Consider the following 115,343-nt stretch of genomic DNA (forward strand, 5'->3'; position numbering starts at 1 on the left):
AAGAAATTAAATAACCTTAGCCCTATTGAATACAGGGCTAAGGCTGCTTAAAGTAATACCTTTTTTATAGTGTCTACTTGACAGGGGTAAGTCCAAAATTTGGACACCCTCTTTTTATACAGGAATTATTAATCGATAAATTCGAATTCGTATTCAGAAATTTTAACGATATCTCCGTTTTTCGCGCCACGTTGACGTAGAGCTTCATCAATCCCCATTCCACGCATTTGACGTGCAAATCGACGAATTGACTCTTCACGTTCAAAGTTAGTCATTTTGAATAGTTTTTCAAGCTCTTCACCTTTAACGACGAACGTTCCATCACTGTCACGAGTAATCTCAAAAGTAGGTTCTTCTTTTTGATATTTATAAAGAACTCGTAATGGTTTATCTTCCTCTTCGTCATGAAGTGGGAATTCTGGAGTTGTTTCAACTAAATCTGCAACTGTAAATAATAAATCACGTAAACCTTGACGTGTTACCGCAGAAATTGGGAAAATTTGAACTTCATCTCCAACTTGTTCTTTAAACTTAATTAAGTTTTCTTCAGCTTCTGGAATATCCATTTTATTTGCAACGACTACTTGAGGTCGTTCAGTTAAACGTAAATTATATTCTTTTAGCTCTTGATTAATTGTTAAGTAATCATCATACGGGTCTCTGCCTTCAAGACCTGACATATCAATTACATGAACAATTACACGTGTTCTTTCAATATGACGTAGGAATTGATGCCCAAGTCCAACGCCTTGATGTGCTCCTTCAATTAACCCTGGTAAATCGGCCATTACAAAACTTCGATTATCTTCTGTTTCTACAACACCTAAATTAGGAACAATTGTTGTAAAATGATAATCAGCGATTTTTGGTCTAGCAGAACTTACAACAGATAGTAATGTAGATTTACCAACACTTGGGAAACCAACTAATCCAACGTCAGCTAAAACTTTAAGTTCTAGTTTAATGTTTCTTTCCTTACCTGGCTCACCATTTTCAGCTATTTCTGGAGCCGGATTTGCAGGCGATGCAAATCGACTATTTCCACGGCCTCCACGGCCTCCTCTTGCAATAATAGCTGTTTGACCATCCATTGTAAGGTCAGCTATTAATTCACCTGAATCAGCATCTGTTACGATCGTCCCAGGTGGTACTTTTACAATCATATCTTCTGCATTTTTACCATGTTGGTTTTTAGACATACCATGTTGACCACGATCTGCTTTAAAATGACGTTTATAACGGAAATCCATTAATGTTCTTAAGCCTTCATCTACTATAAATACAACATTAGCTCCCCTACCACCGTCTCCACCAGCAGGGCCACCTTTTGGAACATATTTTTCACGACGGAAGGCTACCATACCGTTTCCACCGTCTCCACCTTTTACATATATCTTGACTTGATCAATAAACATAATTATAAATCCACCACTCTTTTATTTTTCCATTTTAAATTCGATACTGCACTCTTCTGTCTCACAAAAATATGACATCATTCTAATTTTTGAGCTGTCATTTGATGATGAAACAATCCACTTCAACATATCTTCTTTCTTTGTTAGTTTACCTCTGAAGTCAAAAAAGAAACTAACTGTTTTATCATTTATTTCAATTGTTAAACTAACAAAATTTTCCTCATAAATATGTACCCAAGATTCTAGTTTTTCTAAAAAGTTTTGAATCCATACTGTCATCACTTCGTCTAAATTTTTAAGAGAACATGGTTCTCCTAAAATTTCATAATCTAGTACAATTGTACGAGGCTTCCAGTTATAGGTAATGATAAATTCTGCAAACTCTGGAATTTGTAACGAACAAATTTTAGCTTCATTCAAAGAATCAGCAACAATTTTTGTAATCGTTTCTTCTAGCTGGTCAGATTGACCTGTGGCCATGTATCCTTTTATTAATTGAATTCGATTTAACCAATCATGACGTGAATGTCTTAATACCTCTAGAACGTCCCATTTCTCCTGCATTGTATTCTCCTATAGGTTTACATTTTTGGTATTTATGAAGGTAATAAAAAAGTTAGACTCGGCATTTTGATTGAACATTTTGAAAGTCTCAAACTAGTGTGTAGCTTGTAAAATGCCGAGTCTTTGGAGCATATTGTTTGAGAGGTTGCTATAACAAAACCTATTTCCATGTTGAATAGCAATTTATTATAAATAAAAATGTCTTAAGTACAGAAAAACTCTAACCTAAAAGGTTAGAGTTTCTAAGTTAGTTTCTTAAGCTTCTTGAGCTACAGGGTATACACTTACTTGTTTGCGGTCACGGCCTAAACGTTCGAATTTAACTACGCCATCAACCTTCGCAAATAATGTATCATCTCCACCACGACCAACGTTTACACCTGGATAAATCTTAGTGCCGCGTTGACGGTAAAGAATTGAACCACCAGTTACGAATTGTCCATCAGCACGTTTAGCGCCAAGACGTTTTGACATTGAGTCACGACCGTTTTTTGTAGAACCTACTCCCTTTTTAGAAGCAAATAACTGAAGATTTAATTTTAACATGGTTACACCTCCTGTTTTACTCGTTTATAGTGACATAGTCACCGTAACTTGCAGCGATAGTTTGTAAAGATACGATCATCGCTTCAAGGATAAGTTGCGCTTTTTGCATATTTTCTTCATTTAAATCAATCGGTAATTGATACTTCAAGAAACCTTTCTTTTCATCAATCACTGTATTTAATTCCGAATCTATACGGCAAATTGCTTCCAAAGCATTTACAGTTCCTACTGAAACTGCTGATATACCGGCACAAACAATGTCAGTTCCGGCATCAGAAAAAAATGCATGTCCACTTATTTTAAAGGAACCTATACGTCCATCTTTTAAACGTTCAATTGTTATTTTAGTCATTACTTAAAATTAAGCGTTGATTTTTTCGATAACAACTTTAGTGTAAGGTTGACGATGACCTTGCTTACGACGGTAGTTCTTTTTAGATTTGTATTTGAATACAAGAATCTTTTTAGCTTTACCGTTCTTTTCAACTTTTGCAGTTACAGTAGCTCCTTCAACAGTTGGGCTACCAACTTTGATGTTTTCGCCACCTACGAATAAAACTTTGTCGAATGTTACAGTTTCACCTGCGTTAGTATCAAGTTTTTCGATGTAGATTGCTTGACCTTCTTCAACTTTGATTTGTTTACCACCAGTTTCAATAATTGCGTACATAATTGCACCTCCTCAATAGTCTAAGACTCGCCACCAATAGGCATGCTAAAAATAGCAATTTAATACCTATTATGCGCGGTTGTAGCACGGGTGCGCTACAAACAATAACATTATGATGTTACCATGGCGTATGTCGAATGTCAACAACTTCTTCAGTTAATGGCTGTTTCTAAATAGCTGGTGATTTCCTTGGTCGTACCAGTTCGAACTATATGATAAAAAGGTGTTTTTGAAGATAAAATTTTTAAACAGATTTTTATAAACATTGCTTTTTCTAGTCTTTGTACATGATTATTTTGATCTCCATTTAACGCTTTTGCGACATCCTCACTACATTCAACAAGTAAAGCCTCAATATCACGACTTGTTGAGAGCTCCCAAAGCGCTCGTTCTAGCTCAAAAACTGTCTGAACTGTGTTTTTTACAAGCCCACTACCATTACACTCAGGGCACTTTTGATGTGTTGCTTCGATATGTGAATGAGCTGTTCTTTTGCGTGTAAGTTCAAATAAACCAAGGTCAGAAAATCCAAATAGCTTTGTATATGCTCGATCATTTTTAAAGGCTTCCTTTAATTGATCGCCTATACTTTTTTGTTGTTCAACGGACTTCATATTTATAAAATCAATAATTATCATTCCACCAATATCACGAAGCCTTAGTTGGCGAACAATCTCAATTGCAGCTAATTGATTTGTATGATATACAGTTTCTTCACGATTATTTTTCCCGCTAAATTTACCTGTATTTACATCGATCACTGTCATAGCTTCAGTTTGCTCGATTAGAAGAAATGAACCATTTTTTAACCATACAATTTGTTTAAAAGATTTCTCTATTTGTTCTTCAATTTTAAATGCCACAAAAATATTTTCATTTCCTCTATAACTAATTATTTGAAGATCTTCAGGCAAATATTTTTTATAAGCAGCTAAATCATCAATGATTAATTCACTGATTGTATCTTTAGGATGTAATTTAAAAAACTTAGTAAACAAGGAATTCGCTTCCCATACACATGTGATTTTTTTAAAGCTTTGATTTTTTAATGAATCATAAAATGTTTGAAAGCTTTTTAACTCATTTAAAATCACATCTGATTCAACATTTTCACATGAAGATCTGAAAATTAGCCCCTCATTCTCACTAGTGTAATCTCGGCCTAATGAGTATAATTTATTTCGTTTCGATTCTTTTTTTATTTTATTTGAAACAGCAACTTGTTTTGTAAGAGGGAAATATACAACGTAATCACCAGAGAACTCAAGATTATTTGTAAGCTTAGGACCTTTCTCATCAAACGCATCCTTTATGACTTGAACCAAAATATATTGTCCTTTTTGGAACTTTTTTCTTATTAATTCGTCTTTATTGATTTCAGATTCTTTACCCTCGACTGTATCTTCGAATCTCATGAAGCCATTTTTATTTAAACCAATATTTACAAAAATTGCATTTAATTTCGGCATTACTTCTTGGATTTGTCCTACATATATATTTCCTACATATGTTTTTTGGTCTGCAGAAGAAAACCATTCAACTAGCTGTTCATTTTCAATTACAGCAATTCTTTTCTCTGAATGTTTTACATTCATAATAACTTTCTTCAAATTCATCTTCCTAACTATGTATAGTATCTATCACATTTTATTCATTTAAGTAGGAAAAAGCTAGTTAATACAATCTAATTAGTTCGTCTACTCACATGAATAGTAGAAATTGTATATTATATTAAGATTTCACTTACATTTTCCCCTTTTCTTTTCCTGTATTACCCTTTCTTTTACTTAATCCTGATTTAGATTGGAGCGATTATATGGATATAATTCTATCAATTCTTATTCCAACTGTCCCCGAAAGAATGGGGTATTTAAATAATATTATTAATGAATTAGATAAACAGAGTAAAGCATATCCAGTTGAAATATTAGTACTTTTAGAAAATAAAAAAAGAAGCATTGGTGAAAAGAGAAATGTTCTAATTGAGCAAGCAAAAGGAGATTATGTAGTTTTTATAGATGACGATGATCGGATAGAACCAAATTATATCGAATTATTGTGCTCAGCAATCAATGAAACGCCAAATGTTGACTGTATTGTATTTGACGTTTTAGTAAATTTTAATAACCAATTTTCTAAAATTTGTAAATATGGGAAAGAGTTTGCACATGGGGAAGATGAAAATTATTATTATCGAAAACCAAATCATTTAATGTGCTATTCAAAAAAGATTGCCTCGGCACATAAATTTCTTAATATTAGTTTTGGAGAAGACGATGAATGGGGCAGACGAGTTTCAAACGATATAATTATTCAAAAAAGGATCCCTTCTATACTGTATTACTATGACTATATTCCAAAAGACTCCTCGTGGTATGTATAGTAATAATTGAATAAACTTAATTAAAAAATGGCCTCTCCTAGAGACCATCTTTTTTGTTTGCTATTGGAATGCTTATTTTAATTTTCAACACTATAAAGATGGCTTCATATCAGCCATCTTGAGTTTATAGAAAATGTAATAAATAATTGAAATCTAACTAATTAACTCTTCAAGCGAGTAGGTTGCTTTCTTCTCAGTAAAATAAGCATGTAATAATTCATTTTCATCTAACATTTGTTGATTTTTTTTATCAAGAGAAAAGACGACGTTGTATTTATATCCTTTTTGAAAGTTAGAAAAAACTTGAAATAATTTTGTTTCTTTATTCAAGGAGATCGATTTAATTTTTTGGATATATTGTTCATTTCCATAAAACCGTTCCATTAAAAATCGTATAACAACAAAATGCCTATTTTTCCATTCTCCCCATAAGGAAACGATTAAAAATAATAGACAAACCCAAATTGTAATATTCATAGGCTGTATGATGATTGTAAGTAATGAGGATAACAATAAAAATACAAATGATGAGTACAAGCTATATATATGAGCTTTAACGAACGGAAAGATCAATGAAAATAACTGATAGATTAATTTTCCACCGTCTAATGGCCATATTGGTAATAAATTAAAACAAAGAATACTAATATTGTAATTGATAAAAAGCGTATAGAGGTTTTCAGGCATTAAATTCATTTGAAATAGGAAGTTAGCGATTATATATAAAGTTAAATGTTGAATGGGGCCAGAGATTGTAACAATAAACTCCTCGTAGGTTGGTCGATTTCCATGTTCATCAAGATCTACAACCCCCCCAAAGGGAAGTAGCGTAATTTTATTTATTCTCCAATTAAATGAAGTAGCAGCAATGGCGTGACCTAATTCGTGGCAGAAAATGATAATTGATACAAACAATACTGACCAAAAATTAGCTGTCAAAATACCAATACATGCAATTAATAAATACAGTGGATGAACAGAAATTTTGGAAGGAAGAGTTAGCCATTTATTCAAATGGAATCACCTGTTTCGGATCTATAAATTTTTCCCCCATTTTAATTGCGAAATAATAAGTACCTAGATTCCCTTCATCATTGGATGATACCGTTCCGATAACCTTTTTACTATCCACTTCGTCATAAACTTTTACGTTAGTTGTTCCTAATTTTCCGTACCAAGATTCTGAACCATCGGCGTGTTGAATAATGACCGTATTTCCTAAATTATCTTTCTTTCCTACAAAAAGTACTCGACCTTTTTTGATTGACTCTACTTTTTGGTTAGCTTCAGTTTGAATCAATATACCTTGGCCGTCCGTTTTAAAACTTTGCAGTACTTTACCACTTGCAGGAACAGCATAATTATCATTTCCAGCATTGTCTTTTTGATCATTTAATTGCGGTAAAAAAGCAATAGGACTTCCAAACCGATCTTCATACCATTTCTGTAATGAAGCAAACTGAAATTCACTTTCATAAACTTGTGAAAGACCATGCCGAACTTGAGATGCCATAGGTGAGTTACTTTTTAAGATGATGGCTAAAGCTAGTACAATAATCGCGCATAGTAAACTTCTAAACATAAAGTTAGAGTTATTCATTATTTTCTTACCTTGCTCTTCTACCAAATCATCATAAGTATAAGTGTATCCGCCCTCAGTATTTTGCACTTCTTTTACCGGAAATTTGCTCATCATTTGATTCGGATTCGGGTTTCCCCATTTTTCTTCTTGTTCACGCCGTTTAGCGATCCGCTTTCTTATATCATCTACGCGCTTACTCAAAGTGTCACCTCTCCTCGCAAACTAGTTAATTAATTTATATGAATCAATAGGACAACTTATGAGTAGATAATTTGAAAAGTGGATAAAGCTATTAGGCAGTATTTTGGAAGAGATTAAAGAGGACTTTTGAAAAATAGAAAAAGAAAAACACTTCGCTTTTTACGAAGTGTTATCGAATACCAAATAATTTTTTCACTTTAAAGAAAATACTCTTTTCAGTTTCTAATGATTGTAATGGTACGGATTCCCCTAGCACTCTTCTTGCAATATTTCTATATGCAATAGAAGCTTTTGAATTTGGATTCATTGCTACAGGTTCACCACTATTAGTTGCCTTAATAACGCTTTCATCATCTTGAACAATACCAATTAAATCTACAGCTAACATTGAAGTAATTTCATCAACATCTAAGCTATCTCTATTTTCCATCATATGACTTCTAATACGATTGATTACTAGTTTAGGAGGCTCAATATCCTCTTGATCTAATAGTCCAATAATACGATCTGCATCACGAATTGAAGAAACTTCAGGAGTTGTAACAACGATCGCTTTATCTGCACCTGCTACTGCATTTTTATATCCTTGCTCAATACCAGCAGGGCAATCTATTAATATATAATCATAGTCTTTTTTTAATTCATCAACAAGCTCTCTCATTTGTTCAGGAGAAACAGCAGTTTTATCGCTTGTTTGTGCAGCAGGTAATAAATATAAGCACTCAAAACGCTTATCCTTTATTAGTGCCTGATGCGTTTTACAGCGCCCTTCAACTACGTCCACTAAATCATAGACGATGCGGTTTTCTAATCCCATGACAACGTCTAAGTTACGTAGGCCGATATCAGTGTCAATTAAGCACACTTTTTTTCCAAACATCGCTAATGCTGTTCCTAAATTTGCCGATGTAGTTGTTTTACCAACTCCACCTTTACCAGATGTAATTACTATAGCCTCTCCCACAGTTACATCATGCCCCTTTCTAACCTTGTCAAACTAGGTCTAAGATGAGTCAGAAATTGTATGCGATCGACAATGATTTGGCTGTCTTCGTTTATATACGCGCATTCCATCTCATTGCCTTCATCACCATAATGATCCGGTGCTCTGTTCATTATGCTGCAAATTCTCAACTGCATTGGTCTCATTATTGATGCCGCAATAACTGCCTCCTTATTACCATTAAAACCGGCATGAGCAGTACCTCTTAGTGCACCCATAATAAAGATATTTCCACCCGCAATAACAGTTCCACCTGGGTTAACATCACCGATTAACAGTAAATCACCTTTCACTTGGAGAATCTGACCGGATCTTACCATTCTACAAATAGGTACAATTTCCTCCCTTTTCATCCATTCAATAGCTTCTTGCTTCGAAATCACATTACTTTCGATTGTTTCAACCACAAGATTATTCTTTTTACGAACAATTGAACGAATAATTTCATCTTGTTCGGGAGATAAAAAACGATTTCCTATTTTTAAACGAACTGCAAGTAAGGGACGATCATTGCTCTCAAACAAGTGGGTAGACAGTCTTTCTTCAATTTCATCTACTAAAATTTGAAAAGAACATGTATCATCGAGGTGCAGTGTTAGACCATCTTTCGTTCCTTTTATTGTAACATATTGTTGCCTCTGTTCCATGATAAGTGTTCACCCCGATTGTATAATTCGACATGCACCAGAAAAATCCTTTATTTTTCCTCATTCTTTTCGCTAATCGTTCTTAATAATGATGAGAAAGGATATGCAAAAATTAATATAAATAGTGCATTCAGTAATAATGTCGGAAATAATCGATGATTCAAAAAGTATGTATTATTCATATTAGTAAATCCGAACAACGCATTTAATCCGTATACTAAATATTCTAAGGCTGCTGTCCATATTATAACAAGAATACTTCGTACGAATAAATTCGCGTAAAGTATTTTAATTGCTTGACTTATTAAAAAGATAAATAACGGAAAAGCAGCTAAATATATACCTATAATCTCTGTATAAACAATATCATAAATGAATCCAAAGATAACACCATAAATAAGCGCCTTCTTCGGATTGTAATATAATGTAATAAATAATAAACCAAAAAATAAAAAATGTGGAACAATTATCGCATTGTGACCAAGAATATTTGGCGATACAGTTGAAACATAAATATTTTCTAAAATAAACAGAAATGTTAAAAGGAGAGGTAAACCATACTTACTCATTTACTAATTACTCTCCTTTCTGTGGCTGATCAATTGAACGCTTAACAGCTAGTACATGATTTATGTCATTAAAATCTGCTTGCGGTTTAATATAAGCTGTTTGAGTTAGCCCATGTTCATCAGGAACAACTTCCTCAACTTTTCCTATCACTAGATTAGCTGGAAAAACACCACCAAGACCTGAAGTCACGACTGTTTGTCCTTTTTTTACTTTTGCATTTGAAGGAATTCGTTTAAATAATAAAGCTTGTTTCTCAACATCATAACCTTCTATCAAACCAAAAACCGTATCTTTTTGCTGAATTTTAGCAGAAATTCGATTTGTTCGATCTGAAGAACTTAATAATTGTACAGTTGATGAAAATTTAGAAACATTTTTAACTTTACCAATTAAGCCTTTAGAAGTGATAACTGCCATTTCTTTTTCAATTCCACTTATCGATCCTTTATCAATTGTAATGATTTGTTGCCATTTATCAGGATCTCTTATTGTTACTGTAGCTTGAAATGTATCATAATCACTTAAACTTTTTTTGATTCCCATCGTGTCTTTTAATTCTTTGTTTTCTTTTTCTAATGCTTTCTCACGTACAGATAATTCAACATATTTATCGAGCTTACTTTTCAAAACTTGATTTTCATCATATGTATCTTTTAAGTCTGCCATATTATTAAATAAACCCGCAATAAGTTGTGCGGGCTTATTAAATACTTTTTCAGTCAAACTTACTGTATCTTTAATAAACTGCTCAGGAATTGAAAGGTTTCTATTACTTCTTAAAGAATAACCTAGAAGTGCCACTAGTAAGATAATAGCAGCTAAGACAATCATTAAACGTTTATTTTGAAAAAATTGTGGCATTCTTACACCCTCTTATAACAATTCAACTTTTTGTTCTAACGATTTCATTAATGTAATCCTCACTAATTGTAGTGAGGATTACACACTTTTACTAATCTTCTTATTAAAGAACTTATTTAGTAGTTCAACCTTTTAGAAAACTAGCTTATTTTTTCAATACATTTTCCATTCAATTTTATCGATATTGACTTGAATTTGCACCAAAATTCTTTTTGAAAATATCGATATTATCTAACGCTTTACCTGTCCCCATTGCAACACAATCAAGAGGGTCTTCTGCAACTATTACAGGCATATTTGTTTCTTGAGCAATTACTTTGTCAATATTACGAAGAAGTGCTCCACCGCCTGTAAGAACGATTCCACGATCAATAATGTCCGCTGCTAATTCAGGTGGCGTTTTCTCTAAAGTATTTTTTACAGATTCAACAATTGCTTCTACTGTATCACTTAAAGCTACTGCAATTTCTTCTCCATGGATTGTAATTGTTTTAGGTAAACCTGAAATTAAATCACGACCACGAATATCCATTTGCTCATCTGATTCAGTTTTAATAGCTGAACCAATTTCAAGCTTTAACTGTTCGGCAGTACGTTCACCAATTGATAAGTTATAGTTCTTTTTAATATATTGGATAATCGCTTCGTCCATATCATCACCAGCAGTACGAATCGATTGGCTAGTAACGATTCCACCTAATGAGATAATTGCAACCTCTGTTGTTCCTCCACCAATATCAACAACCATACTTCCAGTTGGTTCCATAACCGGTAAATTAGCACCAATTGCTGCAGCAAAAGGTTCTTCAATTAAGAATGCATCACGTGCACCAGCTTGTCTTGTTGCATCAATAACAGCTCTTTTTTCAACAGCAGTAATACCTGATGGCACACATACCATTACATAAGGTTTACGTGAGAAAAATCCGTTGCTCTTTTGAGCTTGATCAATATAGTGCTTCATCATCGTTGCTGTTGTTTCAAAGTCAGCAATAACTCCATCCTTCATGGGTCTAGTCGCAACAACATTTCCTGGAGTACGACCAATCATAAGTTTTGCTGAACTCCCTACAGCAACAATTTGTTTCGTATCCGTCCTTAAAGCAACTACAGAAGGTTCTCTAACTACTATTCCTTTTCCTTTTACAAAGACTAAAGTATTCGCAGTACCTAAGTCTATTCCTAAATCACGAGTAAATCCACCTAATCCAAACATATGTATCTTCCTTTCTAAAACGTACAACTTAAATTCATATTTAAAGTATCTATACTATATTCTCTTATCGTTAGTAAATAACAGGTTTTTATCCATAACTTACATTATAAAACAATTAGCTACTAATGAACACCCTTAAACGTAACCTTTTTCTTTTAAACTGACATACTTATGTTCACCAATTATGATATGGTCTAGTAATTCAATTCCAATTATTTTTCCACATTCAACTAATCGTTTTGTTACTTCGATATCTTCTCGACTTGGAGTTGGATCCCCACTTGGATGATTGTGTAAACAAATAATCGTGCTAGCAGATCTACGAAAAGCTTCTTTAAAAACTTCACGAGGATGGACGATCGAAGCATTTAAACTACCTTTAAAAATAGTTTCGCGGGCAATAACTTGATTTTTCGTATTTAAGTATAAACATACAAAATGCTCTTGTTCAAGAAATCGCATTTCATCCATCATAAATTTAGCACAATCATCTGGACTTTTAATAATAAATCGTTCGTCATATTGAAGACGGTTTATCCTTTTTCCTAACTCAAAGGCAGCAATTAACTGTACAGCTTTCGCTTCACCGATCCCTTTAATATTTGATATTTCTTCAACAGACGCATTCATTAATAATCTTAGTCCATCAAATTTCAATAAAAGTTTGTTTGAAACTTTTAAAACCGATTCATTTTTTGTCCCAGTCCTTAATAAAATTGCAAGTAAATCTTGGTTAGACAAACTACCGGGACCAAATTTTAACAATCGCTCTCTTGGCCTTTCATCTTTCGGAAAATCTTTAATGAGAACCGAATTTGACAAAATATCACCTCAAATCAAAAGTTAAAAATTTAGTTCTCTTAGTTTTTTCTTAACTTTATTGATCGGAAGTCCAACAACAGAATAATAGTCGCCGTCTATTTTCTCTACAAATGTTCCGCCATATCCTTGTATGCCGTAAGAACCAGCTTTATCCATCGGTTCATTAGTATTGATATAATCAATTATTTCTTGATCACTTAGTTCACTAAAGGTAATTTTTGTACATTGATAAAAGCTACTACTTTTACCTTCATTAATAATTGAAACTCCAGTAAAAACCTCGTGTGTTTTTCCAGATAGCATTTTTAACATTGCAAATGCATCTTCTTTTGAGGTAGGCTTACCTAGTTTTTTATCATTATAAGTAACGATCGTATCAGCACCGATTACTACTGCATTTGGAAATTTATTGGATACATCTATAGCTTTTTCTTCCGCCAATTTCATTACAATCTCAGAAGACTGCAAGTTCTGCTCCATTACTTCTTCAACATCACTAGTTTCAATGATAAAAGGGATATTTAACATGCTAAGAAGTTCTTTTCTTCGAGGAGATGCAGAGGCTAATATAAGTTTTTTCATTTTCATTCACCTATTATTTAATTTTAAAGGAAGGATACAAGATTATCCTACCCAAGTAATCACTATAACACAAATTAGTAAAAAACACTTTTCGTTGTCTATTCGTTATTAAAATGTAATAAAAATGAAAGTTTTGTTAAGTATTAAAATACCCTAATAATAAAATTTCATTTTTAAATATTTTATGTCCAAATCCAGTCTTTTCGGAGTAAAATTTGCTTAAAATTTGAATAGATATCAATTTCTAGAAGAAGTTTTTAATGTTAATTATTAATTTCTTTCTTGAATTTGTAATAAAAAATACAATAACAAAAATTTTAATTCATTAGTGTAATCTAGCTCTTGAAAAGCATCTTTTCAATAAATTATCAAATTTTCGTAAAGGAGTAGTGATGTTGATTTCCACTACGGGATGCTCGCTTTCCATGGGGCGGGATTCTTTCGCCTCCTCGGCAAGCCTGCGGGGTCTCAGCCTTCCCGCTTATCCCATAGGAGTCGATCATCCCTCCGTTCCAATCAACTTATTCATCAAAAGAAGTCTACGATAAACTCTATTCAAATAGCCTTTACTTAGAGTAAACTAACAGTTGTTTATTAATCAGTTTGTAGAAATTAATATCGAACATTAATTAATAGACTAATCAATTGATTATGTTTTTCTAAAGATTGGCTCAATTAGTGTTAAAAATACTAACATTTAAAAAGATTATAGCATCCAAAAAATGATAATTTCATCATTAATAAATGGTCATTTAATGTCCGTTTTCTCTATTGACCATTTTATATTTCAACATTCTGGATTAAATGCTAATTTAATTCGTTTTCAATTGTGTATGTCAATTGAGATCGAACATCAACTTAAAAACTAATCATTAGAATTTATTTATCTGAAATTTACTCTTAATTTTTTAACTTCTATAAAACAATTACTATAGTTTGTTGGTTTATTGAGATTGTTTAAACACACATTAACATCTAAAATCTTAATAGTTCATCAAAATATTAAGTTTAACATCAATAATGTTCGACTTAATATTGCTTTCCTTAGTGACCGCTTTATATTTCAACAAACTAAAAATACACTAACAAAATTTAATTTGTTAGTGTATTTTTTTGTTCTTTTAATATTTTAAATAAGGATAACATGTCATATTGGACTGATTGGGTTACTTTATTTAGATTGTGCTTAGTATTTGAGGACATTACTTTTTCGATGTTTTGTAAATGCTTAAGTCCACTTAGTAATTGCTTATTTTTAATATAATCTTTTTGTTTAGACAAAATTAACATGGTTGAGCTTATTTGTTCAAGCTGTTTTTCGTTATTAAAGTTTTTATCTGTTAAGTACGATAACATAAAATTAAATGTTTCCACTTCAGCTTTATACATATCTACTGATTGTTTTGGGCCTTTGTATTCTTGCCCACCAACTGTTTCTTCTTTTAAATATGTGCTTTTTAATTTTTTCTTAACTTCATCTGCTAAAAACGTGCTATCTTTCCCGCTCAAAGCAATAACGACGAAAAAATTATTATTTTTTTCATAAATGACAGGGGTAAATCCATTTGTAGATACTTCTTTTTCATTTTTCTTAGCTGATTCCATACTTTTATACATTCCAACTTGTGCGAGATCAAACTTCACTGCTGGAATCTTCATTTGTACTTGATTTGTTGCTGTACCAGAAACCGATACACTATTTTTTGTTGGGTTAAGTGCATCTGGCTTTGATTGTTTAAATATGCCTAAAAATACAAACCCAAAACATAGTCCTATTAAACTTGCACCTATAATAGAAATAATAATACTTTTCGAAGGTGACTTCTTTGTGAAAAAAGAAATCTTCTTTTTCTTTTTCTCCTTCACCTTTTGCTCTGGCTTGATCTTTTTCTTCTTTTTAACATCATCTAAAACGATTACTTTTTTGCCTAACCCATCAGGAGTTGGTATAACCCATCCAAATTCCCCGTTCTTCTCCTCTACCTGATCTTGAGAAGTCACGGCACCTTCTTCAAACGCTTTTTCCTCGCCATTAATTTTAATTGATATCTTTGAGGACTTGTCCATATGAATCCTCCTACTACTTTATTTTAAAACGTAAAAAAATACTAACATATAATTCCAGAAAAACACGCCGACATTTGTCGAGGGCAAACAGGTATCGTGCAACAAAAAATTACAAAAACTTGCCCATTTTTTATCTACATAAATAAATAAATAAATAACTACCGTAGAATTCCCGGTGGTTATTTGCTATACATTGCCACTTTATTTCTTCCGGCATTTTTTGCTTTTGAATACATAGCTCTGTCGGCACATCGAATTAAGTCCGACGGTTCTGTCGCCACAAATGGTGCAACTGCTGCTCCTATACTTGCTGTTACTGTTAATTTAATCTGCTGATCTTCGTTAGTCATATGATTTGTAATGTAAAATGGAATAATTTCAAGTGATTTTCTAATTTCTTCTGCTAAATTATATGTTTCTCTTTCACTATGATTTACAAGAAGTACTGAAAATTCCTCTCCACCAAAGCGAGCAACTAAACCACTTTGCTTCACTACCATTTTAATCCGTCTTGCAACTTCAAATAATACTTCATTACCTGCTTGATGACCGTATTCGTCATTCACTTTTTTAAAATAATCTAAATCTATTAGGAGTAATGAAATTGACTTTATCTTGAATGATTTCAACTGTTCAAATTCATCTTTAATTTTAGATTCGAGATATTCAAAATTATATAAGCCGGTTAAAGAATCAGTTTCACTTCTGATTTTTGTTTGTAAGTAAAACCTTGCATTTTCAACCGCAATTGCGAGATATAATGCAAGTATTTCGATCAGAACTACTTGGTATTTTTTAAACGCATTTTTTTGTTCTGATGCAATTGTAAGTACACCAACTACTTCTTGATTTTTTATAATCGGGATTGATAATAAACTTTCTGCTTCTGAAAATTTTAAATGATCATTAGTGTCCCATTGTGATCGTCTGCTAAAACTATATCTTCTTTTTTCAAAAAAAACTTTTCTAGATATTGAACCTTCAAGCGTATCAAAGTAAGGACAACTAAATATTTTTTCATCACATTTATTTTGAAAATATCTTTTTAATTTAAGCGATTTATCTTCAACTATAAATAAATTTCCGTATGAAACTGGAATTAAAGTAGTAAGTTGTTCAAAAAACTCATCGATTACTTCCTCTTCTTCCATTCTTTGAGACAGTTTTTGACTTATTTTCATCGTTTTCTTTAAATATTTGTTCATATTTAAAGCAGAGGATAAAGAGTTTAAAATAATCATTAAAATAATATAGTAAATAGTTATGTAAATTATCGTAATATATCCTTTTGTCTCTAACATTAAATAAAGACTTATTCCGATTGGATACATTAATATATAGATAAACAAATCCCACTTAAATTCCCTATTAATCAATTTCATTTCTCTTTTATATAAGTAAATCGTAATAAAATAAATAACGATTTGATTAATCCAAAAAGAAACAAGAGTGTAAATGAGGATTGGAATTAAGCTGTTCAATAGTTCTTTAGTCCCAGTAGGTTCAATCTTTCCCCCAACTAAATAATAAAGTAGCGCACTACCAATAGAACATAATGCAAACATTAACGAATTAAGTGGCAATCGGTAGAGAGTTTTTTTTGTAATACTCAATCTTATATACAAAATCGAATAGGCTAATTGACTTATTAAAAGTTCTGCAACTAAACCATACGATAAAAAAACCAAAATTGAGATTCCGAAAATAAAAGAAAATGTAGCATCATTAATTTTAATTGGCATATTCGCTACAATTAGAAATAACGCAATTATAATTAAAAAATTTGAACGTTCTATATGTCTAAGAGGGCTAACCATATTAGCATAATAAAATATGATAGGCATTAGAATAATCCATGCGATCCAAATCAACCTATTACTATGCTTACTAATCAAGATTATGGGCCCTCCTTTACAATTCTAAGCGAATTTTTTTAGCAAATATCTTCTTACTACCGAGATAAAATATAAAGAACCGGTTATTAATAATATCTCGTCTTCCTGTATATCCTTTATATTCTTATCGATTGCAATAGATAAATCACTTTCATATTTTATATTAAGTGTATTAGCATTCGAAATTAATTCATCTTTATTCATCGCTCTAGGAAAATCAAAAGTTGTCATTACAATATTATTTGTTATACCTCGTAATTCTTTTAACATCTCTCGGGCATTTTTATCTTTCAAGGCAGAGAATAGAATCTTTATTTCCTTATCAAGAAAACGGTTATTCATCGTCTCCACTAAACTTTTAATTCCTTCAACATTATGTGCTCCATCAATATAAATGACAGGATTAGAAGCTATTCGTTCTAATCTACCTGCTTTTTGAGCTATTTTTAATCCTCTTTTGATATGATTTTCACTAAACTTCATTCCATATTTATTTTGTAATAATTGAACAACACAGATTGCGCAAGAAGCATTCCTAATTTGATGGTGCCCAAGCATCGATAGCTCAATATTTTCAATTAGCATTTCATTGCCTTTGTAATTAAACTTTTCATAAAGTGAATCTTTCAAAGGAGAAGCAAAAAAATGCTTATCATATTCAAAATAATCAGCTTCATTTTTAATTGCGGCATTTTGAATAATCGTTAAAGCTTTTTCTTTCAATTCTGCTGTAACAATTGGAATTCCCTTTTTAATAATTCCTGCCTTATGTTTAGTAATTTCCTCTATTGTTTCACCAAGTATTTGTTGATGATCATGGCCAATACTCGTAATAATACTAATTAAAGGTGTCATTACATTTGTGCAATCCTCTAACCCACCTAAACCAGCTTCTACTAAAAATATGTCATGTTCTTTTATTTTACCGAAAAAGTAAAAAGCCATTGTTGTAATGATTTCAAATTCAGTTGGAGCACCACAAGGCAACTGTTCAACTTCTTCAACAACTGGAATTATACAGTTTACTAGTTGAATAAATTCTTGTTCACTAATCATTTCACCGCAGAACATGATTTGTTCACGATAATCTAATATATATGGTGATGTAAAAGTTCCTACAGTATACCCTGCATCTAATAAAATGCTTTGAAGGAAAGTAATTGTAGAGCCTTTTCCATTCGTTCCTGCGACATGAATTGCTTTGACACTTAGCTGAGGATTTCCTAATCTAACTAGCATTTCTTCCATTCTTTGTAGCCCAGGTACAATACCAAATTTTGTTCTATTATACATCCATTTCAGTGCTTGCTCATATGTATTAATCATCTTAACCCTACCTTTATAGTAAAAAACGACGAATTCTTAACTCAATTCGTCGTTTTTATTTTACTAATATTTATTACAGTCGATTAGCTCGCCTGCTTAAACTACTTATTTACTTAGTTCTACAATTCGAGCTCTTACAGATTCTTGTTTTTCAAGATAATCTTTTTCTTTACGACGCTCTTCTTCAATAACTGCTGCAGGAGCTTTCGCTACAAATCCTTGGTTACTTAATTTCTTTTGAACTCGTTCAACTTCACTAGTCCATTTTTCTAATTCTTTCTCTAAGCGTTTTTTCTCTTCTTCAAGATTAATTAAACCTTCTAGAGGAAGATAAAGCTCAGCTCCACTAATTACTGCAGACATCGATTTTTCTGGTGCAGTTAAGTTAGTAGAAATTGTTAATTCTTCTGGATTACAGAAGCGCTCGATATATGAACGATTTTCTTCTAATGCAGCTGCAATCGTTTCATCCTTTGCAGAGATCATTAGTTGAACTTTTTTGCTCATTGGCGTGTTTACTTCTGCACGAATATTACGAACTGAACGAATTAACTCAACTAATATTTTCATCGTTTCAGAAGCTTCTTTATTTGTTAATTCCTCTCTAACTGTCGGCCAAGCAGAAACTGTAATAGACTCCCCTTGGTGTGGTAGAGATTGCCAAATTTCTTCAGTAACGAAAGGCATAAATGGATGTAAAAGCTTCATTGTACTTTCTAATACGTGTGCAAGAACTGAACGAGTCATATTTTTTGCATCTTCATTTTCACCGTATAAAGGAATCTTTGCCATTTCAATATACCAGTCACAAACATCGTCCCAAATGAAGTTATAAAGTACACGGCCAACTTCACCAAATTCATAACGATCGATTAAAGCTGTTACACTTTCAATTGTTTCATTTAAACGAGTTAAAATCCATTCATCAGCAACAGATTTTTCTTTCGTTAAATCGATATTTTCATATGTGAAGCCTTCCATATTCATTAAAGCAAAACGAGAAGCATTCCAAATTTTGTTTACAAAGTTCCAAGTAGCTTCAACTTTTTCAATACTGAAACGTAAATCTTGGCCCGGTGAACTTCCTGTTGTTAAGAAGTAACGTAATGAATCTGCTCCATATTTCTCAATAACATCCATTGGGTCAACACCATTACCAAGTGATTTACTCATTTTACGTCCTTGCTCATCACGTACTAAGCCATGAATTAAAACATCGTTAAATGGACGTTTACCAGTAAATTCAATTCCTTGGAAAATCATTCGTGATACCCAGAAGAAAATAATATCATAACCAGTTACTAATACATTTGTTGGGAAGTAAGCTTGGAAATCCTTACTTTCTTCATTTGGCCAACCTAAAGTTGAGAATGGCCATAATGCTGAACTGAACCAAGTATCTAAAACGTCGTTATCTTGATTCCAATTTTCAATATCAGCTGGTGGTTCTTGATTTACATAAATCTCACCAGTTTCTTTATGGTACCAAGCCGGAATACGGTGTCCCCACCATAATTGACGTGAAATACACCAGTCACGGATATTTTCCATCCAACGTAGATACGTTTTTTCAAAACGATCCGGTACAAATTTTACGCTATCATCAGAATTTTGTATTGCTACTGCAGCATCCGCTAGTGGTTGCATTTTAACAAACCATTGTGTTGATAAATATGGCTCAACAACCGCTCCGCTACGTTCACTATGACCTACAGAATGCATATGTTCTTCGATTTCAACAAGAACACCCATCTCTTGTAAATCTTTAACAATTTGTTTACGGCATTCAAAGCGATCCATACCATTGTATTTTCCTGCTTTTTCATTCATTGTACCATCTTCATTCATTACAAGAATGCGAGGTAAGTCATGACGGTTTCCAACTTCAAAATCATTCGGGTCATGGGCAGGAGTAATTTTTACAACTCCAGTACCAAATTCCATATCAACATAATCGTCAGCAATGATTGGAATTTCACGATTTACGATAGGAAGTGTAACAGTTTTACCAACCATTGATTTATATCTTTCGTCTTCTGGGTGAACCGCAATTGCAGTATCCCCAAGCATTGTTTCAGGACGAGTAGTTGCAATTTGAATTTTTCCAGTTCCGTCTGTTAATGGATATTGCATATGGTAGAATGCACCTTGAACATCCTTATAAATAACTTCGATATCTGATAAAGCTGTTTTTGTTGCTGGATCCCAGTTGATGATATATTCACCACGATAGATTAATCCTTTGTTGTATAGCTTAACGAATACTTCTTTTACTGCATCAGATAGACCCTCATCTAATGTGAATCTTTCACGAGAGTAATCTAGACCTAAACCAATTTTTTCCCATTGAGAACGAATGTGAGAAGCATATTCTTCTTTCCACTCCCAAGCTTTTTCTAGGAATTTTTCGCGTCCTAAATCATATCTTGATAAGCCTTCTTCTCGTAATTTCGCTTCAACTTTTGCTTGTGTAGCAATACCAGCATGGTCCATACCAGGTAAATAAAGTACGTCATAACCTTGCATTCGTTTAGTACGAGTTAAGATATCTTGTAATGTTGTATCCCAAGCATGACCTAAGTGTAATTTTCCAGTTACGTTTGGTGGAGGAATTACGATTGTATATTTCGGCTTTTCTGATTCCACTTGTGCTTCAAAGAATTTCCCATCTAACCAAAATTGGTAACGATCTTTTTCAACTAAATTCGGATCATATTTTGTTGGTAATGATTTTTTTGTTGTTTCCATTCGGATTCATCTCCTCTAATAATTATTGAAAAATAAAAAAACTCCACTCATCCTTGAAAAGGACGAATGGAGTTGAATTCGCGGTACCACCTTTTTTTGTCAGTAAAAACTTGTGTTTAACTGACACACTTAAAAAAGATAACGGATCATCCGGTAACTTCTAATCACAAAAAGCTTTCGAAGTCACTGCTCAAGGGCGACATTCCAACTCTATTTTCTAGAAACCTCCCACCAAATGGTTTCCTCTCTTTAAGAACTAGTTCGTTGTACTCTTCCCTATCATTGCATTTCATTATGAATATATGTAATAGTCTACAAAATTTACTTAAGCTTAGTCAACATTATTTCTAATTTCTTTCTAGATTATTCAATATGTGTCAATATCGTACCACATTTTTTAATACATAAAAAAAATACGACAAATAATTGTAATGATTATTTAACATTCTGGTATACTAGTACTTATTTAATTATGCGATAATTATATAGTATGTAGATATAATTTTTAGGGGGATATTCATGGGTTTATTTAAAAATACATTAGCTCGTGTTCTCGGAATCGGTGGAACGAGAATCGATACAAAGCTTGAAAAAACAGAATATCAAGCTGGTGAACGAGTAAAAGGTGAATTATATATAAAAGGTGGTCGAGTTAAACAAGAACTAGATTCCGTCTTTTTACATATAATGACTGAATATCAAGTTGAATCAAATGATAAGATTATTAATAAGAATGGTACTTTACAAAAATTTATCGTATCAGTTGATCGGATAATAAATGCAAATGAAGAAGTTGTTATTCCTTTCTTTTTCACCTTATCTGAAAATACACCAGTATCACTTCACAAATCCCATATTTGGATTAAAACTCATTTAGAAATAGAAAAAGCTGTTGACCAATATGATGCTGATGGCGTTCAAGTAGTGCCTTCAGTCGGCTTAAAAACGGTAATCCAGGCACTTCAAGAAGAAGGATTTGTATTAAGAGATAGTGAAAACAAAAAGAAATATGGGAAAATTATTCAAGAATTTGAATTTTACCCAATGAATGGCGAATTCCGTGGAAAATTAGAAGAGGTTGAAGTTAACTATTTAAGCTTTGACAAAACAGTCGACTTAATCCTACAACTTAATCAAAATCAAAAAGAATCAACTAGTAAATTTTCTAAATTATTTGGCTCTGATGAAAATAATGTTCGAATCTCTTTTTCAAAGGATCATATTACAGACAAGGATTTTGTACGTAAAAGTGTAGTAAATGCAATTAAACGTCATGTAAAATAATAAACATAAAAAACATCTATCCATGTTGCTAACATTTAGTGATACATTTTTTGGATAGATGTTTTTATTTTCTCTCTTAATAATGCAAATTGAACTTATAAACCATCTATAGATTTCTCTGCTTCAATATCCTCTTGTATTTTTGAGACAAAATATTCAATATTAATCATGTGCCAGTAAGCATTTAATAAATCTCTTACATTGTCTTTTTCATTATTAACCCCGGATCGCTTTAAATAGTTAGAAATTTTGGAAGAAAACTGAGTTGGATATGCCATATAACTTAAAAATAACATTCTTTCCTCTTCTCTTAATGAAAAATTCTTTTCATACATTTTAAGCCAATTATTACGATCAGATTGCTGAATAGGATATGTTTTAAAAGAATTCTTATAATAGTTCGTTAAATCTTGAATTGGTGTAGTTTCTTGTGCATTTTCTAGATTGATAAAGACACCTTCACCTCTTTTATTTACAAGAAAGTGAGAAATAGATAAATTCCCATGGTTCATGACAACTCTAGTATTTTCAGTTTCTTTCATTTTTTTAAACCATTCATCTAACTGTCCCTTAGCAAATTGATGTGCACTTAATATTTTATGAAAATACGTACAATAGCTTAGTTCATAAGGTGACATATACCAATTACCTTCTGCAGCCTCAATGAAATTTTCCAATACATCTTTATCTTTACTCCACCTTTTAGTTAACGTATCATAATGGATTTGTAATTGATCTTTATCTACCTTTTTCTCTTTCTGTGTACTGTTGTGCATCTTACCTAGTGAAGTAAACATTCGTTGAAAATGTAAATTCTCATCTGACTTTTCATCAACACTTTCAATCCACGGCATTAAATAGTAATGCTTCGTATTAAATTCAACAATATAATCTCCACTCTGGGTATGATATATTGGTACAACATTTCGAAAGCCTTTATCTTGTAAAGAACGAACATTTTCAATCAAATTATTTCGATAAACTCGATTCACATTTGCTTCTTTTAGTGCGAATACACCTTGATTCGTATAAATCTTAACGACCTTACCAACAGTTTCAAAATAATTTGGTACAATGTGATACTGTGCTAAAATGACGCTTATTTCATCTTTAGGTTTTCTATACAAGATGCGTCACTCTCACTTTCTAAATGCGTAAAAGCCTTGTATTAGTAGACAAGTGTCTTAACTAATACAAAGCTCTCACCATATGGTTATTGTTTTATAGCAGTTACAGGAATATAAATGATTTGCCCTTCCGATAAAAATTCATCATTCAAGTTATTAACCCGATTCAACTGCTGAGTTTGTAGGTTATATTTTTTAGCTACAGATTCAATTGTATCTCCATTTTGAGCTAAATATAATTTTAATTTAGTATAAGAATCTTCTCTTCCTTCGCCAGTAAACAAACTTGATAGTAGATTGTCACTTTTAACACTTCTTGCTTCACTTACTTCTTCTTTTACTTCCTTTTTACCAACTGGATCAGCTTTTATTTCTACTTTTGGTAATTCAGGTGGTGGTGCTTCTTGCTGCTCCACTTGAGCTTGATAATAATCCGCATAATATGGTGGTGTTTGACGAACATCATTTGGATTCTCAAAATTATTTTCTTGATTTACTTGAGGGAAGGGATTTTGATAGAATTGTTCCTGATTTTGATTATATGGAAATGGTGCTTGCTGATATTGTTGGTTAACATAAGGTTGATAGTTTTGCTCTAAAGTTCGATTATATAGTTCTTCATATTTTTCTATTTCTTTTTGAGCATTGTTTTCATTATTAGCATTTTGCAAATTACTAAAATCATTATCTAAGAAGCTAGGTCTACTATTTAAAGAATTGTTTAAATAGCTGTGTACATTAAAATCATTATTCAAGAAACTAGGTCGCTCATTATACGTATTATTTACATCGTTAGATACCTGTGCATCACTTTCACTTTGACTAGCTTCTGCATCATTATTATTCATTAAGAAGCTCGGTGTTGGATCCACTGCTTGTGGTTCTATTGCTTGTGGTTCCATCGCTTGTGGTTCCATCGCTTGCGGCTCTATTGCTTCAGCTGATATATTAAAGCCTCTAAATACTTCTTCATATTCTTCTTCCTCTTGGGCCTCTGATTGTTCTTCTAACTGTTCTGACTGCTCTGACTGGGCCATAATTTCAACATTAGATTGTTCTTCTACTTGTTGTTCCTCTTCATAACTTTGTTCATTGCTTTCTTCTAACTCATAATAATGTTCCACTTCATTTTCAACTGCTTCGACTCGATCTTCAACTACTTCTTCAGGCTGAAAAACCTCTAAGTAAGTAGGCTGCCCAGGATATGTGTCTTGTTCTTCTTGCTCATCATTCTCTTCAAGGGATTGAATCCAATCACTGCCGTAAAGATTATCTTGTTCACTTGTTTCCTGTTCTGAAGTAGGTTGATGAAAGAACTGGAATTGTTCTTCTTGTTCTCTATCTTCCTGATACACATATCCTTCATTTCCTTCATTACTTGAGCGATATTCGTTTTCGTATGCGTAGCTATTATATTGCTCATACCCTCTTTGTTCTTGATAAGTTTCTACTGCTCTATTATGGTCATGTAAACCAGAAATACATAAATCAGCAGCAATTTGAATACTACCTTTTTCAGCTATTTGAAAATCAAATGTCTCTACAGAAACACATAGATTTTCAAGATCAGTAATCCTAGTTAATGGTATTGAAATATCTACAGGGAACTGATGATTCATTTCACAACTTCCATCTTCAAGAGCGATTACATTTTCAATCATTCTTGAAGGTGCTAATTCTCTTAATGAGTAATAATCACCTTGATTTGATAAATCAGGTGTGTAATTACCTTCTAAGGTTAAGACACCCTTCACTTGAACATATTCTTCAAATTGCTGTATAGTAATGTCTGGATTTAACGAGAGTGACCTTACCTCTTTAACTTCCTGTCCTTTTTGGAACCAGACAGTTTCTTTCAATGAAAAGCGAATATTTGTTTGATTTTCTGAAGACACGTTAATGTCCTCCTCTCATCGTCCAATTTGGTCTATGACATTACATTTTTATGAAAGAAACGAAAAATTTATGAAGAAAAGATTGTTATTTTATATTAAGAAAGGTTTAATAATCGCTGGATTCAAGAAAAACAGTGATAAGGGAGTAGGAAAAAGAAAAATCAAAAGTGGTATTTAAGAAGCACTGGACGAATAGTATCAGAAAAAACTGGAGAGAAAAATGAGCAACTATGTCATTGAAATTTTTTTACTAATTAGTAGATGAGGAACTATAGAATGTTTTTCATTCGCCTAACATATTATCTACTTTAGTATAGTTTTTTAGGTCAATATTAATCGGTATGGGTAATTTTACATGTTAATTGCAATTCTTTGGATTTTTATTGCAGGTTTGCTAATAAAATTTGCGATCTCCTGATTTTATTTGCAGTTTACTTTTTTTGTAGATTTTCCTCATCTATTTTTACATAGATCGGCATCTTATTTGCAATTCTCCTCTCTATCTATTTGTAGCTTGAACTTCTCTATTTTTTTATACAGTCGTTCTACTGAAGCTTTACCAACTCTTTTTGCTATAACAAAAAAAGGTGCCCTAAAATAGGACACCACCTTAAATTAAACTAATTGCGAAAATGCGTATTCAGCAGCTGCAATCGTTTTTTGAATATCTTCGTCTGTATGTGAAGTTGATAGGAATAAACCTTCAAATTGTGATGGTGGTAAGAAGACACCTTGTTCAGCCATTAGTTGATAGTATTTAGCAAACATTTCTAAATTAGATGTTTTTGCTGCTTCGTAATTTTCAACTTTTTCGTTTGTGAAGAAGAATCCAACCATTGAACCTGCACGATTAATACAATGTGGAATATTGTATTTTTCAGCTGCAGCTTTATAACCAGCTTCTAGCAAATCAGCTTTACGGTTAAATTCTACATAATCTTCTTTCGATAGCTGACTTAATGTTTCGTAACCAGCCGTCATCGCTAAAGGATTTCCTGAAAGAGTTCCAGCTTGATAAATTGGGCCACTTGGAGCAATTTGATTCATGATTTCAGCTTTACCACCATAGGCACCTACTGGTAAACCTCCACCGATCACTTTTCCTAAGCAAGTGATATCAGGCGTTACACCAAAATGACCTTGAGCACAATTATATCCTACACGGAAGCCAGTCATAACTTCATCAAAAATCAATAATGTACCATATTGAGTCGTAATTTCTCTTAAGCCTTCTAAGAAACCTTCAACTGGTGGAACAACACCCATATTACCTGCAACCGGCTCAACAATAACCGCTGCTAGGTCATCTCCAAATTGTTCAAAAGCATATCTTATACTTTCTAAATCATTATAAGGAACAGTGATTGTATTTGCTGCAACACCTTCAGGTACACCAGGGCTATCTGGTAATCCAAGTGTAGCTACACCAGATCCTGCTTTAATTAATAAGGAATCACCATGTCCGTGGTAGCATCCTTCAAATTTTAAGATTTTGTTTCGACCAGTAAATCCGCGAGCAAGACGTAAAGCACTCATTGTCGCTTCTGTTCCTGAGTTAACCATTCGAACAACTTCAATCGAAGGCACTCTTTCGATCACAAGTTTAGCTAATTCTGTCTCTTTTAATGTTGGTGCTCCAAAGCTAGTTCCAGTTTCTGCTGTTCGCTTTAAGCCTTCAACTACACGCTCATTTGAGTGACCTAAAATTAGAGGTCCCCAAGATAAAACATAATCAATATACTCATTACCATCTATGTCATATATTTTAGAACCTTTTCCATGACTCATAAAAATTGGTGACATATTAACACTTTTAAATGCACGTACCGGACTATTTACTCCACCAGGAAGCACTTGTTTTGCCTCTTCAAAAGCTTCAATTGACTTGTTATATGATCTCATTTATAATTACTTCCCTTCTGATAACCATCTGCAAGCATCTTTAGCATGATAAGTCATAATCATATCTGCACCAGCACGTTTCATACTAATTAATTTTTCCATTACAACTTTTTCTTCTTCAATCCAACCATTCAATGCAGCTGCTTTAACCATTGCATATTCTCCACTAACATTATAAGCTACGATTGGTTGGTGATAGTTATTTCTGATATCACGAATGATATCTAAGTATGAAAGAGCTGGTTTAATGATTAAGAAATCTGCACCTTCAACTGTATCTGATTCTGCTTCACGGAACGCTTCTAAACGATTGGCAGGGTCCATTTGATAAGCCTTACGATCACCTTGTCCTGGAGCACTTTGAGCTGCCTCACGGAATGGTCCATAAAATGCTGAAGCATATTTTACTGCATAAGACATAATTGGAATATTATCAAATCCAGCTTCATCTAAAGCATGGCGAATTGTTGCTACGAATCCATCCATCATATTTGAAGGAGCAATAATATCTGCGCCAGCCTGTGCTTGACTTACTGCTGTTTTTGCTAATAGTATTAACGATTCATCATTATTAACATACCCATCTTCTAAAACTCCACAATGTCCATGATCTGTATACTCACATAAACATGTATCTGCAATAACAATCATTTCAGGATATTGTTCTTTCGTTTGTGAAATCGCACGTTGAACAATTCCAGTTGCACAGTACGCTTCAGAACCTACTGCGTCTTTTACATCAGGAATACCAAAGAATATGACAGATTTTATGCCTAATGATACAATTTCATCCATTTCTTTTTTTAATTCATCTAAAGAAAATTGAAATACACCTGGCATTGAACTAATAGGATTTTTTACCCCTTGTCCTTCAACAACAAAAAGAGGATAAATAAAATCTTCTTTATGTAAATGAGTCTCTCTAACCATAGAGCGTAATGCTTGTGTACTTCTTAAACGACGGTGACGATCAAACGGAATAGAATAAGTCATTTTTTTCTCCTTCTTTTAAAGACGATCTGATTAATCAAGATCATCCACTATTTTTTTAATTAAGGCCTCTGTTGTAAATTTACTAGGAACAATAATATTATTCAAACCTTTTTCTCTAGCTTTTTGTGCCGTTACTTCACCAATACAAGCAATTTGAATGTTTTTTAAATCTTCCATACTAATTGCATTTCCAATCAAAAAACAAAACTGTTCTACACTAAATGGATTCAAAAATGTAATCACATCTAGTTTTTTATTTAGTAATAGATTTAACAGTTCATTTTTAACACCAAGATTTGCTATGGTCTCATAAACAGTTAATGAGTTAACTATATGACCATTTTCTCCTAGTATTTTTGGTACGTTATCACTCGCTAAAGAACCACGTAAAAATAAAAATTTTGTTCCTTTTTCTACTATGTAACTTAACTCAGAAGCAAATGTTTTACCAGTAAATTGACTTGGAAGGAAAGCTACTTCAAATCCTTCATAAACTAATCGGTACTTTGTTTTTTCTCCGACAGCACCAATTTTTTTTTGAAGAATTTTTTGTTTTAGATCCTTTGTAATATTTTGCACAAAGTAATTTACTGAATTAACACTTGTGAATAAAATCCATTCTGTATCAAGAACTAATTTTTCCAATTCATTAATTGAAATATCACTTTTAACTATTTTTTGAAGTGGAAGATTAATAGGACATCCACCAAACTGATGAATTAATTGATTGAATTCATCAGCTTGTTGCTCTGCCCTTGTCACTAATATTTTCATTCCATTTAAGGAATTATTCATCCGCTGCCTCTTTTACAGAATCAATAATATCCTTTGCTCCACGTTCAATTAATAGATTTGCAGCGTTTTCTCCAATTTCAGTTGGATCAGTACCTTTAACAGTTTCTTTTAAGATGATTGTTCCATCTGGTTTAGCTACTAATGCAGTTAACGAGATTTCATCTTTGTCATCGATCGTTGCAAATCCAGCAATAGGAACTTGGCAACCACCTTCCATTTTATGAAGAAATACACGTTCAGCTTGTACTGTTGTATATGTTAATTCATCATTCAGTCTATTTAGTAATTCACGGATTTCTGTATCATTTTCACGACATTCGATAGCCAGTGAACCTTGACCTACTGCTGGTACACAGATTGTTTCGTCAATGTATTCAGTTATACTTTCTTCAGCCCAACCCATTCTTGTTAAACCAGCTGCTGCAAGAATAATCGCATCGTATTCATTATCCTTTAGCTTTTGAATACGTGTATCGATATTTCCACGAATCCATTTGATTTGTAGATCTGGACGAACTGCTTTAATTTGAGCACTTCTTCTTAAACTACTAGTACCGACAATTGAGCCTTCTTCAAGTTCCATTAATCCTTTTCCACTATTTGATAGTAGGGCATCTCTAGGATCAACGCGTTTTGGAGTACATCCAATCATTAAACCTTCTGGTAAAATAGCAGGCATATCCTTCATACTATGTACAGCTAAATCAATTTCACTCGTTAGCATTGCATGTTCAATTTCTTTAACGAATAAACCTTTTCCTCCAACCTTTGAAAGGGTTACATCAAGTATTACATCACCTTTTGTAACGATTTCCTTTAACTCAAATTCATAATCGGGTGCTACTTCTTTTAGTTTCTCTACAAACCATTTAGTTTGTGTTAATGCTAGTTTACTTCTTCTTGTACCAACAATAATTTTACGCATTGTTACATCTCCTTACGTACTCCATAAATGAAACTTTGAATATAGATTTGAAACAACATAATTTCCGAACAAAACTAAGAAGCAACAGATGTTAAATATGCAAAGAGATTTGCCATAGAAACGGTTGCTTACCTTTAAATACATAAATGTACTATACATGATTAAAACGAAAAATGAGCCGATTACTTTCATATCATACCAAACAAATGTGTGTAATCGAATACTTGCCCAGATAACACCTAAAATAATGGAAGTTAGCATTAATGGAACTCCAAATAAGTTAAATGTGATAAACATTTTTTCCAACTTACCTAAACTCCCCAATTTCTTTAAATGAGTAGACCATTTCTTCTTTTTTAATAAAACATATTGAAAAATGTACATAACCGAAAAAATAAAGGACAGGGTAAATGCACCGTATGCTAAGAAAGCAAGTCCAATATGGATATATAATAACTCCGATTTCAACTGATCAACTAATGTAGCTGTTTTACCCGCCTTCGGAATTAAAATTGATAATGAAAATACTAAAAATGAAACAACATTTGTAAAGAAAACTAAATACTCTAGTTTCACTACCCAATTAATAAACAATGATAGTGATATTATAATCCATACATAAATATATAGCCCTTCTCTGGAAGTAAAAAAGGAATATAAACTGTATTGGCTAATGGTGTAAATCATTAAAACAGAAGAAAACACCCAAACAATTGCTAGCAAATAAAATGCTACCCGACTTGCCATCCTATTTGTATCTATAAAATCTATAAAAGAAAAAACGATACTCCATGCAAACAATAAGATTAATAAGTGATAGATAAAACTACTTTCCAAAATCGCCACTAATTAAACCTCATAAAAAACCTAAGTTTTGTTTTAAAGAAATAGTCTCTTTTTCTTGATTAGTTTGCATGTGTTTTTCATCTTTAGATTCTTGTAAAATTTCATCTAGACTAAATATTTCTTTAAAAAGGGCAATTTGTGCTTCTGAGTGTTTAGATGTACCCATTTCTTTTGCTTTCATAATTGGATCTCGTAAAATTTGATTTACGATACTTTTTGTGTGCTTTTGGATAATTTTTAAATCTCTTTCAGATAAATGGGGAAGTTTTCTTTCTAGACTACTCATTGTATCTGCTTGAATATCTAACGCTTTTTCACGTAATGCAGAGATTACTGGAACCACACCTAGCATTGATAACCAAGATTGAAAAATATCAATTTCTTCAGTGATTGCCTTTTTAATTTTTACCGCCTCACGTTCACGTTCTGCTAAATTCTCAGCAACAATCCCTTGAAGATCATCAATATCATACAAGAATGCACTATCAATATGATGAATTGATGGTTCAATATCTCTTGGAACAGCGATATCAACTAAGAATAGTGGGTTACCTTTTCTTGATTTTTCAATTCGACGAATCATTTTTTCCGTAATCACGTATTCTTTTGATCCAGTTGAACTGATAACGATATCTGCTTCTTTTAAAGCATTTTCAAGTGATTCTAATCCTTTTCCGATTCCATTGAATTGGTCTGCAAGTCTAACAGCATTTTCAACAGTTCTGTTAATAACAGTAACCTTACCTACACCTTGAGAATACAAGTTTTGTAAAGCTAAGTTACTCATTTTTCCTGCTCCAACAATCAGTACATTGCAGCCTTTTAAATTGCTAAAAATCTTTTTTGATAGCTCTACAGCAGCATAACTTACAGATACAGCATTTTCACCGATTCCAGTTTCTGAGTGAACTTTTTTTGCAAATGTAATTGCTTGCTTAAATAATTGATTAAAAATCGTACCAATTACATGATTCTCTTGAGCAAGTAAATAACTATCTTTTACTTGTCCAAGAATCTGAGTCTCACCAATTACCATTGAATCTAAACCACTTGCTACAGTGAATAAATGGTTGATTGCATCATTTCCAGTTTTAATGATTAGATATGGTGATAATTCCTCGTCTTTTAAGTCAAAACGTTGTAATAAAAAGCGTTTCATATAATATTGACCAGTATGAACTTGATCGACAACTGCATAAATCTCCGTACGATTACAAGTAGAAACAATAATGTTTTCTAAAATGCTTTTTTCTTTTTTTAATGAGTTCATTGCGTCCTGTAGTTCATTTGGAGCAAACGCTACCCTTTCTCGCACTTCAACTGGGGCAGTTTTATAATTAATCCCTATTGTAATGATGTGCATGCCCTAAAGCCCCCCTAAAAAACTTTGTACAAACTTGTGTTTTATATCTATCTTTGCTTAGCAAAATATCATATCCATGTTCTACATCAATATGCTATCATAAATGTAATATTTTGTAGAATTTTTAATCCGATTTATACTTTTAAATGTACACAAATTTTATTATACAATAATTTTAAAATAAAAGTGATTACAAATAATGTTAAACAGGAGTTGCTATGAAAAAAAATCGATTATTTATTGGAATCTTATTAATTGGCTTTGGCATTTATTATCTTATTTCAAAATGGCAAGTCCCAGCTTTACAGATTTTTACATATTGGACGACTCCGATCTGGATAACTGGTATTGCACTTCTCGTTCAAGCCTTTAAAGGTAGAGAAATCCATTATGTATTCCCGGGTATTGTCGTTCTTGGATTTGGAATTCATTTTTATGCCATCGAACATTTTCAAAATTGGCCACACCATTGGTCCGTTCTTACACTCATCATTTCAATCGGAATGTTACTACAATCTCGAAATGGAAAAGGTGAGTTATTACCCGGATTGCTATTATTTATTATGTCTTTATTTTTCCTTTTTAATGAAAAGCTTGCAACAATGCTTAGTTCGCTCCAATCACAGGTCTCTTATTTCCAGAACTATTGGCCAATATTGATTGCTGTTATCGGTTTATATCTTCTATTTTCTAAAAAATAAACATACTTTTTTATACATAACTAGCAGTTTTAAAAGGAGGAACATCTTTGTTATACTTCCTTGCGCTATGGAAAAAATTTGTATCATTTAATTATGTATCAATATTAATTCTATCTATTCTAATTGTTTCTTTTGGTTCAATAACTATACATATTTTAGAGCCACAAACCTTTCCAACTTTATTTGATGGTTTGTGGTGGACAATGACTACTCTGACGACAGTAGGCTACGGAGATTTCTTTCCAAAAACTGTTGCAGGAAAATGTTTAGGCATGTTTTTATTTATTTTTGGGGTCGGTATTATAGGCTTACTAGTATCTAAAACTGTTGATTCCTTTTCTAAATATCATCGTTTAAAGCTGGAGGGAAGAATTGTGTATAAGGATCATGATCACTTTATTTATATTGGTTGGTCTAAAAAAACAAGAGATGCTATTGAGGAACTATTCGATTCTTCACCGAATGCAAAGATTGTATTAATAGAAAATCTAGAAACATCACCTTACGAGCATCCACAAGTTCATTTTATTCAAGGAGACCCTTCAATCGAAAACACCTTACTAAATGCAAATATATTTGGGGCAAAACGGGTATGTATATTTGCAGATTCTACAATAGAAGATAGTGTTTTAAAAGATGGAAAAACGCTATTAATCGCTTCTGCAGTCGAATCACTATCAACTATGAAAAAAATGCCTATCCATACAATTGTCGAAATATCGAAAGAAAGCCATATCGTTAATTTCAAGCATGTAAATGTCGATGATTTTGTATTATCATATGAATCTGTTTCACGTCTAATCGCTAAAACAACTTTACACCCTGGAACTTCAACGATATTTAGACACTTTTTAAATACAAAGTTTGATGGAAGTAATATACATGTAATAGAGCCTAATAAAGAATGGAAAACTTATGAAGATGCCTTTCTACAATTATTTGAAAAAGGAGCAACTTTGTTAGCAATCAATGAGCAGTTAAATGTTCCAAAACTAAGAGAATGTAAATTGAATTCTACTGATCGTTTGTATATTTATTGCGAAGAAAGTTTATTAAAAAAGATAACTAAAAAAGCGTTATAAATAAAATAAAACAGGGGGCTCGCTTTTCGTTGACGAAACCTGAACAAAAAAATGCTGGTGGCTTTTAGCCACCAGCATTTTTTATTTACACATACGATCAATTACTGACCATGCTTTTTCTTTACCCATACCAGTTTCAGATGAGAATAAAATTAATTCATCCCCTTCTTCAATCTGTAACTTTTCACGAACTACTTTTGCATGTTTATCCCATTTTCCTTTAGGGATTTTATCTGCTTTTGTTGCTACTATAATGACTGGGATTTGGTAATGCTTTAAGAAATCATACATCATTACATCATCTTCTGTAGGTGAATGACGTAGATCAACTAATAAAATAACAGCTCTTAATTGCTCACGAGATGTAATATATGTTTCGATCATTTTACCCCATGCTTCTCGTTCTTTTTTGGAAACTTTAGCATAACCATAACCTGGCACGTCAACATAGAAAAGCTGTTCATTAATTAGAAAGAAATTTAATGTTTGCGTTTTTCCAGGTTTTGATGATGTTCGGGCTAATGCTTTACGATTTAACATTTTATTTATAAATGAAGATTTCCCAACATTTGAACGACCTGCCAAAGCGATTTCAGGAAATTGTGTATCTGGATATTGATTTGGTCGGACTGCACTAATGACAATATCCGCTGTTGTTACTTTCATTTTTTCACTCCTACTATTGCATGCGCAAGCACTTCATCTAAATGGGAAACAGGTATAACAGTTAAACCTTCTTTCACCATTGGTGGTACATCTTCTAAATCTTTTTCGTTTTCTTTAGGTATGATAACAGTCGTTAAACCTGCACGATGCGCACTAAGCATTTTTTCTTTTAATCCTCCAATTGGTAATACGCGACCACGTAAAGTGATTTCACCAGTCATTCCAACCTCTTTACGGATTGGTTTATTTGTTAATGCCGAAATCAATGCTGTTGCCATCGTTATACCTGCTGAAGGGCCATCTTTTGGAACCGCACCTTCTGGAACATGAATATGAATATCATATTTCTCGTGGAAATTTTGGTCAATATTCAGCTCTTCTGCTTTTGAGCGAATATAGCTAAACGCAGCCTGTGCTGACTCCTTCATTACATCCCCTAGCTTACCAGTTAAAGTTAGCTTACCCTTTCCAGGATATAGTGATACTTCAATAGAAAGTGTGTCTCCACCAAATGCAGTATACGCTAAACCTGTAGCTACACCAATTTGGTCTTCACTTTCCATTTGACCATAAGAGAATGTTTTCTTACCTAAAAATTCTTCAATATTTTTATCGGTAAATATTATTTTTTGTCTTTCGTTTGAAACAATCAACTTTGCAGCTTTTCTACATAGTGTCGCTAGAACTCGCTCTAATGATCTTACTCCTGCTTCACGTGTATAATGACGAATAATTGCAGAAAGTGCACTCTCACGAATTTGTACAGTAGATTTATTTAAGCCATGCTCCGCTAATTTTTTAGGGAATAAATGCTTTTTAGCTATATTAACTTTTTCAAGTTCAGTATAGCCAGATAAAGTAATAATCTCCATTCGATCACGTAATGGACCAGGAATAGTTGATAAATCATTTGCAGTAGCGACAAATAAAACTTGAGATAAATCAAATGGCTCTTCGATGTAATGATCACTAAATGTATGATTTTGTTCAGGGTCCAAAACCTCTAACATTGCTGATGCTGGATCCCCTCTAAAATCGCTCGACATTTTATCAATTTCATCAAGTAGAAATACAGGGTTATTTGTTCCTGCTTTCTTCATACCTTGGATAATTCGACCTGGCATAGCCCCGATGTATGTTCTTCTATGTCCTCTTATTTCTGATTCATCTCTTACGCCACCTAGAGAAACGCGTACAAAGTTTCTAGACAAAGCGTTTGCGATTGATTTCGCTAAAGATGTTTTACCAACTCCAGGAGGACCAGCTAAACATAAAATTGGACCACGAAGTGAATTCGTAAGTTGTTGAACAGCTAGATATTCTAATATTCTCTCTTTTACTTTTTCAAGACCTTCATGTTCATTATTCAGTATCTTTTCAGAACGATGTATATCCAATGTGTCTTCTGTTTGCTTAGACCATGGTAGAGCTACCATCCAATCTAAATATGTACGAACTACACCTGCTTCTGCGGCATTAGGAGGTAGTTTCTCATATCTAGCTAACTCTTTTAGTACTACTTCCTTTGTTTCTTCAGGCATATTTGCCTCTTCGATTTTTGTTAAAAACTTATCAACTTCTTCAGTTTTACCTTCACGATCACCTAGTTCGCGTTGAATTACCTTTAATTGCTCTCTTAAGAAATATTCTTTTTGAGTTTTATCAATATTTTTCTTAACTTGTAGGCCAATCTTTTCCTCAAGCTTAAGTAATTCTTTTTCATCTTGAAGGAAATTTAAGATAATATGTATTCGTTCAGTAACATCAATTGTTGCTAATATTTTTTGTTTTTCTTCTTCCCTTAATGGAATTGAATCGATCATTGCATCTGCAAGTTTACCTGGGCGGTCTTGCTTAACAATTGAAGCAATTGTCTCTGGCAAAATTCGCTTTGATAATTTACTGTATTGTTTAAAATGCTGCAATAAAGTTCTCATTAAAGCACGAAGCTCTTTAGATTCATCTTCTACATCTGGATATTCTTCTACCTTTGCAGTTAAGAAATCATTTTGATCAATAATTGATTTGATTTTTCCTCTGTGTAATCCTTCAACAGTAATACGAACAGTGCCGTTTGGAAGTGTAATTTTTTGTGTTAATTTAGCTAAAGTTCCAAATTGGTACAATTCGTCTATCTTTGGATTTTCAGTATCTGCATCTATTTGAGTAACAACAAAAATTAAATGATCTAACTCATCAGCTTCTTGTATAGCTTTTATCGATTTCGTTCTTCCTACATCTAGATGTGCAATAGTGGCAGGAAATACACTAATTCCTCTTAAAGGTAGGAGGGGTACAACTTTTTCTTTTGTAACATTCATTACGTTACACCTCCATGTTTTTCATTCTATTTAGTTATTTTACCTTAACATATATATCATTTACAATGAAATGCATTAAAAGAAAATAAAGAAGCTACATAATCAATCAACAACTGTTTAGCTATTATCTTATTTTTGACTATTGATACGAAGTAAACCTCGTAATAAGATTAAATCATAAAGAATGGATTTCTACAAAATAAAAAGTGTTCGATCACTTCATTGAAAAATAGAATGCAAAAATAATTTGTATTCTTTATTTATTCAAAATGAAATGATTCGAACACTTATTTTTATCTACATAGATTGCGATTGATTCTCTTCAAACAGTGTTAATTGCTGGAAATCAGTTTTTGTTTCAGCTGGTAGTTCAAATTTCCAATTATCTTTAAAGACTTCATGGAGAACTTTTTCTATGCGATCTACTGCTAATATTTCTACATCTTTATATTGATGTAATCTAGCTTGATCGTTCTCTTTCGGAACAATAATTTTAGTTGCTCCTGCTTTAACAGCTGCCTTTACTTTTTCTGGAACACCGCCAACTGGTTTTACATCACCTTGAATGCTCATTTCGCCAGTCAATGCGATTGTATTTAATACTGGAACATTATTAACCGCTGAAAAAATACCAACTACCATGGCAATCCCTGCAGATGGTCCATCAATTAATGCGCCACTTGGAAAATTAATGTGAATCGTAAAGTCATCGATTGGTACACCAATTTTTCGTAAGATTGTCGTAACATTTTCTAAAGAGCCTTTTGCCATACTTTTTCTTCGAATGGATTTAGCTTGATTACCTAAGCTTTCTTCCTCAACAATTCCAGTAATTGTAATTGAACCTTTACCGATTTCTTTTGCTTTCATTGCAATAACTTCAATCGGTAGTAACGCACCAATATTTGCTCCATAAACAGCTAAACCGTTCACCAATCCTACTGTTGGAGCTTCAGGAATTTTGTTAACAAGTCTTGGTGATAATCGACTTACAGAAACAACCCATCCAATATCATCTTCTACTAATTCTTTTCGTCCAGAAGTTAAAACCATTCCGCCAGCTAACTGAATTAAGTTAATCGCCTCACGACCATTTTTTGCATATGTACCTACTAATTCTAAGGCTTTTTCTGATAGACTTAATTCAATTTTTTCAGCAGATCGTTTAGCTACTGCTTGAATTTCATCCTGTTCTAATTCTCTGAAAAATATTTCTAAACAACGTGAACGAATTGCCGGTGGTATATCTTCTGGTGATCTTGTTGTTGCACCAACTAATCTGAAATCTGCTGGTAAACCATGTTTAAAAATTTCATGAATATGTGCTGGTATAGAAGGATTTTCTTCTTGGTAATAAGCACTCTCAAATTTTACTTTACGGTCTTCAAGTACCTTTAGCATTTTATTCATTTGAATTGGATGAAGCTCGCCAATTTCATCAATAAATAAAATCCCTCCATGCGCATCGGTTACTGCTCCTTTTTTAGGTTGAGGAACACCTGCTTGCCCCATCGCACCTGCACCTTGATAGATTGGATCGTGAACTGAACCGATTAAAGGATCCGCAATTCCTCTTTCATCAAATCGAGCAGTTGTTGCGTCTAATTCTATAAATACTGCATCTTGTTTAAAAGGTGTATTCGGGCTCTTTTTCGCTTCTTCTAATACCAGTCTAGCCGCTGCCGTTTTTCCGACACCAGGCGGTCCATAAATGATTACATGCTGAGGATTAGCACTGCACAGTGAAGCTTTTAACGCTTTTATTCCATCCTCTTGGCCAACTATATCATCAAAAGTTGTTGGTCTAACTCTCTCTGCTAACGGAACAGTTAAAGAGATTGACTTTAATTTACGTAACTGCTCCATTTCTTTTTTAGATTCCCTGTCAATCGAAACTTTAGTTGTTCGTTGACCTTTTAATAAATGAATAAAATACAATGCAACAATTGTACCTAATGCTAATTGAGCTAATAATATAATAGTTGTTAAACTCATTCTTTACCCCTCCACTGAAGTAGAAATTAATTTTAGTATCGCCCTCTAAATGGAAGGATAAACCAAATTTTAAAAATTAAAGAAAAGGTTTACCAAGTAAAGTTCCTATGCATTTAAGAAAGATTTTAGAAAAATCACTTAAAAAAGACAAAAATAAAAACCAAATGCAAATGCATTTGGTTCTTTACTTAAGCTAATTTATTTGCTTTTTTCTTTAACTCTAATTCTGTTCCATCTTCTAGTACAAGCTTAGGAGCTGCACCAGTTTTAACAGTTTCTGCTGAGATAATACATTTTTGAATATCCTCGCGTGAAGGTAATTCAAACATAATATCTAACATAATCCCTTCAATGATCGAACGTAGTCCACGAGCTCCAGTTTTACGCTCAATTGCTTTTTTAGCAATTTCAGTTAATGCGTTATCCTCAAACTCAAGTTCAACTTGGTCAAGCTCTAGTAATTTTTGATATTGCTTAATTAAAGCATTTTTTGGTTTAGTTAAAATTTCAACTAATGATGCTTCATCAAGTTGCTCTAAATTAGCTAAAACTGGTAAACGACCGATGAACTCCGGAATTAAACCAAAGCGTAATAAGTCTTCTGGTAATACGTGGTTTAAGATTTCTTTTGAGCTTAAATCGCTCTTTTCAGAATCACCACTGAAACCAATTACCTTTTTACCTAAACGGCGTTTGATAATTTGTTCGATGCCATCAAATGCTCCACCACAAATAAATAAAATATTTGTCGTATCAATTTGAATGAATTCTTGATGTGGATGCTTACGACCACCTTGAGGAGGTACGCTTGCAACTGTTCCTTCAAGAATTTTTAAAAGTGCTTGCTGAACACCTTCTCCTGACACATCACGTGTAATTGAAGGGTTTTCAGACTTACGTGCAACTTTATCAATTTCATCGATATAAATAATACCTTTTTCAGCGCGTTCTACATCATAATCAGCTGCTTGGATTAATTTTAAAAGAATGTTTTCAACATCTTCCCCAACATATCCAGCTTCAGTTAATGAAGTTGCATCTGCAATCGCAAATGGTACATTTAAAATTCGTGCTAAAGTTTGAGCTAATAATGTTTTACCACTACCAGTTGGCCCAATCATTGCAATATTACTTTTTGATAACTCAACCTCATCAATTTTGCTATTTGAATTAATACGTTTGTAGTGATTATATACAGCAACAGATAACGCTTTTTTCGCATTATCCTGTCCAATAACGTATTCATCAAGAATTTCGCAAATTTCTTTCGGTTTCGGAACGTCTTTAAACTCTACTTCCTCTTCTTTTGCTAGCTCTTCTTGAACAATTTCAGTACAAAGCTCAATACACTCGTCACAAATATATACACCAGGTCCAGCAACTAATTTTCTAACCTGAGACTGTGACTTCCCACAGAACGAACATTTTAGCTGTCCTTTTTCTTCGTTAAATTTGAACATATGTTCACTCCCTCTAAAAATTTCTAAAAACACTCAATATGTATGTAATCGAAAAAAATATGTATCTTGTAGCTATATAATAGCATACAAAATAAACAAAGCAATTAATTACTACTCTAAAATTGTTTAAATTTTTAGAATATATATATTCTAATCTAAAGCCAATAATCCTTCTTTTGAAGAATTATTTTTAGTATAGCCACAATTATTTTTTAAAATCTGTATAACAGATTCTAACATATGTATATGTATATTTTAAAGGAAACAGTTCACTTTACCAAATATTTCTTTATTTAAAAACAAGGCACGAAAAATCTCGCGCCTTGTTTAAGTCAATATATGTTTATTTAACGCTTATTTTTTTCTGCTATCTACTAATAATTCAACAGCTTTACGGATTTGAATATCATCACGTACAGCGTCAGTTCCACCTAGCATAGTTACTAATTGCTCAGAAGGAACATTGTACATTTCAGATAAACGAGCTAATTCTTCGTTCATTTCTTCTTCAGTTGCATCGATTTTTTCAGCTTCGATGATCGCATCGATTGTTAAGTCGATTCTTACACGAGCTTCAGCATCTTGACGCATTTGAGCACGAAGATCTTCTTCTTTAGTACCAGTGAATTGGTAGTAAAGCTCTAAGTTTAATCCTTGTTGTGCAATACGTTGTTCAAAGTCTTTAACCATACGGTCAACTTGGCTTTCGAACATTACGTCTGGGATTTCGATTTCAGCATTTTCAGCTGCTTTTTGAACTAAAGCATCACGTAAGCTACCTTCAGCTTGAGATTTTTTAGATTCAACTAAGTCATTTTTAATTTTAGCTTTAAGATCTTCTAAAGTTTCTACTTCGTCATTTACGTCTTTAGCAAACTCGTCGTTTAACTCAGGAAGTTCTTTCGCTTTGATTTCATGAACAGTTACTTTGAAAGTAGCAGATTTTCCTGCTAATTCAGCACTGTGGTATTCTTCTGGGAATGTTACATTAACATCAGTTTCTACACCAGATTTAGCGCCGATTAAAGCTTCTTCAAATCCAGGAATGAAAGAACCTGAACCGATTTCTAGTGGATAGTTTTCACCTTTTCCACCTTCGAAAGCTACGCCATCAACGAAACCTTCGAAATCAATTACAGCTGTATTACCGTTTTCAACAGTACCATCTTCTTTAACTACTAACTCAGCTTGACGCTCTTGTAATGTAGTTAATTCAGCTTGTACGTCTTCGTCAGTTACAGTAGCATCCATTTCTTCAACTTCTAAGCCTTTGTATTCGCCTAATTTCACTTCAGGTTTTACAGTAACTTTTGCTTTGAAGATTAAAGTTTTACCTTTTTCCATTTGCTCAACGTCAACTTCTGGACGATCAACTGGCTCAATACCAACCTCTACAACAGCTTTGCTGTAAGCTTCTGGTAAAATTACATCTAAAGCATCATTGTAAAGTGCTTCAATACCAAATTTTTGTTCGAAAATTGGGCGAGGTAATTTACCTTTACGGAATCCCGGTACATTGATAGTTTTAACAACTTTTTTGAAAGCTGCATCTAAACCTTTATCTACTTCAGAAGCTTCAACTTCTACAGTTAATAGACCAACGTTAGCTTCTAATTTTTCCCATTTAGCAGTCATTGTTAGTTCCCTCCAAAATTATCTAAAAAAATATATGTGTTTACGTATTTTCGTACTATACATGCCTGTCCATTTTTAATAAAGAAAATGCATGTATAATTAAGTAAATAGTCGTTACAACCATTCTATTATAACACATTCCTTTTTTGTTTCAATATTTCCTATTTTTATATGGAGAAAATATTAGGGTTTTTTAATTTTGAATTTTAAATCAGTTTAGTACCTTTAAAAAATAAAACGATGACTTCCATTCCTTATTGCTCGCTTTCCGTAAGGCGTGACCTAAGTCCCTCTTCGAATTCGCTTAAAAATAAAACTCGGTTTGATCTCCGCTTCCATCACTTTAAAATACCTTTTTTTACATAAAAAAACATAGAAGCCCAAATGGAACATCTATGTTTTTTCCAACTATTTCATTTTAAATTAAAATATAGTGTAAAGAAAAGTTCTACAAACTTGATTGTCAGACTGATTGCAAGCGCTTATCAACAGTCTGACATTTCATTTCAAATTAAAGTATCCTTCATCTTCAAACCGTTTTACTAAAGCAATTGCACTTTTTACTGGAAAATATTCTACATTAAATAAGTCTTTTAGTTCCTCTTCATCTACACTACGATCAAAAAATTGTTGGACGATGCAATAAAAACAGGCAGCCCATGTATTTATATCCGCTGGCATTGGGATAAAAGGAAAGTAAATTGTTATAAAGTGTTGGAAGTGTGTTTTTGCGATTTCGAAAGCAGAAGGGTCTTCACTTTCTAATACGTCACTTAATTTTTTTAATATAGCATCTACAAAGATCTTATGTTCATCGACTGAAACCGATGTATTCCAAATCATCCTTTGGTTTACTTTGTTAAGTTCAAAATCTTTATCGATTGATTGTTCTTGTAAAATAAACAAAATAAAACTTTGAATTAATGGATTTGCTTTGGTGCTTTTTAATATTTCGCTTATTTGATCGATAACAAGATTACAATCTAAATTTCTTAATTCATTAATTAATTCAAGTTGCTTATCAATCGGCTCAGAATTTTCAACGATTTTATGTAAATTAAGAACTTCACCCTTAATGCCTTCACGATCTGAAATTACTTTCTTTGATAATGAGAGCATCGCTTGAAACTTATCCATCTGATTTTCATCAATCCGTTTTTGAGTGAGTAATTTTTTTATATTTTTTTGTAATTCTTCATATTCTTTTAATTGAAATAAAATGCTTATGTACACTTCAATTGCTTCATCACTCTCAAAAGGCCCGAAAACTAAATCCTCACATCTTTCCATAGCTTCTTTAGCCTGATTTCCTTCTAAAAGACACGCGACTGCAGCAAGCTCTGTTTGTGAATTATGCTCATTCATTTCTTTTAATTGATTACATAACATTAAAGCTTTACTAAAATTTTTTTCTTCTAATGCTTTTTTGCCTAAATTTATTATCCGATCCTTCAGTTTAGGAAAAAAGACAATATTGTCTTCCATGTTACTCTCCCCTAACATTTGTTATTTCCTGCACAAACTAGTTATGAAAAAGTGTATCATGAATTAAAATTATTTAAAATATTAAAGATACGTGTATGAATGAATCTGTTTTAGCTTTAGTACCCTAACGGTTTATTGCCAAATCTTTTCCATAGCTTTGGGAACTTAGCTTTTAGTTCGTCTTTTGATTTCCAATCGATTGATAATTGTTGTTCAGGATAATCATAGCCTTTACTCTCAATTAATGAATTGAACTCATTCCACAATTGATCATCCCAATCATCATCGCCTTTACGCTTGATTGTATACGCTTGTAAAGCTAGATCTAACATATCTTCCAATTCTGGCGTAAGTCCTTCTTCTTCATAAACTGGAAAGATGTATTCAGCTAAATAATCTGGGTCATTTAACGTTTTCTTGTAAACTTGTTCTCCTTGTCCAATTAACCAAGCTCTAAAATGTACAAATGAATCCTCAGAACAGCCATCCATGATGATCCATGCAGCTCCTAAAAGATTTGTAGTATACGCTTTGGAAAAATAAGTTTCAAAATGAATTTCAAAACTAGCTATCTCTTCCTCTGTTTGTTTAGCTAAATGATTTATTACCCATTCATACGGTTCTTCAACAATATGCATTTTGGATATTAAGCTCCAAAATCCATTTTCATTCATTTATATCACTCCACTCTTTTTATTTATACTAAAATAACATAACTAGTATAAATTTAATGATGACCTAAGACTTCTATTAATTAATAAGAACCCATCCTAATTTATATAGTAAACGTAAATCATCATATTATTTCAAAAGTTCCTTAATTAAAAGTAATTAAAATACAAAAAAAGACACTTATTTTACATTTCGTAAAACAAGTGTCTTTTGGACGTCCTGAGAGGGATTCGAACCCCCGACCGACGGCTTAGAAGGCCGTTGCTCTATCCTGCTGAGCTACCAGGACATATGGAGCGGGTGATGGGAATCGAACCCACGACCGAAGCTTGGAAGGCTTCTATTTTACCATTAAACTACACCCGCATATTTGTTATTTATTTTTAGTTTCTTTGTGACATCACCCTGTCGACATAATTTAGTATAGTCGTTATGGAAATTAAAGTCAACACTTTTTTAAAACTTTTTTCCAAAATAAAGGAAAAAATTTTAAAGTTGTATAATTACCTTAGTTTATTAAGGTTTTCCGGCTTTTAGTACACCGAATTTTTTTGTTTTTGATAAGGTTAGTAGCGTATAAGCTACTAACCCCCATTAATTCATTATAATTTAAATGAAGTAGAAGTAAGCACTGTTCCATCTGTATTATAAAAAGTAACACTTGCTTTCTTATCAACTGTTTCAAGAATGGCATATGTCTTTTCTTTTCGCATTCTCGGTAATAAAATGCTGCCAGGGTTAATAAAAAGCACACCATCAATTACTTCGGCTCCTAATACATGTGAGTGACCGAAGCAAGTAATTGTTGCTCCAACTTCTTTACAACGATAATACAGCTTTTGTAATGACTGTTTTATTCCATGTAAATGACCATGTGTTGCATAGATTGTATATTCATTCCCACGGTGAATAAATTCTTCAGGGAATTCTCCTCTGAAATCACAATTCCCTCTTACAACATTATAATCCTTTAGTTCCTTAGCATTTACTTCTAATTCCGAATCTCCACAGTGTATCATTAAATCTACACTGTCTCGATATCGTTCGGCAATTTCTTGCAATGGTTTTGTCAATCCGTGGCTATCACTTACAATTAGTACTTTCATTAATTTGATCCTCTAAATAAAAAATCTTTATCTTCTTTATTTATAACATTCATTAATGATTTAATTGCATTTGCGCGATGACTTAAGCCACCTTTTTCATTTGTTGTTAATTCAGCCATCGTTTTATCTAATTCTGGCAAAAAGAATATTGGATCGTAGCCAAAACCATTTGTTCCTCTTTTTTCATTGGCAATATATCCTTCAACTGTACCATGAACAGTGATTGTTTCTTTACCTGTAACCGCTAAAGCTAAAGCACAATAAAATCGCGCAGTTCTTTTTCCAGGAAAAACACCTTCTAGTTCACTTAATACTTTTTGTAAATTATCTTCGTCACTTTTATGTAATCCAGCATATCTGGCAGAATAAACGCCTGGTCTACCTTCAAGTGCATCCACTATTAAACCGGAGTCATCTGCAATGACTGGCGTATTTAACTCACTCGCTAAATACTCAGCTTTTAAAACCGCATTTTCTTCAAATGTAGTTCCTGTTTCTTCAATTTCTTGAATTTCAGGAAAGTCTTTTAAAGACTTAACTTGAAATCCCATCGGGTTAAAAAGTGCTTCAAAATCCTTCACTTTGCCTTTATTATTTGTCGCAATAATGATTGTTTCCATCCCTAAAGCCTCTCCTCGAAATGATTATTGAAATTTAATACCTTCTTGTAATAACACTTCTTTTTGTTTTTCAATTAGAGATTTAATGCCTAATTCACCCAAAGATAGTAACTCATTTAATTCTTCTCTTGAAAATGTTGCTTCTTCACCAGTACCTTGCAGTTCAACAAACTGTCCTTTTCCAGTCATAATAATATTCATATCAACACTTGCAGCTGAATCTTCTACATAATATAAATCTAGTACTGGTCCAAAGTCATCTAAAATACCAACTGAAGTTGCTGCTAAATAATCTTTTACAGGATACGATTTCAATTTATCCATTTTAATTAATTTATCAAAAGCAAGCATCATTGCAACAAATGCACCAGTAATTGAAGTAGTTCGTGTTCCTCCATCTGCTTGAATTACATCACAATCGATCCAAATTGTCTTTTCACCAAGTGCCTCTAAATCAACTACTGCTCTTAACGCTCTTCCTATTAATCGTTGTATTTCCATTGTTCGACCAGTAACTTTACCTTTAGATGATTCACGTATTGTACGCTCTTGAGTAGCTCTAGGTAACATTGAATATTCAGCTGAAATCCAACCTTTTCCACTGTTTCTCAAAAATGGTGGTACACGGTCTTCAACTGTTGCATTACAAATTACCTTCGTATCACCAATACTGATCAGCACTGAACCTTCTGCATGCTTTGTATAGTGAGTAATAATCTCGATTGGTCTAAGTTCATTATTTAATCTTCCATCTGTTCTTGTCATGATTGTTCCTCCTACAAAATCTTCCAAATACTAGTATAGACAAAAATGTGATTTCATTTCTACTTATTAAGTTTAATTTACAGATAAAATTAAAAACCTTGTACAAAAATCATCACAATTTTTGTACAAGGTTAGTATTAAAACCATTTTATTAAAAGGCAATTATTATCTTTTCCTAACACCGATTTACAATTTTTTCGTATTTACATCTTTAGGTCTTGAAACAGGTTGGCTTAAAGGCTTGCCGTGTTGGTCTAGCGCAGTTAATTTCCCATTGATTTGAATTTCAATGGACTTAACACCTTTTTGCTCAGTTAATGAAAGTACAAGTGGTTGTAATACATCATTATTGATCATGTTTTTTGCAATATTTCCATAGATACCATCGTTAAAATTAAGTACTAGCTTACCGCCTTTGAAAACAGGTTGACTAACTAGTTTCGTATCAGTTCCAAAATCGGATACTAAATTTGAATATTCAGATGGACCTTTTACTAGTTCATTTACGATTGCTGAATATGAATCTTTCTCTGCATTTGAAATCCTAGTCGTTACAGGTACATAATAAGTGTCTCCCATTTCCCCTTGAGAAACATAATATAGCGTAACAGGTCTGGAGTTCATAATATCTACAATGTCACCTTTATCAAAGTTAATTCCATCATCTCTTGTTAACCCATCACCAATTTGAGCTTTATTTACTGGCATCGATGCAAGCTCTTTTCCGTTTACTCGAATTTTTACCTTTGTCACATTATCAAATTGAGTTAACGTCCATGTAACAGCTTGAAACACTTTTAATTCATCTTCAGCACGGTATTGCTTAAATTCTGGTGAAAAATCAGCAATAATCGTACCATCCTTTTGAGTTTGAACACCTAAAACTTCAGTATTCGGAGGTAAAACTGCTTGGAAACCATTCGGTAAATCATCTGTAACAGGACCATCTTTTACTAAGTACTCTAACGCTTGTTTAGCCAAACTAGTAGACTTAGGTAGTTGGAATGTTTGCGGTACAACATACCCGTTACGGTCAATTAAATATAATTCCCTTTTTACCGTTTCCTCTTTCTTTGCTACTTCTTTTGAAGGTTGATCACTTTTATAAACTACCGTTTTAGGTGGATCAATGTCAGTTGAAGATTTCGTTGGAAGTAAACTACATCCACTCATTGTTGCAATTCCACATACTGCTGCCGCTGTTACTAACAATCTTTTTTTCATCACCATACTCCCCCCACGCTTTTTTACTAATTATACGAGCCTGTACATTTTTTAGAACAAGCTAAATAGAAAAAAATAAATAATTTAAATCTAGCTCTAAATTTACTGGAAATATTCACCTAAAAGACCTATCGTTCATATGATAAAAAGACTAAATGAATACCCATCCGAAGAACAGCACGGTCAAGCAAGGAGGGTTAGCACAGTTGAAGGATAGAGACTATCAAACAAAGCACACACTTACAAAGCGTGAAAAAGAAGTATTCGAGCTTCTTGTTCAAGATAAGACTACAAGAGAAATTGCTGAAGAACTTTTTATAAGTGAAAAAACTGTGAGAAATCATATTTCAAATGCAATGCAAAAGCTTGGGGTTAAGGGGCGATCACAAGCAGTTATTGAGCTTCTTCGTATGGGGGAGCTTGAACTGTAGTTATTTTGTAGAAACAATTCTACAAACCAACATACTGCCGGCATTCTAATGACATGCCGGTTTTGGTATTTACATTAAAGCTTAAGTTTTTCATTTCTCTATTTTCTTGCTTGTAAAGAATCTGATTATCTAAATTGAAAGTTATACTTTATATCCTACTTATAGTAGATAAAAGGCCTATCTGTAAATTAGGATAGATGCTCTGCTATAGGGGGATTTTATTTTAGCTCTTATAACCTATCTAAAATTAAAATAAAAAAATCGTTTCCTGTCGGAAAACGATTTTCTTCAGAGTGTTGAAATATAAAATGGTCAATAGGGAAACGGACATTAAATGAACATTTATTAATGATGAAATTATCATTTTTTGGATGCTATTAATGGTTTTAAATGTTAATATGTTTGAGCAATTTCATGATTCCAATAACACAAATAATGTTTTTTTGATTTTTTTCAGGAGTTAAAAATATTATGAGTTAATCTTTAGAAAAACAAATTCAATTGATTAGTTTAAAATGTTCGATATTTATTGACATCCAAGCTTTTACTATTAACATTTAGGTTACTCTAGTAAAGGCTATTTGTTTAGGATTTATTGAAGACTCTTTTTGATGAATAAGTTGATTGGAACGGAGGGATGCTCGACTCCTATGGGATAAGCGGGAAGGCTGAGACCCCGCAGACTTGCCGAGGAGGCGAAAGAATCTCGCCCCATGGAAAGCGAGCATCCTGTAGTGGAAATCAACATCACTTTACGCCTTTTACGAAAATTTGGTAATTTAATTGACAAAGTTGTTTTTCAACAGCGTGAAAAAAAATCGTTTCCTGTCGGAAAACGATTTTCTTATTTTATATACTATAAAACCTCTTAGTATTTTCATATAAAGTTTTATATGCACTTGATAGATCTATGTCTTTTAACTCAGCTATCTTTGCAACTGATTGATGCATAAATTTTGGATGTGTCCACTCATTTTCAAAAGGCCCTTCAAATGGCCAAGGACCATCTGTTTCTATCATCATTAATTCTAAAGGATACTTTTTTACTAAGTCTTGAATCTCATTTTCATATAATACATCTGGTGTAATCGAGATAAAATACTCATTTTTCATCATCCGATTTATTGTAACCTCGTCCCCTTTAAACCAATGAAAATGGGCTTTTTTAATAAAATATTTTTCTAATAGATTACATACGGTTTCGGCGTCCTCATACACTGCATGTAATATGATTGGTTTATTTAACTCTTTTGCAAGCGAGATAAATTTTCCTAGTAATTTAATATAAGGTACGTAATCAATCTGTTCTTCTAAATTCTTATAATATGGTAATCCAACTTCTCCGATTGCGACCATTTCATCCTGATGGTTCTTCATCCATTCAATTAATTTATCAACCTCTTCATCAGAAGGGATTTGTTGTTCAGGATGAAATCCGAATGCTGGATATACACTATTATTTTGATTTTTCAACTCTAAATTTTTCTTACTAGATTTTAAATCCATCGATACCGAAATGAGCGCTTCGATTTCGTGTCTTTGTATATTAGTTAATATTTCTTCTCTTTGACTAGTATCATAAGAATCTAAATGAATATGAGCATCTATCATTTTCATCGTATTACTCCTTCTCTAAAGCCAAATAGATTTTTCTTTTATATTCCGTAAATTCATCACTTAATAATATTTCTTTTTTACGTGGTCTTGAAAATGGCACTATGATTTCTTCTTTGATTTTGGCGGGTTTGTCAGAAAATATATATATTCGATCAGACATTAACAACGCTTCATCAATATTATGTGTTACTAATAAAATTGATCGTCGTTGCTCCTCCCAAATTGATAAAAGCCATTGTTGCATTTCAAGTCTAGTGAACTCATCTAAAGCTGAAAAAGGCTCATCCATACACATGAACGACTGCGGTGCTAGTAGAGACCTTAAAAATGAAACTCTTTGTTTCATACCACCAGATAATTCATGAGGGTAAGCATTCTCATAGTTTTCTAAGCCAGTTCTTTTAAGCCAGTCTCTTGCCAATTTTTCATCAGGCTTATGTTTTAATTCTTGTGACAAAACAATATTTTTTAATACTGTTCTCCAAGGTAGTAATGAATGATCCTGAGGCATAAAACTAACATGACCAAGTTCTCCATTTATTATCGACCCATTTAACTTTACTTCTCCAGAATCTGGTTTTACTAAACCTCCAATAAGATGGAACAACGTACTTTTCCCACTACCAGATGGACCTAGAATCGATACAAATTCACCCTCGTTTACATAAAGGGATATATTTTCTAATACTTGATGACCGCTATAACTCTTTGATAATTGTTCCACTTGTAGTGTCATTTCCGTTTCTCCCCTTTAACTTTCCATTTAACAGTAAAACGTTCAATTACAACTATTAGGAAGAAGAAAAGCATACTTAAAAACATAATGATAAAAATTGAAACAAATACTCGATCTGTTCTAAATGAAGATGAAGCTAAAGTCATATAGACTCCAATTCCAGATTTCGCTCCTAGCCATTCAGAGATAACTGCTCCCATAACACTATAAGTCGCTGAAATCTTTAAGCCAGAAAAAATGGAAGGTAGAGAAAAAGGCAATTCAACTTTCCAAAAAATTTGTGATTTGGATGCTCCCGCCATTTTCATATAATTTATTAGTTCACTTGGTGTTTGTCGGAAACCATCCAACGCTGAAACTGTAACAGGGAAAAAACAAACAAGAGAAATAATAATTAATTTAGGTAATACACCAAATCCAAACCAAATAATTAAAAGCGGTGCCAATACGATAATTGGTACATTTTGCGAAAGAATTAATAATGGGTAAAAAGCTTCCCTAACACCTGGAATTAAATGCAATAGAAATGCGATTAAAAATCCTAATAAACTACCAATTAACAAACCAATAATCGTTAATTGAATAGTAGAAGAAATATGAGGAAGTAGTGAATCAGTTGATTTCATTCCTTCTTTAAAGATTGCGATTGGTCCTGGTAATAACCAAGATTCGATTTTCCAAATTTTAATACTTAGCTGCCAGCAAATTAAAAAAAGCAGGATGACAACGATAGGTTGCCATCCTTTTATATTTTTAGATTTCATTAACGGTACTTCTCCGTTAACACATCCATCGTAATACCTTGTGGTTGATAAAGTATTTTCATTTGAGTTATTACATTGTGGCAACCTATTTCAATCATTCTTTCATTCATTTTTTGAACAACCATTAATAATTGATTCAAGTCGCCTTCCATAGTTGTTTCCAATGGTTGAACTTGATATTTTACACCTGATTCATCAATAATTTTAATTGCTTCATCAACTGCTGGAATAACATCCTCAATATTATTTGTTTTCGGTATAATTTGGACACTCATTAAAGTAGTTTGCATTTTTGCTCCTCCTTATTTCGCTGGTAAGAATTCATTCGTAAATGCTTCTTTTGGCTTAAAGTTTCCTTCTAATAATTTATTTTCAGCTAAGAAATCAGCATAGTTTTTCCAAACTGATAATTTTTGCTCACCCCAACGTTCTGCATCATCTTTATATTTAGATGCTAACCATTCTTGACTTTTTTCCACTAATTTTTTATCTAAATCCGGATTATCCTTTATTAAAATCGATGCAGCTTCTTTTGGGTTATCAATCGCAAAATTATATCCTTTTGATGCTGCAGCCACAAATGCTTTTACTATTTTAGGGTTTTTACTAATCATTTTTTCATTCGTAGCTAAAACTGGAGTATAGTAATCTAGCTTTTTACTATAATCAGTTAAATAAATCATGTTTAATTTTTCTCCACGTAGCTCTGCTTCAATCCCTGTCCATCCTTGATAAATCCACGCAAAATCGATATCTCTTTTTACCGCTGTAAAGAAATCAGCCTCTCCCATATTAACGATATTTAACTTATTAACATTAGCATTTTCTTCTGACATAAGTGATTTTAAAATAGCCTTTTCAACCGGTGAACCCCATCCACCATATGTTTTTCCAACGAAATCTTTTGGAGACTTAATTCCTTTTTTCACTGGTGATGCAAAGCCAGAAGTATTATGTTGAATAATTGCTGCAATTGATACAATCGGTACATTTTGAACTCTTGCTTGTGTAATTGACTCTTGATAAGAAACCCCAAAATCTGCTTTACCAGATGCAACTAATTGGTCTGCACCTGTTTCTCCTGGGCTGATTATATCTACATCAAGTCCTTGTTCCTTAAAGTAACCTTTTTCCTTAGCAACAAATAGCCCAGTATGATTTGTATTTGGCGTCCAGTCTAGTACGACTGTCACCTTTTTTAATTGCTTTGGCTTTTTAGTCGTAGCAGTTTTGTTTTGACCACACCCAGTTAACATTAAACAAATAGCTACTAAAAATACTACTAGTTTTTTCATTATCTATATCTCCTTTTTGTTTTTTGTTTATACAAAAAGAAAACGTCCGGATACTAACCCGGACGTAAATGCGCTGTAAAAAACATATCTAAAAAGAGATACTGTTCCCTACGCTGGCATCACCCAGATCAGGTTCTAAGAGTCAACATCTTAAGGATGCTATCTCAGCCAGCAACACTGGCTCCTCCACATTTTTTCTCATATATAAACTTTTCCTCATTAATATAACAGATAATGATTGAATTTACGAATTATTTTTAACTTGTGTTTAAATGTTTTAATACTCTGTTAATAGGAGAAATAAAACTATGAAATTTTAACATTTTTAAAAAGAGAATGATAAACAAAAATATCATTTCTTATAGTAAAATCTTAAATGAATAAAGAATATACTACATCAACAAATTATTAAGTAAAATGAGGGGATTTTTTGAATAAACCAATCGGAGTCATTGACTCAGGTGTTGGGGGCTTAACAGTTGCCAAACAAATTATAAGACAATTACCTAAAGAGGACATTTTATACTTAGGCGATACTGCAAGATGTCCATACGGATCACGACCATATACGGAAATCAGAGAATTCACTTGGGAAATGACTAATTTTCTATTGGAGAAAGATATAAAAATGTTAGTCATCGCCTGTAATACAGCAACTTCAGTCGTCTTAAATGAGATGCGGGAAAAACTTCAAATACCAGTCATTGGAGTTGTCCGCCCAGGTGCTAGAGCAGCAATAAAATTAACACAAAATGACCAAATCGGTGTCATTGGGACGAATGCTACTATTAATAGTAAAGCATATCATTCCGCACTAAAGCGGATTAATGACAAAGTTATAATTGAAGGCTTGGCATGCCCAGAGTTTGCTGGAATTGTTGAAAATGGGGACTACAATAAACCTGAAATATTTGAGATTGTTAAACACACTCTTGCACCGCTTATTGATTCAAATATTGATACCCTAATTCTAGGTTGCACGCATTATCCATTACTTGGTCCAATCATCCAAAAAGTGATGGGACCATCAATCCAACTGATCAGCTCTGGTGATGAAACAGCTTTAGAAGTAAGTGCAATTCTGGATCAACAAAATATATTATCTAACTCTGAAATTACTTCACATGAATTTTTTACAACTGGAGATCCAACCATTTTTAGTAAAATAGCTTCATCCTTATTCCAAGAACCGATGGAAAACGTAAAGTATATTAAACTATAAAGGTCAATAGACCACTTTAAATGAAAAAAACCAACAAAGTAAGCCTTTGTTGGTTTTTGTGTTTTTAAATTACGAACGCTCTTCTATTTCATAATATTTATTCTTTTGTATTACTTGAAAAATAATCTTTAAGCATCGCATTGTTCTTTACAATATCATCTAAAGTATATTGATCTAATACATGTAAAAATTGTTCTAATGCATTATTAAATATATGTTTTAAAGAACAAACAGGTGTAATAACACAAGTGTTACCGTGTTCAAAACATTCTACAATATTAAAGTCTTCTTCAGTTTTACGAATTATTTCACCGATATTTATTTCTGATGGTAATTTAGCTAAACGGATTCCACCGTTTCTGCCACGGATCGTTTCGATGTAACCCATCTTTCCTAAATTATAAATTATTTTCATTAAATGATTTTTTGAAATATCATAAGCTTCAGCGATGTCCTTAATATTAACTAATTTTTCACGTGGCTCAGAGCTTAGAAATATTAGTACACGAAGAGAGTAATCCGAATAAGTTGTTAAACGCATAACTTGTCCTCACTGTTTTATTTAAGATTAATCATAGCATAATTGTGAACTTTTTTTAAACTTTTATGCATTTTTGCGAAAAAATACATAAAAGATGTATTTTATATATTGCTTTAAATAAATTCTAGGTCTAAGATAAAGATGTATTCACAATACTACTTTAAAACGTGATTAGGGGGATTTTTCATGCTTTCTCAAAAAACAATTGATATTATTAAGTCAACAGTTCCAGTCTTAGAAGTAAAGGGTACAGAAATCACTAAAGTATTCTATAAAAATTTATTTACTAATCATCCTGAACTATTAAATGTATTTAATCATACAAATCAACAACAAGGTAGACAACAAACTGCTCTTGCAAATACTGTTTTAGCTGCTGCACAAAACATTGATAAACTAGCAACAATTATTCCTGTTGTAAAACAAATTGCGCAAAAACACCGCAGTCTTCAAGTTAAAGCAGAGCACTATCCAATCGTAGGGCAACATTTATTAAGGGCAATTAAAGAAGTACTTGGTGATGCTGCAACTGATGAAATACTAGGTGCTTGGGCGGAAGCATATGGAGTTATTGCACAAGTATTTATCGATATCGAAAAAGAAATGTATGAGGAAGCATCTTCTCAAGAAGGCGGTTGGTCTGAATTTAAAGAGTTTAAAATCATCGAAAAAGTTGAAGAAAGCGATGTAATTACTTCATTCTACTTAGTTCCTAAAGATGGTTCTTCAGTTCCTACTTTCTTAGCTGGTCAATATATTACTGTTCGTTCTCAAATTCCTGGTGAAAAATATTTATCAAACAGACAATATAGCTTATCTGATGCACCAGGTAAAAATCACTTTAGAATTTCAGTAAAAAGAGAAGCTGAAGAAAACCAACCACTAGGTAAATTCTCAAACTACCTGCACAATCAAGTAAATGTTGGTGATACATTAGAAATTACTGCTCCAGCAGGTGAATTTACTTTAAATACTGAAATTGATTCAGATGTTGTTTTCTTAAGTGGTGGTGTTGGAATTACACCATTAATCAGTATGGCTAAGTCAATTACAAGCAATCAACCAAATCGTCAAGTCAGCTTTATAAGCGCTTCAAGGAACGGTAGATTACAAGCATTTGAAAATGAACTAAACCAATTAAAAGAGCAATTAACAAATTACAATTTATCATTTGTTTATGAAAATCCATCTGAGGAAGATCTTCAAAATAATAACTTTAAAAAGCAAGGTTATATTGATGCAGAATGGTTAAATAACAATGTTAAATCAGACAATGCAGATTATTACGTATGTGGACCAGTACCATTTTTAAAAGCGATTATAACAAGCTTAAAAGAATTAGGAATTAAAGATACACAAATTCATTATGAATTCTTCGGACCATCAATGAATTTAGACACTGAACCTAAAAGCCCTGTACATCAAGGTTAATATTTAGAAAGGATGCTCAATTAAGAGCATCCTTCAGACTGTTGACAAACGCTCGCTTTCTTCGTTGCTTCGTCTGTCTGCGGTGCTCATTACCGTCAAAGGTAACTCCGCTCCTCACCTGCCTTCGCGCCTCGAAAGACAAGCGTTTTCAATCAGTCTGAAAATCAAATTTTAGAACTTTGTCTACACACAAAAAGGATGCTCAATTAAGAGTATCCTTTTTGTGTGTTGACATATAAAACGGTCAGTGAAAATAATTATTAAGTGAACATTATGGCTGATCATTTAATGATATTAAAAGTAGTTAATAAATTTGAGGAGTTTTATAAAATCAACAAGCACTAGTAATTGTTGATTTTCGAAAAGTTACATATATTAAAGAGCAATTTATAGAAAAACAAATTTATGTGATTAGTATATAAGTTAAAGTTCCGATCTTAATTGAACTACAAATTCATTACTAAGCTTTTATGTTACTCTAAGAAAAGGATATTAAATTAGATTTTTACCGTAAACTTTTTTAATGAATGATTTGATCATTTATTGACAAGATTGTTTTTACAACAACGCGAAAGAATGCCCAATTAAGTGTATCTTTTTTTATTTCCGCTCTAATAATACAGCTACTCTTTTTAAAACCGTCGGTATTGTAAAGCTACCAAAAATTGCGATTAGGTCACTTGAGTAGTATTTTTTTAGAGTGCCATATACTAAGCCACTTATCATAAGATCGTACAAAAAGAATCGACCAAAATCACGTTTAGTTATGACCATAAAGATGATAGATGCATTTCTTGTTGTAAGAATAAGCCCACCTTCTTCTAGAAAAATTAGTCATTCTAATCAATGCGAATCACAAATTTATTTTTTATCTAACATCCAATAATACTTTTCAATTTCTTCTTTTACTTTTATCATGCCAATTTTCTCTAAAACTCTAATAGAGGCATGATTATAAATGGAACAAATAGCAGATATTCTTGTAACATGATTTTGCTTTAATCCCCAATCACAAATAGCCCTAGCCATTTCAGTTGCATACCCTTTACCTTGGTAACTAGGTGCAATACTATAACCTATCTCCATAATCCCAGTTTCATCAGGACCACCTTTAAATCCCATGTCCCCAATAATTACTCGATCTTTTTTATGAATAATAATTCCTTCATATTTTTCTTCAGTAGGATGCGTTTGAAAACGAGAGATTTTATAAGGGAAAAGATTTTTATATACGAGAATTGGCCACCCTTGAGCGAAACTATAAAATTGATTTTCAAATTCTAACTCTTTATTTCCACTTAAAACAGAAAGCATCGCTTCTGCTGTAAAAGTCATTAATAGTAAATTTTTAGTTTCAGTGATTATCATTACCTGACTCCTGTATACTAAATTTTATAGTTTTTTTGACTACTGCTTCCCTTAAAAAATATTCTAGAAATGACTAATCCAATCAGTCCAAGCAGTATAAATAAACCGGCTCTTACCATCAATGTAATATTTGGTAAATCTATTAATACAAGTTTTCCTAGCGTCAATAATAATAAACCTATCCCCGTATATGTCCAAACTTTAAACTTCTTAATGTTACCAAGTATCATGGCTAATATTGAAAGCAAGATCCAACTTATATTAATTAATAATCGAATCATATTGTCGGATTGATCTACTGCGAGTATTTGAACAATTTGTGTTATAAAAGCAATTAATATAACCGTAATTAATAAAGAACTACTTAATAAGATAAATTGCTTTTCATCTTCATTTTTATAAGCCAAAATTGCAATCGTAATTAGAGCTAGAATTAACATAAGCCAATTCATTGTTTCAAAAGACCAAAAAGAATCTATTCCAACTGATAAAATGGATATCCCCACAGGAATAAATGTAAGAGCAGCTAAAATTAATTTTAGTAGATCTCGATATCTTAAATAAAATAAATAAGTTGATACTGCTTGAATTATTAATACTGTACATAATAAGTTTTCTGAAACACTATCCAAACAAAGGAATGAAATGGCTAATATAAAATTTGTCGAAAATCCAAAGAAAAAATCCGATTTCTTTTTATAATAAAAAGTCAGGAATAAATATCCTACACATAAAAAGATTAAAATCATTGTTCGATTCAGATCTTCAAATGCACTAAAGATCCAACCGATTGTTAAAATAAAACTGGTGTGAAGAATTATTACTTGCTTTTTAATAGCAAACTTAGATTTTATCAATATAGCTAGCAAACTAATATGTTGAACGAGAATACTTAGTGCGAAATATTCAATTCCATTTGTATTAAAATTAACTAAAGCAACAATTAAATAAGATAAATGCAATAATATTACAGACGAAAGATAGATGAATTTATATTTCTTAAATGTTGCATAAAACATAAAGCATAAGTAAATCACTGTTTCATAGATAGAGAAAAATAAATAGTTTGGCGAATCACTTTTAACTAGAAATGGTACAAAAACGGCTCCTATTATACTTATTAATCCAATTACTTCTGATTTGTATCTATTCATCGAATAAAAACCAATACATACCCAAATAATCAAAAGGATAAATGCAATCGTTGACCCAACCATGTGATATAAATGATGCATAGCAAACGTAGTTAAAAATAATACCGGTAACACGCCACCAATTAATGATTGGCCAAGTGTAGATCGTTTAGCTTTCATTTGACGATTACCGTACCAGAATAAAGCAATCGCTATAACAAATCCAATACCTATTTTTGCATACTTATTTAATACCCCATAATCTGATGCCGCTTTAAATCCCCACATTACGCCAAGAATGAAAATAAATATAAAAAATCTAGGTAACCACTTTTGGAAAATAAGTGCTTCATAGTCAACCTTTTCATTTTCAACTGTTACTTTAACCTGTCTGCTAACTGTTTTTGGTGGTTTAGGATTATTTACTTTAGTTTGAGTTATTTGTTTAATCTCGTTTGAAGTTTCTTTCGTGATTAAGAGAAATTCAATTTGTTTCTTCATTTCTATGACTTCTTCTTCAAGCTTTTCTACCTTTTTTTTAAGATCTTGATTCTGATTATCCAACTGCATCACCTCTTATCATAACTATGTATTTTATTAAGACTAAATAACTGAAAAGACATCCTTCATATAAGTTCGCTACTTCCTGGATTAATCCTATATAAAAAAATATTTATGATGTATGTTTTTTTGCAAATTTCGTCATATTTCCCAGAAAATAAAGACAATCAGTTCTACTGGAAAACAAGTCGTTAATTAAATCTGTCAAAAAAAAATCCTCTATTATAAAATAGAGGATTTTTAAAATTAAAATAGAACTTTTTCTGATTTTTGTTGTTTAATCATTTCTAAGAAGCTCTCGAATGGTTGAGTACCAATGTCACCTTCGCCACGTTTACGAATAGCTACAGTATTATTTTCAACCTCTTGATCACCTACTACTAACATATATGGTAATTTTTGAAGTTGTGCTTCACGGATTTTATATCCAATTTTTTCGCCACGTAAATCAGCTTCAACACGAATTCCTGCAGCTTTTAATTGATCAGCAAGTTTTTGTGCATATTCATTGTGAACACTTGAAATTGGTAATACAGCTACTTGAACTGGTGCTAACCATAATGGGAATGCTCCAGCAAAATGTTCAGTTAAGATTCCTAAGAAACGGTCAATTGAACCATAAATTGCACGATGGATAACAACTGGGCGTTCTTTTTGGTTATCTTCATTAACATAAGTTAAATCAAATTTCTCAGGCATTTGGAAATCTAATTGAATTGTAGCACATTGCCAGCTACGTTTTAATGCATCTTGAATATGGAAATCGATTTTAGGACCATAGAATGCGCCATCGCCTGGGTTTAATTTAAAGTCTAAGTTCTCAGATTTTAGAACATTTTCTAAAGCCTGCTCTGCTGAGTTCCATAACTCTTCTGAACCCATTGAATCTTCTGGGCGAGTTGATAATTCTACTTTATAAGTGAATCCGAATACGCCGTAAATTTCTTTAATTAAGTTAATTACTTCAATAATTTCGCCTTCAATTTGGTCTGGACGACAGAAGATATGTGCATCATCTTGAGTAAAAGTACGAACACGCATCATACCATTTAAGGCACCAGAATATTCATGACGGTGAACTTGACCATTTTCGCACATACGAACCGGTAGATCACGGTATGAATGTAACTTATTTTTATAAACTAACATATGACCAGGGCAGTTCATCGGTTTTAATGCGAATTTTGTTTCATCAACCTCAGTAAAGTACATGTTTTCATGGTAGTGATGCCAGTGACCTGATTGCTCCCATAATCTTTGATTCATAATGAATGGTGTACGAACTTCTTTGTAATCTTTTGAAGTTTGTAATCCGCGCTCATATTGTTCTAATTCATTACGGATAATAGTACCTTTTGGTAAGAAGAATGGCATACCAGGTGCTTCTTCAGAGAACATGAATAATTCAAGTTCTTTACCTAATTTACGGTGATCACGTTTTTTAGCTTCTTCTAATAAGAATAAATGCTCTTCTAATTCCTTCTTACTTGGGAAAGCAGTACCATAAACACGTTGAAGCATTTTATTATTCGCATCGCCTCTCCAATAAGCTCCAGCAACTGATAATAATTTAATCGCTTTTACACGGCCAGTTGTAGGAACATGTGGTCCACGGCAAAGGTCAACGAATTCACCTTGAGTATACATTGAAATAACTGCATCTTCTGGTAAATCACGGATTAATTCTAGTTTAAACTCATCGTCTAATTCAGTGAAGAATTTTATTGCCTCTTCACGACTAACTTCTGAACGAGTAATCGGTAAGTTTTCTTTAATAATTTTTTCCATTTCTTTTTCAATTTTAGGTAGGTCTTCTACTTTAATTGAAACAGGAAGATCAATATCATAATAGAAACCGTCAGCAGTTACAGGTCCAACCCCAAATGCAGCTTTTTCGCCTTTATAAAGACGTTTTACTGCTTGAGCTAAAATATGCGCTGAACTATGACGCATCATCTCTAATCCATCTTGATCATCTTGAGTAATTATTTGAACTTCACACTCTTCAGTAATAGGTGTATTTAAATCCACTAATTTACCATTAATTTTTCCACCAAGCGCTTTTTTCTTTAAGCTAATGGAGATTGAACCCGCGAAATCTTCAACTGTTGTATTTTGTTCCACCTCGCGAATTGATCCATCTGGTAATTTAATTGAAATCATTTAAGTTCACTCCTTTTTCAAATTAATTTTGACAATAAAAAAAGAGCACACTCGTAGGGACGAATGTGCTCGTGGTTCCACCCTAATTTAATGTACACAAAAATAAGTATACAAAATCTCAACGTTTTAACGGTCTACACCGATAGTAGTTACTTGTAAAAAAATTACGTTCCCCACTATAGCTACAAGGTGGTAAGTCATTCAACGTATAGAGAATTCTCGCACCAAATGAATTCCTCTCTTACTATCGTCTTGAACGCTCGTGTCCTTGATCTTTGCTTTTCCTTATTCGTATAAAAGTATTATATAGAATGTCATTGAATTCTTCAAGTACTCATCTTAAGATAAATTTAATTGTTTTATTATTCTATTCAATCTTTATTCAGTATGCGACAACATTACTTGTTTTAAACACTAACTATCGAATTCTTTATTTCATTTAATAATTTTTCTTTCCATTCATTTTTCCATTGTTCACTACGCCCTGTATGACGATTTATATTTACTAAGGAATTTCGTCCAGTAAAGCAAATTTCATTTTGAGGATTAATCCCCATATAGTGTAAATCGATTGATGAATTTCCTACTTTTGCAATTTTTACGTACACATCGATGATTTCATTGAAAAATACTTGTCGCAAGTAATCACATTGTAAATCAGCAACAACTGGAATAAATTCACTATGATTTGCCGTCCATTCTTGCATAAGCCCTAAATTTTTTAAATACTCAATTCGTGCTTCTTCAAAATAAACGAATGGAACTGTATTATTCATATGTCCAAACATGTCCGTTTCACTAAATCGAACTTTAATAGTAATCTTAAATGAAAACTCAGATTGCCACTCCTGTATATTAGATACATAATTCATTTTCCCCATCGAAATTGTTTAATATCTTCTCTACTAACTTTTCTATCTACCACTCTCCCTTTCTTTAACCTAACCCTGTTTTGTTATTAAAAAACATCCTTAACATTCAATAATTTTGATGAATATAATTCCCATGTTTGAATGTAATTCTTTTGAAATGATTATTTCGCATCCAAGCATCTACACGTTTTTCAAAAAGTTCTCCCCCATATATTGGGTATCTTTCAGATAAAGGATTTTTTTCATTATATATCTTATTTTTAAAATCATTTGTCCTGATTAAGTAGCATTGATCTGAAAATCCATAACCAATATAAAAGTTTTCATCTTCTTCAAATGATTCTTGTTTTGCCTCAAAAATATTTCCATTCCATACTGGATTTGCTACTTTGAATCTTTCATCCTCTTGAAGTTTTAATATTGATAAATCAATCCAATTAAAAGGCTTTTCTAAAATAGAATCACTTGAAAAATGAAGTAAAAACTCTGTATTGCAAAGATAAATACTAACAAGTTCTGAGATTGAATAGTAATAACCACCTTTGAAGCTTTCCTTCGTAACCTCAAAATAATTGAGGGCTTCCTTTGAATAATCATCAACTATTACATATGACGATAAAACATCCCTTGCGACAAGTTTGTCTGCATGACGACTGACTTCACTTACATCTTGTACGTTATTAATATATAAAATTTTTTCTTTAAATTGAAATTGATTAAACTCAATCATTTTTTCGATCCGGTCTGTCTTTAAAAGTATTTCCCAATCTTTTTCATAGCATTTCGTCTCAAATGTCACTTCAAACTGTTGCATTCAAGTCAACCTCCGATCGAAAGGGGTAAGACACCGCACATCCCTTTGCTGCCTTTACTATTGATATGATTTAAAAGTGGAGTTTATTAGAAGATATTTATTTAAAAATGTAAAAAAAGCATGTCCCCTAAGGAACATGCTTTTATAATTATTAAATTTCGTCGCTTCCAAAGAAGTCTTTGAAAGATTGGATTGTAGTTGCACGGTTTAATGCTGCAATTGAAGTTGTTAAAGGAATACCTTTTGGACAAGATTGTACACAGTTTTGTGAGTTACCACAGTTTGATAATCCACCGTCTCCCATAATTGCATGTAGACGTTCTTCCTTATTCATTTCTCCAGTTGGATGAGCATTAAATAAACGTACTTGTGAAAGCGGTGCAGGCCCAATAAAGTTAGATTTACTATTAACGTTTGGACAAGCTTCTAAACATACACCACAAGTCATACATTTTGATAATTCATAAGCCCATTGACGTTTTCTTTCTGGCATTCTTGGTCCAGGACCTAAGTCATGCGTTCCATCAATTGGAATCCATGCTTTAACGCGTTTTAAAGAATCGAACATGCGGCTACGATCAACTTGTAAGTCACGTACTACTGGGAATGTGCTCATTGGCTCAAGACGAATTGGTTGTTCCAATTTGTCAATAAGCGCAGAACATGATTGTCTTGGTTTACCATTGATAACCATAGAACATGCTCCACAAACTTCTTCAAGACAGTTCATATCCCAAGAAATTGCAGTCGTTTCTTTTCCATTTGAATTAACTGGATTTTTACGAATTTCCATTAACGCCGAGATTACGTTCATATTCGGACGATAAGGGACAGTAAATGTTTCTTCATATGGCGCAGTATTTGGTGAATCTTGACGTTTAACAATTACAGTAATTGTCTTTTCAGCAGTCATTGTTCCATTATGCATTTGCTTTGTCCTCCTTCTTCTTAGAATAGTCACGTTTTCTTGGTTGAATTAATGATGTATCAACATCTTCGTAATGGAATAATGGTGAATTTGATTTCTCATCAAATTTAGCCATTGTAGTTTTTAAGAATTCCTCATCATTACGTTCTGGGAATTCAGGTTTATAGTGAGCTCCACGGCTTTCATTACGGTTATATGCACCTAATGTGATAACACGTGATAAGTGAAGCATGTTTTCAAGTTGACGAGTAAATGAAGCACCTTGGTTACTCCATTTAGCTGTATCATTAATGTTAATGTTTTGATAGCGCTCATAAAGCTCTTGAATTTTTTCATCAGTTTTTAATAAGCGATCATTGAATCGAACTACAGTAACGTTGTCTGTCATCCATTCTCCAAGCTCTTTATGAAGAAGGTATGCATTTTCTTTACCGTCCATTTTATAAATGCGATTCAATTTTTCTTTTTCTTCATTAGCATTTGATTCAAATACAGAAGTTGAAACATCATCTGAAGATTTAGCTAAACCATTTACGTATCTTACAGCATTTGGTCCAGCAACCATTCCACCATAAATTGCAGAAAGTAATGAGTTAGCTCCTAAACGGTTAGCTCCGTGCATTGAGTAATCACACTCACCTGCAGCAAATAAACCAGGAATTGTAGTCATTTGGTCATAGTCAACCCATAATCCACCCATTGAGTAGTGAACTGCTGGGAAGATCTTCATTGGAACTTTTTTCGGATCATCACCTGTGAATTTCTCATAAATCTCGATGATTCCACCAAGTTTTACATCAAGTTCATGTGGATCTTTATGTGAAAGATCTAAATAAACCATGTTTTCACCATTGATACCAAGCTTGTGGTCAACACATACAGAGAAAATCTCACGTGTAGCAATATCCCTTGGTACAAGATTTCCATATGCAGGATATTTCTCTTCTAAGAAATACCATGGTTTACCATCTTTATACGTCCAAACTCGTCCACCTTCACCACGAGCACTTTCACTCATTAAGCGGTTTTTATCATCCCCAGGGATTGCAGTTGGATGGATTTGAATAAATTCACCATTTGAATAAACTGCACCTTGACGATATACAGCTGCAGCAGCTGAACCAGTGTTAATAATTGAATTTGTCGTTTTACCAAAGATAATACCAGGGCCACCAGATGCCATTACTACAGCATCCGCAGGGAAACTTACGATTTCCATTGATGTTAAGTTTTGTCCAACGATTCCACGACATACGCCTTCATCATCAACAATAACTCTTAAAAATTCCCAGCCTTCATACTTTTGAACAAGTCCTTCAGATTCGTAACGACGAACTTGCTCATCTAATGCATATAATAATTGTTGCCCAGTCGTAGCACCAGCAAATGCTGTACGGTGATGTTGCGTTCCACCGAAACGACGGAAGTCTAATAGTCCTTCAGGCGTACGGTTGAACATTACACCCATACGGTCCATCATATGAATGATGCCTGGTGCTGCTTCTGCCATTGCCTTTACAGGTGGTTGGTTTGCTAAGAAATCCCCACCATAAATTGTATCATCAAAGTGCTCCCAAGGAGAGTCACCTTCACCTTTTGTATTAACCGCACCATTAATTCCACCTTGAGCACATACTGAATGTGATCGTTTTACGGGAACTAATGAGAATAAATCTACTTTTGTGCCAGCTTCAGCGGCTTTAATTGTTGCCATAAGACCAGCTAATCCGCCACCGACGATAATTATTTTCCCACTCATGACTCTCTCTCCTTACAAATTCGCTAGTTGTGGATCAATGAATGCAAAGATAGCAGTTAATCCAACGAATGATAATACTACGAATATACCTAATGTAACATATGTTGAAATACGTTGTGATCTAGGTGTTACTGTAATTCCCCAAGATACGAAGAATGACCATAATCCATTAGCAAAGTGGAAAATTGTTGAAATTACACCTACTATATAGAAAACTAACATAAATTTTGAAGTAAAAATATCAGCCATCATATTATAATCAACCGTTGCTCCTAGTTGAGCAGCGATACGTGTTTGCCATACGTGCCAAGTAATAAAAATTAAAGTAACTACACCAGAAATACGTTGGAATAAATATAACCAGTTACGTAAGTATCCATAATTTTTAACATTGCTTGTTCCAGTGAACGCAATGTATAGTCCGTAAATTGCATGGTATAAAATTGGTAAGAAAATGACAAAAACTTCTAAAAAATAGCGGAATGGTAAATTCGCCATAAATTCAGCAGCTTTGTTGAACGATGTTGCTCCATTTGTCGCAAAATGATTGACAACTAAGTGCTGTGTTAAAAAGATCCCAACCGGAATAACTCCTAGCAATGAATGAAGTTTTCTAAAGAAAAACTCCCTTCCATTCTTGTTGCTCATGTAAACCCCTGCCCCCTTTAGTTTGTGCACATGAAAAATTTAATTCCTCTATTATTCTAAAAAAATAGAATAAATAAGCAATACGCATAAAAAGTCGAAATTTTTATGACATTTATCTACAACCCATTTTACTCCTGATAATATAGGAGGTCAAGAAAACGCGTACATTTTTCTTTACTGAAAAAACTTCTCATTTAGATTGGTAATCCTTGTAATCTACTGTTGTCGAATTATTGTTTTTACTATTAAATATTGTATATAATAAAAACATGTTTTTTTAGGAAAGGGAGAGTTATCCGACCATGACGAACGGCATTGAAAATTTAAATATTCCGGGAAATATTTCTGGTTTTGGCTATGAGCTAATACGTAACGATTTATTGAATGATTTATTAGGAAAAGAGCAAAATGATATTTTATATTGGGCGGGTAAAATGATTGCCAGGAAATATCCTTTAGCAACCTTTGAAGAAATTATAGAATTTTTTGATCAAGCTGGTTGGGGTACTCTTACTGTTGAAGAAGAAAAGAAGCAAGAAGTTCATTTAACACTATCTTCTGAATTAATTACATACAGAAATCAACAAAAAAAGAACGTATCTTACCAACTAGAAGCTGGATTTCTAGCGATGCAAATTCAACAGCAAATCGATGTTATAGCTGAAACGTATGAAGAGCAAAGCAAAAGAGGCGACAAAGTAAAGTTCCAAGTAAAATGGGATTTAAAGGATCCAATTACAAGAAGATAACACGAAAAACACCACAAGAACTTTGGTCCATTGTGGTGTTTTCTTTTGAATAATTTTTTCTTGAAATATTGAAATATAAGTTCAATTACAGATACAACAATTAGTATTAACCAATAAATCATTAAGTCCAAATTTTTACTTCAATTTAAGAAAAAGATCAGGTAGTTATTATTTAACTTACCCCTTCTCTTTCCTTTCCTTACTTGGATCCTGCCTTCTAATTCCATCAAAATTCTTGTTTCTTTTAACTCCCTTAATAATAGAATTTAACAAGAATAAACAAATAGAAACAAAAAACAAAATGGCGAGTATTAATAGAACGAACTGTAGCACAATTTCTCCATATCCGTAGGCAAGTATACTATGCCCCATTATTAATACCTCCTTCTTTTATTTACCATTTAGCCGTTCGCCTTACTTATTTTAAAATTACAGAATCTTTATATAATTTATTCGCTTAACGATTAAAAAACCCTTTTAAACGCTATCACTATACTATACGGCTCTGTATATCTGAACGTGATGAATATTGATAAAATCAATATTTCAAAGCCTATATATAAGAATTTGAACGCCTAAAAGGGTTTATTTTACTATTTAGTTTTCCACTACTACTTCTTCATTAATACGATCTAATTCATATCCTTTATGAAGAGCGTGAACTGCTTCTTGTAATTTTGATTTTGGTACAACTGTTGATACTTTAATTTCAGAAGTACTTACCATTTTTACAGGGATTTCACTTTCAGCTAAAAATTTAAACATTTTTGCAGCAACACCTGGATTTGAAACCATTCCACTACCTACAATTGATACTTTAGCAAGTTCACTTTCAAAATCAAATGAGCGGTAACCTAAAAATTCTTTCTTTGATTCTAGAACCGCTATTGCTTCCATCATATTTTCAGATTTGATCGAGAATGAAAGATTTACTAAGTTATCTGATGTTACGCTTTGGATGATAATGTCAACATCAATACCTTCACTTGCTAATAAAGTAAAGATTTTAGGTAATAAATCTACATGGTTATTTAAACCATTTAAAGTCATCCTTGTTACATTAGATTCGAATGCGATTCCTCTTACGACTGATTGTTGTTCCATTTGTGTTTCCTCCCCAATAAATGTACCGATTTCATCATGTTGACTTGAACGAACTTGAATAATTAAATTATAATTTTTTGCGAATTCTACTGCTCTTGGATGTAAAACCGCTGCTCCTAAAGCTGCAAGCTCTAGCATTTCATCATAAGAGACATGGCTTAGTTTAGAAGCATTTGGTTCAACTCTTGGATCCGTAGTATAAACACCTAATACGTCCGTATAAATGTCACAACGTTCTGCATTTAAAGCAGCTGCCAATGCAACAGCTGTTGTATCTGAACCACCACGACCTAATGTCGTAATTTCATTGTTGTCACTTAAACCTTGGAAACCAGCAACAATTACAATATACCCTTCATCAAGTAATTGTTGAATTCGATCTGTATGAATTGTTTCAATACGCGCATTTCCATGGACAGATTCAGTTTGAATTCCAGCTTGCCAACCAGTTAGTGAAATAGCTTTAAAACCTTTAGCTTGAATCGCCATTGCTAGTAACGAAATCGAAACTTGTTCCCCTGTAGTAAGTAACATATCTAATTCACGTTTACTGTTTTGCGGACTAATTTGAGCTGCTAAACTAACTAGTTCGTCTGTATGATGTCCCATTGCAGAAACAACTGTAACTACTTGGTTTCCTTCTTTATATGATTTGGTTACTGTTTCAGCAACATGCTGAATTCGTTCAATTGAGCCTACTGAAGTACCACCGAATTTCTGAACAATAATTCCCATTTTTCTCATCCTCACTTTTTACTTAAAAAAGAATACAAAAAAGCGCGTGAAGCAATGTTCACGCGCCTAATTTACAAATAAAATAAAATAGACAATTCATCAACATCTCTTCAATAGCTCCCCGCATAATTATTATGCGACAGTACTACATTTCTTAAATGCAGTCCCAACAAAATGAATTGTGGATTCATTTTATTTCGGCAAAACTTCCTTTCAACTGTCCATCACAACGCCACACGTCTATGACAGCATACTTTTAAGTTTTGCACCTCTATTACGAGAGAAAATCATTTAATTTTAACTAAAATATAAATTATTTTGAAAATAGTGTCAAGATAAAAATTTTGGCAACTATGTTACTCTTTATGGAAATGCTGATAAATTTCTTCTGCAACATTTTTTGGCATTTTAGCTGCTATTAACTCATCGATTGATGCCTCTTTTATTTTTTTGACTGATCCAAAATGTTTAAGAAGAGCTTTCTTTCTTGTTCCACCAACACCTGCTATGCCATCTAAAGCAGATTGAACCATTGATTTACTATGAAGCTGACGATAGAATTCAATCGCAAATCTGTGTACCTCGTCTTGAATTCTTTGTAATAAAAAGAATTCTTGGCTTTGTCTACCAAGTTGGACAATTTGAGGTGGCTGTCCTATTAATAACTCTGAAGTGCGGTGCTTTTCATCTTTAACAAGTCCAGCTGTTGGGATGTATAGGCCTAACTCATTTTGGAGTACATCTTCAACTGCAGCTAGATGTCCTTTCCCACCATCCACAATTATTAAGTTTGGTAAAGGTAAATTCTCTTTTAATGCTCTCGAATATCTTCTACGAACTACCTCACGCATTGAATCGTAATCATCAGGTCCTACGACAGTTTTGATTTTATATTTGCGGTAATCTTTTTTTGAAGGTTTTCCGTCTATAAAGACAACCATAGCTGAAACAGGATTTGTTCCTTGAATATTTGAATTATCGAATGCTTCAATTCGATACGGAGTTTCAATATTTAAAATATCCCCTAGTTTTTCTATTGCTTTAACTGTTCTTTCTTCATCTCGCTCAATTAATTTAAATTTCTCACCGAGTCCAATTTTGGCATTTTTATTTGCTAATACTACGAGTTCCTTTTTTTGGCCTCTTTTTGGTTGGAATACAGGAATTTTTAGTAAACCTTTTAAAATTTCCGTATCAACTTTATCTGGTACAAAAATTTCTTTTGGTTTTATATTGTGTGGTTTTTCATAAAATTGCCCAATAAACGATAGAAATTCTTCTTCTGGTTCATCGTAAATTGGAAAATATGATACATCTCTTTCAATTAATTTTCCTCTTCGAACAAAGAAAACTTGAACACACATCCATCCCTTATCAACCGCATATCCAAATACATCTCGATCAACTAAATCACTACTCATCATTTTCTGCTTTTCCATAGTCGCTTCAATAGATACAATTTGGTCTCGATACTCTTTCGCGCGCTCGAAATCTAATTGTTCAGATGCAGCAAGCATTTTTGCCTCTAATTCTTTTCGTATTTGGTCTTCCCCACCGTTTAGAAAACGGGCAATTTCATTAACTATTTCCTGATTTTGTTGATCAGTTACTTCTTTTACACAAGGCGCAAGACACTGACCAATATGATAATATAAACAAACTTTATCTGGTAATGAAGAACATTTTCGTAACGGATATAAACGATCTAATAATTTTTTTGTTTCACTAGCGGCTGTAGCATTAGGGAATGGTCCAAAATATTTCCCTCTATCTTTTTTTACATTTCGCGTAATTAATAAGCGAGGATGTTTTTCAGCAGTGATTTTAATAAAGGGGTATGATTTATCATCCTTTAACATGATGTTATATTTCGGATCATATTTCTTAATTAAATTCATCTCAAGAATTAAGGCTTCCATATTTGAAGAAGTAACAATATATTCAAAATCAGTTATCTCTTGAACTAATCGATATGTCTTACCATCATGGGATCCCGTGAAATAAGATCTAACTCTATTTTTTAACACTTTAGCTTTTCCTACGTAAATGATCGTCCCTTGAATATCTTTCATCAAATAACAACCAGGCTGATCAGGTAGTAGCGCTAATTTTTCTTTTAAGTGATTGTCCATTTCCTCTCACCTCTTTCGTGCAATTGTACACTTAATATTATAATCTCCATATTTAAAAACTGAAAATACTTTAATGATATTAAGTAAAAATTAAGTTTTCTATTGTAACTTTAATTTCATCAAGAGAAGAAAAGGAGAAATTTTGATGAAAAAAGTAAGAGTAGTTCATTTTTGGATAGGTGTGATTGTTTCTGTTTTCCTACTAATCGAATCTACTACAGGAATTATCCTGTATTTCAATAAAGGTGGCGAAGAAAAAGGAAGATTTTCTATGCAAGGTCAGTTTCCATCGGGTGGACAGTTTAATGATAACCAACAATCTCAAAATAGCGATCAAAACACAGCGCTTCAAAATGGACAAAATGGTGATAATACTCAAACCCCATTTCAAAATTTTGGAAAAAGACCTGAGCAGTCTGCATTTTCAGTAAAAAGCTTACATACTGGCATAATTGGTCTAATTAGTGGTATTGGACTTTTCATCCTTACCGGGACAGGATTAGCTTTATCTTGGATTTTATGGAGTAATAAACGAAAAATGAAAAAAAGAAAAGAAAAAGGATCCGTGGCTATCTAACAAAGAGGGTGTCCCTGAAAAGTAAATCTTTTATGGGACCTCTCTTTTTTTCTACACACAGCAAATAGGTGACACTACAAATAAAAACCATCCAAATAATTCTGGATGGTTTTCACCTTTATTATTATGGCTTGGGAAATTAAGAAGTCGCAGTTTCCACTTCAACTTGTTCTTGCTCATTACCTTCTTTATCGCCAGCTTTTCTATTCGTTAATTTAATTGGTGTTAGGAATAATGTTACGATTGCACCAATTATGATGAATCCTAAACCAACAAAGAATACTTGGTGTAATGAATCCATTAATGATGTTTTAATGATCGGTAACATACCTTCTAAAATTGGCTTAGGAATTAGCTTCTTAGCATCCGCATTAAATAACATTGTAAATACAGACTGAGGAGTTGTATTAATCATGTCTTTAAATTTGTCTACTAATGGTGCAGCTTGAGCTGGTAATTTATTTAAGAATGGAACTAAATCATTGTTTAGAAGTGTTCCTGATTTACTGTTCATTACAGCACCTAAAACAGTTGCTCCAAAAGTACCACCGATTGAACGGAAGAATTGGCTAGAAGATGTTACAATCCCCAATTCCTTCTTATCAAATACTTCTTGAAGAGCTAGAGTAATTGTCGGCATTACTAAACCAATCCCTAGACCCATAACTCCCATAAAGATTGTTGCAATTGTTTTAGTTGAATTCATATCTAAAGTTGTTAATAAGTATAAACCTAATGCAATTACGAACATACCCGTAATAATCTGTGGTTTAATACCTACTTTAAATACAACCTGACCACCAATAATACTTGCAATAATCATAGTGATCATCATTGGCGTCATAATTGTCCCTGATTGTGTTGCACTTACTCCAACAATTCCTTGCATGAAGAATGGTACGAACATAATTGCACCAAACATCGCAATTGTCATAAAGAAACCAATTAAGTTCAATGTTACGAACGTTCTATTTTTAAATAAATACATTGGTAGTATTGGCTCTTTAGCTTTATTTTCTGCGATCACGAAGCTAATGATTCCAACTACTGCTAATACAAATAAACTAATGATTTGCCAAGAATTCCAATCATATTTAACTCCACCTAAACTTAAAGCAAGGAGTAAACTTACAACACCGACAATCATAGTTACCATACCAGCGATATCGAAATTGATTGGACCAGTATTTTTTCTTCCTTTTAAACCTAATGCAATAAAAATTGTTGCGATAATACCTACTGGAAGGTTAATGTAAAATACCCATTTCCAGTTTAATGAGTCAACAATCCAACCACCGATTTGTGGACCGATTACTGAAGCTAAACCGTAAATACCACCGAAAACCCCTTGGAATTTCGCACGTTCTTTACCTGTAAATAAATCTCCGATTACAATCATCGCCATCGGCATCATTACACCGCCACCGATACCTTGAATACCACGGTAAATAATTAATTCAGTCATGTTATGTGCAATACCACATAATGCTGAAGCTGCCATAAATATAACTAAACCAGCAATATAAACACTTCTACGACCTAATAAGTCTGCTAATTTACCTGCGATTGGCACTACTGTAGTTGAAGTTAATAAGTATGCTGTTGTAAGCCAAGTCATCATACTTAAACCACCAAGGTCTCCAACTATTTTAGGCATTGCAGTACCAACTATCGTGCCATCTAAAGCCGAGAAAAACATTGCAATAATTAGACCAATTAGCAATAGTTTACGATTGCCTTCTTTTTGAACAACTGTATTTGTAGTCAAAATATATTTCTCCCTTCTCTCCCATATCTTTTTTCTTATTATAATTACTAATACAAAAAAATATTTTGTAAAAATTTCTATAAATCTGCTGCAGCATTTGCAAGCTTTTCAGTAATCTTTGCAAATTGTAATAACTCTTCGTCAGAAAGGTTAAACAAGAAACCTTCAAAAATTTCTTTTCGATCTTTTATCACTGATTCTAATTTTTTAATCCCTTCCTCAGTTAACATAATATTTACAACTCTTCGGTCCTTTTTATCATGTTCTCTATATACAAAGTCATTATGTTCAAGTCGATCAATCATAAATGATACAGCACTTGGTTTTACACCCATCATCTCTGCTATCTCAGATATTTTACAGCTTTCTTTTTTTCGTAAGTACATTAAAACAAAAAATTGAGTAGCTGTTACACCATGACTATTCATACTTTCTGTCACTTTTGGTTGCATTTTATGAATAGTGCTTTGAAGTGCAATCTGGATCCGTTCAATGTACTCATTTTTGTTACCCAAGAAAGTTAACCTCCTTTAAAAATTAATCCAAATAAATATTTAATGTATGTTAAATATTAATGCTTATTAAATATAAAACGTGACAGAAAAATAGTCAATCTTATTTACATTAGAAATTTTTAACATTACTCTCATTAATCATATTGCTAATTATAATGAAAACATTTACATTGGCTTAAGGTATTGGTTTTATTAATATTGTTCTAGCCAGCTTTTTTTTAGTTAAAAATGCAAAAAAAAGAAATGCACTCATATTATGAGTGCATTTCTTACAAATTATAATTAACCAATATGTGGCGTAATTAATTCTTCTAAAGCTTCTTTAGGTTTGAAACCTAAAGTTTTTTCAACTACTTCTCCGTCTTTAAGAACGAATAATGATGGAATGCTCATAACTTCAAATTTAGCTGCTGTTTCTTGGTTTTCATCAACATCAACTTTAACAATTTTAACTTTTTCTCCGTATTCAGAAGCTAATTCTTCTAATACAGGAGCAATCATTTTACAAGGACCACACCAAGTTGCCCAAAAATCAACTAATACTACACCTTCTTTTGTTTCTTCTGCAAACGTTGCGTTTGTTGCATTAACAATTGCCATTTATTTTTCCTCCTATTTGCGCAATCTACATAAGTAAAATATGTAGATTGACATAATTTGTTATAATTTTAAAGAAAGTATACCATATGAGAATTAGCATTTTCTATTTATTTGCTCAAACTTACTATTTCCAAACAAATAGTTGATATACCAATGAAAGGACTAAAAAAGTGATAACATTTGAAAGAATTACAACTGACTTAATTGAAGTAATAGAAGAAATTACAAATTCAAATCAACATTACAATTTAATGGAGAATGGTCGTTTAACACGAACAAAAGAAGAACTAATGAAGGAATACTTTTTTTCCTCACACCAAACGGAAACTTATTTTATTAAATTAGATGATACCTATATAGGATTAATTGATTTTTTAGCGCTTAATCCTAAAGATAGTTTTCCATGGCTAGGTCTTTTAATGATCCATCATGATTACCATGGATATGGATTTGGAACAAACGCATTTATTTTATTTGAAGAACTACTTATAAAAAGAAATATTCACGGGTTACGATTAGGTGTGTTAATTAATAACGAACAATCAAAATCTTTTTGGAAATCTCAGGGATTTAAATATATAGAAAATAAAACGAATGCAGATGGTATTGAAGTAGAGGTTTATGAAAAGATTTATTCATAATATTTTCATATTATTTTCATATTTATATGTTAAATTATTGATTGTCTGCTAAATGTGACGTCAAGAGTATCGATCTATCTAGTCCATGAGTAACGATTCAACTCGCTACTTTTGTCACAATTTTGTAAAATTTCAGCCGATTGTTATATGTTTTTTATGTTAATATATTATTGAATATAAAAATAATATTCAAAAAATTTATCACGAATGGAGTGGCAGTTATGAGAAAACCTTTTCGAAAAACGTTTAATCAATTAGTTAATGAGAATAAACAATCTTTATTACGAAACAAAGAAGAAATAGAAAAGATTGAAAGAAAAATTGAAAAGCGCCACGAATTATTATCTGAAAAAAACAAACTAGATAAAGCTATATCATAAATTTTAAGTAATCCTATAGAAGGATTACTTTTTTTGTGCTTAATACGATTTGTCCTTCTTTTTGAAAAACGTTAGACCTCTTTTTTTACACTGATCTATTTGTTTCCACCAGCTTCAGCATAATAGATCATTCTCATCCATTAATAAAGTTAATACCCTAATCTTTATATTGGTGCCTTTTGCACTATTATTCTCCACTTATGTCCTCAATTTCTACCATTTTATTTCTATTTAACCTATTAAAAAACTATTTATTGGGATTTTATGGGAATTATATTTTAAAAAATTCTCATAAAAAAACAATAAATTATAAGACCAAACCAGTACATTCCTAATTATTAGTTTAAAAGTCATACTTTAGTTAATTCCAGTTCAAAAGCACTTTCAAAAATATTCTAAAATAATATAGTGTAGATAATTTTTGTAATATTCAAAAAAACAAAAAAGTATATTAATCATGTAGTCCAAAAAAAAGGAGGAATACAATGAAGAAAATATTAAATGGAGTTTTAGCTGCAGGTTTAGTTACAGGTATTTTATCTAGTTTTGGTCAAAGTAAAATAACAGAAGCCTCTTCACCTCGTAAGTCACAAATATCTAGCATAGAAAATCTTTCTTTAAACCAGCAGGCTAAGGAATTAACACAAACTGAAAAGCGAAGTCGTATTATGAATAGTCTAAAACAGGCCTTACCGCTTCCTTCTAATAGTGAGATTAGTAAACTTAGTAAAGAAAAACAGAAATCATTGATGAAAGAAATCAATCAAAGTAAGAAACCATACTATAGTCCTGACAGAATAATTATCAAACTAAAAAATAATACTACCATGTCAAATATTCAAAAATCTACTCTGTTACCAGTTAAAAATGTATCTTCACTATCAAAGGATACATATATTGTAAATTTAACACAAAAACAAGATATGAACGCTTTAATTACAAAGCTAAACAGTCAAACTAATGTTGAATATGCGGAACCAGATTATGTTGCTACTACTTTAACAAACGATACAAATTTTACTAAATTATGGGGACTAAAAAATACAGGTCAATCTGTTTTTGGTTCAGTCGGTGTACCTGGAATGGATATAGGTGCTGAAGGCGCTTGGGCTAAAACAAAAGGATCCTCCTCACTTGTGGTAGGCGTAGTTGATACTGGCTTAGATACGACTCAAGCAGATTTAGCTTCTAACATTTGGTCAAATTCTGGGGAAGTAGCAAATGATGGGATCGATAATGATAAAAATGGTTATATAGACGATAAAAACGGATGGGATTTTTATAACAATGATAAAACTGTTTATGATGGATATTTAAAAGACGATGTCCATGCCACTCATGTAGCAGGTACAATTGCAGCAAAATCTGATAATAAGCTAGGTGTAGTCGGAGTTGCCCCGAATGTAAAAATTATGCCACTTAAATTCCTTGGAGTTTATGGTGGATTATATTCCGATGCTATACTTGCTTTTGATTATGCTAAAGCAAAAGGTGTTAAAATTTTCAATAATTCTTGGGGCGGATACGGTTACTCCCAAACATTATATGATTCAATGAAAAAAAACGGTGGATTATTTGTTTGCGCCGCAGGAAATGATTCAGAAGATAATGATTCAGAAGACTCAGGATTATACCCTGCTAGTTTTGACTTATCAAATATTATATCTGTAGCTTCAATTAATAATAAGGGCCAGCTTTCAGAGTTCTCGAACTATGGTAAAACAAGCGTGGACTTAGCCGCTCCAGGAGAAGATATACTAAGTACTTTTCCAAAAGATTGGAATGCTGAAGGCTATACGGAATACGAATATTTATCAGGAACATCTATGGCAACTCCACATGTAACTGGTGCTGCAGCACTTGTAGCAAGTCAAAATCCATCTTTTAGTGCCACTTCAATTAAATCAAAACTTTTGAGTACTGTAAAAAAATTAAGTTCACTCACTAATATCACTGTAACTGGTGGTCTATTAAATGCCAAAAATGCTGTAATTGGTGACGATGATATTCCAGGTGTCCCCTTATCTTCAACCATATCTGGAACTTTAAACAACTCTAGTGATAAAGATGATGTATTTAGAGTGACGCTGAGAAAAGGTGAAAAAATCACTCTAAATTTAACTGGTGCTACAGGAACAGATTTTGATTTATACCTATATGGTACTAAAGCAACAACAGTAAAAATGAATCAAGATATGGTTGCCCATTCTGAAAAGGCCGGTTCTTCCACTGAAAGTATAGTATATACTGCTCCAAGTAGTGGTACTTATTATGTAGATGCATATTCTTATAGTGGTTCAGGCTCTTACACATTAACGAGTAAACAAGGAGTAACAGCAGGTACTTATGAGAATACTAGCTCAAATATTGAATATGTAGGTAATTGGTCTACATCTTCAAATAGTAGTGCTTCAGGTGGATCATTTATTATCGGTAATAATTCAGGAACTTTGGCAAATTTAGTGTTTAATGGTACATCTATTAAATTAGTAGCAACCAAAAACAGTGCACAAGGAATCGTAAGTATTAAAATCGACGGCGGATCAGCTTCTGAAGTTAATCTTTACGCTTCTTCATCTGTATATAAATCGGTTGTTTACACTAAAACAGGTCTATCTAGCGGAAGACATACAATCACTGTTTCCTATACTGGAAAAGCAGCTCCAGGTTCTCGTAAATCAGCTACACAAGTAAATATTGATAGTTTTATCGTAAATTAAATAAACGTTAATTAAATAAGTAAAAAAATTATAAGGCCAGTGTGAATTCGATTAATTTTCGGAGCACGCTGGCTTCTTAAATTAGTAGTACAATTTTTCTTTCATAACACCGTTAGTGAAATCTATCACATTTTATATTATTAAGTTGCCATTATTTCTGAACTAAACTAAAATAGGCGAACTCTTATAATAATAAGACGTACTATATAGTACATTGGTCTAGAAATTGGAGGTAAAAGTATGCATCATCATCCATTTTGGAATTCACATCCGCATCATCCCCAACATCCTATGAGAAACGGTGTTCAAGGTCATGTACAAACTGATCATCAATCAATCATGCAAATGTTCATGAATCTTGAAAATCAAATTACAAACCTTGTAAAAGCAATCGAAGCAAATAATGAATTACTTAGACAACTAGAACAAAAACAAAATCAAGTTGTAACAAGTGGCGGTGGATCAGTCATTGTTAGGATGTAATGACAATGACTTCTAAACGAATAGAAGAACGATAAAGGAGGTGTTACAAAAGTTAAAGTACTTTTGAATCCCTTCTTTTTTATCTGAATTTTTTTCATAACGTACACTAAAAACACGAAAAAACCCACAAGATACTGTTCTTGTGGGCTATCATTTATAACTTCTATATTAAGAGTTAACTAATACAGCTTTAAATTCTTCAGTTAATAAAGGTAATACTTCGAATAAGTCACCAACGATTCCGTAGTCAGCTACTTTGAAGATATTAGCTTCTGGATCTTTGTTAATTGCAACAATTACTTTAGAGTTTGACATACCAGCTAAATGTTGAATAGCTCCTGAAATACCACATGCAATATATAAATCAGGTGTTACAACTTTACCAGTTTGACCAATTTGTAAAGAGTAGTCGCAATAGTTAGCATCACATGCACCACGAGATGCACCTACAGCAGCACCTAGTACTGAAGCTAATTCTTTTAATGGATTAAAGCCTTCTTCACTCTTAACTCCACGGCCACCAGCAACAACCACTTTTGCTTCTGAAAGGTCTACACCTTCACTCGCTTTACGCACAACATCTTTGACGATTGAACGTAAATCTTTAATTTCAACTGAAACAGTTGCTACATCACCAGTGCGAGTAGCATCTTTTTCTAATGCTGAAATGTTATTTGGACGGATTGTCGCAAAAATAAATGGATCTACCATAACTTTTTTCTCGAATGCTTTACCTGAGTAAATCGGACGAGTGAAAACAATATTTCCACCAGCTACTTCGATAGCTGTAACATCTGAAATAAGTCCACTTTGCATACGAGCAGCAAGTTTAGGAGATAAATCCTTACCTAAAGCTGTATGACCGAATACTAGACCTTCTGGTTTTTCTTGGTCAATAACTGCTAAAAGTGCTTGAGAATATCCATCAGAAGTATATGATGCTAATTTTTCATCTTCAACAACGATTGCACGATCTGCACCGTATTGAATCATTTCAGTAGCTAATGCACTAACTGATTTACCTACTAATACAGCAACTACTTCTCCGCCCTCAGCAACTGTTTTAGCCGTACTTACTGCCTCAAATGAAACATTTCGTAGTGATCCTTCACGAACTTCGCCTAATACTAATACTTTACGTGACATGTTATTTCCCTCCAAAATTATCTATTACGATATTAATCTATTATTTAAGTTCTACTATTCAATAAAATTAGATTACTTTTGCTTCAGAACGTAGTAACGAAACTAATTCTTTTACTTGATCCTTTAATTCACCAGTTAAAACTTTGCCCGCTTCTTTCTTCGCAGGTAGGTAAATTTCAATTGTTTTCGTTTTTGCTTCAACTTCATCTTCTTCTAAATCTAGATCATCTAATTCTAATTCATCTAAAGGCTTTTTCTTAGCTTTCATAATACCAGGTAAAGAAGGATATCTTGGTTCATTTAAGCCTTGTTGAGCAGTGATTAATAATGGTAAAGATGTTTCGATGATTTCTGTATCTCCCTCTACATCACGTTCGATTGTAGCTGTTGTACCATTAATGTCAATTTTAGTAATTGTTGTCACGTAAGGAATATTTAATAATTCAGCAACGCGTGGACCTACTTGACCAGTACCTCCATCAATTGCAACATTACCTGCTAAAATAATTGAAGGATCTTTATCTTCTAAGTATTTAGCAATAAGTTTAGAAGTTGTATATTGATCAGCATTTGTAACGTCATCTTCAACGTTAATTAATACAGCTTTATCAGCACCCATAGCTAGTGCTGTACGAAGTTCTTTTTCACTATCTTCGTTACCAATTGTTATAACAGTTACTTCGCCACCATGAGCGTCACGAATTTGAATTGCTTCTTCAACTGCATACTCATCGTATGGATTTATAATAAATTCAGCGCCATCCTCTTGGATTGCACCATTTGAAATTGTAATTTTCTCTTCAGTGTCAAATGTTCTTTTTAATAGTACATAAATGTTCATTGTTATACCCTCCCAGGAAATGTAACTACATCTATTTTTTTAAAATATTAAACTACTTATTTATTAAACACTGGTTTTCTTTTTTCTAAAAATGCCGAAATACCCTCTTTTGCATTTTCAGTTGTAAAAATTTCTCCAAATAATTTAGACTCTTCTTCCACCGCTTCATGATATGAAGTAGTTCTAGTAGAAGATAGTAGTTGTAGAATATATTGAATTGATTGCATACTTTTATTAGCAATTTTAGCTGCTAATGCATTTGCTTCATCTAATAAAGTTTCTTCTGGTACTACAATTGTAGCTAATCCAATTTTACCAGCTTCAACACCAGAAATTGGTTCAGAAGTCGCAAGCATAACTAACGCTCTATCTTTACCTACATAACGTGGTAATCGTTGTGTACCTGCAAATCCAGGAATAATTCCTAAGTTTAATTCAGGTAAACCAAGTTTTGCGTTTTCTGCAACAACTCGAATATGACAGCTCATTGCAAATTCTAGTCCGCCACCTAATGCAGCTCCGTGAATTGCTGCGATGATCGGCTTAGAATAATTTTCAACACGATCAAAAACTAGTTGACCTCTTCTTGCAACAGTTGCTGCATCTTCAGCATTTTTGAAAGAAGTAAATTCTTTAATATCTGCACCTGCAGAGAAAAATCTACCTTCTCCATTCACAACTAAAACGCTTACATCATTGTTATTTTCTAATTCATCTAAACGGTTAACTAAATCAGCAAATACAACCGAAGACATTGCATTTGCTGGTGGATTTTGAATTGTTAATAATGCAATACCATCGGATATTTTACATTGAATTAAACTCACGACTATTCCTCCCTATTTTTCAAAATGTACTAGAACGTTAATTTTGGTACCCGCATCCTCTTATTAAAAGTTGGTGAACTTTATCGGCTTTTGACTCTAAATCTTGTTTTTGACCGGTCATTACCCAATGGGTCATCACTTCATCAATTGTGCCGAAGATCATTTGTCTAGCTGTACGAATATCCAATTGTTTGTCGAACAAACCACTATTAATTCCTTCATTTAAAATTGAATCAATGATATGTAGATACTCTTTTAGTACCTCATTTATTCTTAATCTCAGGTCAATATTAGTTTGTCTTACTTCCAATTGCATAACGATTGCTAAATGAGAATCTTTAGACATTTCATAAAAGTGAGTTTTTACCAACATTAATAATTTCGATATCGCGTCCGGTTTACCTTCAATTTTTTCACGAATTTTTTCAGTAAAATTTCCCATCTTCTCTTCAAACAGTGAAATTAAGATGGATTCTTTATTTTTAAAATACAAATAAATTGTTCCGTCAGCTACACCAGCCTGTTTTGCAATTTTAGAAACCTGCGCTTGATGGTAACCATTTTCAGCAATTACAACAACTGCAGCATCAATTATTTGTTTATATTTTGGTTTATCTCTTTTCATTTTTTAATTACCCCTTCTTACAGTGAATGAATAATCATTCATATTCTCATAATACAAATTTATCAGAAAATTGTCAATTGTCCTGTAATATTTTTATGTATAAAATTTCTTTACAAAAGCTTTTAATATACTATTTAATCTTTGTACTTTCATTCAATTTTATCAGTTTTCTTTTCTAATCAATCTTTAAATTTATTTTAGCATAGTATTTTGATAACAGTTCGTAAATAAAGAGGGATGCTTATATGATCATCCCCCTTATATTATTAAATTAAATTTTCATCAGAATCCTCAGGTTGCGTATTCTTTTGTTTTTCTTCTTCTAGTAATGTTCTTCTTAAGATTTTACCAATCATTGTTTTAGGTAATTCATTCCTAAATTCATAAATTCTTGGAACCTTATAAGCTGCTAAATATTTCCGACAAAAATCATCTAATTCAGCCTCAGTCACTGATTTTCCTTCTTTTAATACAATATAAGCTTTCACTGTTTCTCCACGATATGCATCAGGAATACCAACTATAACTGCTTCTTTAATCGCCTCGTGTTCATATAATACTTCCTCAATATCTCTAGGGTAAACGTTAAACCCTCCTGCATTGATCATATCTTTTTTACGGTCAACGATATAAAAGAAGCCTTCTTCATCCATATAGCCTAAATCACCTGTATATAACCAGCCATTTTTTAACGTCGTTGCAGTTTCCTCTGGTCGATTCCAATACCCCTTCATTACTTGTGGTCCTGAAACGATTAATTCACCAATTTCACGATAAGGTAATTCTTCGTCAGTTTCTAGAGATACTATTTTAGCATCTGTACTTGGCCAAGGAACTCCAATGCTACCCGTGACTCGCTTATCCCATAGGAAATTACTATGTGTAACTGGAGAAGCTTCTGATAACCCATAGCCCTCTACTAATTTTCCACCTGTTACCTTTTCAAATTGATCTTGAACTTCAACAGGTAGCGCTGCAGACCCACTTAAGCAAGCATGAATACATGAGATATCGTTATTCTTTAAATCAGGATGATTTAATAATGCAATATACATTGTTGGTGCACCCGGGAACAATGTAGGTCGATATTTATTGATCGCCTGAAGCATTTGAGTTGCATCAAATCTAGGAACGATAATCATTTCATACGCACACATGATTGATAAATTCATACATGTCGTCATTCCATATACATGAAAAAATGGTAAGACAGTCAAAATCTTTTCTTGGCCCTTCTGACTTTTATATAACCATTTCTCTGCCATTAACGTATTTGATGCTAAATTTTTATGTGTAAGCATGACACCTTTAGGAAATCCAGTTGTTCCTCCAGTATATTGAAGGATTGCTACATCTTCTACACTACTATTTGAGAGATCCTGTTCAATCGGTGCAGATATTTGCATAATAAAACTAAATTGATGAATCGAGTGATCATTAGGAAGCTCAGGTGCCTTTGGCTGTTTTGAATATGGATATAACAGCTTTTTAAAAAATGGTAAATAGTCCTTAATCCCAGTAACAAAAATATGTTGTAGATTAGTAGATTTTTTTACTTCATACACTCTATTAATTAATAAATCTAAACAAATAATAGCTGTCGCACCACTATCATTCATTTGATATTCAAGCTCACGTTCTGTATATAGCGGATTTGTTTGGACGATAATTGCTTCTGCAAAAAGAATCCCATAATAAGCAATCACTGCTTGAGGGCAATTAGGAAGCATAATTGCAACTCGGTCGCCTTTTTTAATTCCTAAATTCCTTAAAAAATTGGCGAATCTTAAAGACTGAATATAAATTTCATTAAACGTCATCGATTTCCCAAGGAAATTAAGCGCTTTCTTAGCTGGATATTTTGAAGCTGTTTGCTTTAAATATGTTGGTAATAAATTAAACTGTTCGTCTAATGTAGCTGGTATTTGCTCTGGATACTGACTCACCCAAGGCTTTACTCTTGGTTCCTCCATACCATTCACCACCAGTATTTTAAAAGTATGTTCATACTAAAATTAGTATATGTTACAAATTTCAGCTATACAATCAAAATATTAAGAATATTTAATCACTGGTGGATTTTGAATATTTTTTGGAATTTAATGAACTAATTGATCAATTACTTCATCGCTATCATAGTAAAAATTAGGTGACATATCGGTGCGATTAGTCAATAATCCAAAATTGTATTCATCAAAGTTTTCTAAAGTGAGAGATTTGACTTTTCCATCATTTGATAAACTTTTTACAAGTTTAAAAATAAATGAGTATTGCGAGTCAATATTAGTTGTTGCAAGGTGAAATATCCCTTTTAAATCATTTTCAATAATTTTTCTTACTTGCTTAGCAATTCCTGTATCAATTGCATGATTTAAAAAAATATTATCATATGCGTCAATTTCTTGACCCTTTTCTATTTTATCTTTTATTTCATTTAGTCTTGGTGATTGTTTTCCCCAAACCATTGGCAATCTTAATACGATCCCATTATCGCCAATCTCATTCTTAATTAATTCTTCACATTTTATTTTAAATTGTCCATAATCTGATTCGGCAACAGGAAGATCGTTTTCAGCGTGATGCTTTGAAACTTCTCCATCAAAAACATTTGTTGTAGAACAAAATAAAAATTTCGTTGAAGTTGATTTTAATTTTTCAACTATTTTAGAATGCGCCTCAAATTGAACATTAAAATCTCCACGTAAACAAGAAACAATTACATCTGGGCAAATATGGTCAATCCACGTCAAAATTTTCTCTGAATCATTAATATCCCATTGTAATTGATGATCATTTTTCAAATCTAATTTTGTTTGATTAAACGTTCCATAAACGTCATAATCAAGAGAAAATTCTTTTATTAAAGCCTTCCCAACTAGTCCGCTAGCACCTAAAATTAATAATTTCATTGTCTCTCTCCTTTTTACAAAATATTTAATAAACTTGTGATATATTGAATGTATCATAATAAACAGTGTTTACAAAGGTCATAAATTTAAAGTCCATACTATTTGAAAACGTTAAATCAAACAGACTTAAATGATAATAGGGAGTGGGGTTCATATGAAAGCAAAGGTTCTTTTAAACAACCGTATTGTCGATTTAAAATCTGCAAATGTAAATATTTTAGATCGGGGTTATCAATTCGGAGATGGCGTTTATGAGGTTATTCGTTTTTTCAATAAGTCATATTTTGAACTCGATGCACATTTAATTCGCTTGAAGGAAAGCTGTGAAAAAATATTAATTCCTTTTAAAATGCACCTAAAAAAGCTTGAAAGTGATTTAGTTTATTTAATGAATACTTGCGATTACGATAATGGATATGTTTATATCCAAATTAGTAGGGGTGTAATGAACCGCAATCATATTTACCAAGACGAAGCTAATTTAAAGCCACAACTGATTGCATATACAGTAAGAGAAGATCATAGACCATTACAGCAGATGGAAAAAGGAATAACTGCTTTCATAACGAATGATATTCGATGGCTTCGCTGTGATATAAAAAGTTTAAACTTATTAGGTAGTGTTTTAGTAAAAAATGAGGCTTACGCTAAAGGAGCAAAAGAAGCCATTTTGCATAGAGATGGGATCATTACAGAAGGATCAGCAACAAATGTTTTTATCGTAAAAAACTCTACTCTATTCACTCATCCTGCCAATCACTTAATTCTAAATGGCATTACCCGAAAAGTGGTACTTGAAATTGCAAAAAAAGAAAAACTCGAAGTAAAAGAGATTCCTTTCTCAATTGATGAACTTTTAAATGCAGATGAAGCTTTTACAACAGCATCCGTTTCCGACATCCTACCTGTTACTTCAGTTTTAATTGATGAAAAATCCTATTCTATCGGTTTAGGAAAGCGTGGAGACATAACAAAGAGAATTCAAGATTCATACACTAATTTAATTGATAAAATACCGCAGGATCAGTCAACTAACTAGACTGCATTATATAGCAGTATAAAACCGCATCAAAATATAGTGGTTTACCTTAGTGAGGAGTGACTTGATTTGGCAATTGTTATAGCAATGTTGATCGCCTTATTTGGCGCAGTTCTTGCTCTCGAATTTACTATAGGCCAATCTAGAAAACGAAAATATATCATATGGGGTATCGCAAATATGGTAGCCATTGGACCATTTTTCTCATTTGCCATTGGAATTACGTACGCTATTATCGAAGGAGATGGCTGGGCAGCGTATTGTGGGTATTGTATCCATTCATATTTCTTATTGGTCTCATTCAGTTAATTATAGGGATCTTCATAAAAAAAGCTCCGATAATAATATTTATAAGCACCATTAGTTACTGAAAAGTATAGCCTGTATCTTAGACTGAATATAAGTTACAGGCTTTTTTTTGTTTTCCTAAGATCGAAGAGCAACTTTCTTTTAATAAACATTTTTTACAATTGATTTAAAGTTTTGTTAAGTTGATTTTATTTGTATAAATGTAATATAGAATAATTTTTATATATAAAATGTTACATACTGCAAAATCCTGTACTGTCATTGTAATTTCATTTTTAGTAAATAGGCTTTACATGTTTATGAAGTAAATATGTAAAAAGGGTGATTGCTATGGCAAGATTAACATCGTATGTAAAACGTATTTTTAATTCATTATTTACAAATATAGCTGAGGCAAAAGGAAAAAAAATAACCGGTTACAAATCAAAAATATGGATTAGTTACGGAGATAGTATCACTTCGTCTAACGGATGGCAGCCTGCTGTTGCGGAAAAGTTAGGCTTGACGCATGTTAATAGAGGGATTGGCGGGACAACTGTAGCTGAAAATGGTTCGATTGCCTGGATTGATAAGAATGGAAATTACAAAGGTCAACCACCTAAACCACAGCCAAATGGAACGACAGAAATTTTATCAAGTATGTGTAACAGTCAAAGGATCAATGCTACGATTCCACTTAATACTCAACTTTTAACAATAATGGGTGGAACAAATGACTTTGGTAGAGGTATTCCTTTAGGAAAAGGGTTCCCAACAAATGAACGACCCAATTTAGACGATTCTACATTTATCGGTGCTTTGTGTTCAATGATTGAAAAAATACAAACAAGGTTACCAAATTGTAGGATTATTCTTATGACGCCTGTACCTAGATATCACAACGGAAAATATGAAGATAAAAATAAAGCCGGTTATTTAACATCTGATTATGCTAGAGCTGTTAAAGAAGTAGCTTCCTTTTACGCATTGCCATGCATCGACCTATACTCTACTGTTGGGTGGAATAGAATGAATGGTGAATTTTATTTAATTGATAGTATGCATCCAAATAAAACTAGAGGATATAAACGTGTTTCAGAGATTGTAATTGGAGAATTAGAAGTTCTACAGCAGGATGCTAAAAGTAGTATAGTAGAAGAGGATCATAATCATACAACAGAAAATTAAACAATAAAAAAATAGATCTCAGGGAGTCAGCAATTTGACCTATGAGATCTATTTTTTTATTGTCTTTTTAATAATCTAACTACATCTTTCCACTTTACTTTTTCACTGTAATACATTACCCCATTAACATAAATACGGCTAGCAACACGAGTTAATATCATTATTGAAACGATTAAAATTAATATACTAGCACTTATTTCTATAAAATTCATTTCTCCACTTACAAATCTAGAAAATGCTACAAGTGGAGCAAAAAATGGAATATATGAGCTAATTTGAACAAATGTACCACCTGGATTTACTAATGCATTAATACTAATAAAGAATGCCGCTACGACTAAAATAGTAATTGGCATCAGAACCATTTGAAGCTCTTCTGTTCTTGAAACAACTGATCCAATTGCAGCGTAAAGTAAACCATAAAGTAAATAACCTAATAAGAAATAAACTACGAATGCAATGATGGTTGTTGTATCTAATGCCTCTAAATCTATTTTCATTCCGAAAAAAGATATCGCATTCGTATTAACCCAGCCTAATAGATTGGCAAAAAGAAATCCTATTCCTAATACAATTAATTGTGCACAAGCTACAAAAAATACCGCAATGACTCTCCCGTATAAAGTCACGACAGGACTTACTTTTGGTAGTAATACTTCCATTACCCTAGAAGACTTCTCAGCAACAATTCCTGTTGCAATTGAGTTTCCATAAATTAATAGAAACATATACAATAAGAAACCGAAAAAGTAAGCAATTCCGAATGTCGCCATAGGATTTTTTAGAACATTTTCATTTACTTCTACTTTTTGCAATAACTTAGTTGCAGATTCAGGCGATAGCTTTAAATCTTGGGCAGTTTTATTTAAGTAATTTTGCTGCAAAGACATATTTACGACTGAAAGCACTTCACTATTTGAAAACTTTTTATACGTATATTGAATTGAAGGAACATTGTTCTTTTCGGAAAGAATAAGCAGTCCATCTTTTGAACCATCTTCAATTTGATTTTTTAAATCTTTTTCTTTCGATGCATCGCTCTGCTCGATCTTTGCAGATTTAATCGTTTTGTTTAAACTAGCAAGATCTACCGAATAATTTTTCGAATTATCGATTAAAGCAATTTTATCTTTATCCTTATTACTTTTTTCTGTACCAGCAAAATATTTTTGTACTCCAAATAATCCAACGACTAATACAAATAAAATAACACTCATAATCATCGTTGCTCTCGCCAAAAGACCTTCACGTAAATGAAATAAAAAGACCGTACTAAACTTCTTCATTTATTTCGCCCTCTCTATAAAGATATCATTTAGTGTAGGTTCTAATAATTGGAACTTCTTTATAGAACCCAATTCTGACTTAATACGATTTAAAATCGTAAAAGCCTCCTCATCACTTTTTACCTTTACGTAAATTCCTAATTGCTTTTGTTCATAACTTACATTATTGGAATCTAGTATTTGTTTAATCGATGTTATATCTTCTAAAATTAAATTTCTATACCCATAGTCTTCTTTTAAGCTATTTAAACTACCTTCTGCGACTACATTACCGTTCTTAAGTATACAAACATGCTCACAAAAAGCCTCCACTTGATCCATACGGTGGCTTGATAATATGACCGTTTTCCCTTTCTGAATTTGTTCGGTAATAATTGAAGCCATTAACTCCGCATTAACTGGATCTAGTCCACTAAATGGCTCATCTAAAATAATCAACTCAGGGTTATGTAATAAAGTTACAATTAGTTGAATTTTTTGTTGGTTACCTTTTGAAAGCTCCCCTGCCTTTTTATTTCGGTAATGTGGTATTTCTAGACGGTCTAGCCAATATGTTATTGCTACATCAACCTCTTTATTAGACATCCCTTCTAATTTCCCGAAATATTTAAGCTGATCAACAACTTTGCTTTTGGTAAATAATCCTCTTTCTTCTGGTAAATACCCTACCTTAACTTTATCGGATTTAAATGGGCTCCCTTTCCAAGTTATTTCTCCTTTTGTAGGTGTAAGAAGACCTAATAACATTTTTATGGTGGTCGTTTTACCTGCCCCATTTCTACCTAATAAACCTAATACTCTTCCTGTAGGCAAAGTCAATGACAATTCGTTAACGGCAATAGTATCTCCAAAATTTTTAGAAAGCTGTTTTATTTCTAAAGTCAACGCTCTTCCCCCTTTGAAGTTTAAATGTAATTCATATACATTAAGCATACATTTTAAAGAATTTTAATTAAAGGTAACTATCTTAATTAGTTTATCAGTTTATTTAACTTGATTAGACTAAAGACAGAAACGAAAAAATGAGAATACCATTCTAGCATTCTCATTTCAATGTGTTAACAAAGTTCTAAAAACCAGATTTTCAGACTGATTGAAAGCGCTTGTCTTTCGAGGCGCGAAGCCTGATGAGGAGCGGAGTTACCCTAGACGGTAATGAGCACCGCGCAGGCAGGCGAAGCAACGAAGAAAGCGAGCGTTTGGCGGGCAGTCTGATTAATATGAAATACTACCTGAAATTAATAAACCTACTGTTACACTTAAAGTAAACAATAAAGCAGCTACTGCAATATTTCCTTCTTCTACCTTTTTAGCAAATGAAATTTTCGGAAATAATACAAATTCTGCAATCCAATATGTAACCATTTGAGCGATAATACCAACTAAGCTCCAAATAATGAAATCACCATAGTTAACTGAATACTTTGCTGCTGACATAATAACAATGGCTAAGCCTACTAATTTTCCCGCTAATTTCAGTGCAACGGCAATATTACCGTCCTCTAAAATTAATTTTTGTTCACTCATCTTAGTGGTAAAAGTAAAAGCTAAAAATCCAATAAATAAAAGAATAAGTCCTGATCCTAAATACATTAAAGTACTAACAATACTATCCATTTATCTTCTCATCCCCTCATTAATTAATTTTTTTCTTCAACGATTCCTATTGGTAAAAAACAACTTTCGTTTCCGGTAATAATATTCCCAGCACGTACACCAATTGCGCCGTATTCTTCTTTAATTAAAAAACTACCTATTAATACATGTAAATCTAGCATTCCATCAGGAGTCATAACCCTTTTCATAGGTAAAGGTGAATATTGTTGAAACACCATAACTTGATCTTGATAGTTATTTTGTTTACTTTGTTGACGGTTTTCTCCGTTAATAATCTTAATTGAATCTCCTTCACGGCCAAATGCAGGTTTCTCAACATATGGAAGATTGTTTTCTATAAAGAAATCTGGCTCTAAAAATGTTTGCAGAAAATGTTTTCTAATTGCATCATGTTCTTCTACAGTAAAAACATCTGATTGCTCTATATGTAAATTCCAAATTAATGCTTGAACAGCCTTGGACTGTAGTAAGAATGAAGATAATGGATTAAAAATAATCAATTTCCCTTCTTTTACAAGTTCTAATAGTGCCAGGCCAATTTTTGTTCCATCTGAAGATTGATCAAGCTCTAGATGTTCAATTGGATAGGTTTGTCGGTAAAGAATGTGTATTCGTTCCCCTTTAGGTGTATAAAGTCCATCGTTTTCAATAATCTGTAAATCTTCTAGCGCTATTAATTGACTCTTGCCATTGTATAGGGATTGGATATATTTAGCTGTCTTCCAATCTTCTTCATGATCACCATGAGCTGTAAAAACAATAATTGGTTTATCTAACCCTTTTATGCTTTTGTTAACAACATGATTTATGACATAAGAAAGTTTCATTTCACTATCAGCATTAGGATTCTTCAAGTTAAAATAATCCGTAATGTAACCATTGACATGATGGGTCTCCATAATAAAAGTAGGGGTGTCACTATTGCATTCATAATGTTTCCAACCATCTTTTGTACGAACAAGGTCAATTCTTCTAATGATTCCTTCACTTTCAATCGTTTTATGACGTAAAAAAGGTACGATTTCCTTTGAATAACCAAGCATATAAAAAATATCATCTGGTAATTGTCTCATTAACCGAGCAGTCTTATCATAGATTTTACCAATTTGTTCCGTAATTGAATGAATTTCATCAACTTCACTTTCAGTCAATGGATAATAGTCTAATAAAGCATAATATGAATCTTGTAAATCCGCCCAAAAATCCGGAAGTTCTTGATATACTTCTTTACGTTTTCGTCTGTGATTCTGTAAATTCGCATTATCCATTATTAACCACCAAATCCTCCAGATGAACCTTTTCCAAAACCACTTTTACTTGAAGATGAAGTATGCCCTGCATATTTACTAGAAGATTTGTAGCTCTTATAAGAACTACTTGCATGAAGTGCCGTTCTTGTAGGATAAAATATTCCGCCATGATAATAACTATGGTAGTAATGACTAGTGCTATCATCACAAACCCAAACACCTTCGTCATCATCAAACTCCCAATCACGGCAATCTTCATTTTTCGGTTTATCTGGTCGGTCAGCATTTTGAGAACCACAGCCGGCTAATGCACTTACTGCTAAGCCACTCGTTAATGCGATACTAACTTTTTTCATTAATAATGATGTTTTTGACATTGGGATCTCCTTTCGAGTATTGAAAATTATTCTATTCTATACTAAACTAATCCCTTTCAGAAAGTATATAGAAATTAGCTTGAACTATCCCACTTACTCTCGTTATCTTTTAAACTAACCTCCAAATCCCCCAGAAACTCCACTGCCAAAACCACTTTTTTTAACTGAGGAATTTGTACTTTTAATCATGCCTGAGGATTTGTATTGATTAAAATCATTGTTGCTATATAACATATTTTTTGTTGCAAAGAATGAGCCTAAAAAGAAAAAATTACGGTAAAATGAGCTTGAAGTATCATCACAAATCCAAATATTATCTTCATAGTCAAATTCCCAATCACTACAATTTTCATCATCAGGCATTTCCGTATCTGTGTACGCAAAATCTATTTCGTCACTATCAGTATAATCAGTCTCATCAATACTATCTTCAGTCGTCGTCCCCTCATCAACCTCATTTACTTGCTTTGTATTTTCATAGACCGGTTGACTTGATTCATAAGAATTATCAGTTGTCTCAATCGACTCTGGTTCAGATCCACACCCGGTTAATGAACTTATTACGATACCACTTGTTAAGGCAATACTCACTTTTTTCATTAATTTTGATGTTTTTGACATTGTATTCTCCTAATTCAATATATAAATACATACATTTCTATCCTAAACTGTGTTATATACTAATGTATATACAATTATTAAAGGAGTTTGAACAATGTTTAATACAGACAACATCTTTGTTCTTGAATATCGATTACTTGATGGAGAATTTACACGACCTATTTACCATTTTCCATTTTTATCAAAGGTCCAAATCTTTACAAGAAGATATTGCGATTACTTTATTTTAAATGGTTTCGTTTACGAGAATAGAGGCTCTTATATCGAGGAAGATCGATATGTAATTGAAGTAATTGAATCTGACATGGAAAATACTCCTTTTTACCATTTAACCAGACCGTTAGGCATTGAAATTAGAGATGTCGATACTTTTGATGAAATTCATTTCTATGAGAGTGGAGATGAATTGGATCTACTTTCTTGGCTTCAATCAACTTATATAACAATAAATCATCAAATTTACGAGCAAACTTCAAATGAAGTTGATCAAGACCGTAATACTTACGTGATGTATGTCAAACGGTATATTGAATAAAAATAAGCTACCTAAGCCTTAGGTAGCTTTTTTTACAAATATTGTTCTAGCTTGATTAAATCCTTACACTGTATGCCATTTTCCCATATTTCTTCATCATAATTATCAATAAAGAAATCATGAAAAACAGTACTGATTTGAAATCCGCAATTTTTATATAATGCTAATTGGTATGTACTTGAGTTACCGGTACAGATCGAAATTTTCGAATAACCAAGTTTTTTAGATTCATTAATTCCATAGTGGATTAAATTCTTTCCAAATCCTTGTCCTTGGAAGGTCGGATCAATTGCAATATTTTTAATTTCAACCTCTTCACTTGAATTTTCCATTAATACTAATACACCGACGAGTATTTTTTGTTCTAGTACTTCATAAATATTACTCTTTTGAATATATTTATCTACCATTTCTTTTGATGGATCAGCTAGTAATAATAGATTCCAATGCTCTTTCGTTAGAAATAGAATTTTATTTATATGATTCATTGATACTCCTTACTTTTTTAATCTTGCCTTTAAATAATTTATCGTATCATTGGTAGATTTTTGTACCGAAAGATTTGTAAATCCATGATTTCCATTTTTTAGTGCAATTAACGTAACCATTTTTGGACTTTTTTTAGCAAATCGCTTAGATTGACTGAACGGAACAAGCTTATCTCCTGTTCCATGTACGATAAAGATTGGGACTTTTGTCATTTCTACATATTGAATAGGACTCATTCGATTATACTCATCTGTCATTTGATCAACAGTACTATTCATATATTTATCTACAATTTCTGAACTTCTTGAAGAAGGAGATTGATTCATCGTCGTTAAGTCTGAAATTGGATACCAAGCAATAATATATTTTATTTTGTTTTGTATATCAGGCTGAAGACCAGTTAATAAGGCTAAGTGTCCACCAGCAGAAGCTCCAGCGATCCCAATTTGATTGCGATCAATTCCTAATTCAGTTGAATTTCTGTAAATAAAGTCGATTGCTGTTTTTACGTCACGAACTGGAAAGTTATATGAATAATTTTCTTTTGAATAAAGTGTGTAGTCTATACTAATTGCTGTATATCCATCTTTTACTATTTCATTAAAAATCGTACTCCAACGTTTATTTAACGCTTTGCTTCCATATCTCCAAGAACCGCCATGAACAAATATCAACGTCGGCGATGGACCATGAGAATTTTTTGATCGGTATATATCAAAGGTTTGTGGAACTTGGGCAGGATTTGTGTAACGTACATCTCTTTGCACAATAATATCTTTATTTACATCATTTATCTTCTTTTGGTGTTTATGTTGAAAACCATTAAATCCAACAAAGACAATTACAAAGATGACTAATGCTAAAATGATTTTCTTCAAGCCAATTCACCTTTCTAAAAAAAAGAGACTAACTCAGGTTATGTCTTCTAGGTTCATCTTTATGTAAGATTTTTGAACGTCTACATAAATTAATAGAAATACACTAATGATGCTAGTCTCAATTACTTTATTTAATAACTGTTACATACAAAATTCCCCAAATTAAAAATACTGCACAAACCGCAAATAATATTTTTGCCAACTTTTCCATCTTAGAACCCCTATTACCTTATTTTAAATCGACAACAGTAACACCAATTCCGCCCTCGGAGGCTGCTCCATATCGATAGGATTTTACTGATCTGTGTTTTTTTAAGTATTCCTGTACCCCTTGTCTCAGTGCACCAGTTCCTTTTCCATGAATGATATTAATTCTTGGATAACCGGCTAATAATGCATCATCGATATATTTTTCAACACGAATTAGTGCATCTTCATATCTTTCACCTCTAAGATCCAGCTCAAGATTAACATGAAAATCCTTACCTTTTACAGAGGTAACAGTTCGTTCTTTTACTTCTTTAGGTGAACTAATATATTCAATATCTTTTTCTTTAACTTTCATCTTAATAATACCGAGTTGAACTTGCCATTCCCCTTCACTAACTTGATCAAGTAGTGTCCCTTTTTGGTTAAAACTAATTACTTTTACTTCGTCACCTTCACGAAGCTTTCTTTGTTTCTTCGGAGCGGCTTGAGGAATTGTTTTCTTTGGAGCATAAGGAATTGCCCCTTCTAAACGAGTTCTTGCCTCAATTAATTCATGATCTTTAATAGAAGCTAATTGGTTATTCTTTAACGATCTTAGCTCTTTAATAATTTCCTCAGCTTCTTGTTGTGCAACTCTGACACGCTTTTTCGCTTCTTCCTGTGCTCCACGATATAATTCATCACGGTGCTCATAAAATTCCATCATTTGCTTTTGTAAGTCTTTGAATACACGCTCTGATTCTTTACGGAAATCTTCTGCTTCTTTCCATTCTGTTTCTGCACCTTTTCTACTCGTTTCTAAAGATGCAATCATATTTTCAACTTCATTACTTTCTTCACTTACATGATTTCTTGCTTTTTCAATTACACGATTTGAAAGTCCAAGTCTTCTAGAAATCTCAAATGCATTACTTCTACCTGGAACACCAATTAATAGTCGATAAGTCGGACTTAATGTTTCGACATCAAATTCAACACTAGCATTCATAACGTGCTCTCGATTGTAACTATATGCTTTTAATTCAGGATAATGCGTTGTAGCTACTACTCTTGCACCGTATTCACTGACCTCATCTAAAATTGAGATTGCTAAAGCTGCACCTTCCTGCGGGTCAGTTCCAGCTCCTAATTCATCAAATAATACAAGACTACTATGATTAACATGTTTTAAAATATCTACAATATTCACCATATGAGAAGAGAATGTACTTAAGCTTTGTTCGATTGATTGTTCATCCCCAATATCGGCGAAAATTTGCTCAAACACACAGATTTCTGAACCGTCTAGTGCAGGAATTTGTAGACCAGATTGTGCCATTAAAACACAAATACCAATCGTTTTTAAAGTAACCGTCTTCCCCCCCGTATTTGGACCTGTAATGACAATCGTAGTAAAATCTTTACCTAATTCAATATCATTAGCTACTACTATATCCCTTGGAATTAGAGGATGACGTGCTTTTTTTAATTTAAAATATCGATCGTTATTTAAAATTGGTTTACTTGCCTTAATTGAATGCGAATAGTTAGCTTTTGCAAATAAGAAATCCATTTCAGCTAAAATTTCAACATTTTGCAATAAATCCGCTGATGCCTCAGCTACTTGACCCGTTAATGCCATTAAAATTTTCTCAATTTCTTGCTCTTCTTTAACCTTTGCTTCTTGTAAACTATTGTTTAATGTAACGACAGCTTGTGGCTCAATAAATAATGTCTGACCAGAAGAAGATTGATCATGAACAATACCACCATAAACATGTCGATATTCTTGTTTTACTGGTATAACGAAACGATCATTACGAATCGTTACGATTGAATCTGATAACATTTTTTGTGCATTTGTACCTCTAGTTAGATTCTCTAATTTTTCACGAATTCGAGCTTCAGCTGTTCGAACTTGTCCACGAATTGTTCGAAGCGTCACACTAGCGTCATCTAAAACTTCTCCATTATCACCAATAGCAGCCTTTATATTTTTATCTAATTCTAATAAAGGAATAATTTGCTCACTTAATGATTCTAAGTATGGAATTTCTACTTCACTCTCAATTAAGCCCTCAATAAATCGAATCATTTGACGCCCAGCATATGTAACACCCGAAATCGCAATTAGCTCAGAAGGAGACAGCATTCCACCAATATCTGCTCTTTTTACTTGCATTCTAATATCTGATAATCCACCAAGAGGTACATTTCCTCGCAGACGAATAACTTTCACAGCTTCGTCGGTTGATTCATGTAGTTCTACAACTTCATCATAACTAGTACTTGGTAATAGGTTTTTTATACGTTCCTTACCTAGTGAAGATGAAGCGTGTTTAAGTAATTGTTCTTTTATTTTATCGTACTCTAAAACTCTTAACGTACGTTGCATACCCCGTCGGAACCTCCTTACACTCGATTACGTTTCCTTTCAATCAAACTTAAAAGTTCGTGTAATTCAAATGTATTTACAATATTTTCTCTTTTTAACCATGCTTTCTTGGCCGCACTAACCCCAACAGTCATATGCTCTAGCATATCAATGTTATGTGCATCAGTATTAATTGATAGCATCACACCAGCTTCCGCAGCCATCATTAACATTTCTTTATTTAAATCTAATCGATTTGGATTTGCATTTAATTCTAAAATTGTACCTGTTTCTTTTGCTACAGAAATTAATTCTTCAGCATTTACTTTGTACCCAGCTCTTCTGCCAATTTTTCGTCCTGTTGGGTGGCCAATCATGCTAACAAATGGATTTCTCATTGCATTTTTCAAACGCATCATGATTGTCTCTTCATCTTGACTAAAGCTAGAATGAATTGATGCAATAACAAAATCAAGTGAACGTAAAACATCATCTTCATAATCTAACGTTCCATCAGGTAAAATATCCATTTCTACCCCATGTAGAATTGTAAAATCAGTGTATTTTTCATTAACACGCAAAATTTCTTCTTTTTGTTTCCATAAGCGCTCAGGAGTTAAACCGTTCGCAACCTTTAAATATTGTGAATGGTCTGTGATGACAATATATTTATACCCCTTAGCACGACATGCATCTGCCATTTCTTCGATTGAATAGCCACCATCACTCCAAGTAGAGTGCATATGTAAATCAGATTTCATATCTTCTAAACGAATTAATGGGTAATCGTTTGTAAAAGTTGAAACTTCCTTTCCATCCTCTCGAATTTCAGGTGGAAAACAAGGTAAATTAAAGTGAGCATAAAAATCTTCTTCATTTTCAAATGTTAAAACTTCTCCAGTATTAACGTTCTCAACACCGTACTCACTAATTTTTTCATCACGTTCTTTAGCCAATTGACGCATAGCTACATTATGATCCTTAGAACCAGTAAAATGATGTAGCGTTGTAGCAAACTCCTTAGGTTGAATAATTCGGAAGTCAACTGAAATCTCATATTCAACACCTTTTAAAACAAGAGAAACTTTTGTATCCCCTTGTGCAATTATTCGAACGATTTCCGGCATCGAAAGTAATTGTTCTTTAATGCTTTCCGGTTTATTTGATGCAACAATGAAGTCTAAATCTTTAACTGTTTCACGTACTCTTCGTAAGCTTCCTGCTCTTGAATACTTTTCAACATCCTTCATTCCTGCTAAATAAGCTTCAATTTTATCAGCAATCGGTAATACATCTGCTAGTGGCAAGCGTTCAGGCTGCTTACCAAACTCCTCGATTGATTCTAAAATATTTTTCTCTGTCTTTTTACCGAATCCAGCTAACCCTTGTAACTTACCATTTAAGCATGCTTCTTTTAACTGCTCCATGCTCTCAATTTGTAATGACTGATAAAGCTTAGCTACTTTTTTCCCACCTAATCCTGGTAGTCTAAGTAAAGGTAGTAAAGTTTTCGGCAATGACTCTTGTAGTTCTTCCAATACCGTACTTTTACCAGTTTCGATATATTCTAAAATGACTGCAGAAGTCCCTTTTCCGATTCCTTTTATAGCAGTAAAATCGTCGATTTGCTCAAGACTTCTTTCATCAGTTTCTAATGCATTTGCCGCTTTACGAAATGCTGATATTTTAAAAGCATTCTCACCTTTTAGTTCTAAATAAGTAGCAATTTGTTCTAACAGTTTAATTAACTCTTTTTTGTGCATTTTAAGTCACCTACTTAACATAGAAATTATTTTTTCACTAAAAACTCGATTAAAGTATTTCAGAACTAGAAAATCCGTTCCATAATTCCATTAATTGATTAGATATAAATGGTGTATGTTGAACCATAAAATACGCAATATTTGATTTATGTAATAAAACATGAAGCGTATCGATTGGTACGATTAACGCTATAAAAAGCGCCAAAACGGAAAATAAATAAACCTCTATAAAGCCAAAAATACCACCTAATAAGGAGTTCATCTGCTTTAAAACAGGTAATTGGAAAACACCATTTAATAACGAACCTATAAATGAAATAACTAACCTTGTCCCAATAAATAGCAAAGCAAAAGCTATAATTTCATACACAAACTGCTCTGCATTTACGACCTGACCACCGCTTATATGAATTGGAAATATTTTTTTAAGCGAAGTAGCGGTCTGCTCATAATAATGATAAGCTAGGTATATGGAAAGTAAAAAACCTAGTAATCGTACAAGGCTGCTAATAAATCCTCTTTTCCAACCTGTCAAAATTCCTAAACTAAAAATAATAAGTATAATTAAATCAATCATTCTCTTTCTGCTCACTTTTCGTTTGTTTTTCTAATAATTTTTCGAGCATTTCAGCTCTTTCTTTTAATTTTACATAATCACTTACAATATTTATTGCTGTCAATACAGCTAATTTATTAGTATCTAATAAAGGATTCTTTTTATTTATTTCTTTCATTTTATCATCTACAATTGAGGCAACATGGCGAATATGATCTGTTGACTCGTCACCAGTAATTGCATAATGTTGCCCATAAATAGTTACATTTAGTTTTTGTTTCGATGAAGAATTGGACAACTTCATACCTCCATTCAGCTATAAACATTCTAACCTTAACTATAACATGAAATTCAATACAATCAAAAGTATTGGAAAATATCCATTTATAAAGGAGAAATTTATGTCAAACACTGTATTAACAGTTTCTGAGGATACTCTCTTAAAGATGAAAACACACTACCAAAGTAGCCTTCAATCAAAAGTACCACAAGGTGGAGTATTTATGGCCAAACCAAGTGGCTGTACAATCACTGCATATAAATCTGGTAAAGTAATGTTTCAAGGCTCAAATTGTAATGCTGAAGTAAGTAAATGGCAAGGCAAATCGGCTAGCCAAACGACTAAAAAGGTAAACCCTACAAATACGAATTCAACTTTACCAAAAAACTTTTCAAGTCTTGCAGTAATAGGTAGTGATGAAGTTGGTACAGGCGACTACTTTGGACCAATGACAGTAGTAGCTTCCTTTGTAGAACCAAGTCAATTCGAATTATTAAAAGAATTAGGAGTAAAAGATTCCAAAGAACTAACTGACGATGCCATATGTAGCATTGCAAAAAAAATTGTTCATGTCGTAACCTACAGCCTCTTAGTACTACATAATGAGAAATACAATGCTATGCAAGAAAAAGGCTATAATATGAACAAACTAAAGGCTCTTTTACATAACCAAGCAATTCGAAATACTATTTCGAAATTGGAAGATAAAAAATATGATGCAATCTTAATTGATCAATTTACTCCTCCAAATCTGTACTACGGATATTTAAAAGGAACAAAAGAAGTTATTCGAGATAAAGTTCAATTTGCTACTAAAGCAGAAGGTTTGCATCTCTCAGTTGCAGTTTCTTCTATCTTAGCCCGCTATGCTTTCCTACAACAAATGGATCAATTAAGTGAAAAAGCTGGCATGACCTTACCAAAAGGTGCCGGAGCAAAAGTTGATCAAGCCGCTGCAAAACTAATTAAATCAAAAGGTTTTGAAGCTTTAAGAAGTTTAACGAAACTACATTTTGCTAATACCGAAAAGGCATTAAAAATTGCTAAAAAATGATATTCCTAAAGTGCATTCTAAAGGAATTTGAAAACATCAAAAAAAAAAAAGCTGTATTCTAAACATATATTTAGAATACAGCATCTACTATAAATATAATGAAACCTAATAGGCTAGCAACTTGTTTTTGTTTTTTATATCGAAGCATCGGTTTAGATAATAAAAATAAACAAATCAAAAATCCAAAAGGGATCGGTAACCAAAATAACCTAAATGGTAAAGAAGCTAGTACATAATAACCGATCATTTGAAACCCAAGATTACTAACATCCCGCTTAATGGCATCTTTATAAACTGCTAACACTCCAATTAACAATCCGACATAAAGCAAAAAGATTAACATCAAGCCACCTCCAAGATTGTCCTACTAATAACCTATTCACCTATGGCTTGTCTAAAGACTCATAAAGAAAAATGTTTAAACATATTCATAACATGTAGAAACGAAGGAGGAATATTTAGATGAATAATTTAATGAACGAATATAGTAGTCTAATCCAATCTGTTCCAAAAATCATCAGAGCCTTATCGAATACAGATTTTAAACCAAATACTACAAAATGGTCTAAAAAAGAAATCCTTGGACATCTTTGCGATTCTGCGACTATGAATCATAAAAGATTTATAGATCGATTGTCATCTAATGATGAACTAGTTTTGGAGCTTTATAAACAAAATTCATGGGTAGAATTAAATGATTATCAAAATAGCTATACAATTGAAGAAATTCTTACTTTATGGACTGCCCTAAATTCACGTTTCATGAATGTGCTCGTAAACATTTCAGAAGACCAATGGAAACTACAATATATTAGTCAAAATGAAGAATCTGTTACATTAAGTTGGTTATTTACTGACTACATTGACCATATGAAGCATCATTTAAATCAAATATTAGGATAGGATCAAGGAGTCGGCATGAAATTTAAAGTGAAGAAAAACCCTCTATTAATCGTCCTAATTCTGAGCTTAATTCCCATCATTATTTCAGTTCCCATCATCAGCTTTATTGAAGCTGATCGCACAGGAATCATCATAAGTTTAGTAGTCTTTGTCTTTCTATTACCAATATTGATTGTTCTTGTTTGGGCATTATTCAACACATACCATGAATTAACCGAAACTGAATTCAAATCAAAATTTGGTTTTATAACAATTCTCATTCCATACAGTGAAATCAGAACAGTTACTTTCTCCAATAATCCAGTTTCATCACCTGCATGGACCTTCAAACGTTTAAAAATCGAATACAAAAAGTACGGATTTGCCTTACTTTCACTTCCTAAAGATGAAGAAGGTTTTTTACAAGAAATAAAAAAACGATGTCCCGATGCTACTATTTTAAATCGTCAAAAAGCAGAAGTTTTAATTAATTATGATCTTTAAACAAAGAAAACTCACAAGGTAATAAGATCCTTGAGAGTTTTCTTTGTTTAATATTGTTTTATTCCATCTTTCTGCTTTCTTACTTACTCATAAACCACTCATGAGGTACTATAATCCATTTTTCTGCTTTTTTACTTACTAATGAACCCTTCATGAGGTACTATAATCCATTTTTTTGCTCTTTTACTTACTCAGGAACCACTCATGAGGTACTATATTCAATCTTTTTGCCTTTTAACTTACTCATAAATCCTTATAATCACATTTCTCTAATCTAAGACACAAAAAGTCTCATAAGTACTTAGACTTATGAGACCTCTCTCTTTACATAATTAATTATTAATATACTTCTCAAATACCGATCCGAAATCTTTAACTTTGTATTGCTCTCTTGACTTCATTAACCATTCAAAAGCAGCTTCATTAATTTCTTTAAAACTGTTCACTAAATTATTTTCATTTGAAGTTACGCGGCCTAATGTTGTAGAAGCGATTTCGATGCTTTCTTTCGCATACCCTAGTGCTTTTTCGTTTTCATGACTAATTTCGGCAATCATTAGTAACGCTTTATATAGATCCTTAACTTGTTCAATATGTTTTTTATGAACATCAATCGATAACTCTCTACCACCAATGTTGAACTTAATTTCAACATCTAAATCAATTGTACCAGCTGTTTCAAGTAAAACATGTGTGATTTTATGAGTGTGATAATTATAACGATGAAGTGTACGCTTTTTACTTATTGCACTTGTACCGTCTAAATGAATTAAAGCTTTATTCGTAAAGCAATACTCATCTGATTTTGATTTAATTAAGAAATAAATTTTTTCATTATCTTCATGCATTACATAATCGTCAGAATCAACTTTGTCATAATTTTTCGGTTCAATAACACTACCTACATCACTTAAACCAAGCATATCTGCAGCAACTTTACCAAACATTAAACTTCCTCCTCGAAAATAGTAGGTATGGCTATTTCTATATTTATACGCCTTTAAAACCCACTTTTTGACTATTACACTTCTGAATTATACATTAAATACAAAAATATGGGGATAGGAATAGTAGGTGTATATGGATTTTTTTTCCTTTTTTTTAAACTCCTCTCGGTTCAAACCCGCCTCCCTTAAGTTATAGCTTAATTTACTGTTGAACACATACCCTGTTAAAGACTATAATTAGATGGTGACTGTTTAAATTACGTTCTTTCATAAAAGAACATTATTATATGAAAAATAGAGAAAAGGTGTCGATCTATGAGTATTTTAACTGTAAAAAACTTAAGCCATGGATTCGGTGATCGTGCAATTTTTAATGATGTATCATTCCGTCTATTAAAAGGTGAACATATCGGTCTTATTGGTGCAAATGGTGAAGGTAAATCAACTTTTATGAATATCGTTACTGGAAAATTACAGCCTGATGAAGGTAAGGTTGAATGGTCTAAAAAAGTACGTGTAGGTTATTTAGATCAGCATGCTGTATTACAACCAGGTATGACAATTCGTGACGTATTAAAAAGTGCTTTCCAATATATGTTTGATATGGAAAATGAAATTAATGATTTATATGTAAAAATGGCTGAAGCAACTCCGGAAGAAATGGAGAAAATGCTTGAAGATGTTGGTGTTCTTCAAGATACTTTAACAAATAATGATTTCTATATTATTGATGCTAAAGTTGAAGAAATCGGTCGTGGTTTAGGTTTAGAAGATATCGGACTTGATCGCGATGTAACTGAACTTTCTGGTGGTCAACGTTCAAAGGTTCTTCTATCAAAACTTCTTTTAGAAAAACCAGATATTTTATTACTAGATGAGCCTACTAACTATTTAGATGAGCAACATATTGAATGGTTAAAGCGCTATTTACAAGAGTATGAAAATGCATTTATTTTAATTTCACATGATATTCCATTTTTAAATAGTGTTATTAACTTGATTTATCATATGGAAAACCAAGAATTAAATCGATATGTTGGTGATTATGAAAATTTCAAAGGAATTCATGAAATGAAAAAATCACAATTAGAATCAGCATATAAACGTCAACAACAAGAAATCTCTGAACTAAAAGATTTCGTTGCTCGTAATAAAGCTCGTGTTTCTACTCGTAATATGGCTATGTCTCGCCAAAAGAAACTTGATAAAATGGATGTAATTGAGCTTGCACGTGAAAAGCCAAAACCAGAGTTCAACTTCAAACCTGCTCGTACTTCAGGTAAATTAATATTTGAAGCAAAAGATTTAGTGATTGGTTACGATGAGCCTCTATCTAAACCGTTAAATCTACGTATGGAACGTGGCCAGAAAATTGCTTTAGTTGGTGCGAACGGTATCGGTAAAACGACGTTAATGCGTAGTTTACTTGGAGATATTAAACCAATTTCTGGTGAAGTTGAGCGCGGTGAATTCCTTCACATTGGATACTTCGAACAAGAAGTAAAAAGTGATAATAATAAAACATGTATCGATGAAGTTTGGGATGAATTCCCATCATTTACGCAATATGAAGTTCGTTCTGCACTTGCAAAATGTGGTTTAACGACTAAGCATATTGAGAGTAAAGTTGCCGTTTTAAGTGGTGGAGAAAAGGCAAAAGTTCGTTTATGTAAGTTAATTAATCAAGAAACAAACTTACTTGTTCTCGATGAGCCTACTAACCATTTAGATGTAGATGCTAAAGAAGAACTAAAACGCGCACTAAAAGAGTACAAAGGAAGTCTTTTAGTTATCTGTCACGAACCTGAATTCTATCAAGGATTAGTTACAGATGTATGGAATGGCGAAAACTGGACTACTAAGGTGTTTTAAAATGATATTTATAAGAGAGTGTCAAAAAGAAATCTTTTTTGAACACTCTCTTTTTTTACAATATCAATCTAAATTTAATGCTGCTTCACCAATTTCAGCTAACTTTTTTTGCCCTTCTATTGTAGGGTGAATATCATTCTGTCTAACATATGTACTTTGACGATTATAGAAAGTTGAAAAAGCGTCTGCTATTACTATATTAGAGACCCCATTTGCTTTGAGAGCATTCACTGAATTGTTAATATTTTTGTTAATAATGTTGCTCAATAGGAAATTGCCTTGTCCATACATAGGATCTGTAGTTTGGAAAGGATTATATATGTTATATACTACAATAGGTGCATCAGTAAGAGATCTAATTTCTAAAATAGTATCCGATAAGTTCTTTAATAACACTGGTAGCATTGCACCAACTGATTGCTGTAGTTTAGTAGAATCTCCATTACTCGCATTGAGAGCTTGAAGAAGATCGTTGTTTCCAATATCTAAAGTTACATAATCAGCATGTCTAACTGCATCTCGATATGTATCATCATTCTTGATTGAGAACAACAATTGATCAGTCCTCCAGCCTGGAACACCTAAGTCACGAACTCTTAGATTAGCATCTTGTCCAATAATATATGGAAAAGCAACCTTAGAAGGATGATCATTATTTACACCTAAATTGTAACCAAACGTAATCGAATCTCCTAAAGCTACAAGTGATTTCTTTGCATTTTCACTCTGTGCCATAGCAGCGGTTGAAAACATAGTACTTGCTAAAGTTAAAGCAGAAATTGTTGTTAATAATTTTTTCATTATTAAATTCCTCCATTAAAATAATGTCTTTCAAAATGGATTATAATTAAAAACAATTACAAAAAGTGTCGAATTAAGCTACAAAACTTTTGGTAAATTTTAGGTAATGAAAAAAGAGTAATGCATTTTTATATACATCACTCTACATTTCATATTATTTGTTTAAGAAAGTGTAATATTTTGACTTAACTTAGAAGTCCATTCACTTGGATGTTTTCTTTTCTTTGTTCCTTTTGGCATTGAATTTATATAACCGATATGAAGAGCTCCTAAAATTTTTCGATTTTCTGGAATACCCATCTCTTTGTAAAATTGTTTATCAAAAATATAAGGATTTGTTCGCCATACCATTCCAATATTCTTTTCCCAAGCTGCTAATTGTAAATTTTGAACAAATGCACAGGTTGCGCCAATCGCTTCTAAATTTTTCTTTTCATTTTCTGAGTGGTCTGTCGTAATAATTAAATGCATAGGTGTGTCGATGATATATGTTTTAAAGAATTCCGTTGATTTTTTAATTTTCTCAACTGTATATGTTTCAGTTAATTCCATTCTTTCGTAGCTATCTACAATTTTTGAAGCATAATATTCTTTTTCTTTTTCTTCAGAAACCATAATGAATTGCCACGGCTCTTCTTTACTGTGGAAAGGAGCATAAGATGCTGCTTCAAGTAGCTCCATTAAATCTTCCATATTAATTGGATCCTTTTTTGTATCTCTAATCGTTCTTCTATTTTTAATAAAATTTAATATCGACATTGAACGTTTCCCCTTATCCTCTAAATATCTTAAATCCATTATAAATGTAAATGATAATCATTTTCAATAAAACTATTAAATTTTAATTGTTTTCATAGACTACGTTAATCTTTTTTCATTTGGATACATTGTTAATCGAAATCCTTACATAAACTATTTATATGTAATAAAAATTAGAAAGACTGTGTTTCGAGTTCAGTTCTACAATCAGTTCAAAAAGAAAACAGGTATTGAAGATAAAAATTTCTTCAATACCTGTTACTTTACATTTCTTTTGGAGCACGAATTCCTAATAATCTTAATCCTTCTTCTAAAACAATGGAAACAACTTTAATTAATGCTAATCTACTTTCTAATTGTTCATCATTTGTTAGAATATGAGTATTTCCATAATATTTATTGAAGCTTTGTGCCAAATCGATTGTATATTTAGCAATGACAGATGGCTCAAATTGTTCAAAACTACGTGTAACTTTATTAGGAAACTCAAGAATATGTTTTATGATGTCCCAACTATATGAATCATCTAGCCCATCTTGTTTAGTTAAATCCTGTGATGAGGCTTTATCTAAAATTGAATTCGTTCTCGCAATTGAGTATTGTACATATGGCCCTGTTTCACCTTCAAATTTTAGCATCTGCTCAAGTGAAAATTCGATATTATTCATACGATCATTTTTTAAATCTTGGAAAATGATTGCACCGACTCCAACCATTTTTGCAACTTCTTCTTTATTTTTTAATGTAGGATTTTTTTCTGCAATATTTTGACTAGCTAAACTAATCGCTTCCTCAATTACCTCTTCTAAAAGAACAATTTTCCCTTTTCGCGTTGACATTTTTTTACCGTTTTGTAGGATTAAACCGAATGGTACGTGTACCATATCTTTAGACCATTCGTAACCCATTTTATTCAAAACTGTATATACTTGCTCAAAATGTAATGCTTGTTCTCCACCAACTACATATATGGCCTTATCGAAATCGTAAGTTTCTTTACGGTAAAGTGCAGCTGCTAAATCTCTTGTTGCATACAATGTAGCTCCGTCAGATTTTCTAATTAAACATGGTGGTAAATCTTTTTCAGTTAATTCAACAACTTCGGCACCCTCAGATTCCACTAAAAGATTTTTTTGCTCTAGAAGTTCAATAACTCGTTCCATTTTATCATTGTAAAATGCTTCTCCGTTAAAGCTATCAAAGTTAACACCTAATAAATCATAAACTAACATGAATTCTTTAAGAGACTCATCACGGAACCACTTCCATAAATGCAGGGCTTCTTCATTTTTTTCCTCTAATTGCTTAAACCAGCTTCTAGCTTCTTCCTCAAGTTGAGGCTCTTTTTCAACTTCTTCATGAAATTTAACATATAATTTTAAAAGCTCTTTGATTGGATTTTCTTTTACTGCGTCTTGATTACCCCAAAGTTTATAAGCAACAATTAATTTTCCAAATTGTGTTCCCCAGTCTCCAAGGTGATTAATTTTTATTGCTTTATACCCATTTTTTTCAGCAATTTTAGCAATTGAATTTCCAATCATTGTTGAACGCAAGTGCCCCATCGAAAATGGCTTTGCAATATTTGGTGAGGAACAATCAATCGCAACCGTTTTGTCTTCACCAATTATTTGATTTCCATATTCCTTCCCTTGGCCAAGAACTAATTCAATTACTTGCTTACTTACTAGCTTTTTATTCAAAAAGCAGTTTACATACGGTCCGTTCGCTTCTACTTTTTCAATTAAATCATGATTAATTTGTGGTGCAATTTCCTTTGCAATCATAACCGGAGATTTTTTTAATGCTTTTGCTAATTGGAAACAAGGAAATGCTAAATCACCTTGATCTGCATAATTCGGTTTTTCGATAAGTGAGTTAATTTCAGTTAAAGTTAGTGATCCATTTAAAGCTTTTTCAATTTGTTCACTATACATTTTTACATAATTCATTCTGATCAATCCTCTCCAAAATATAAAAAACCCGTCTCTATCATAAGAGACGGGTTTAACTAATCCGCGGTACCACTCTAATTGTTCAAAAATATTGAACCAACTTTAAAATTTGTTAACGAGGTCTTCCCCGGCAAAGTCCTACTATTATTTCAGACTGCTTCTCCGAAGTGCGCTTCATCTTATTCTCTCTGTTAGGCTTCCACCATCCCCAACTCTCTACAAGAATCAAAATAAGATTACTCTCTTCATCTAAAAATTTTCAATATTCATTTTTTCCATTTAATCATATCTAATGTAGAATTTCAACATTAATCTTTTTTTGAACTCTATGAATGGCACCTTTTGTTGACAACCTTAATAACATAGAAATTGAGGTGGAATTCATGAAAAAAAAACCAATAACTTTAAGTCTTTGTATGATTGTTAAAAACGAAGAAGCTGTTCTTTCCAGATGTTTATCATCTGTATCTAATATAGTAGACGAAATTGTCATTATTGATACTGGTTCAACAGACAAAACAAAGGAAATAGCTAAAAAGTTTACAAATCTAATTTACGATTTTACTTGGATCAATGATTTCTCTGCGGCAAGAAACTTTGCGTTTTCTAAAGCAACCAAGGATTATATTATGTGGCTAGATGCTGATGATATTATCACTGATGAAAATGCAAAAAAATTACTTAAATTAAAAAAGTCATTAACTAAAAATGTCGACGCTGTCGGAATGAAATATCATCTAGCTTTCGATGAAAATGGTAATCCGAGCTTTAGTTCTGTACGTAATCGAATCGTTAAGCGAGAAAGAAACTTTAAATGGATTGGTTTCGTACATGAATATTTAGAAGTTTACGGCGAAATTATTCAATCGGATGCCGCAATTATTCATCAAAAAGACAAAGAGTTTTCTGATCGTAATTTAAAGATTTATGAAAATGCGATTTCTTCAGGAAATAAATTAAGTCCTCGTGACAAATACTATTATGCAAATGAATGTGTAGATCATCAGCTATTTGAGAAAGCAATTGAATGGTATGAATTGTTTCTTGAAGAAGGAAAAGGCTGGTACGAAGATAATATTCAAGCCTGTGGAAAAATGGCAGACTGCTTTTTTAATTTAAACCAATTGGAAAAAGCGATAAGTATTTGTCTAAGATCTTTTTCATATGATGGTCCCCGAGGAGAAAACTGCTGTCGTTTAGGATTTGTGTATCTTCAACAAGGTGATTTTACACGTGCTATTTCATGGTATAAACTTGCTACACTTGTTGATGTTCCTACAAGTAGTCCTTTTATTAATCAAGCGTGTTACACTTGGTTACCTAATCTACAGTTATGTCTTTGCTATAGTCGATTAGGCGATCAACTTACAGCTAGAAAATATAATGAGATAGCAGCAAGCTATGTTCCGAATAACCCTTCTGTTCTTCACAACCAAGAGTATTTCCGCTCATATTTTAAAGACCAATAACTCACCCTACCCATCTACTAACTTTATATTTCCGATCCTATCTGTTTAGTAAACTAATAGATGATTTGGAAACTACTAATTAAGTAAATCAACACAAAATTATCATCAATCAATTCAGACAAAATCAAAATTATAGAAAAGGGTGATAGCTTGATCACAGTCAGTTTATGCATGGTTGTACAAAATAATGAAGCCACAATTGAAAGATGTCTAAGTTCAGTTAGTAGCTTAGTTGAAGAAATTATCATCGTTGATATGAATTCCCACGATCGAACGATTGAGCTAACAAGACAGTTTACAGGCCATATACATGTCTTTGATGGTGTGGATGAAATAGATGCATTAAATTTTTCAAAATCTTTGGCAACAAAAGACTTTATACTTTTACTAAACCATAGTGAAGTTTTACTAGAAAATGATCGTTTAACATTTTCTAATCTAAAACAATCAATAAACAATGAAGTTTATAATGTAGCTGTCGATTATCAAATTGGTTGGGATGTAAAAAGTAAACAAAAAATTAGTAGATTATTTAAAAGGTTAAGTTCAAATAGTCATTCACCGGATATAAAAAATGAACAAACCTCTGAAACATATTCTACAAATCTTGTTATTACAGATCTTCCTTTTACACAAAATACAAAAGAAAATATTCAAATTTATGAACAAATGTTAAATAACAACCTCAATCTTTCAACAATGGATTTGTTTTATTATGCAAAGGAATTAAGTTCAGATCATCAACATGATCAATCAATAAAATATTTTTTAAAATTTTTGAGATTAAATCAACCATTTGAAGAACTTAATATTCTTGCATGTCATTATATTGCTAATTGTTATCACGAGTTTAATCTAAGAGACTTAGAAACTACTTGGTTATTAAAAGCTCTTAAATATGGCAATACTCACCCAGAAACATGTTGTAGATTGGCTTATACATTTTTTGAGAAAAATAATTTCAATTCAGCTATTTATTGGTATAAAGAAGCAACCTTAAATAAGGTGAACAATCGTTTGATTCTTCACAACCCATCATGTACTACTTGGCTACCACATTTACAGCTAGCTGTATGCTATGACAGAATAGGTAAATTACGACTTGCAAATGAGCACAATGAATTAGCCTATCATTTTTACCCAACACATCCAAGTATTCTCTCAAATAGAGAGTATTTTTCGAATAGATTAAATAACGAAGGCAGCTGAGGACCCCTCAACTGCCTTTTAATCATTTTTTCCTTATCAACAAGAGCATATTATATATTTCAAGATTTGAAGTTAGTTGTTCAAGATTTATTCCAAAACTATGAGCTAAATGAACTACTTCTTCAAAAAACAACTTAATATTTAAATCTACATTTATATTTTCATTCTTTGTCGTCACTTCAAATTGGTCAGTTGGAAATAGCGTATTAATTGTTTGAGGTGTGAAAAATCTAATATTTTCTTTTTTCAATATTCCAGCATGAATATAATTCCATTGGCCTTGTAGTAATTGAAAGAGAACTTCACCATGTGAAACATTTGGAACTCTACAAATAATTGAGCCAGATGGTTTTAATAGATTAGTGATTTCTTTTACGAAACTCCAAGGATCTACAAGATGGTTTACAATATTATCAATTATGATTAAATCAAAAAACTCCTCAGGGTAACTGTGGGGCACTTCGTCAATACTAATTGTATCAACTCTTTTATAAAATTGTGATGCAATTGAGGATAGTTCTGAATCACTTTCTGTTCCATATAATTCACATTTATATAGATTTTTAATTTCTAGACCTGTTGCCCCAGCTAAGCAACCAATTTCTAATACATTATTTATGTTACTTGGCACCATTTCAATAATTTCCGTCTTTGGATACCCAATATCTATTAAATTGTTTCCCCACTTTTCGATATACTTCATTCTATTTTCAATATATAGGTGATTTATATTAATATCACTATTTCCGTTGAACGTCATGTGCCCATAATGATGAACAAATGAATCTAATGCAATATGCAATTCATATCCTTCTAAAATAGTTCTTAAACAAATATCATCATCTTCAAATGAACCTAGTTTAAACCTTTCATCAAATCCTACTAATCGATCAATTAATTCGCGTCTAACTAATAAACAAAATCCTACTAATCTTAATACTTGCTTAGACATTCCTTTTACACTTGCACAATATCTTAATGAGAAATCATTAATTTCTTGATCATTTTGATAATCAACATTAATTCGCTGCAATCCACTTACATAATTACTTACAGGTCCAACCATGCCAATTTTATCATTACTATATAAAAGAGTAAGCATTGCATCTAACCAATTTTCTGTAACGATTGTATCATTATTTAAAAATAACAAGTTATCTCCTGTAGCGACTTTAATTCCTTGATTACAACCTTTAGCAAACCCCATATTGATCTCATTAAAGATTGTAATAAAAGAAGGATTATTCTTTAAATAATCTCGTGTGCCATCAGTCGAGCCATTATCAATAACAATGATTTCTACTTCATCTTCCTTTGTATATTTAGCAAGACTTTCAAAGCATTTTTTCGATACCTCGAGCTGATTATAAGTCAAAATAATAATACTAGTTTTCATTCATTAAACACCTTCTTAGTATCTCACTGCAATAGCAAGTATGATTTCTTTTAAATTCATGTATCTGAATAAATCATGCAATAATTACTATATTCAAGATGGAAATATTTGGTCAGTATTAATTATTTAATAAAAAAATCCTCATTAATTTATTCGAATAGATTACTATTGAATAATTAATGAGGACTGTCATCACCTTAATATTTGACTATTAATCTCTTAGAGTGATCATTAAGAAATACGGTGAACTGACCAAGTGATACCAGCTGTATTGTTTCCACCTAAAGTAAGCTGAACTGCCAATCCGTCTGCTTCATAGAAGAGACCAATCACATCTCCGGTTGTTAATTCTAAATCTCCAGTAATGGTGACAGTTCCATCTCCTAGAATTGCTCTTAAGTTCAATACTGCAAGTATATTTACATCTAAAATTGGTACTAAACCACTTATTAAGTCAGCAGTAGTAGGAGCAGTTCTACGTATTACAAAAGAAGGATTTATTCCTGCTCCGATAGCAGCCGTTAATGTTGCAGTTGTTGAATAGTTAATTGTTGCTTCAAAAGTATATCTTCCTGTAGCAGGTACTGTAAAATTACCAAGTGTTGGATTAAAAGCAGGTGAACTGAAATGTGGACTAGCAACACTCCAGTTAGTTAATTGAGCTGTAGTAGCAGTATTCACACTTGGAATGAATGCTGAGAATCCAGTTGAAGTTACACTCGGACCTGTTGCTCCTGCTGGGCCTGTTGCACCCGCTGGGCCTGTTGCTCCGTCTGCTCCTGTTGCTCCCGCTGGGCCTGTTGCTCCTGCTGGGCCTGTTGCTCCCGCTGGACCTGTTACTCCTGCTGGGCCTGTTGCTCCGTCTGCTCCTGTTACTCCCGCTGGACCTGTTGCTCCCGCTGGGCCTGTCGCTCCGTCTGCTCCTGTTGCTCCCGCTGGGCCTGTTGCTCCCGCTGGGCCTGTCGCTCCATCTGCTCCTGTTGCTCCTGCTGGACCTGTCGCTCCGTCTGCTCCTGTTGCTCCTGCTGGACCTGTCGCTCCGTCTGCTCCTGTTACTCCTGCTGGACCTGTCGCTCCATCTGCTCCTGTTGCTCCGTCTGCTCCTGTTGCTCCGTCTGCTCCTGTTGCTCCCGCTGGGCCTGTTGCTCCTGCTGGGCCTGTCGCTCCATCTGCTCCTGTTGCTCCCGCTGGACCTGTTGCTCCTGCTAGACCTGTCACTCCATCTGTTCCTGTTGCGCCTGCTGGACCTGTCGCTCCATCTGCTCCTGTTGCTCCCGCTGAACCTGTTGCTCCGTCTGCTCCTGTTGCTCCCGCTGGGCCTGTCGCTCCATCTGCTCCTGTTGCTCCCGCTGGACCTGTTACTCCTGCTGGGCCTGTTGCTCCGTCTGCTCCTGTTGCTCCCGCTGGACCTGTTGCTCCTGCTGGGCCTGTCGCTCCGTCTGCTCCTGTTGCTCCCGCTGGACCTGTTGCTCCCGCTGGGCCTGTCGCTCCGTCTGCTCCTGTTGCACCTGCTGGGCCTGTTGCTCCCGCTGGGCCTGTCGCTCCGTCTGCTCCTGTTGCTCCATTTGATCCTGTTGCTCCCGCTGGACCTGTTGCTCCTGCTGGACCTGTTGGACCTTGTGGACCTGTTGCTCCTGTTGGACCTGTTAGACCTGTAACTCCTGTTGGTGGTGGAGGACCTGGTGGCAGTGGTGCTCCCGTAGGACCTGTTGGAGCTGGTGGTAATGGTAAGACTGGTGGTAATTGTGGGCCTGGTGGGCCTGGTGGTATTGGCAAATAGATACACCTCCAAAAATATTTTGACGTACACTTTATACTATTTTTGTTGGACAAGTTTGTTTGGATTTTAATACTATTTCTATTAAAAATCCGCAAAAAAAACTCTACTTACTAGATTCAAAACTATCATTGATAGTCAAATATGATCTAGTTTAGTAGAGTCAAATTTTTAAGATTTATTTTTTACTATTTCTTTTTATTAATTAGTTTATAGCTACTCCTGCACTAGCATATCCAGTAACAGTATTTACAAGGCTAATACCGTTTGCAGTTGCAGTATATACCATCATTAAACGAGTTTGTGCAACAACTGGTATTGCTAAAGGTGTAGAAATACCGCTCGTGATTTGGCCTAATGTAAGCGGACCTACTAGAGCTGGTAAAGTGACGCTTGCACCTGCAACTGGAGTAAAGTTATTACTATTTACTGGTGCACTATATAATTGTGCAGTGACTACAATATTTGTTCCTAAAAGAGCCAAAGCTACTACGTTACTATAGGATGCTGAAATAGCCGTAATTATGCCATCTCTAGGCATTGAGAATGCAAAATCAAGTATTTCAGTTGGCAAACCAGTTCCTGTTAAATCAATAGCTGGTCCAGGAAGTAATGTAACATTCGGAATAGAACTTCCAAATCCTACAAGTCCAGCTGTTCCTGCTAATCCACCTAAAACTGTAGACATCACAATTGGTGCACCTGATGCAAATGGAATGATTGCACCTGTACCTGCTACACCAGTCGCTCCTGCTGGGCCTGTCGCTCCTGCTGCTCCCGCTGGGCCTGTCGCTCCTGCTGCTCCCGCTGGGCCTGTTGCTCCTGCTGCCCCTGCTGGACCTGTTGCTCCTGCTGCTCCCGCTGGACCTGTTGCTCCTGCTGCCCCTGCTGGGCCTGTTGCCCCTGCTGCTCCTGCTGCCCCTGTTGCTCCTGCTGGGCCTGTCGCTCCGTCTGCTCCTGCTGGACCTGTTGCTCCTGCTGCGCCTGTTGCTC

General features: G+C 32.9%; 107 protein-coding genes, 2 tRNA genes, 2 riboswitches and 3 other annotated features (1 of these 114 running past the window's edge). Of the genes, 23 read left to right on the forward strand and 86 right to left on the reverse strand.

The window, feature by feature from the left end:
- Positions 1-128: 128 nt before the first annotated feature.
- From obgE to ACFVRR_RS12650, 6 genes are all read right to left on the reverse strand, one after another.
- Entirely contained in the window at positions 129-1,415 is a 1,287-nt protein-coding gene (gene obgE, locus ACFVRR_RS12625) for a GTPase ObgE (RefSeq protein ID WP_387328837.1), read from the reverse strand.
- A 21-nt stretch (positions 1,416-1,436) separates the two neighbouring features.
- Positions 1,437-1,979 carry a Spo0B C-terminal domain-containing protein gene (locus tag ACFVRR_RS12630; protein ID WP_069035176.1) on the reverse strand — a complete coding sequence of 181 codons (543 nt, stop codon included), beginning with the start codon at positions 1,977-1,979 and terminating at the stop codon, positions 1,437-1,439.
- Positions 1,980-2,234: 255 nt separating this feature from the next.
- The gene (gene rpmA, locus ACFVRR_RS12635) at positions 2,235-2,525 is read right to left on the reverse strand and encodes a 50S ribosomal protein L27 (RefSeq protein ID WP_025672162.1); all 291 of its coding nucleotides are present in this window, start codon (positions 2,523-2,525) and stop codon (positions 2,235-2,237) included.
- Between the two features lie 16 nt (positions 2,526-2,541).
- The gene (locus tag ACFVRR_RS12640) at positions 2,542-2,877 is read right to left on the reverse strand and encodes a ribosomal-processing cysteine protease Prp (RefSeq protein WP_097978911.1); all 336 of its coding nucleotides are present in this window, start codon (positions 2,875-2,877) and stop codon (positions 2,542-2,544) included.
- A gap of 9 nt (positions 2,878-2,886) precedes the next feature.
- Positions 2,887-3,195 carry a 50S ribosomal protein L21 gene (gene rplU / locus ACFVRR_RS12645; RefSeq protein ID WP_025672164.1) on the reverse strand — a complete coding sequence of 103 codons (309 nt, stop codon included), beginning with the start codon at positions 3,193-3,195 and terminating at the stop codon, positions 2,887-2,889.
- Between the two features lie 13 nt (positions 3,196-3,208).
- Positions 3,209-3,286, reverse strand: a sequence feature (ribosomal protein L21 leader region).
- 61 nt (positions 3,287-3,347) lie between these two features.
- Positions 3,348-4,805, reverse strand: a complete 1,458-nt coding sequence (locus ACFVRR_RS12650) for an Rne/Rng family ribonuclease (protein WP_387328844.1) — start codon at positions 4,803-4,805, stop codon at positions 3,348-3,350.
- Positions 4,806-5,011: 206 nt separating this feature from the next.
- On the opposite strand from ACFVRR_RS12650, the gene ACFVRR_RS12655 reads away from it, so the two are divergent.
- A complete protein-coding gene (locus tag ACFVRR_RS12655) occupies positions 5,012-5,578 on the forward strand; it encodes a glycosyltransferase family A protein (protein ID WP_387328847.1) in 567 nt (188 codons plus the stop codon).
- A gap of 153 nt (positions 5,579-5,731) precedes the next feature.
- Here the strand turns inward: ACFVRR_RS12655 and ACFVRR_RS12660 are convergent, their stop codons facing one another.
- The 13 genes from ACFVRR_RS12660 to ACFVRR_RS12720 all read right to left on the reverse strand — a co-directional run bounded on the left by ACFVRR_RS12660 (position 5,732) and on the right by ACFVRR_RS12720 (position 21,098).
- Positions 5,732-6,592, reverse strand: coding sequence for a site-2 protease family protein (locus ACFVRR_RS12660; protein WP_387328850.1), 861 nt, complete (start codon positions 6,590-6,592; stop codon positions 5,732-5,734).
- Complete coding sequence (locus ACFVRR_RS12665) at positions 6,585-7,361, reverse strand: M23 family metallopeptidase (RefSeq protein WP_286133681.1); 777 nt, start codon at positions 7,359-7,361, stop codon at positions 6,585-6,587. Before ACFVRR_RS12665 ends, ACFVRR_RS12660 begins: the two co-directional genes overlap by 8 nt.
- Positions 7,362-7,530: 169 nt before the next feature.
- Positions 7,531-8,325, reverse strand: coding sequence for a septum site-determining protein MinD (minD, locus tag ACFVRR_RS12670; RefSeq protein WP_097978915.1), 795 nt, complete (start codon positions 8,323-8,325; stop codon positions 7,531-7,533).
- Between the two features lie 2 nt (positions 8,326-8,327).
- Positions 8,328-9,014: a septum site-determining protein MinC gene (gene minC / locus ACFVRR_RS12675; RefSeq protein WP_088014420.1), complete on the reverse strand. Its 687-nt coding sequence runs from the start codon at positions 9,012-9,014 to the stop codon at positions 8,328-8,330.
- A 47-nt stretch (positions 9,015-9,061) separates the two neighbouring features.
- Positions 9,062-9,580, reverse strand: a complete 519-nt coding sequence (gene mreD, locus ACFVRR_RS12680; RefSeq protein WP_387328855.1) for a rod shape-determining protein MreD — start codon at positions 9,578-9,580, stop codon at positions 9,062-9,064.
- Between the two features lie 7 nt (positions 9,581-9,587).
- Positions 9,588-10,442, reverse strand: coding sequence for a rod shape-determining protein MreC (gene mreC / locus ACFVRR_RS12685; RefSeq protein ID WP_387328859.1), 855 nt, complete (start codon positions 10,440-10,442; stop codon positions 9,588-9,590).
- A 175-nt stretch (positions 10,443-10,617) separates the two neighbouring features.
- Positions 10,618-11,658, reverse strand: coding sequence for a rod shape-determining protein (locus ACFVRR_RS12690; RefSeq protein WP_387328862.1), 1,041 nt, complete (start codon positions 11,656-11,658; stop codon positions 10,618-10,620).
- A 135-nt stretch (positions 11,659-11,793) separates the two neighbouring features.
- A complete protein-coding gene (radC, locus tag ACFVRR_RS12695) occupies positions 11,794-12,480 on the reverse strand; it encodes a RadC family protein (protein WP_387328865.1) in 687 nt (228 codons plus the stop codon).
- A gap of 21 nt (positions 12,481-12,501) precedes the next feature.
- Positions 12,502-13,062, reverse strand: coding sequence for a Maf family protein (locus ACFVRR_RS12700; protein ID WP_098426878.1), 561 nt, complete (start codon positions 13,060-13,062; stop codon positions 12,502-12,504).
- Positions 13,063-14,154: 1,092 nt separating this feature from the next.
- On the reverse strand, positions 14,155-15,129 hold the full coding sequence (locus ACFVRR_RS12705; protein WP_387328869.1) for a hypothetical protein: 975 nt from the start codon (positions 15,127-15,129) through the stop codon (positions 14,155-14,157).
- Positions 15,130-15,308: 179 nt separating this feature from the next.
- A complete protein-coding gene (locus tag ACFVRR_RS12710; RefSeq protein WP_387328872.1) occupies positions 15,309-17,024 on the reverse strand; it encodes a sensor domain-containing diguanylate cyclase in 1,716 nt (571 codons plus the stop codon).
- Between the two features lie 24 nt (positions 17,025-17,048).
- The gene (locus tag ACFVRR_RS12715; RefSeq protein WP_387328875.1) at positions 17,049-18,350 is read right to left on the reverse strand and encodes a bifunctional folylpolyglutamate synthase/dihydrofolate synthase; all 1,302 of its coding nucleotides are present in this window, start codon (positions 18,348-18,350) and stop codon (positions 17,049-17,051) included.
- A gap of 105 nt (positions 18,351-18,455) precedes the next feature.
- Complete coding sequence (locus tag ACFVRR_RS12720) at positions 18,456-21,098, reverse strand: valine--tRNA ligase (protein WP_387328878.1); 2,643 nt, start codon at positions 21,096-21,098, stop codon at positions 18,456-18,458.
- Positions 21,099-21,153: 55 nt separating this feature from the next.
- Positions 21,154-21,390: a binding site (T-box leader), on the reverse strand.
- A 227-nt stretch (positions 21,391-21,617) separates the two neighbouring features.
- On the opposite strand from ACFVRR_RS12720, the gene ACFVRR_RS12725 reads away from it, so the two are divergent.
- Positions 21,618-22,382, forward strand: coding sequence for a sporulation protein (locus ACFVRR_RS12725; protein WP_387328881.1), 765 nt, complete (start codon positions 21,618-21,620; stop codon positions 22,380-22,382).
- Between the two features lie 95 nt (positions 22,383-22,477).
- Here the strand turns inward: ACFVRR_RS12725 and ysxE are convergent, their stop codons facing one another.
- The 8 genes from ysxE to hemA form a co-directional block, all read right to left on the reverse strand.
- Positions 22,478-23,509 carry a spore coat protein YsxE gene (ysxE, locus tag ACFVRR_RS12730; protein WP_176522644.1) on the reverse strand — a complete coding sequence of 344 codons (1,032 nt, stop codon included), beginning with the start codon at positions 23,507-23,509 and terminating at the stop codon, positions 22,478-22,480.
- A gap of 86 nt (positions 23,510-23,595) precedes the next feature.
- Positions 23,596-25,404 carry a LysM peptidoglycan-binding domain-containing protein gene (locus tag ACFVRR_RS12735; RefSeq protein ID WP_387328886.1) on the reverse strand — a complete coding sequence of 603 codons (1,809 nt, stop codon included), beginning with the start codon at positions 25,402-25,404 and terminating at the stop codon, positions 23,596-23,598.
- Between the two features lie 615 nt (positions 25,405-26,019).
- Positions 26,020-27,306: a glutamate-1-semialdehyde 2,1-aminomutase gene (hemL, locus tag ACFVRR_RS12740; RefSeq protein WP_387328889.1), complete on the reverse strand. Its 1,287-nt coding sequence runs from the start codon at positions 27,304-27,306 to the stop codon at positions 26,020-26,022.
- A 6-nt stretch (positions 27,307-27,312) separates the two neighbouring features.
- Complete coding sequence (gene hemB / locus ACFVRR_RS12745; RefSeq protein WP_097978417.1) at positions 27,313-28,299, reverse strand: porphobilinogen synthase; 987 nt, start codon at positions 28,297-28,299, stop codon at positions 27,313-27,315.
- A 30-nt stretch (positions 28,300-28,329) separates the two neighbouring features.
- Positions 28,330-29,094, reverse strand: coding sequence for a uroporphyrinogen-III synthase (locus tag ACFVRR_RS12750; RefSeq protein WP_387328892.1), 765 nt, complete (start codon positions 29,092-29,094; stop codon positions 28,330-28,332).
- Positions 29,087-30,019: a hydroxymethylbilane synthase gene (gene hemC / locus ACFVRR_RS12755; RefSeq protein WP_387328895.1), complete on the reverse strand. Its 933-nt coding sequence runs from the start codon at positions 30,017-30,019 to the stop codon at positions 29,087-29,089. Before hemC ends, ACFVRR_RS12750 begins: the two co-directional genes overlap by 8 nt.
- Positions 30,020-30,031: 12 nt before the next feature.
- Positions 30,032-30,865, reverse strand: a complete 834-nt coding sequence (gene ccsA, locus ACFVRR_RS12760; protein WP_387328898.1) for a cytochrome c biogenesis protein CcsA — start codon at positions 30,863-30,865, stop codon at positions 30,032-30,034.
- Between the two features lie 10 nt (positions 30,866-30,875).
- Positions 30,876-32,228, reverse strand: coding sequence for a glutamyl-tRNA reductase (gene hemA / locus ACFVRR_RS12765; protein ID WP_097978413.1), 1,353 nt, complete (start codon positions 32,226-32,228; stop codon positions 30,876-30,878).
- 218 nt (positions 32,229-32,446) lie between these two features.
- On the opposite strand from hemA, the gene ACFVRR_RS12770 reads away from it, so the two are divergent.
- On the forward strand, positions 32,447-32,929 hold the full coding sequence (locus ACFVRR_RS12770; RefSeq protein ID WP_387328902.1) for a hypothetical protein: 483 nt from the start codon (positions 32,447-32,449) through the stop codon (positions 32,927-32,929).
- Positions 32,930-32,976: 47 nt separating this feature from the next.
- On the forward strand, positions 32,977-34,011 hold the full coding sequence (locus ACFVRR_RS12775) for an ion channel (RefSeq protein WP_387328905.1): 1,035 nt from the start codon (positions 32,977-32,979) through the stop codon (positions 34,009-34,011).
- Positions 34,012-34,092: 81 nt separating this feature from the next.
- On the opposite strand, the gene yihA is transcribed toward ACFVRR_RS12775, so the two are convergent.
- The 13 genes from yihA to ACFVRR_RS12840 form a co-directional block, all read right to left on the reverse strand.
- On the reverse strand, positions 34,093-34,677 hold the full coding sequence (gene yihA / locus ACFVRR_RS12780) for a ribosome biogenesis GTP-binding protein YihA/YsxC (RefSeq protein WP_387328908.1): 585 nt from the start codon (positions 34,675-34,677) through the stop codon (positions 34,093-34,095).
- Positions 34,674-36,998: an endopeptidase La gene (gene lon, locus ACFVRR_RS12785; RefSeq protein WP_387328911.1), complete on the reverse strand. Its 2,325-nt coding sequence runs from the start codon at positions 36,996-36,998 to the stop codon at positions 34,674-34,676. Before lon ends, yihA begins: the two co-directional genes overlap by 4 nt.
- Positions 36,999-37,295: 297 nt before the next feature.
- Positions 37,296-38,993: an ATP-dependent protease LonB gene (gene lonB, locus ACFVRR_RS12790; RefSeq protein WP_387328914.1), complete on the reverse strand. Its 1,698-nt coding sequence runs from the start codon at positions 38,991-38,993 to the stop codon at positions 37,296-37,298.
- Positions 38,994-39,181: 188 nt separating this feature from the next.
- Entirely contained in the window at positions 39,182-40,453 is a 1,272-nt protein-coding gene (gene clpX, locus ACFVRR_RS12795; protein ID WP_098860190.1) for an ATP-dependent protease ATP-binding subunit ClpX, read from the reverse strand.
- Between the two features lie 354 nt (positions 40,454-40,807).
- On the reverse strand, positions 40,808-42,088 hold the full coding sequence (tig, locus tag ACFVRR_RS12800; RefSeq protein WP_097978407.1) for a trigger factor: 1,281 nt from the start codon (positions 42,086-42,088) through the stop codon (positions 40,808-40,810).
- Positions 42,089-42,589: 501 nt separating this feature from the next.
- Entirely contained in the window at positions 42,590-43,573 is a 984-nt protein-coding gene (locus tag ACFVRR_RS12805; protein ID WP_387328918.1) for a hypothetical protein, read from the reverse strand.
- A gap of 116 nt (positions 43,574-43,689) precedes the next feature.
- Positions 43,690-44,247, reverse strand: coding sequence for a DUF4240 domain-containing protein (locus ACFVRR_RS12810; RefSeq protein WP_387328920.1), 558 nt, complete (start codon positions 44,245-44,247; stop codon positions 43,690-43,692).
- Between the two features lie 213 nt (positions 44,248-44,460).
- A tRNA-Arg gene (locus tag ACFVRR_RS12815) sits at positions 44,461-44,534 on the reverse strand.
- A gap of 3 nt (positions 44,535-44,537) precedes the next feature.
- Positions 44,538-44,611: transfer RNA gene (locus ACFVRR_RS12820), tRNA-Gly, on the reverse strand.
- A gap of 236 nt (positions 44,612-44,847) precedes the next feature.
- Positions 44,848-45,351, reverse strand: coding sequence for a metallophosphoesterase family protein (locus ACFVRR_RS12825; protein WP_387328923.1), 504 nt, complete (start codon positions 45,349-45,351; stop codon positions 44,848-44,850).
- Positions 45,351-45,971: an XTP/dITP diphosphatase gene (locus ACFVRR_RS12830; RefSeq protein ID WP_387328925.1), complete on the reverse strand. Its 621-nt coding sequence runs from the start codon at positions 45,969-45,971 to the stop codon at positions 45,351-45,353. The genes ACFVRR_RS12825 and ACFVRR_RS12830 overlap by 1 nt, the downstream gene beginning before the upstream one ends.
- 24 nt (positions 45,972-45,995) lie before the next feature.
- The gene (gene rph, locus ACFVRR_RS12835) at positions 45,996-46,736 is read right to left on the reverse strand and encodes a ribonuclease PH (RefSeq protein WP_387328927.1); all 741 of its coding nucleotides are present in this window, start codon (positions 46,734-46,736) and stop codon (positions 45,996-45,998) included.
- A 186-nt stretch (positions 46,737-46,922) separates the two neighbouring features.
- The gene (locus tag ACFVRR_RS12840; RefSeq protein WP_387328929.1) at positions 46,923-47,966 is read right to left on the reverse strand and encodes a GerMN domain-containing protein; all 1,044 of its coding nucleotides are present in this window, start codon (positions 47,964-47,966) and stop codon (positions 46,923-46,925) included.
- A gap of 200 nt (positions 47,967-48,166) precedes the next feature.
- On the opposite strand from ACFVRR_RS12840, the gene ACFVRR_RS12845 reads away from it, so the two are divergent.
- A complete protein-coding gene (locus tag ACFVRR_RS12845; RefSeq protein WP_056472461.1) occupies positions 48,167-48,391 on the forward strand; it encodes a helix-turn-helix domain-containing protein in 225 nt (74 codons plus the stop codon).
- 849 nt (positions 48,392-49,240) lie between these two features.
- On the opposite strand, the gene ACFVRR_RS12850 is transcribed toward ACFVRR_RS12845, so the two are convergent.
- From ACFVRR_RS12850 to ACFVRR_RS12870, 5 genes are read right to left on the reverse strand one after another with little or no spacing between them, the layout of a single operon-like run.
- Positions 49,241-50,008 carry a TatD family hydrolase gene (locus tag ACFVRR_RS12850; RefSeq protein ID WP_387328933.1) on the reverse strand — a complete coding sequence of 256 codons (768 nt, stop codon included), beginning with the start codon at positions 50,006-50,008 and terminating at the stop codon, positions 49,241-49,243.
- Between the two features lie 4 nt (positions 50,009-50,012).
- Positions 50,013-50,744, reverse strand: coding sequence for an ABC transporter ATP-binding protein (locus ACFVRR_RS12855; protein WP_387328936.1), 732 nt, complete (start codon positions 50,742-50,744; stop codon positions 50,013-50,015).
- Positions 50,741-51,508 carry an ABC transporter permease gene (locus ACFVRR_RS12860; protein WP_098566247.1) on the reverse strand — a complete coding sequence of 256 codons (768 nt, stop codon included), beginning with the start codon at positions 51,506-51,508 and terminating at the stop codon, positions 50,741-50,743. Before ACFVRR_RS12860 ends, ACFVRR_RS12855 begins: the two co-directional genes overlap by 4 nt.
- Positions 51,508-51,798: a thiamine-binding protein gene (locus tag ACFVRR_RS12865; protein ID WP_069035213.1), complete on the reverse strand. Its 291-nt coding sequence runs from the start codon at positions 51,796-51,798 to the stop codon at positions 51,508-51,510. Before ACFVRR_RS12865 ends, ACFVRR_RS12860 begins: the two co-directional genes overlap by 1 nt.
- Before the next feature lie 12 nt (positions 51,799-51,810).
- Complete coding sequence (locus ACFVRR_RS12870) at positions 51,811-52,803, reverse strand: ABC transporter substrate-binding protein (RefSeq protein WP_387328941.1); 993 nt, start codon at positions 52,801-52,803, stop codon at positions 51,811-51,813.
- An 88-nt stretch (positions 52,804-52,891) separates the two neighbouring features.
- Positions 52,892-53,001: riboswitch (TPP riboswitch) on the reverse strand.
- 232 nt (positions 53,002-53,233) lie between these two features.
- On the opposite strand from ACFVRR_RS12870, the gene racE reads away from it, so the two are divergent.
- On the forward strand, positions 53,234-54,025 hold the full coding sequence (gene racE, locus ACFVRR_RS12875; protein ID WP_387328944.1) for a glutamate racemase: 792 nt from the start codon (positions 53,234-53,236) through the stop codon (positions 54,023-54,025).
- A 97-nt stretch (positions 54,026-54,122) separates the two neighbouring features.
- Here the strand turns inward: racE and ACFVRR_RS12880 are convergent, their stop codons facing one another.
- Positions 54,123-54,566, reverse strand: a complete 444-nt coding sequence (locus ACFVRR_RS12880; RefSeq protein WP_097978395.1) for an RrF2 family transcriptional regulator — start codon at positions 54,564-54,566, stop codon at positions 54,123-54,125.
- Between the two features lie 186 nt (positions 54,567-54,752).
- Here ACFVRR_RS12880 and hmpA point away from each other — a divergent pair, with 186 nt between their 5' ends.
- Positions 54,753-55,997 carry an NO-inducible flavohemoprotein gene (gene hmpA / locus ACFVRR_RS12885; protein WP_387328947.1) on the forward strand — a complete coding sequence of 415 codons (1,245 nt, stop codon included), beginning with the start codon at positions 54,753-54,755 and terminating at the stop codon, positions 55,995-55,997.
- 861 nt (positions 55,998-56,858) lie between these two features.
- Here hmpA and ACFVRR_RS12890 read toward each other — a convergent pair.
- From ACFVRR_RS12890 to ACFVRR_RS12925, 8 genes are all read right to left on the reverse strand, one after another.
- Positions 56,859-57,365 (reverse strand): GNAT family N-acetyltransferase, encoded by a 507-nt coding sequence (locus ACFVRR_RS12890; RefSeq protein ID WP_387328950.1) that lies wholly within the window; start codon positions 57,363-57,365, stop codon positions 56,859-56,861.
- A gap of 17 nt (positions 57,366-57,382) precedes the next feature.
- Complete coding sequence (locus tag ACFVRR_RS12895) at positions 57,383-59,062, reverse strand: DUF2339 domain-containing protein (protein ID WP_387328953.1); 1,680 nt, start codon at positions 59,060-59,062, stop codon at positions 57,383-57,385.
- A 243-nt stretch (positions 59,063-59,305) separates the two neighbouring features.
- The gene (gene thrS / locus ACFVRR_RS12900; RefSeq protein WP_387328956.1) at positions 59,306-61,222 is read right to left on the reverse strand and encodes a threonine--tRNA ligase; all 1,917 of its coding nucleotides are present in this window, start codon (positions 61,220-61,222) and stop codon (positions 59,306-59,308) included.
- A 407-nt stretch (positions 61,223-61,629) separates the two neighbouring features.
- Positions 61,630-62,103 carry an acyl-CoA thioesterase gene (locus tag ACFVRR_RS12905; RefSeq protein WP_387328960.1) on the reverse strand — a complete coding sequence of 158 codons (474 nt, stop codon included), beginning with the start codon at positions 62,101-62,103 and terminating at the stop codon, positions 61,630-61,632.
- Positions 62,104-62,200: 97 nt separating this feature from the next.
- A complete protein-coding gene (locus ACFVRR_RS12910) occupies positions 62,201-62,908 on the reverse strand; it encodes a hypothetical protein (protein ID WP_387328963.1) in 708 nt (235 codons plus the stop codon).
- Between the two features lie 151 nt (positions 62,909-63,059).
- Positions 63,060-63,821 carry a succinate dehydrogenase iron-sulfur subunit gene (sdhB, locus tag ACFVRR_RS12915; RefSeq protein WP_056473098.1) on the reverse strand — a complete coding sequence of 254 codons (762 nt, stop codon included), beginning with the start codon at positions 63,819-63,821 and terminating at the stop codon, positions 63,060-63,062.
- A 7-nt stretch (positions 63,822-63,828) separates the two neighbouring features.
- On the reverse strand, positions 63,829-65,595 hold the full coding sequence (sdhA, locus tag ACFVRR_RS12920) for a succinate dehydrogenase flavoprotein subunit (RefSeq protein WP_387328966.1): 1,767 nt from the start codon (positions 65,593-65,595) through the stop codon (positions 63,829-63,831).
- Between the two features lie 12 nt (positions 65,596-65,607).
- Entirely contained in the window at positions 65,608-66,243 is a 636-nt protein-coding gene (locus ACFVRR_RS12925) for a succinate dehydrogenase cytochrome b558 subunit (RefSeq protein WP_097978387.1), read from the reverse strand.
- A gap of 302 nt (positions 66,244-66,545) precedes the next feature.
- On the opposite strand from ACFVRR_RS12925, the gene ACFVRR_RS12930 reads away from it, so the two are divergent.
- Complete coding sequence (locus ACFVRR_RS12930; RefSeq protein WP_097978386.1) at positions 66,546-66,992, forward strand: YslB family protein; 447 nt, start codon at positions 66,546-66,548, stop codon at positions 66,990-66,992.
- A 177-nt stretch (positions 66,993-67,169) separates the two neighbouring features.
- Here the strand turns inward: ACFVRR_RS12930 and ACFVRR_RS12935 are convergent, their stop codons facing one another.
- The 3 genes from ACFVRR_RS12935 to uvrC all read right to left on the reverse strand — a co-directional run bounded on the left by ACFVRR_RS12935 (position 67,170) and on the right by uvrC (position 70,963).
- On the reverse strand, positions 67,170-67,364 hold the full coding sequence (locus ACFVRR_RS12935; protein ID WP_387328971.1) for a hypothetical protein: 195 nt from the start codon (positions 67,362-67,364) through the stop codon (positions 67,170-67,172).
- 225 nt (positions 67,365-67,589) lie between these two features.
- Positions 67,590-68,831, reverse strand: coding sequence for an aspartate kinase (locus ACFVRR_RS12940; RefSeq protein ID WP_387328973.1), 1,242 nt, complete (start codon positions 68,829-68,831; stop codon positions 67,590-67,592).
- A gap of 106 nt (positions 68,832-68,937) precedes the next feature.
- Positions 68,938-69,113, reverse strand: a riboswitch (Lysine riboswitch).
- Positions 69,114-69,187: 74 nt separating this feature from the next.
- Positions 69,188-70,963, reverse strand: a complete 1,776-nt coding sequence (uvrC, locus tag ACFVRR_RS12945) for an excinuclease ABC subunit UvrC (RefSeq protein ID WP_387328976.1) — start codon at positions 70,961-70,963, stop codon at positions 69,188-69,190.
- Positions 70,964-71,108: 145 nt separating this feature from the next.
- Between uvrC and ACFVRR_RS12950 the strand changes: the two genes are divergently transcribed.
- Positions 71,109-71,540 carry a hypothetical protein gene (locus tag ACFVRR_RS12950; protein ID WP_387328978.1) on the forward strand — a complete coding sequence of 144 codons (432 nt, stop codon included), beginning with the start codon at positions 71,109-71,111 and terminating at the stop codon, positions 71,538-71,540.
- A gap of 139 nt (positions 71,541-71,679) precedes the next feature.
- Here ACFVRR_RS12950 and ACFVRR_RS12955 read toward each other — a convergent pair whose 3' ends face one another.
- The 3 genes from ACFVRR_RS12955 to trxA all read right to left on the reverse strand — a co-directional run bounded on the left by ACFVRR_RS12955 (position 71,680) and on the right by trxA (position 74,423).
- A complete protein-coding gene (locus ACFVRR_RS12955; RefSeq protein WP_387328981.1) occupies positions 71,680-73,308 on the reverse strand; it encodes an MDR family MFS transporter in 1,629 nt (542 codons plus the stop codon).
- Between the two features lie 77 nt (positions 73,309-73,385).
- Positions 73,386-73,823, reverse strand: a complete 438-nt coding sequence (locus ACFVRR_RS12960) for a MarR family winged helix-turn-helix transcriptional regulator (protein WP_097978381.1) — start codon at positions 73,821-73,823, stop codon at positions 73,386-73,388.
- A gap of 282 nt (positions 73,824-74,105) precedes the next feature.
- The gene (trxA, locus tag ACFVRR_RS12965; RefSeq protein ID WP_056472391.1) at positions 74,106-74,423 is read right to left on the reverse strand and encodes a thioredoxin; all 318 of its coding nucleotides are present in this window, start codon (positions 74,421-74,423) and stop codon (positions 74,106-74,108) included.
- Positions 74,424-74,593: 170 nt separating this feature from the next.
- On the opposite strand from trxA, the gene ACFVRR_RS12970 reads away from it, so the two are divergent.
- From ACFVRR_RS12970 to ACFVRR_RS12985, 4 genes are all read left to right on the forward strand, one after another.
- Complete coding sequence (locus ACFVRR_RS12970; protein ID WP_387328986.1) at positions 74,594-75,064, forward strand: GNAT family N-acetyltransferase; 471 nt, start codon at positions 74,594-74,596, stop codon at positions 75,062-75,064.
- 221 nt (positions 75,065-75,285) lie between these two features.
- A complete protein-coding gene (locus ACFVRR_RS12975) occupies positions 75,286-75,444 on the forward strand; it encodes an FbpB family small basic protein (protein ID WP_387328989.1) in 159 nt (52 codons plus the stop codon).
- A 485-nt stretch (positions 75,445-75,929) separates the two neighbouring features.
- Positions 75,930-78,164, forward strand: a complete 2,235-nt coding sequence (locus tag ACFVRR_RS12980) for a S8 family serine peptidase (RefSeq protein ID WP_387328992.1) — start codon at positions 75,930-75,932, stop codon at positions 78,162-78,164.
- A gap of 240 nt (positions 78,165-78,404) precedes the next feature.
- Positions 78,405-78,647: a hypothetical protein gene (locus ACFVRR_RS12985; protein WP_097978378.1), complete on the forward strand. Its 243-nt coding sequence runs from the start codon at positions 78,405-78,407 to the stop codon at positions 78,645-78,647.
- 168 nt (positions 78,648-78,815) lie between these two features.
- Here ACFVRR_RS12985 and ACFVRR_RS12990 read toward each other — a convergent pair whose 3' ends face one another.
- From ACFVRR_RS12990 to ACFVRR_RS13015, 6 genes are all read right to left on the reverse strand, one after another.
- Complete coding sequence (locus ACFVRR_RS12990) at positions 78,816-79,793, reverse strand: electron transfer flavoprotein subunit alpha/FixB family protein (RefSeq protein WP_335410758.1); 978 nt, start codon at positions 79,791-79,793, stop codon at positions 78,816-78,818.
- Positions 79,794-79,860: 67 nt separating this feature from the next.
- Positions 79,861-80,634: an electron transfer flavoprotein subunit beta/FixA family protein gene (locus ACFVRR_RS12995; protein WP_097978376.1), complete on the reverse strand. Its 774-nt coding sequence runs from the start codon at positions 80,632-80,634 to the stop codon at positions 79,861-79,863.
- Positions 80,635-80,690: 56 nt separating this feature from the next.
- A complete protein-coding gene (locus ACFVRR_RS13000) occupies positions 80,691-81,461 on the reverse strand; it encodes an enoyl-CoA hydratase (RefSeq protein WP_387328997.1) in 771 nt (256 codons plus the stop codon).
- Between the two features lie 37 nt (positions 81,462-81,498).
- Positions 81,499-82,086, reverse strand: a complete 588-nt coding sequence (locus ACFVRR_RS13005; RefSeq protein WP_056472373.1) for a fatty acid metabolism transcriptional regulator FadR — start codon at positions 82,084-82,086, stop codon at positions 81,499-81,501.
- 266 nt (positions 82,087-82,352) lie between these two features.
- Positions 82,353-84,059: an AMP-binding protein gene (locus tag ACFVRR_RS13010; protein ID WP_387329001.1), complete on the reverse strand. Its 1,707-nt coding sequence runs from the start codon at positions 84,057-84,059 to the stop codon at positions 82,353-82,355.
- 126 nt (positions 84,060-84,185) lie between these two features.
- Complete coding sequence (locus tag ACFVRR_RS13015; protein WP_387329004.1) at positions 84,186-84,995, reverse strand: sugar nucleotide-binding protein; 810 nt, start codon at positions 84,993-84,995, stop codon at positions 84,186-84,188.
- Between the two features lie 154 nt (positions 84,996-85,149).
- Between ACFVRR_RS13015 and dat the strand changes: the two genes are divergently transcribed.
- The 3 genes from dat to ACFVRR_RS13030 all read left to right on the forward strand — a co-directional run bounded on the left by dat (position 85,150) and on the right by ACFVRR_RS13030 (position 87,510).
- On the forward strand, positions 85,150-86,034 hold the full coding sequence (dat, locus tag ACFVRR_RS13020; protein ID WP_387329006.1) for a D-amino-acid transaminase: 885 nt from the start codon (positions 85,150-85,152) through the stop codon (positions 86,032-86,034).
- Between the two features lie 69 nt (positions 86,035-86,103).
- On the forward strand, positions 86,104-86,343 hold the full coding sequence (locus ACFVRR_RS13025; RefSeq protein ID WP_387329009.1) for a hypothetical protein: 240 nt from the start codon (positions 86,104-86,106) through the stop codon (positions 86,341-86,343).
- A gap of 330 nt (positions 86,344-86,673) precedes the next feature.
- The gene (locus ACFVRR_RS13030; RefSeq protein WP_387329011.1) at positions 86,674-87,510 is read left to right on the forward strand and encodes an SGNH/GDSL hydrolase family protein; all 837 of its coding nucleotides are present in this window, start codon (positions 86,674-86,676) and stop codon (positions 87,508-87,510) included.
- A 56-nt stretch (positions 87,511-87,566) separates the two neighbouring features.
- Here ACFVRR_RS13030 and ACFVRR_RS13035 read toward each other — a convergent pair whose 3' ends face one another.
- The 6 genes from ACFVRR_RS13035 to ACFVRR_RS13060 all read right to left on the reverse strand — a co-directional run bounded on the left by ACFVRR_RS13035 (position 87,567) and on the right by ACFVRR_RS13060 (position 92,661).
- A complete protein-coding gene (locus ACFVRR_RS13035) occupies positions 87,567-88,796 on the reverse strand; it encodes an ABC transporter permease (protein WP_387329014.1) in 1,230 nt (409 codons plus the stop codon).
- Positions 88,797-89,681 carry an ABC transporter ATP-binding protein gene (locus ACFVRR_RS13040; protein WP_335479214.1) on the reverse strand — a complete coding sequence of 295 codons (885 nt, stop codon included), beginning with the start codon at positions 89,679-89,681 and terminating at the stop codon, positions 88,797-88,799.
- Between the two features lie 330 nt (positions 89,682-90,011).
- Positions 90,012-90,413, reverse strand: coding sequence for a DUF350 domain-containing protein (locus ACFVRR_RS13045; protein WP_069034569.1), 402 nt, complete (start codon positions 90,411-90,413; stop codon positions 90,012-90,014).
- Positions 90,414-90,436: 23 nt separating this feature from the next.
- Complete coding sequence (locus ACFVRR_RS13050) at positions 90,437-91,681, reverse strand: glutathionylspermidine synthase family protein (RefSeq protein WP_387329019.1); 1,245 nt, start codon at positions 91,679-91,681, stop codon at positions 90,437-90,439.
- A gap of 2 nt (positions 91,682-91,683) precedes the next feature.
- On the reverse strand, positions 91,684-92,040 hold the full coding sequence (locus tag ACFVRR_RS13055; RefSeq protein WP_387329022.1) for a hypothetical protein: 357 nt from the start codon (positions 92,038-92,040) through the stop codon (positions 91,684-91,686).
- Positions 92,041-92,154: 114 nt separating this feature from the next.
- Positions 92,155-92,661, reverse strand: coding sequence for a hypothetical protein (locus ACFVRR_RS13060; RefSeq protein WP_098566235.1), 507 nt, complete (start codon positions 92,659-92,661; stop codon positions 92,155-92,157).
- Between the two features lie 94 nt (positions 92,662-92,755).
- On the opposite strand from ACFVRR_RS13060, the gene ACFVRR_RS13065 reads away from it, so the two are divergent.
- Entirely contained in the window at positions 92,756-93,196 is a 441-nt protein-coding gene (locus ACFVRR_RS13065; protein WP_097978363.1) for a hypothetical protein, read from the forward strand.
- A 32-nt stretch (positions 93,197-93,228) separates the two neighbouring features.
- Here ACFVRR_RS13065 and ACFVRR_RS13070 read toward each other — a convergent pair whose 3' ends face one another.
- From ACFVRR_RS13070 to zapA, 6 genes are all read right to left on the reverse strand, one after another.
- Positions 93,229-93,684: a GNAT family N-acetyltransferase gene (locus ACFVRR_RS13070; protein ID WP_387329027.1), complete on the reverse strand. Its 456-nt coding sequence runs from the start codon at positions 93,682-93,684 to the stop codon at positions 93,229-93,231.
- Between the two features lie 9 nt (positions 93,685-93,693).
- Positions 93,694-94,563 carry an alpha/beta hydrolase fold domain-containing protein gene (locus ACFVRR_RS13075; RefSeq protein ID WP_387329030.1) on the reverse strand — a complete coding sequence of 290 codons (870 nt, stop codon included), beginning with the start codon at positions 94,561-94,563 and terminating at the stop codon, positions 93,694-93,696.
- Positions 94,564-94,792: 229 nt separating this feature from the next.
- Positions 94,793-97,147 (reverse strand): endonuclease MutS2, encoded by a 2,355-nt coding sequence (locus ACFVRR_RS13080; RefSeq protein ID WP_387329032.1) that lies wholly within the window; start codon positions 97,145-97,147, stop codon positions 94,793-94,795.
- A gap of 17 nt (positions 97,148-97,164) precedes the next feature.
- The gene (gene polX / locus ACFVRR_RS13085; RefSeq protein WP_387329035.1) at positions 97,165-98,889 is read right to left on the reverse strand and encodes a DNA polymerase/3'-5' exonuclease PolX; all 1,725 of its coding nucleotides are present in this window, start codon (positions 98,887-98,889) and stop codon (positions 97,165-97,167) included.
- A 49-nt stretch (positions 98,890-98,938) separates the two neighbouring features.
- Positions 98,939-99,466, reverse strand: a complete 528-nt coding sequence (locus tag ACFVRR_RS13090) for a CvpA family protein (protein ID WP_097978358.1) — start codon at positions 99,464-99,466, stop codon at positions 98,939-98,941.
- Entirely contained in the window at positions 99,459-99,749 is a 291-nt protein-coding gene (zapA, locus tag ACFVRR_RS13095) for a cell division protein ZapA (RefSeq protein WP_056472333.1), read from the reverse strand. The genes ACFVRR_RS13090 and zapA overlap by 8 nt, the downstream gene beginning before the upstream one ends.
- 97 nt (positions 99,750-99,846) lie before the next feature.
- Between zapA and rnhC the strand changes: the two genes are divergently transcribed.
- Entirely contained in the window at positions 99,847-100,779 is a 933-nt protein-coding gene (rnhC, locus tag ACFVRR_RS13100; protein WP_387329040.1) for a ribonuclease HIII, read from the forward strand.
- Positions 100,780-100,849: 70 nt separating this feature from the next.
- Here rnhC and ACFVRR_RS13105 read toward each other — a convergent pair whose 3' ends face one another.
- Complete coding sequence (locus ACFVRR_RS13105; RefSeq protein ID WP_098232550.1) at positions 100,850-101,122, reverse strand: hypothetical protein; 273 nt, start codon at positions 101,120-101,122, stop codon at positions 100,850-100,852.
- Between the two features lie 119 nt (positions 101,123-101,241).
- On the opposite strand from ACFVRR_RS13105, the gene ACFVRR_RS13110 reads away from it, so the two are divergent.
- Positions 101,242-101,682, forward strand: a complete 441-nt coding sequence (locus ACFVRR_RS13110; protein ID WP_387329044.1) for a DinB family protein — start codon at positions 101,242-101,244, stop codon at positions 101,680-101,682.
- A gap of 15 nt (positions 101,683-101,697) precedes the next feature.
- On the forward strand, positions 101,698-102,165 hold the full coding sequence (locus ACFVRR_RS13115) for a PH domain-containing protein (protein ID WP_387329047.1): 468 nt from the start codon (positions 101,698-101,700) through the stop codon (positions 102,163-102,165).
- A gap of 332 nt (positions 102,166-102,497) precedes the next feature.
- Here ACFVRR_RS13115 and ACFVRR_RS13120 read toward each other — a convergent pair whose 3' ends face one another.
- Positions 102,498-103,112, reverse strand: coding sequence for a PH domain-containing protein (locus tag ACFVRR_RS13120; RefSeq protein ID WP_387329050.1), 615 nt, complete (start codon positions 103,110-103,112; stop codon positions 102,498-102,500).
- Between the two features lie 315 nt (positions 103,113-103,427).
- Between ACFVRR_RS13120 and ACFVRR_RS13125 the strand changes: the two genes are divergently transcribed.
- A complete protein-coding gene (locus ACFVRR_RS13125) occupies positions 103,428-104,984 on the forward strand; it encodes an ABC-F family ATP-binding cassette domain-containing protein (RefSeq protein WP_097978352.1) in 1,557 nt (518 codons plus the stop codon).
- A gap of 63 nt (positions 104,985-105,047) precedes the next feature.
- On the opposite strand, the gene ACFVRR_RS13130 is transcribed toward ACFVRR_RS13125, so the two are convergent.
- From ACFVRR_RS13130 to argS, 3 genes are all read right to left on the reverse strand, one after another.
- Positions 105,048-105,785: a GDSL-type esterase/lipase family protein gene (locus tag ACFVRR_RS13130; protein WP_387329053.1), complete on the reverse strand. Its 738-nt coding sequence runs from the start codon at positions 105,783-105,785 to the stop codon at positions 105,048-105,050.
- A 162-nt stretch (positions 105,786-105,947) separates the two neighbouring features.
- Complete coding sequence (locus ACFVRR_RS13135; RefSeq protein WP_098566227.1) at positions 105,948-106,544, reverse strand: nitroreductase family protein; 597 nt, start codon at positions 106,542-106,544, stop codon at positions 105,948-105,950.
- Positions 106,545-106,807: 263 nt separating this feature from the next.
- On the reverse strand, positions 106,808-108,496 hold the full coding sequence (gene argS / locus ACFVRR_RS13140) for an arginine--tRNA ligase (protein ID WP_387329057.1): 1,689 nt from the start codon (positions 108,494-108,496) through the stop codon (positions 106,808-106,810).
- A gap of 42 nt (positions 108,497-108,538) precedes the next feature.
- Positions 108,539-108,760: a binding site (T-box leader), on the reverse strand.
- A 122-nt stretch (positions 108,761-108,882) separates the two neighbouring features.
- Between argS and ACFVRR_RS13145 the strand changes: the two genes are divergently transcribed.
- Both ACFVRR_RS13145 and ACFVRR_RS13150 read left to right on the forward strand, forming a co-directional pair.
- Positions 108,883-109,968, forward strand: a complete 1,086-nt coding sequence (locus tag ACFVRR_RS13145; protein ID WP_387329060.1) for a tetratricopeptide repeat-containing glycosyltransferase family 2 protein — start codon at positions 108,883-108,885, stop codon at positions 109,966-109,968.
- Positions 109,969-110,118: 150 nt separating this feature from the next.
- A complete protein-coding gene (locus tag ACFVRR_RS13150; protein WP_387329063.1) occupies positions 110,119-111,177 on the forward strand; it encodes a tetratricopeptide repeat-containing glycosyltransferase in 1,059 nt (352 codons plus the stop codon).
- 22 nt (positions 111,178-111,199) lie between these two features.
- Here ACFVRR_RS13150 and ACFVRR_RS13155 read toward each other — a convergent pair whose 3' ends face one another.
- From ACFVRR_RS13155 to ACFVRR_RS13165, 3 genes are all read right to left on the reverse strand, one after another.
- Entirely contained in the window at positions 111,200-112,573 is a 1,374-nt protein-coding gene (locus ACFVRR_RS13155) for a glycosyltransferase (protein WP_387329066.1), read from the reverse strand.
- 231 nt (positions 112,574-112,804) lie between these two features.
- Positions 112,805-114,349 carry a hypothetical protein gene (locus tag ACFVRR_RS13160; protein ID WP_483867343.1) on the reverse strand — a complete coding sequence of 515 codons (1,545 nt, stop codon included), beginning with the start codon at positions 114,347-114,349 and terminating at the stop codon, positions 112,805-112,807.
- A gap of 206 nt (positions 114,350-114,555) precedes the next feature.
- Positions 114,556-115,343: part of an exosporium glycoprotein BclB-related protein coding region (locus ACFVRR_RS13165; RefSeq protein ID WP_387329068.1), annotated on the reverse strand (this coding region is incomplete at its 5' end). The annotated region continues 91 nt past the right edge of the window; the window shows 788 of its 879 annotated nt.

It is taken from the genome of Gottfriedia sp. NPDC057948 (genome assembly GCF_042887255.1).
In the GTDB taxonomy this organism is placed as follows: domain Bacteria; phylum Bacillota; class Bacilli; order Bacillales; family Bacillaceae_G; genus Gottfriedia.

Excerpts from the sequence above, each read along its gene's own strand:
- ACFVRR_RS13080 (WP_387329032.1), bottom strand. The coding sequence starts at position 97,147 with ATGCAACGTACGTTAAGAGTTTTAGAGTACGATAAAATAAAAGAACAA.
- ACFVRR_RS12850 (WP_387328933.1), bottom strand. The coding sequence starts at position 50,008 with ATGAAAATGATAGATGCTCATATTCATTTAGATTCTTATGATACTAGT.
- ACFVRR_RS13155 (WP_387329066.1), bottom strand. The coding sequence starts at position 112,573 with ATGAAAACTAGTATTATTATTTTGACTTATAATCAGCTCGAGGTATCG.
- rplU (WP_025672164.1), bottom strand. The coding sequence starts at position 3,195 with ATGTACGCAATTATTGAAACTGGTGGTAAACAAATCAAAGTTGAAGAA.
- ACFVRR_RS12865 (WP_069035213.1), bottom strand. The coding sequence starts at position 51,798 with ATGCAAACTACTTTAATGAGTGTCCAAATTATACCGAAAACAAATAAT.
- mreD (WP_387328855.1), bottom strand. The coding sequence starts at position 9,580 with ATGAGTAAGTATGGTTTACCTCTCCTTTTAACATTTCTGTTTATTTTA.
- ACFVRR_RS12655 (WP_387328847.1), top strand. The coding sequence starts at position 5,012 with ATGGATATAATTCTATCAATTCTTATTCCAACTGTCCCCGAAAGAATG.
- clpX (WP_098860190.1), bottom strand. The coding sequence starts at position 40,453 with ATGTTCAAATTTAACGAAGAAAAAGGACAGCTAAAATGTTCGTTCTGT.
- trxA (WP_056472391.1), bottom strand. The coding sequence starts at position 74,423 with ATGGCAATTGTTAATGCAACAAACGCAACGTTTGCAGAAGAAACAAAA.
- ACFVRR_RS12810 (WP_387328920.1), bottom strand. The coding sequence starts at position 44,247 with ATGAATGAAAATGGATTTTGGAGCTTAATATCCAAAATGCATATTGTT.
- ACFVRR_RS13015 (WP_387329004.1), bottom strand. The coding sequence starts at position 84,995 with ATGAAATTATTAATTTTAGGTGCTAGCGGACTAGTTGGGAAGGCTTTA.
- zapA (WP_056472333.1), bottom strand. The coding sequence starts at position 99,749 with ATGAAGTTGTCCAATTCTTCATCGAAACAAAAACTAAATGTAACTATT.
- hemL (WP_387328889.1), bottom strand. The coding sequence starts at position 27,306 with ATGAGATCATATAACAAGTCAATTGAAGCTTTTGAAGAGGCAAAACAA.
- ACFVRR_RS12825 (WP_387328923.1), bottom strand. The coding sequence starts at position 45,351 with ATGAAAGTACTAATTGTAAGTGATAGCCACGGATTGACAAAACCATTG.
- lon (WP_387328911.1), bottom strand. The coding sequence starts at position 36,998 with ATGAATGTTACAAAAGAAAAAGTTGTACCCCTCCTACCTTTAAGAGGA.
- polX (WP_387329035.1), bottom strand. The coding sequence starts at position 98,889 with ATGCACAAAAAAGAGTTAATTAAACTGTTAGAACAAATTGCTACTTAT.
- hemC (WP_387328895.1), bottom strand. The coding sequence starts at position 30,019 with ATGCGTAAAATTATTGTTGGTACAAGAAGAAGTAAACTAGCATTAACA.
- ACFVRR_RS13145 (WP_387329060.1), top strand. The coding sequence starts at position 108,883 with ATGAAAAAAAAACCAATAACTTTAAGTCTTTGTATGATTGTTAAAAAC.
- ACFVRR_RS13050 (WP_387329019.1), bottom strand. The coding sequence starts at position 91,681 with ATGGATAATGCGAATTTACAGAATCACAGACGAAAACGTAAAGAAGTA.
- hemB (WP_097978417.1), bottom strand. The coding sequence starts at position 28,299 with ATGACTTATTCTATTCCGTTTGATCGTCACCGTCGTTTAAGAAGTACA.
- uvrC (WP_387328976.1), bottom strand. The coding sequence starts at position 70,963 with ATGGACAATCACTTAAAAGAAAAATTAGCGCTACTACCTGATCAGCCT.
- ACFVRR_RS13005 (WP_056472373.1), bottom strand. The coding sequence starts at position 82,086 with ATGAAAAGAGATAAACCAAAATATAAACAAATAATTGATGCTGCAGTT.
- obgE (WP_387328837.1), bottom strand. The coding sequence starts at position 1,415 with ATGTTTATTGATCAAGTCAAGATATATGTAAAAGGTGGAGACGGTGGA.
- ACFVRR_RS12910 (WP_387328963.1), bottom strand. The coding sequence starts at position 62,908 with ATGCAACAGTTTGAAGTGACATTTGAGACGAAATGCTATGAAAAAGAT.
- ACFVRR_RS13090 (WP_097978358.1), bottom strand. The coding sequence starts at position 99,466 with ATGATTGATTTAATTATACTTATTATTTTTAGTTTAGGAATTTTGACA.
- ACFVRR_RS12705 (WP_387328869.1), bottom strand. The coding sequence starts at position 15,129 with ATGGACAAGTCCTCAAAGATATCAATTAAAATTAATGGCGAGGAAAAA.
- ACFVRR_RS12990 (WP_335410758.1), bottom strand. The coding sequence starts at position 79,793 with ATGTCACGTAAAGTATTAGTATTAGGCGAAGTTCGTGAAGGATCACTA.
- ACFVRR_RS13130 (WP_387329053.1), bottom strand. The coding sequence starts at position 105,785 with ATGAAAAAATTATTAACAACAATTTCTGCTTTAACTTTAGCAAGTACT.
- ACFVRR_RS12720 (WP_387328878.1), bottom strand. The coding sequence starts at position 21,098 with ATGGAAACAACAAAAAAATCATTACCAACAAAATATGATCCGAATTTA.
- ACFVRR_RS12985 (WP_097978378.1), top strand. The coding sequence starts at position 78,405 with ATGCATCATCATCCATTTTGGAATTCACATCCGCATCATCCCCAACAT.
- dat (WP_387329006.1), top strand. The coding sequence starts at position 85,150 with ATGAAAGCAAAGGTTCTTTTAAACAACCGTATTGTCGATTTAAAATCT.
- ACFVRR_RS12770 (WP_387328902.1), top strand. The coding sequence starts at position 32,447 with ATGAAAAAAAATCGATTATTTATTGGAATCTTATTAATTGGCTTTGGC.
- ACFVRR_RS12890 (WP_387328950.1), bottom strand. The coding sequence starts at position 57,365 with ATGATAATCACTGAAACTAAAAATTTACTATTAATGACTTTTACAGCA.
- ACFVRR_RS13105 (WP_098232550.1), bottom strand. The coding sequence starts at position 101,122 with ATGTTAATCTTTTTGCTTTATGTCGGATTGTTAATTGGAGTGTTAGCA.
- ACFVRR_RS12860 (WP_098566247.1), bottom strand. The coding sequence starts at position 51,508 with ATGAAATCTAAAAATATAAAAGGATGGCAACCTATCGTTGTCATCCTG.
- ACFVRR_RS13030 (WP_387329011.1), top strand. The coding sequence starts at position 86,674 with ATGGCAAGATTAACATCGTATGTAAAACGTATTTTTAATTCATTATTT.
- ACFVRR_RS12975 (WP_387328989.1), top strand. The coding sequence starts at position 75,286 with ATGAGAAAACCTTTTCGAAAAACGTTTAATCAATTAGTTAATGAGAAT.
- ACFVRR_RS12830 (WP_387328925.1), bottom strand. The coding sequence starts at position 45,971 with ATGGAAACAATCATTATTGCGACAAATAATAAAGGCAAAGTGAAGGAT.
- ACFVRR_RS13065 (WP_097978363.1), top strand. The coding sequence starts at position 92,756 with ATGTTTAATACAGACAACATCTTTGTTCTTGAATATCGATTACTTGAT.
- ACFVRR_RS12750 (WP_387328892.1), bottom strand. The coding sequence starts at position 29,094 with ATGAATAATTCCTTAAATGGAATGAAAATATTAGTGACAAGGGCAGAG.
- ACFVRR_RS12805 (WP_387328918.1), bottom strand. The coding sequence starts at position 43,573 with ATGGAAGACAATATTGTCTTTTTTCCTAAACTGAAGGATCGGATAATA.
- rpmA (WP_025672162.1), bottom strand. The coding sequence starts at position 2,525 with ATGTTAAAATTAAATCTTCAGTTATTTGCTTCTAAAAAGGGAGTAGGT.
- mreC (WP_387328859.1), bottom strand. The coding sequence starts at position 10,442 with ATGCCACAATTTTTTCAAAATAAACGTTTAATGATTGTCTTAGCTGCT.
- rph (WP_387328927.1), bottom strand. The coding sequence starts at position 46,736 with ATGACAAGAACAGATGGAAGATTAAATAATGAACTTAGACCAATCGAG.
- yihA (WP_387328908.1), bottom strand. The coding sequence starts at position 34,677 with ATGAAAGTAACAACAGCGGATATTGTCATTAGTGCAGTCCGACCAAAT.
- lonB (WP_387328914.1), bottom strand. The coding sequence starts at position 38,993 with ATGAGTTTAACAACTATTATATTATTAGCTCAATTAGCATTAGGTACA.
- ACFVRR_RS12880 (WP_097978395.1), bottom strand. The coding sequence starts at position 54,566 with ATGCGTTTAACAACTTATTCGGATTACTCTCTTCGTGTACTAATATTT.
- ACFVRR_RS12980 (WP_387328992.1), top strand. The coding sequence starts at position 75,930 with ATGAAGAAAATATTAAATGGAGTTTTAGCTGCAGGTTTAGTTACAGGT.
- ACFVRR_RS12690 (WP_387328862.1), bottom strand. The coding sequence starts at position 11,658 with ATGTTTGGATTAGGTGGATTTACTCGTGATTTAGGAATAGACTTAGGT.
- hmpA (WP_387328947.1), top strand. The coding sequence starts at position 54,753 with ATGCTTTCTCAAAAAACAATTGATATTATTAAGTCAACAGTTCCAGTC.
- sdhA (WP_387328966.1), bottom strand. The coding sequence starts at position 65,595 with ATGAGTGGGAAAATAATTATCGTCGGTGGCGGATTAGCTGGTCTTATG.
- ACFVRR_RS13110 (WP_387329044.1), top strand. The coding sequence starts at position 101,242 with ATGAATAATTTAATGAACGAATATAGTAGTCTAATCCAATCTGTTCCA.
- tig (WP_097978407.1), bottom strand. The coding sequence starts at position 42,088 with ATGACTGCTAAATGGGAAAAATTAGAAGCTAACGTTGGTCTATTAACT.
- ACFVRR_RS13045 (WP_069034569.1), bottom strand. The coding sequence starts at position 90,413 with ATGGATAGTATTGTTAGTACTTTAATGTATTTAGGATCAGGACTTATT.
- hemA (WP_097978413.1), bottom strand. The coding sequence starts at position 32,228 with ATGCACATCATTACAATAGGGATTAATTATAAAACTGCCCCAGTTGAA.
- ACFVRR_RS12935 (WP_387328971.1), bottom strand. The coding sequence starts at position 67,364 with ATGGGGCATAGTATACTTGCCTACGGATATGGAGAAATTGTGCTACAG.
- ACFVRR_RS12630 (WP_069035176.1), bottom strand. The coding sequence starts at position 1,979 with ATGCAGGAGAAATGGGACGTTCTAGAGGTATTAAGACATTCACGTCAT.
- ACFVRR_RS13060 (WP_098566235.1), bottom strand. The coding sequence starts at position 92,661 with ATGTCAAAAACATCAAAATTAATGAAAAAAGTGAGTATTGCCTTAACA.
- argS (WP_387329057.1), bottom strand. The coding sequence starts at position 108,496 with ATGAATTATGTAAAAATGTATAGTGAACAAATTGAAAAAGCTTTAAAT.
- ACFVRR_RS13120 (WP_387329050.1), bottom strand. The coding sequence starts at position 103,112 with ATGTTTGGTAAAGTTGCTGCAGATATGCTTGGTTTAAGTGATGTAGGT.
- ACFVRR_RS12925 (WP_097978387.1), bottom strand. The coding sequence starts at position 66,243 with ATGAGCAACAAGAATGGAAGGGAGTTTTTCTTTAGAAAACTTCATTCA.
- ACFVRR_RS12725 (WP_387328881.1), top strand. The coding sequence starts at position 21,618 with ATGGGTTTATTTAAAAATACATTAGCTCGTGTTCTCGGAATCGGTGGA.
- ACFVRR_RS13115 (WP_387329047.1), top strand. The coding sequence starts at position 101,698 with ATGAAATTTAAAGTGAAGAAAAACCCTCTATTAATCGTCCTAATTCTG.
- thrS (WP_387328956.1), bottom strand. The coding sequence starts at position 61,222 with ATGATTTCAATTAAATTACCAGATGGATCAATTCGCGAGGTGGAACAA.
- ACFVRR_RS12950 (WP_387328978.1), top strand. The coding sequence starts at position 71,109 with ATGAAAAAAGTAAGAGTAGTTCATTTTTGGATAGGTGTGATTGTTTCT.
- ACFVRR_RS12995 (WP_097978376.1), bottom strand. The coding sequence starts at position 80,634 with ATGAACATTTATGTACTATTAAAAAGAACATTTGACACTGAAGAGAAA.
- ACFVRR_RS12930 (WP_097978386.1), top strand. The coding sequence starts at position 66,546 with ATGACGAACGGCATTGAAAATTTAAATATTCCGGGAAATATTTCTGGT.
- ACFVRR_RS12640 (WP_097978911.1), bottom strand. The coding sequence starts at position 2,877 with ATGACTAAAATAACAATTGAACGTTTAAAAGATGGACGTATAGGTTCC.
- sdhB (WP_056473098.1), bottom strand. The coding sequence starts at position 63,821 with ATGACTGCTGAAAAGACAATTACTGTAATTGTTAAACGTCAAGATTCA.
- ACFVRR_RS12715 (WP_387328875.1), bottom strand. The coding sequence starts at position 18,350 with ATGATTAATACATATGAGCAAGCACTGAAATGGATGTATAATAGAACA.
- ACFVRR_RS13125 (WP_097978352.1), top strand. The coding sequence starts at position 103,428 with ATGAGTATTTTAACTGTAAAAAACTTAAGCCATGGATTCGGTGATCGT.
- ACFVRR_RS13035 (WP_387329014.1), bottom strand. The coding sequence starts at position 88,796 with ATGAAGAAGTTTAGTACGGTCTTTTTATTTCATTTACGTGAAGGTCTT.
- ACFVRR_RS13070 (WP_387329027.1), bottom strand. The coding sequence starts at position 93,684 with ATGAATCATATAAATAAAATTCTATTTCTAACGAAAGAGCATTGGAAT.
- ACFVRR_RS13135 (WP_098566227.1), bottom strand. The coding sequence starts at position 106,544 with ATGTCGATATTAAATTTTATTAAAAATAGAAGAACGATTAGAGATACA.
- ACFVRR_RS12840 (WP_387328929.1), bottom strand. The coding sequence starts at position 47,966 with ATGGTGATGAAAAAAAGATTGTTAGTAACAGCGGCAGCAGTATGTGGA.
- ACFVRR_RS12855 (WP_387328936.1), bottom strand. The coding sequence starts at position 50,744 with ATGACACTACAAGTGGAACAATTATCAAAGAGTTATAGCGGTCATCAA.
- ACFVRR_RS13010 (WP_387329001.1), bottom strand. The coding sequence starts at position 84,059 with ATGGAGGAACCAAGAGTAAAGCCTTGGGTGAGTCAGTATCCAGAGCAA.
- ACFVRR_RS12905 (WP_387328960.1), bottom strand. The coding sequence starts at position 62,103 with ATGGGGAAAATGAATTATGTATCTAATATACAGGAGTGGCAATCTGAG.
- ACFVRR_RS12700 (WP_098426878.1), bottom strand. The coding sequence starts at position 13,062 with ATGAAAAAACTTATATTAGCCTCTGCATCTCCTCGAAGAAAAGAACTT.
- ACFVRR_RS12940 (WP_387328973.1), bottom strand. The coding sequence starts at position 68,831 with ATGGGAATTATTGTTCAGAAATTCGGTGGTACTTCAGTAGGCTCAATT.
- ACFVRR_RS12870 (WP_387328941.1), bottom strand. The coding sequence starts at position 52,803 with ATGAAAAAACTAGTAGTATTTTTAGTAGCTATTTGTTTAATGTTAACT.
- ACFVRR_RS13055 (WP_387329022.1), bottom strand. The coding sequence starts at position 92,040 with ATGTCAAAAACATCATTATTAATGAAAAAAGTTAGTATCGCATTAACG.
- rnhC (WP_387329040.1), top strand. The coding sequence starts at position 99,847 with ATGTCAAACACTGTATTAACAGTTTCTGAGGATACTCTCTTAAAGATG.